This window comes from Micromonospora sp. I033 (genome assembly GCF_053890995.1).
Genome location: NZ_JBSSLX010000002.1, coordinates 1 through 99471, shown reverse-complemented (window position 1 = coordinate 99471; position 99471 = coordinate 1). Strand labels below are relative to the sequence as shown.

The window sequence follows — 99471 nt, the reverse complement described above, 5'->3', positions numbered from 1 at the left end:
GGTCCGGGACGGCCGGGGCGGCCTCGGGTGGCATGGCCGGCGGAGTCCGGTCCACCCGCGTCCGGTCCGACCGCGACTGGTCCGAGGCGACCGGTGCCGGCACCGGCCCGGTGCGGCCCGCCGCCGCGACGGACCGCGCGGCCGGCCGGTCCGGGATCGCCCGCGACGGCGGCGGCGTCGGTGCGGCGGGCTCGGGCCACGACGCGGGCGCCTCCACCGGCACGTCGGCGGGCAGGTCCGGGAACGCGGCCTCGAACGGTTGCGGGGCGCGGAGCCGGACCAGCGGCTCCCGGCCGGTGGCCCGCTGCGCCATCCGGGCGAAGAAGCCGCTCACGCCGCCCGCCCCGCGGCGAGGGCCAGGTACGCGCGCCGCCGCCCGGCCGGCAGGGCGAGGATGTCGGCCTCGGCCCAGCCGTACGCGGTGGCGAGGGTGGCCACCTCGGCCAGCACCGCCGGGGCGCGTGCCGCCACCCGCTCCCAGAGCAGCTCGGCCACGTCCAGCGCGGCGACCACGGTCTCCCCGCAGCCGGGGCAGCGGGTTCGCAGCAGCACGGCCGCCGCCCCGGCCAGTTCCTCGGCGGCGGCGTCGACGGCCCGGCGCTGGTCGGCGGTCAGCTCGCCCGGGGTCACGGGCCGGTCGGCGGCGTCCCGGACGCAGCGGGCGAGCAGGGTGCCGAGCGGGTCGTCGGACCGCCCGGCGGCCAGCAGGTCCCGGGTGGTGGGGGCGCGGACCCGCAGGGTGCCGTCGGCGACCGTCCCGGTGTCCCCGGCGGGCAGCGCGGCGACCGGGTCCAGCGGCAGCGACACGTCGAGAGCCTCGCCGCAGCCGCAGGTGAGCACGGCGTCGACCGGGTCGCCGAAGGTGTCGGCGTGCAGCCGGGCGGCGAGCGCGGCGGCCATCCCGACCGGCAGGTCCAGGGCGGCGTCGAGGTCGGGCAGGAGCCCGGCGCCGTACAGCAGCACCGGGCCGCGGGCGGCCGGCGGGGCGGTCGCGGCGGCCTCCCAGACCGCCAGCAGCCGGCCGGGGTCGTCCAGCGCGGTCATGGCCGTCAGGGTTCGACGAAGGACGGCTCGGCGGGCTCGGCCACCGTGTAGTCGCGTTCCCAGCCCTCGTTCTCCAGCTTGATGCTCTGGATGGCCACCGCGTTGGCGTTGGCGTCCAGTTCAGGCAGCGCGACCCATTCGGACACCCAGCACCGGTAGACCTTGTACGCGATGACCAGCTGCCCGGCCTCGTTGTACATCTCGATGATGATGTCCTTGCGGAAGTCCGCGAGGGAGGTCTCCGCGCCCAGCCCGGAGCCGTAGTTCCACACCTTGTTGGCCCACTGCTCGAAGTCCGGGTCGTGGGTGACGCCGCGCTCCAGCACGATCGCGTCGTACTCGGTGCGCCCCGGGGACTTGCGGCTGCTGCTCGGGTCGCCGCCGTGCCGGTGGGTGACCACCTCGGTGCTCCGCTTCAGCGTGCCGATCTTGCTGATCCCGGCGACGTATCGCCCGTCCCACTTCGCCCGGAACTTGAAGTTCTTGTACGGGTCGAAGCGCTGCGCGTTGACCGTGAACTCGGCCATGCCCGCCCCTCCTAGGTCGCCGCGGCCGCGGTCCGCTGCTGGATGCCGATCACCACGAACTCGGCCGGTTTGACGGCCGCGAAGCCGACCAGGATGTTCAGCACCCCCCGGTCGATGTCGTACTGCGTGGTGGTCTCGCTGTCGCACTTGACGAAGTACGCCTCCCGCGGGGTGCGGCCCTGGAAGGCGCCCTGCCGGAACAGGTCCTGGAGGAACCCGCCGATCGAGGCGCGCACCTGCGCCCACAGCGGCTCGTCGTTGGGCTCGAACACCACCCACTGGGTGGCGCGGACCAGCGTCTCCTCCAGGAAGAGCGCCAGCCGCCGCACCGGCACGTACCGGTACTCGTCGGCGAGCACGTCCGCGCCGCGCAGCGTCCGCGCGCCCCAGACCAGCGTGCCGGTGGCCCGGAAGGTGCGCAGGCAGTTCACCGCGTACGGGTTGAGGTTGCCGTTCTCGCCGTCGGTCAGGGCGAGCGCCGGCCCGGTCACCCCCGCGAGGGCGGCCTCCACCCCGGCGGGCGCCTTCCACACCCCGCGCGCCGCGTCGGTGCGGGCCATCACCCCGGCGACCGCGCCGCAGGGCGCGAACTCGCGGACCGCGCCGTCGCGCAGCGGGTCGGGCCGGCGTACCCGGGGGAAGTAGAGGGCGCCGTTGCGCCCGTTGGCGGTCAGCCCGCGGGCGCCGAGCCAGGCCCGGACCGTGTCGGCGGTCTCGGTGGGCGGCGGGTCGACCAGCAGGAAGGCCCGCTGGCGTACGCAGAAGTCGAGCGCGTCGGCCCACACGGTGTCGTCGAGGGCCTGGTCGGGCACCGACGGTGGCAGGCAGAGCAGGGTGAACAGGTCGGCGTCGCGCAGCGCGTAGATGCCCTGCTTGGTGCCCTCCAGAGCGCCGCCGTCGGTGTACTCGGCGGCGGTCAGGTGGGTGCCGTCGACGCCGGTGGCCGCCGGGTCGGCGGTGTCCACGTCGTAGCCGCCCGCGTCCGGCCGGCCGGTGCCGGGCAGCGCCGGCGACGTGCCGACCCGGACCAGCCGGGACGCGGCCAGCACGGTGTCCACCCGGCGTGGTCCGTCCACCAGGGTCACGTTCGGGTACGTCTCGACCAGCACCGGGTTCTCCGCTGGCCCCTCCCGGACGGTCAGGTGGAACAGCTCGTCGGCGTCCACCCCCTGCTGGTCGGCGACGGTGGTGGCCTCCTCGCCGGTCGCGTGCGTGACCTCGGCGTGCAGCCCGTTGCCCCAGCCGCCCGGACCGACCGCTTCGAGGGTGAGCGCCCCGTTGAGGTCGAGCTGCGCGCTGGTCGCGTCCCGGGCCAGCCGGACGATAACCGCCTGGTTGCCGCCGTTGAGGTAGAAGTCGCGCACGGCGTAGCCGAGGCCGCTGTCCCGCCACAGGCCGCCGAAGGTGCGTTCGAACTCCGCGTACGAGGAGATGGCCACCGGCACGTCGACCGGCCCGCGCAGCGCCCGCCCGACGAACGCGGCCACGGCCGTGGCGACGCCGGTGATGGTGCGACTGCCGCCGGGTATCTCCTGGATGTAGACCCCGGGGTGGCTGAGCGTTGCCGCCATGACGACTCCTCGACTCCACGGGCGTGCCGTACGCCGCTGGCGCGACTGTGCCGCCCGCCCGTCACCGCGCCGTCACCCGGCCGTGTCGATCCGGAGAGGGGATGAGCGAGATCGTCACGGACGACATGTCGTTCCTGGTGGACTCGGTGACCGCATGCAGCGGTGATGGACGGGTACGGGTCCACTTTGTTCGACGACAGGTGGAAGCTGGGCGCAGCCGAGGAATGCCCGGCAGCTCCTCCCGGCTCGACCTGCGGGCCGCCGGCCACGCGGCCCGGCCAGCGTGACGTCGTGGCAGGCCCGCGAAGCCCGCCCCGGGGGGCTGTTGTCGCCGGCGGGGGCGCCGCGCCGCCGGGCCTAGGCTGACGGCGTGGGTGGCCCACGACGCGGTGGGTCCGGAGAGGAGCGACGACAGCCATGACCGTACTGCCGGCGTCGCCGTCGCAGCAGCCGCCCAGCGACCCGGGCGGCAACAGGGCCATGTCGTTCGCCCTGGTCTTCCTGGTCGCGCTGCTGGTGGCCAGCTGGACGGGGTTCATCGTCTGGCTCAGCACCCACCAGCTGGCCGACGCCATCCTCCGTGCCGGTATGGCCTTCGCCGGCGCCGTCGGGCTCAGCCTCGCGGTCTGGACGGCGTACCGGCAGAAGTGACGATCGGACGGCCCCGGGTCTCTGCCCTGGGGCCTTCCGGCCGCTGTCCTGGTGACGCGGTGGACGACGGGCCGGTGACGGGCGGGCGGCAGGCTGGGCCGGCCCGCGCACCACACCCCTGCCCCGGAGGCCCTCCCGTGACAACGCCTGACCCCGACCGCGGTGGGGTGGTGGTCGTCCGGGTGTGGTTCGAGGACCGGCCGGACGAGCTCGGCTTCCGCGCCCTGGTGACGAGCTGCGTCGACCTGGCCGGCGGCCGGCCGGAGAGCCGGGCGGTGACCTCGCCGGACGCGGTCGTCGAGGTGGTGCGCAGCCGACTGGTGGACATCCTCGCCGGGCACCGACCGCGGTGACGCCCACCGCCCGACCCAGGGAAGGCACATGACCGAGAAGATCAACTGGAGTCTCCAGGTCCGCGTGGCCCACGGGCCGCAGATCGCGGCCACCGGCGTCGTCGACGTCGAGGCGTACGACAAGGTCTCGGTGGAGATCGCGGCCGGCGAGAGCCAGCAGGTGGACCTGGTGCCCGCCGGCACCGAGCGGGTGGGCATGGTGCTGATCGTGCCGGCGACGCCCAGCGCCGACCTGTCGTACGAGATCGACGGCACGGCGATCGCGCTCGACGGCGCGCACGCCTTCCTCGGCGCCGGGGCGGCCCGGCTGCTCGGCGCGGACCCGGCGAGCCTCACCTTCACCAACGACACGGCCGAACCGGCCCGGCTGGACATCCTGGTCGGCCGGGACGTCACCCCGTGAGGGCCGCCGCGATGTGACGCCGGGGTGACGCAGCGCGTTCTACCCTGCCGGGGCAGGCCCGCGCCGCAGGGGAGGTCCCGGATGACCGCCGACTTCGTCGACGCCCTCGTCGCCGACCAGCCGGCCGGGGCCGGTCCGGTGCTGCGGTTGCTGGGTGACGTCCGGGTCAGCCACGGATCCCGCTGGTACGACGTGCCGGAGGGCAGCAAGCGGCTGCTGGTCTACGTCGCCCTGCACCGCCGCCGCCTCGACCGGGGCCACGCCGCCGCCACCCTCTGGCCGGACGCCCCGGACGCGCGCGCGGCCGGCAACCTTCGCTCGGCGCTGTGGCGGCTCAACCAGGCACACGTCGGGCTGATCGGGGTGGACCGGCACCACCTGGCGTTCCGGCCCGGCGTGCTGGTCGACATCGACCTGGTCACCGCGTGGGCCGGCCGGCTGATCGCGGGCCGCCCGGCCGGCGCCGACCTGACCGCGTTGCCCACCGGCGGCGTCCTGTTCGACCTGCTCCCCGGCTGGTACGACGACTGGGTGCTCACCGAACGGGAGCGCGTCCGCCAGCGGGTGCTGCACGGCATGGAGGCGATGAGCCGGCGCCTGGTCGGCGCGGGCCGCTGCGCCGAGGCCGTCGAGGTGGCGCTGACCGCCGCCGGGGCGGAGCCGCTGCGGGAGAGCGCCCAGCGGGTGCTGCTGGAGGCGCACCTGGCCGAGGGGAACTGGGTGGAGGGCCGGCGTGGCCTGGACATCTACCGCCGGCTGCTGGCCCGGGAGCTGGACATGGAGCCCGATCCGCGGCTGGCCGAACTGCTCGACGCCTACCCGCGGGCCCGGCCGGCGGCCACCGCCGACCGGGAGCGCGCCTCCTCGATCAGCGCCATGAGCTGAGCCGAGGGGCGCACCCCCAGCTGCTCGGCGAGCAACCGGACCACCAGGTCGGCGTGGCGCAGCGCGTCGCTGACGTTGCCGTCCGCCAGCATCGCGGTGAGCACCAGCCGGTGGCCGCTCTCGCGCAGCGCGTCGGCGGCGACCGCCTCCAGCGCCCAGCCCAGCCCGGCGGCCGGGTCGCCGGCCCGGATCGCCGCCCCGGCGGCGTCCTCCAGGGCCCGCAGGGCCCGGTGCCGCAGCAGTTCCCGGTGCATCAGCACCCAGTCGTCGTACCAGCCGGGGAGCAGGTCGGGGCAGCCGTCGGCGGCGTGCCGGCGCAGGAACGCCGGGTCGATCGGGCCCCGGCCGGTGAGGCAGCGGGTGTCGACCGCCACCCCGGCGGCCAGGGCCAGCGTGCCGGTGGAGTCGGTGAGCAGCCCGGGCGCGGCCTTGCGCAGCCGCCACAGCGCCGTCCGCAGGTCCGCCGACGCCCGTTCCTCCGGCTTGCTCGCCCACATCGACCAGGCGGTGCGGGCCCGGTCCGACGCGCCGCGCACGGCCAGGAAGGCCACCAGCCGCTGCGCGGTCGCCGGCAGGGCGACCGGCTCGCCGTCCCGGTCCAGCGCGAAGCCGCCGAGCAGCCTCAGCCGCCAGCCGGCCCGTTGCGGGGGTACGGCCTCCGGCGCGGTTCCCGTGGTGATCCACACGTCGGCGCTCCGCTCTTCGTCCAGGGTGTGTGCGGAGGGTCACCTCTCGAATACCGCAGCCGGCCGGTCCCCGGGAACGGGCCTGTCGGTGGCCGGACATCCCGTTCGTCCGCCCGGCCCGGCGGCCGGTTCCGATCGGCGGCGGGGACCGGCCGAACGGCTGCCGCCGCGACGGTGCGTCCCGGCGCGGTGTCCGGTACGGCAAAGCCGTTGGCGAACCGCACGGGCTGGCCTATGGTGGGCCGATGTACCCGGCCGGGCTGCTGTCCGCGACCGCCGTCACCGCGGCGGCGTTCCCTGCTGCCCACCGCCGGCGTCCGGAAGCCGTGCCCGCCCGTCCGGCGGGCGCCCGTTCCGTCGCGCCCATCCACGGCCTCCCGAGCCCGATCCCCACGGACCGTGGCCCACCCGGATCCCGTTCATCCGTGTACGGCCACCAGGGCGAAGCCATCCGGCTTCGGCCCTTTTCCTTTTTCCTGGAAGGGGATCCCAGATGGGCACCGACCTGCACGACGACCGGCTCACCCGGTTGCGGGCCACGCTGACCGACGACTTCGCGGCGCAGACCGCCCGGTTGACCGAACTCACCGCCGACACCGGCGACCCCGGCGAGGCGCACACCCGGGCCGCGCTGATCGCGGCCACCCGGCAGAGCCTGGGGCAGATCGGCGACGCGCTGCGCCGGATGGCGGACGGCGGCTACGGCCGCTGCGAGCGGTGCGCCGGGCCGATCCCGGTGGAGCGGCTGGAGGCACTGCCGCACGCCACCTTCTGCGTGCCCTGCCAGCAGAAGCACGGCTGACCCGGTGGGCGCCGGGCCGTCACCGCACGGCCCGGCGCCCGAGCCAGTCCAGCAGGACCCGCTCGTAATCCGGGCTGACGCCGGCCAGGTCATCGCGTCCACCGAGGGTGGGCGCGTGGTCGCAGCCGGCCAGCCGGGCCACGGTCAGCTCCGCGTCGCGTGCGGCGCGCCGCCACACCGCCAGACTCTGCTCGATGGGCGTCCAGCCGTCGGTCTCGCCGTAGCAGAGCAGGACCGGGCCGGACACCTTCGCGAGGACCGGTTCCGGGTCGAAGTCCATGTCCGCCCAGCTGCCCGGCCCGTCGGGCAACTCTCGGGGCAGGTGGACCAGCGGAAACCAGGGCCGCCGCACCGCGACGTCCAGCTCCGCCTGGGCCGTCGCCCGGGGCACGTCGCCGCGCAGGAACCCCTCCGCCACACCGCGCAGCCGGTCCAGCTCGGCGATGTCGACCTCGCCGTACCCGTGCCGACGCAACTGCTCGGCGGTGCCGTACCGCATCTGCGCGGCGGGACTGACCCCGCTGCAGCCGACCAGCACGAGGAAGTCGACCGGGTGCCGGGTGGCGGTGAGCGTCGCTGCCCAGGCTCCCTGGCTGAATCCCCACAGCCCGACCGGAACGTCCGCTACCTGCCCCCGCAGCACGTCCAGGGCCGCCGCCGCGTCGTCGGCCTGCGCGGCCAGCGGCACGTCGTGACCGTCCGCCCGAGGACGCCGGTCGTAGCGCAGCACCGCGATCCCGGCCGGCGGCAGCAGCCGGGCCAGGTGCTCGTACAGGAAGTACGACCGCCGGTCGGCGTGCGAGCCGTGCAGCACCACCAGGCCGCCGCGGGCCGTCCCGGCGGGCACGTCCAGGGTGGCGGGCAGTTCGAGCTCACCGACGCGCAGCTCCATGCCGGCAGTCAAGCACGCCGCGCCGGGTCCCGGCTGCCCTGCCGGTCCTCCCTCGTCCGCCGGGCTGCGTAGGCTGGCTCGGTGACCCGTCGCGACCGTGGAGACCGCCGATGACCAGCCCGCACACCGTTCGGACCGCCCGTCGCGCCGACGTGGCCGCCCTCGTCGATCTGGTCGAGTCGGCCTACCGCGGGGAGCGGAGCCGGGCCGGCTGGACCACCGAGGCGGACCTGCTCGCCGGGCAGCGCACCGATCCGGACATGGTGGCCGAGGCGGTGTCGAGCCCGGGCGGGACGGTCCTGGTCGCCGAGGACGGCACGGGGATCGTCGCCTGCTGCCAGCTGGAGCGCCGCGACGACCACGTCTACTTCGGCATGTTCGCGGTCGCTCCGGGGCGGCAGGGCGGCGGGCTGGGCCGGGAGCTGCTGGCCGAGGCCGAGCGCTACGCGCGGGACGAGTGGCACACCGGCGAGATGCGGATGACCGTGATCACGCAGCGGGAGGACCTGATCGCCTGGTACGAGCGGCGCGGCTATGTCCGCACCGGCGAGCTGAGCCCGTTCCCGTACGGCGACAAGCGGTTCGGCGTGCCGCTGCGCCCGGATCTCGCGTTCGAGACCCTGCGCAAGAAGCTGGGCTGACCGACCGGGGCCGACGGGATCAGGCGCGGGGCGGCGCGTCGGCGAGTTCGGCGATCACCTCGGCGTGGCAGCGCTCCGGCACGCACCAGCACCCGAGCCGGCGCCCGCGCAGGTCGGGCAGCAGGGCGAGCAGGTCGGGCCGCCCGAGCAGGTACGCGCGGTACTTCTCGATCACCTCGTCCCGGGTGCCGTCCGGGCCGGGCCGGTACGGGCTGGACATCGGGGACTGCGGGAGCCGCCAGCCGCCGCGGGACATGGCCCGCCCGACGTAGACCACGTCGGCGTACGCCGGGTCGTCCCGGTGCCCCTTCAGGTTGACGACGGTGGTTGCGCCCATGGCTCTCAGCTCCTCGCGTTCGTGCCCGTGGCGTCAGTCTGGCGGTCAGCCGCCGGGCACGGGCGCCGGGCCGGTGGAGTCGCGGACGATCAGCGTGTGGCCGGTGGGGCGGCGGCGCGGCCGGGTCGACCTCGGCTTCAGCGCGAGGGTCAGCGCCATCCGCCCCATGTCGGTCATCGGCAGCCGGACGGTGGTCAGGCTGGGCGCCAGGTCGGCGGCGACCGACACGTCGTCGAAGCCGACCACCGACACGCGGTCGGGCACCGGGATGCGCCGGGACCGCAGCACGGAGAGCACGCCGATCGCCATCGCGTCGTTGAGCGCGATGATCGCCGTGCTCTCCGGGTGGTAGTGCAGGATCCGCTCGGTGGCCACCCGGCCGCCGTCGCGGGTGAAGTCGGAGTGGACGACGGCCAGGTCGTCGGGGGAGTGCCCGTGCGCGGCGAGCGCGGCGGTCACCCCGGCGAGCCGGTCGGCCACGGTGGTGAGGCCCGGGGTGCCGGCGGCGACGGCGATCCGCCGGTGGCCGAGGGCCAGCAGGTGGGCGCCGATGGCCCGGCCGCCGGCCTCGTTGTCCGGCACCACCGCGTCGACGCCCAGGGCGTGCCGCCCGATGACGGCGACCCGTCCGCCGGCCCGCTGGAAGCCGGCGAGTTCGGCGCGTGCCTCGGCCTCCACGCGCGGGTCGTCGTAGCCGGACCCGGCGATGAGGATGATCCCGACCTGCTGGGCGATGAGATGCCGCAACTGGCGCAGCTCGTTCTCCGGGTCGCGTCCGGAGTGGGCGATCTGGACCAGCAGGCCCTCCTCGGCGGCGACCTGGAGGACGCCGCTGGCGATCTCGGAGAAGTACGGGTCGTCGATCTGGTGCACGATCAGGCCCACAGTGGAGCTGGCCCCACCGGCGAGGGTGCGGGCGTACGGGTTGGCGACGTAGCCGAGTTCCCGGGAGACCTGCCGGACGTGCCGGGCCACCTCCTCGCTGACGCCCTCCCGCCCGGCGAGGGCGCGGGAGGCGGTCGCCAGCGAGACGCCGGCGCGTTCCGCCACGTCGACGAGACGCAACCGTGGTCCGGGTCGGGGCATGGGCAACTCCTGGCAGGCATTGATCCGCGCCGCGCTCTTGCGTGTGGCGTAGGGCACAGCCTAGGGTACGAAAGCGCTTACGTAAGCGCTTTCGTAGGCGCGGCGCCTTCACCGTCCTGTCCCGACCGGCCGCCAACTGGACTTTTCCCGGGCACCGATCCACGCCCGGCACGCAAGCGCTTTCGTCACCGCACCACCGCACCGACGAAGGGAGCACCTCCCCATGAGAAGACCTCGACGCGTCGCCGTCGCGGCCACCGCCGTGCTGGCGCTGGCGCTGACCGCGGCGGCGAACCCGGCGCGGGCGGACCGCCCCGGGCCGCACGACGTCCACCCCGCACTCTGGTCGCACCTGGTCGCCTTCTACGACTTCGACCACCCGGTGGCCGGCGACCCCGCGCTCGAGCGGGACCTGGGCCGGTCCGGCACCGAGATCGAGCTGGTCAACGGCGGCGCGGGCATGCGGGTGCCCGACCAGGCGTACAAGGGCAGCGGCGACGCGTTGCAGACCCGGCAGGTCAACCCGCAGGCCGCCGGCAACGACGACTGGAAGGCCGGCATCTGGTCGTCCAGCGGCGTCCGGACGCTGCGCGCGTTCAGCGGCGCCGAGGGCACCACGGTGATGGGCTGGTTCAAGCGCGAGATGGACGGCCCCGCGCTGAACTCCACCACCGCCAACCCGACCGACCGGTTCAACGCCATCGGGCTGGCCGGCGTGCTGACCGGAGACTCGGACGGGCACGGGGTGCGGGCGTTGCTGGAGCTCATCGACGTCGGTGGCGAGCTGCGCCTGGTCGCCCTCGGCCGCCGCGTCGACGGCGGGGCCTCGCAGACCTTCGCCGCGAACGAGGACTGGCGGACCCTGCTGCCGAAGGGGGAGTGGGTGCACCTGGCCGCCACCTACGACTTCACCACCGGCACCATGGCGCTCTACCGCAACGGCGAGCCGGTCGACGGCTTCTACACCACCGCGGGCGACCCGTGGCAGCTCAACGGGCCCGGCCCGCACGTCACCAGCGCCACCGACCCGCGCGGCATCAAGATCGGCGGGAGCTTCCCGCAGAACACCCTGGAACGCAACCCGTGCGACTGCCGCATGGACGGCCTCATGTTCCTCGACAGCGTGATCCCGGCGGGCGACATCGCCAGGCAGTACCGCTACATGGCCCGCTGACCGTCCCTCGGACCGTCCCACCGAGAAGGAGAACCCGCGTGTTCATTCGCGCTGGCAGCACCGGCAGGCTCCGCAGAGCCGCACTCACCGCCGGGGTCACTGCCACCACCCTCGTCCTGTCCACCCTGGTTGCCGCGCCCGCCCGGGCCGCCGGCGCCGTCTACGACCCGATCCCCGAGTCGCAGATCCAGTCCCGGCTGGGACTGGTGCTCGAGGAGTACGCCAGCTTCCCGCAGTCCACCCCGAACCCGGCCCCGGTCGACCAGCGGCTGGTGCGCAAGGCCCGGATCAACACGATCAACGAGCTGCCCGACGGCTCCGGCCGCCGATCCGTGCCGGACCTCAACGGCAACCTCTACCTCGTGGAGAACGGGGTGCCGCACGTCTACCTGGACGTGGCGGCCACCTTCGCCCCGCAGTTCTTCTCCGGCCGCGGCCTCGGGCAGGGCTTCGGGTACGTCGCCTTCCACCCGGACTTCGGGCGCAACGGCCGGTTCTACACCATCCACACCGAGCAGGCCTCCCTCGCCACCCGGCAGCCGGACTACGCCCAGCCGAACACCATCTACCAGGCCGTGATCACCGAGTGGACGGCCACCGACCCGGCCGCCGACACGTTCGCCGGCACCCACCGGGAGGTGTTGCGGATCGGCTTCGGCGGCCAGATCCACGGCGTCCAGGAAATCAACTTCAACCCGACCGCGAAGCCGCACGACCCCGACTACGGGATGCTCTACCTCGCCGTCGGCGACGGCGGCCAGGGCTACCGCAACGGCGACCCGCAGAACATGGGTCTGCCGCACGGCAAGCTGCTGCGCATCGACCCGCGCGGCACCGACGCGCCCAACGGCCGGTACGGCATCCCGGCCGACAACCCGTTCGTCGGGCGGGCCGGCGCGCTCGGTGAGATCTACGCGGTCGGCTTCCGCGACCCGCACCGGTTCAGCTGGGACCGGGCCACCGGACGGATGTACCTGGGGCACATCGGCGAGCACGCCGTCGAGTCGATCTACGAGGTCCGGGCCGGGGACAACTTCGGCTGGAGCGAGCGCGAGGGCAACTGGGTCTTCGACAAGACCGCGACCAACCCGTGCGACAAGCTGTACCCGCTGCCCGCCGACGACGCGAAGTACGGCTACACCTACCCGGTGGCCGCGTACGACCACGACCCGGCGGCCGGCTGGAACTGCACCTCCGACGTCGGCGTCGCGGTGGCCGGCGGCTTCGTCTACCGCGGGCACACCGTGCCCGCCCTGATCGGCAAGTACGTCTTCGGTGACCTGGTCGACGGCCGCGTCCTCTACACCGAAGCGAACGAGATGCGCCGCGGCGAAGGGCTCGCCCCGATCCACCGGTTCGCCCTGTACACCACCGCGGGGGACCTGGTACGCATGCAGGACCTGTCCGGCCCGGGCGCGCCCGGCGACCCGAACCGGGTCGACCTGCGCTTCGGCACCGACGCCGCCGGCGAGCTCTACATCCTCGCCAAGGCCAACGGGAAGGTCTGGAAGGTGGTCGGCACGAGGACCGTGGCGGAGGGCGACGTGGGCAGGACCAAGGTGGTCCACACCGGGGGCGCGCAGAACTGGACGCCGGTCACCCCGTCGAAGTGGCAGTTCGAGGGCGACCAGGTGATCCTCGCCGAGGCCGGCGTGAGCCGCCCCGGCCCGCGCCGGCCGTTCGAGTACGCCATCCTCAACAAGGGCCCGGCCTTCTCGTCGGTCCAGATCGACGCCCGGGTACGCCTCGACACGCCGGTCGAGGTGACCAACCGGGACGTGATCATCGTGTTCGGCTGGCAGTCGGACACGCAGTACTACTACGCGCACCTGTCCACCGACAACACGATCTACCCGCACAACGGCATCTTCAAGGTCAACAACGCCGACCGGGAACGGATCGACCACCAGTGGAACGGGCGCTCCCGGGGCGCCAACCCGGCGATCACCGACGCCGACTGGCACAAGGTGCGGGTCGTGCACCTGCCCGCCACCGGCGAGATCGCCGTCTACGTCGACGGGCACAAGAACCCGCTGCTGACCGCGAAGGACACCACCTTCACCTCCGGTCGGGTCGGCTTCGGCTCGTTCGACAACGTCGGCCGTACCCGCCTGTTCACCGTGACCGGTACGCCGGCGGCCTGACGACCGTCTCGCCGGGGGACGGCGGCCACCGTGGCCGCCGTCCCACCGGCACCGGAGGCGCCACAACCGAAACGGGTCCCGGGCCACTCTTAGTGTTGTGGGGAGGCCGGGTTGCGCGATGAACGAGAGTACGTCGAATACGTCCAGGCACGGATGCCGTGGCTGCGACGGCTGGCGTACCGGCTGTGCGGGCAGTGGTCGGCTGCCGACGACCTGGTGCAGGAGTGCCTCGTCGCGCTGTACCGGCACTGGCGGAAGGCGGCGGCCGCGGACTCGCTCGACGCCTACGTCCGGGCGATGCTGGTCCACGCCTACCTGGCCGAACGGGAGCGGTCCTGGACCCGCCGGGTCCGGCTCGTGGCCGACGGGATCGCGTCGGCGGCGACGCCGCTGGCCGGCGCCGAGCACCGGGTCGACCTGCTGGCAGCCCTGACGAGGCTGTCCCGCGGGCAGCGCGCGGTGCTGGTCCTGCGGTACTGGGAGGATCTCGACGTCGCGCAGACCGCGGCGGCGCTGGGCTGCTTGACCGGGACCGTCAAGAGCCAGACCGCGTACGCCATCGCGGCGCTGCGCCGCCTGCTGCCGAACTACGTGCCGGGAGGGGCGGACGCGCCATGAGAGACCTGTTCGCCACCCTGCCGGACGATCCGCCGCCGATGCCGCCGGGCTACCTGGACACCGTGCTCACCCGGGGCCGCCGCGCGGTGCGCCGCCACCGGATCGGCGCGGCCGCGGTGTGGGCGGCCGTCGTGCTCGTTCTGGCCGGCCTGGTGGTGCCCGGCGTGGCGCTGCCCGCCCGGCCGGCGACCCCGGCGGCGAAGCCGGGCCTGCCGGATCGCTTCGCCGGGTACTCGCTGCTCACCAGCACCGTCACGGCGGCTCCGCCCGGCCGGGCGATCGCCCTCTACGGGTACGGCAACGGCGAGACGGTCAACATGTTCCAGTCGCTGGTGGTCGGGGCCGACGGGGACACGTACCGGCGGGTCGACGCCATGGAGGAGCGGGACCGCCCGTCGGCCCTGCTCGCACCGGACGGCACCCGCGTGCTGCTCGGCGACGATCGTGGCGCCACCGGCGACCTGATCCTCGTCGACCTGACCACCGGCAACCGCCGGTCGATCCCGATCGGCGGTCCGGTCGGCGTGCGGCTGCTGGCCTGGTCCCCCGACGGCCGCCACGTCGCGTACAGCGCCGCGCCCCTCACCGGTACGGGGGAGTTCGGCACCGTCAACGTCGTCGAGGCGGAGGTGGCCCGCAACGGCACGCTGCGGCTGCTCGACCTGGAGACCGGGCGCAGCACCGAGGTGCCGGCGATCCGGCCGGCCTGGACGGCGGCGTTCGCGCCGGACAGTCGCCGGCTCGCCGTGCAGGTCGGCCAGACCGCCCAGCTCATCGACCTGGCCGGCCGCGTGCACGGCAGCGTCCCGATCGCGAGCGGCCGCGAGCTGGCCGCCGGTGTCGGCTGGTCACCGGACGGCACGTTCCTCGCCACGGTGCCCTGGCTCTCGGACGGGCCTTCCGGCAGCGACACCGGGCACGCCACCTTCCTGTGGAAGGTCGGCGACGTCCAGTTCGTACCCCTCACCGGTGCCGGCGCACCGCCGCCGCCGGTCGCGGACGTCACGCGACTGCTCGGCTGGCGCTCGGCGGGCACCGTGCTCGTCGCGACCCTCGACGCCGACGGTCACGCCTCGCTGGTCGAGGTGCGACTCGGTGCCGGCGCCCGCCGGACCCTGTCCCGCTTCGACACCGGCCGGACCTGCGAGTGGGGAACCCAGAGCTGCCAGCTCTTCGACCTGCACCTCGCCACCGGACTGCTGCCCGAGCTGAGCGTCCGCCACTCCGGCCGCCCGCAACGCGGCCCTTGGCCGATGCCTTTGACCGCCGTCCTCGGCGTCGTGGTCCTCGGGGCCGCGTTCCTGCTGTGGCGCCGGCAACGTCCGCCGACGCCGCTCCGGCAGCACCACATGGAATAGTCTTCCGGCGCGCCCTGGACCACCGCCGCGCTGCGCGCCCATCCGGCGCTGCGTGCCGCCGTCATCCCACCGACCGACGCGCTACGGACGGTCTGACGCCGCACCCGGTCGGTCCCGGCAGCCCGAGACACCCCGCCTCCCCAGGGGCGAGCGAGGATGTGGGCATGGAGTTCTTCTGCTACCACCGCGACCGCCACGGCTCCCTGCCACTGCGCCAGGAGCTGCTGGAGGCGCACTGGTCCTACATGGACCGGTACGCGGCGGAGATGATCGCCCGCGGCCCGACCTTCGCCGCCGACGGCGACACGCCCACCGGCAGCGTGCACATCCTCGACCTGCCCGACCCCGCCGCCGCCCGGGCGTTCGCCTTCGACGAGCCCAACTACCAGGCCGGCGCCTACCGGGACGTGCTCCTGCGCCGGTGGCGCAACACGTTGGGACGCACCATGTGGGATTTCCCCGGGGGCCGGACGGGCGGCAACCGGTACCTGGTGCTCGGCCTCGGCGCGGGCCCGGCCGCCGACCTCGCGGCGCCGCGCGACCGGCACGAGCTCATCGCGTACGGGCCACTGCTCTCCGACGACGGCGCCACGTGGCTGGGCACGGCGGCGCTGCTCAGGGCGGCGGATCCGGACGAGGCGTGGGCTGTCCTGACGGCGGACCGGTACGCCGAGATCGAGGTGCACGACTGGGCGTTCGGCGGGCGGCCGTCCTGAGCTGTCGACTCACTCCGCCGGAAGTCGGCCGGCCAGGACGGCACCGGCCTCGGTCAGCCACCGCGCCGGCTCGGAGAGCGCCGCGTCGACCGACCCGGCGAGGTCCACCAGCGACACCGCCGCCGACACCGACGCCGGCACGGGGCCGGCGACCTGTCCGGCCGCCACGGCGGCGCGTACACCGGCGGACGCGGCCGAGTGCAGCAGCGAGCCGACAACCTTGCCGGCCAGCGAGGTCTCGTCGAACCGCCCCTCGCCGGTGAGCACCACGTCCGCCCCGGCGAGCGCCTCCGCCAGCCCGAGCAGCTCGGCGATGGCCGTCGCGCCCGGCACGATCCTCGCCCCCCACAGGGCGGCCAGACCGTACGCGGTGCCGCCCGCCGCGCCGGCTCCCGGCTCGTCGGGATCGCCGCCGGCCAGCCCGGCGAACCGGCGCAGCGCGGCGTCCAGCAGCGTCAAATCCGCCGGTTCCGCGCCCTTCTGCGGCCCGTAGACGGCGGCGGCGCCGGCCGGTCCGGTCAGCGGCGCGGTCACGTCGACCAGCAGCCGCACGCCGCCGGGCGGCGCGGGGAGCAGGTAGGTGGCGTCGAGGTGGGCCAGGTCGGCCAGGGCCGCACCGCCCAGCGGCAGGTCCGCGCCGAGGTCGTCCTGCAGCCGCAGCCCGAGTGCGCGCAGCGCACCGGCGCCGCCGTCGGTGGAGGCGGAGCCGCCGAGGCCGATCACGAGGCGGGTGGCCCCGGTGTCGAGGGCGGCCCGCGCCATCACGCCCAGCCCGTAGGTGTGCGCGCCGAGCGGGTCCGGCCGGCGCATCAGGGGCAGGCCGCTGGACTGGGCCAGCTCCAGCACAGCCGTCCCGTCCGGTAGCAGCAGCCAGGCCGCGGACACCGGCCGGCCGTCCGGCCCCGGCACGGCCGCGGTTCGCCGGTCGGCGTCGGGCCGGGCGGCGGCGAAGGCGTCGACAGTGCCCTCACCGCCGTCCGCGAGGGGGAGCAGCCGTACGTCGTCACGGGGCCGGTGGGCCAGCCAGCCGCGGGCCAGGGCCCGGGCCGCGTCACCGGCGGCGACGGAGCCCTTGAACGAGTCGGGCGCGACGACGACGCGCATCAGTCGGCGAGCACGAGCCGCACGTAGCGGTCCTTCATGGTCGCGAGGACCTCGTCGGGGTCGGTCGCCCACACCTCGGCGTTGAAGATCTCCACCTCGGTGTCGCCGGTGTAGCCGGCCTCCTCGACCGCGCGCCGGAACGGCGGGAAGTCGATGTGCCCGTCGCCCATCATGCCCCGGCCGAGCAGCACGTCGGCCGGGAGCGGGGTGAGGAAGTCGCAGACCTGGAAGCTGGCGATGCGGTCCCCGGCCCGGGCGATCTGCCGCCACACGTCCGGGTCCCACCAGAGGTGGAAGGTGTCGACGACGACTCCCACCTGCGTGACCGGGAACGGTTCGGCCAGGTCGAGCGCCTGCCCGAGGGTGGACAGCACGGCCCGGTCGGCGCAGTACATCGGGTGCAGCGGCTCCAGGGCCAGCCGGACGCCCCGCTCACCCGCGTAGGGGGCCAGCTCGGCGAGGGCGTCGGCCACCCGCTGCCGGGCGCCGATCAGGTCGCGGGAGCCGGGCGGCAGGCCGCCGACGACCATGACCAGGCAGTCCGTGCCCAGGCCGGCCGCCTCGTCGATGGCCCGCCGGTTGTCCTCCAGCGCGGCCCGGCCGGCCTCGCCGCCGGCGGTGAGGAAGCCGCCGCGGCACAGCGACGACACCCGCAGGCCCGCGTCGGCGACGAGCTTCGCGGCGGCGGCCACCCCGATCTCAGCCACCGGCTCGCGCCACAGCCCGATCGCCGGGATGCCGGCGCGGACGCAGCCCTCGACGGCTTCCCGCACCGACCAGGACTCGGTGGTCCGCTGGTTGAGCGACAGCTTCGCCAGGCGTGGGTCGACCGTGTTCACGCGGTCACCCCGGCGACGGACAGGTAGCGCCGCATCCGGGCGACGGCCAGGTCCGGGTCGAGCAGCAGCCCGGCGGCGTCGGCGAGCTGGAACACCTGCACGAGGTGCGGCACGCTGCGCCCGCTGTGCAGCCCGCCCACCATGGTGAAGCCGGGCTGGAAGCCGTTGAGCCAGGACAGGAAGGCGATGCCGGTCTTGTAGTACTGCGTCGGCGGGGCGAAGACGTGCCGCGACAGCGGCACGGTGGGGTCCAGGATCTCCCGGAAGCCGGCCACGTCGCCGGCGTCGAGGCGTTGCAGCGCCGCCGACGCGGCCGGCGCGACGGCTGCGAACGCGCCGAGCAGCGCGTGGCTGAACCGCCGGCCGTCGCCGGCGATCAGCTCGGGGTAGTGGTAGTCGTCGCCGGTGTAGACCTTCACGGTGGGCGGCAGCAGCTCGCGCAGCCGCACCTCCCGCTCGGCGTCGAGCAGCGACACCTTCACCCCGTCGATGAGGTCGGCGTGCGCCTGGACCAGCGACACGAAGGTCTTGGTGGCCTCGTCGAGGTCCGTCGCGCCCCAGTAGCCGGCCAGTGCCGGGTCGAACATGTCGCCGAGCCAGTGCAGCACCACCGGCGTGGACGTCTCGCGCAGCACCTGCTCGTAGACGCGCAGGTAGTCGTCCGGCCCGGTGGCCAGCGCGGCGAGCTGCCGGCTGGCCATCACCACCGGGGTCGCTCCGCACTCCTGCACGAAGGCGACCTGCTCGGCGTACGCGCCGACGACCTCGTCGAGGGTGTCGGGCAGCCCGGCGAGCTGGTCGGTGGCCGCCCCGGCGACGATGCGCCCGCCGCAGGCGGCGGCCTCGGCGGCGCTGCGGCGGATCAGTTCCCGGGTGGCCGCCCAGTCCAGCCCCATGCCGCGCTGGGCGGTGTCCATCGCCTCGGCCACGCCGAGCCCCCAGGACCACAGGTTGCGCCGCACGTTCAGGGTGGCGTCCCAGTCCAGCCGGGCGGGCCGGCCGGGCGCGTTGTCGGCGTGCGGGTCGGCGACCACGTGCGCCGCCGCGTACGCGATCCGGCTGGCCGGCGGCGTGGCCGGCCGCCGCCAGCCGGCGGGCTCGCGCAGAGTCAGCTCCTCGGCGCCGCCGTCCGCGCGCGGCAGGGTGATCCGGGCGGTCACAGCCCGATCTCCTCGATCTCGACCCGCCGCCCCTCCCGCGCCGAGAGCAGCCCGGCCTCGGCGAGCTGGACCCCGCGGGCGCCGGCCAGGAAATCCCACGGGAACGGCTCGTCGTCCACGACGTGCCGCAGGAACGCCTCCCACTGCACCTTGAACCCGTTGTCGAAGTCGTCGTTGTCGGGGACGGTCTGCCACTGGGCGCGGAAGTTCTCGGTGACCGGGAGGTCCGGGTTCCACACCGGCATCGGGGTGGCGCCCCGGTGCTGGATGCGGCACTCGCGCAGCCCGGCCACGGCGCTGCCGTGCGTGCCGTCGACCTGGAACTCGACCAGCTCGTCCCGGTAGACCCGGACCGCCCAGGAGGAGTTGATCTGCGCGGTGATCCCGCCGGCCAGCTCGAAGATGCCGTACGCGGCGTCGTCCGCGGTGGCCCGGTAGGTCTGGCCGGTCTCGTCCACCCGCTCGGGGATGTGCGTGGCGATGTGCGCGGTCACGGCGGTCACTGGCGCGAAGATCTGCTCCAGCACGTAGTGCCAGTGCGGGAACATGTCCACGGTGATGCCGCCGCCGTCCTCGGCGCGGTAGTTCCAGCTCGGCCGCTGGGCGTCCTGCCAGTCACCCTCGAACACCCAGTAGCCGAACTCGCCGCGCACCGACAGGATCCGGCCGAAGAAGCCGCTGTCGACAAGCCGCTTGAGCTTGCGCAGGCCGGGCAGGAAGAGCTTGTCCTGCACAACGCCGTTCTTGACGCCCTTGGCGGCGGCGAGGCGGGCCAGCTCCAGCGAGCCGGTCAGCCCCTCGGCGAGCGGCTTCTCGGTGTAGATGTGCTTGCCGGCCTCGATGGCCGCGCGGATGGCCTTCTCCCGCTGCGCGGTCACCTGGGCGTCGAAGTAGATCTGGTGGGAGTCGTCGGCGAGCGCGGCGTCCAGGTCGGTCGTGTACGACGTCAGCCCGTGCCGGGCGGCGATCTCGGCGAGCTTGGCCTCGTTGCGGCCGACCAGGGTCAGCTCGGGCCAGATGCGGCTGCCGTCGCGGGCGGGCAGGCCGCCCTGCTCGCGGATGGCGAGCAGGGATCGGACCAGGTGCTGCCGGTACCCCATCCGTCCGGTCACCCCGTTGAGGATGATCCCGATAGACGTGCGCTCCACGTGTGTGTCCTTCCAGTGGTTATTCGGCGGTCGTCGTCGCACCCAGCAGGTCCCGGATGCGTCCCGTGGCACGGGCGAACTCCGGCGCCGACATCGTCTGGCCGTAGTCCCGCTCGACGGGGAGGTCGACGTCGATGACCTCGGCGACGGTGCCGGGTCGAGGGGTCATGACGATCACCCGGTTGGCCAGGTAGACCGCCTCCGCGATGGAGTGCGTGACCAGCAGGACGGTGGTGCCGGTCTCCCGCCAGATCCGCCGCAGCTCGACGTTCATCTGCTCGCGGGTGAGGGCGTCGAGCGCTCCGAACGGCTCGTCCATGAGCAGCACCGGGGGGCGGTGCAGCAGCGCGCGGCACAGGGCCACGCGCTGCTGCATGCCACCGGACAGCTCGTTCGGGTACGCGTCCTCGAAGCCGGTCAGCCCGGTCATCGCGATCAGCTCGTCGGCGCGCTGGCGGGCCTGCGCCTTGGGCATGCCCCGCATCTCGGCTTGGAGCAGGATGTTGCGCCGGGCCGTGCGCCACTCCAGCAGGGCGGCGCGCTGGAAGACGTACCCGATGTCGCGCCGTGGCCCCCGCACGTCCTCGCCGTGCAGGCGGACCTCGCCCGACGACGGCCGCAGCAGGCCGGACACCAGCTTGAGCAGCGTGGACTTGCCGCAGCCGGAGGCGCCGACGATGGCGACGAACTCGCCCGGCTCGATCCGCAGCGAGACGTCGCGCAGCGCGGTGACGTCCTTCTTCTTGGTGCGGAACCGGACCGCGACCTGGTCGATGTCGACCGCGGCGCCGGTCGCGGTGGCGTCCGCGGAACGCTGCGTGGTGGTGTTGCCGACCGTCATCGGTCTCATCCCTTCGGCGCGAAGCTCGCGTCCCAGTACTTCGACGGCGACTCCGCCTTGGTGATCACGCCGGCGTCGGCGAAGACGGTGATGGTCTTCTGCCAGTCGGACTCGTCGTTGATGCCGGGAGCCTGGCCCTTGGTGGCGTCGGTGTGCAGGAGCTGGAGCGTGGCGTTGAACTGCTCGGTGAGCACCTTCTCCGACGGCAGCTGCTGGGACGCGCCCTGCATGGCCGCCACGGCGCCGGCGGGGTCCTTCTCGGCGGCGGCCCAGGCCTCGCTGCTGGCCGCGACCATCCGCTTGACCAGGTCCTGCTTGTTCTTGATGGTGTCGCCGGAGGCGAGCAGGCCGTTGCTGTAGAAGGTCAAGCCGTGCTCGGCGAACTTCAGGTAGGAGACCTGCTTGCCGGCCTTCTCCTGCATGGTCGGGCCCTGGTCGGTGGCGAAGCCGAGCAGCGCGTCGGTCTTGCCCGACATGACGGCGGCCATCTTGCCGGCCGGGTCGGTGTTCTGCAGGGTCACGTCGCTGGCGGCGAGACCGTTGGCCTTGAGGAACGCCGGGAAGGTCTTGCTCAGCGCGTCGCCGGCCGTGGAGGCGATGGTCTTGCCCTTGAGGTCGGCGGGAGAGGCGATGTTCTTGTCGCTGAAGAACTGCACCGACGAGGGGGTGGTCTGCAGGAAGACGCCGACGCTCTTGACGTCCATGCCCTGGCCGACCCCGGAGAGCAGGGCCGGGGTGTCGGCCCAGCCGAAGTCCGTCTGCCCGGCGGCGGTGGCCTGGATCGTCTTCTGCGAGCCCTGCCCGGCCTGGATGGTCAGGTCGATGCCGTGCTTGGCGAAGATCTCCTGCTTCTTGCCGTAGTAGAACGGCGCGTGCTCGCCGTAGGGGTACCAGTTGAGGGTCAGGGTGACCTTGTCCAGGCCCTGGGCGTTCTTCTCCTGCTCGCCGGAGGACGAGCCGCAGGCGGTGGTGGCCAGAAGGAGCGCCGGCACGAGCGCGGCGGCGAGAGTACGCAACTTCATCCGAGAGGTCTCCTGTTCACATCGTTGTGGTGGCGGCGTCGGTGCGGCGGCTGGCGTGCCAGGGCAGGACGAGGTACTCCAGCAGTTCGACGACGACGAAGAGGATCACGCCGAGCAGCGACATGATGATCAGCCCGGCGAACAGGGTCGGGGTGTCGAGGTTGCCGTTGGCCTGCAGGATCACGTAGCCAAGGCCCTCGTTGGCGCCGACGAACTCACCGACGACAGCGCCGGTGACAGCCATGGTGGCGGCGACCTTGAGGCCGGCGAACAGGTGCGGCAGGGCGGCGGGGAACCGGATCTTGCGGAACGTCTGGGCCGGGCCCGCACCCATGGTCGCCGACAGTTGCAGCATCTCCGGGTCGATCGACTTCAGGCCGGTGACCGTGGAGATGACGATCGGGAAGAAGGCCATCAGGACCGCGACGACGACCTTCGGCGAGAGCCCGAAGCCGAGCCACACGATGAACAGCGGCGCGATCGCGATCTTCGGGATGACCTGGGCGAACAGCAGCAGCGGGTAGAGGCTCTTCTCGACGGTGGGCGAGTAGACCATGACCACGGCGGAGAGCACGCCGACCACGATGGCGATGGCGAAGCCCAGCACCGTCTCGTACGTGGTGATCCAGGTGTGGTGGGCGAAGTAGCCCGGCTGGGCGAGGACGACGTCCAGCGTCGTGCCGGGTGAGGGGACCAGGTAGGGCTTCACCAACTCGGCGGCGGTGACCATCCACCACACGATCAGGATGGCCACGAGGACCGCGGCGGGGCGCCAGGTGTTCCGGGCGAACCGGAGCAGGCCGACGCCCGCCCCGCCCGGGCGGCGGGTGGCCGACGCGGTGGCGCCGGCGGGAGCGGTGCGCTCCGGTTGCTCGATGGTGCTCTGCGCGGCCATGACCCTCCGTTCTCCCTGGCTGGCCGGTGGTTTCCGGGTACTCAGCCGCTGGGTAGGCGCGTGCCGTCGGCAGGGCCGGACGACCCCGGTGAGGGCGGGGGAGCGGCCCTGAATGCGCTTTCAGTAAGCGCTTTCAGGATGCTACGGTAACCACGCCGAAATAATCCGGTCAAGAACTTCCGCAGGGGGAAACTCGATGCAGCCACGGGCGCACGTGACCTTGGAAGACGTGGCCAGAGCCGCCGACGTCTCGCTGGCCACCGCCTCCCGGGCCCTCAACGGCATGCGCGTCACCCCGCAACTGCGCGACCGGGTTCTCGCGGCCGCCGAGAAGCTGGCATACACGCCGAACGCGCACGCCCGGGCCCTCGCCGGCGCCTCCCACCGCACCGTCGGCGTCATCTGCCACGACGTCACCGACCCCTACTTCGCCGCGGTCGCCGGCGGCGTCATGCGGGTGGCCGGCGACAACGACCTGCTGGTCATGCTGGCCAGCACCTTCCGCGACCCCGAACGGGAGATCGCGTACGTGTCGATGCTGCGCGCCGAGCGGGCCCCGGCCATCCTGCTGATCGGCTCCGGTTTCGAGGACGCCCGCTGGGAGCGGGCCCTGGAGGCCGAGCTGAAGCCCTACCTGGACGGTGGCGGCCGGGTCGCGGTGGTCAGCCGGCACCGCAGCCTGAAGGTCGACAGCGTCCTGCCGGAGAACCGGGCCGGCGCCGCCGCCATGGCCCGCACCCTGCTCGACCTCGGCCACCGCCGGTTCGCCGTGCTCTCCGGACCGCGGGCGCTCACCACCGTCGCCGACCGGCTCGGCGGCTTCCGCGACGAGCTGGCCAAGGCCGGTGTGCCGCTCGACCCGGCCGACGTCGTCGAGGCCCCCTTCACCCGCGACGGCGGCTACAGCGCCATGTCCGAGCTGCTGGCCCGGCGGTCGGCGGCCACCTGCGTGTTCGCCCTGACCGACGTGATGGCCATCGGCGCCTGCGCGGCGCTGCGCGACCACGGCCTGTCGATCCCGAACGACATCTCGGTCGCCGGCTTCGACGACATCCCCATCGTCCGCGACCTCACCCCGCCGCTGACCACCGTGGCGCTGCCGCTGCAGCGGCTCGGCGAGAAGGCGATGGAGCTCGCGCTGACCGAGAACACCGGACGGCGGCGCCGGCTGCTGCGGATGGGCGGCGAGGTGGTCGTCCGGGCCAGCACCGCCAAACTGGTCTGACGGAGGTTGCCTCGTGATACCGCCCGCCACCGCCCTGTCCGGGCTGACCATCGACGCCGTCGACACGTTCGCCGTCGCGCTGCCCACCGTGCGCTCCTTCGGAGTCTCCGGCGGGTCCGTCACGGTCGCGGGCACACCCAGCATCCGGGTCCTGGTGAAGGTCACCGCCGGCGGCGTCACCGGCTGGGGTGAGGCCACTCCGATCCCCGCCTGGACCTACGAGACCGCCGAATCCATCGTCACCACCATCGACCGGTACCTCGCCCCGGCCGTGCTCGGCCGCCCCGCCTGGGACCTCGACGGCGTCACCACCGCCTTCGACCGCGCGATCAACCGCGGCTTCACCATCGGCTCACCCCTCGCGAAGTGTGCTGTCGACGTCGCGCTGCACGACCTGCTCGGCCGCGCGCTCGGCGTGCCGGTGGGCGTGCTGTGGGGGCAGCGGCGCCGGGACACCATCCAGCTCGGCTGGATCGTCTCCGGTCAGACCGCCGACGAGGTCGCCGATGCGGTGGCCGAGGGCAGCGACCTCGGCTACCGGGCGTTCAAGGTGAAGGTCGGCCTGCACACCGAGGCCGAGGACGCCGCCGTGGTCCGGGCGGTCCGAGAGGCCGCACCCGACGCCGCCCTGTGGGTCGACGCCAACCAGGCCTACACGGTCGACGGCGCGCTGCGGATGGCCCGCCGGCTCGCCGACCTCGACGTCACCGCGTTCGAACAGCCGCTGCCGGCCAACGACGTCGCCGGGCAGCGCCGGCTGCGGGAGACCTCACCGATCCCGGTCGCGCTCGACGAGAGCCTGCGCCACCCGAGCGACCTGGCGACGTTCGTGAAGCTCAACGCCGTCGACGTGGCGATCGCCAAGGTCCAGCGCAGCGGCGGCCTGACCCTGTCCCGGCGGCTCTGCGCCCTGGCCGAGGACGCCGGGGTGCGGCTGATGGGGTCGGGGCTGACGGATTCCGACCTGGGGCTGGCCGCGTCGCTGCACCTGTTCGCCGCGTACGGCATCGACACGCCGGTCGACCTCAACGGGCGGCAGTTCCTCACCTCGCCGTACGCCACGGGCGCGACGGTCGAGGTGAAGGACGGGGTCGCGCGGGTGCCGACCGGGCCGGGACTGGGCGTCGAGGTGGACGAGTCGGTGGTGCGGGAACTCGCCGTGGACGTGCTCGCCCCGTAGCGGCGACGGGTCGGCCGGCGATTGGCCGGCGCCGGTTCCGGGTACAGCCCGCGTCGCCGCTGCCCACCCCGCCGACCCTCCGATGGAGACGCCATGACAGTCGATCTCCCCGCTCAAGCGGTCACCACCGGAGCTGTACCCGAGGTGTGTGCCCGTCACGGCCAGCCTGCGACCCGCCACCGCAGGACGGTGTTCCGGTCCTACACGCCGAAGTGGGCCTACGTCCTGCTTCTGTTCGGAGTGCTGCCGTTCGCCATCGTCGCCGCCGCACTGCAGAAGCGCGTCAAGGCCCCGGCCTGGCCCTTCTGCGCCGACTGCGGCAGGTTGCGCACCCGCCGCCTGCTCATCGGCGTCGGCCTGGTGGTGCTCGCGATCGTCGGCGTGGTGGCGGTGTCCGCCCTGACGGCACCGAACGACTCGACGGCCGGCGCGGTCGTGCTGGTCTTCGTGCTGCTGCTCATCGCGGGGCTCGGCGTGGCCAGCACCGCCGGCAACGGCCCGATCGCCTCCGGATACGTGTCCAACGACGGCAGCACGGTGCACGTCCGCCGCGCGCACGACCGCTTCGCCGAGCGGGTCGCGGCGCTGCGGCCGAGGCCCGGGCCGCAGTTCCACCAGGCCTATCCGCCCTACCCGCAGGCCGGACCGTCGCAGTACGCGCCGTACCCTCCCGCCGCGCCGCAGTACGGGCCCGCGCCGCAGTACGGGCCCGGCCAGGCGCAGGGCGATCAGCCGCGGTAGGGCTCAGGCCTGTCGGGTTGCCTGCTCCCCGCCGGGGGAGTAGGCAGAAGGTTCAGCTGCGTCGATCTGGGGAGACGACATGAGACCTCCCGTCCTCGTCACCGCGACCATCGCGCTGGCCACGCTCGTGGCCGGCACCGGAGTTCCCGCCCAGGCGAAGCCGGCCGAACCGCCGAAGGAACCCGTGGCCGTCGGGTACGGCGGTGCCGTGTCCACGGTCGATCCCACCGCCACGGCCGTCGGGCTGGACGTGCTGCGCCGTGGTGGCAACGCGGTCGACGCGGCGGTCGCCGCGGCGGCGACGCTCGGCGTCACCGAACCCTTCTCGGCCGGCATCGGCGGCGGGGGCTTCCTCGTCCACTACGACGCGCGGACCGGACGGGTGCACACCATCGACGGCCGCGAGGCAGCGCCGGCGTCGATGACCGAGACCAGCTTCATCAACCCGGCCACGGGGCAGCCGTACCGGTTCGACGAGGCGCGGATCAGCGGGCTCTCGGTCGGCGTCCCTGGCACCCTGCTCACCTGGCAGGACGCGCTGGACCGCTGGGGCACCAGGTCGCTGGCGCAGATGCTCAGGCCCGCCGCGCGGGTCGCCGAGCGCGGCTTCACCGTCGACGAGACCTTCGCGGGCCAGGTCGCCGCGAACCAGGCGGCCTTCGGGCAGTTCACCTCGACGAGCGCGCTGTACCTGCCCGGCGGCCGGCCGCCGGCGGTCGGCAGCACCTTCCGCAACCCCGACCTCGCGGAGACGTACCGGCTCATCGCCCAGCGGGGCACCGACGTGTTCTACCGGGGCGAGGTCGGCGGCGACGTGGTCGCGACCGTGCAGCGTCCGCCCGTGGCGGCGCAGCCGGTCGAGTCGTGGCCGTACCCGATCCGCCCGGCCGGGATGACCGCCGCCGACCTCGCCGGTTACCGCACCCGCTTCCCCGCGCCGACCCGGTCGGACTACCGGGGCCTCGAGGTGTACGGCATGTCCACCCCGTCGAGCGGCGGCACCGCCGTGGGCGAGGCGCTCAACATCCTCGAACAGTACGACCTGCCGTCGATGACCCGGACCCAGGCCATGCACCACTACCTGGAGGCCAGCGCGCTGGCGTTCGCCGACCGCAACCGCCACGTCGGCGATCACACCCCGCAGGCCGTGCTCCGCCAGCTGCTCAGCGACGCGTACGCCAAGGAACGCGCCTGCCTGATCGACCCCTCGGCGGCCCTGCCCAAGCCGGTCGCGCCCGGTGTACCGGACGGCGACTACGGCGGCTGCTCGGCGGCGACGGTGGCCGACACCCGCGACGACCGTAAGAGCACCACCAACCTGACCGTGGCCGACCGCTGGGGCAACGTGGTCGAGTACACGCTGACCATCGAGGCGACCGGCGGCAACGGGATGGTCGTGCCCGGTCGGGGCTTCCTGCTCAACAACGAGCTGACGGACTTCAACTTCGCGCCCACCCAGGGCGCGGCGCCCGACCCGAACCTGCCCGCGCCGGGCAAGCGCCCGCGCAGTTCCATGTCGCCCACGATCGTGCTGGCCGACGGACGGCCGTTCCTGGCGGTCGGCACGCCCGGCGGCGCCACGATCATCACGACCGTCCTGCAGATGCTGGTCAACCGGATCGACCTGGGCATGACGCTGCCGGAGGCCCTCGCCGCGCCCCGGGCCTCGCAACGCAACGGCGCGAGCACCCAGGCCGAGACCGCGTTCATCACCGCGTACGCCGGCGCCCTCCCGCCGGGCCACACCTTCGCCCCGACCGCGGAGATCGGCGCCGCGACCGGTATCGAGTTCCTGGCGGACGGCCGGATGCTCGCCGCGGCCGAGCCGGTACGCCGGGGCGGCGGCGCGGCGGCCGTCGTCGGCCGCTGGACACACCGCTAGGTGTTCTGTCCACGACGTTGGTGACCTGGCTGGGACCTTGAGGTAGGTGAGGACCCCCGGGTGAGGTGGAGCTTGTCAAGGTTCCACACCACCCGGGAGGTCCCGCAGGACTCTAGACCGCCTCCGCTGAGCCCGGACGCGTTCGCTCGCCCCACCGGACGACCGCCGGGGCGGCCAGACCGACCGCGACGAAGATGCCGCCCATCAGCAGCCAGCCGGGGGCGCCCCAGGCGATGCAGAGCAGGCCCAGGATGGACGGGGCGGCGACGTTGGCCAGGCCCGTGCCGAGCCCGGAAACTCCCGTGTACTGCCCCTGCGCGTGTGGAGGCGCGAGTCGGAACTGCAGTTCGAGCGAGCCCGCCGCGTGCCACAGCTCGCCGACGGTGTGCGCGGCGACTCCCAGCGTCATCACCGTGACGGCGAGCCATCCGGGCATCGTCGACGTGGCGGCGATCAGGGCCATCCCGATCAGGAACGCCAACCCGGAGCGCCGTATGGCCCGGCCTGCCGCTGGGCTGGTGTCGATCCCCCGGCTCGCCCTGACCTGGAGCGCCGCCACGAGGGCGGTGTTGGCCACCACGGCCACCCCGACGAACCAGCGCGGCGCGTGGGTCTGCGAGATGATCCACACCGGCAACGCGAAGACCAGTACCTGGCCCTGAATTCCCATGATGGCGTCCAGCACGGTGACTGCCATGTAGGGCTTGTCCTTCAGTGCGATCCAGCGCCCGGCCGTGTGAGGCGCTGGAATGGGCGGCAGTGAGGGCAGCCGGGTGATGATGGCGGCGCATGCCACGAAGCTGGTGGCGTTGCCGACGATCAGGGCCAGGTAGGCGGCGCGGGTGTCCAGTTGCACGGCGGCGCCGGCGGCGAGGGCGCCGCAACATCCGGCGAGGTTGGCAACCGAACGAAGATACGCACGGTACTGGGCCACGTCTGTGCCGCCGAAGCCACGCACCAGCGGGCCGCGGGACGCCCCGCCGGCTGATTGAGCGAGCTGGGTCAGGCAGACCAGGACGACGAACAGCCAGAACGTGTGGACGAAGGCCAGGGCGGCCGTGGTGGCGGCTCGGATGATCAGAGTCAGCAGGTAGATCTCGCGCGGGCCCCGCCGATCGGCGAGATGCCCCGTCGGGATCCCGGCGAGCATCCCGACGAGTGCCGCTATGCCCAGGCCCAGGGCGACCTGCGCGAGGGGGAGCCCTACGGAGCGGGTGAAGAAGAGCACGGCGCTGGCCATGAAGACGCCGCTTCCGAGCATGTTGACGAAGGTCGCGATGGCCAGGACGCGCTGCGGGCCGTGATCGGGAACGAGTCCTCGGGCAACGAGCCATGAGCTGCTCGGCGGTGGGTTGGGGATGGACGACGTTGTCGCTGCCTGCAAGGGTGACGGAGCCTCTCGTCGACGGTCGTGGACTCGTGGCAGGGGCTGCGCCCTGCCGGACGCCGCTACTCGAGGCTGGCCAACTCCTCGGGAGACAGGCGCAGCGCCCCGGCGGCCACGTTCTCGACCAGGTGATCGGGGTTGCCGGTGCCGGGGATGGCCAGCAGGTGCGGCCCGCGGCTGAGGGTCCACGCGATCCGCACCTGCGCCGGCGTCACGCCGTGGGTGCGCGCGATGGCGTGCACCGCCTCGTTGGTCGCCACGCCGCCGGCCTCACGTCCGTCGCCGGCGATCGCGAAGAACGGCACGAAGGCGACACCCTGCTCACCGCAGGTGCGCACGAACTGGTCGTGCATGCGTCGGGTGTCGACGCCGTACGGGTTCTGCACGCAGACCACCGGGGCGATCGCCTGCGCCTGCGCGAGATGGTGCGGACGGATGTTCGACAGGCCGAGATGCCGGATGAGCCCGGCGTCGCGCAGGTCGGCCAGCGCGCCGAAGTGCTCCGCGACCGAGTCCAGCCCGTGCTGGCGCAGGTTCACGACATCCAGATGATCGCGGCCCAGCTGACGCAGGTTCTCCTCGACCTGCCCGCGCAGCTGGTCCGGCCGGGCCAGCGGCAGCCACTGCCCGGAGGGGTCGCGTCCCGGCCCGACCTTCGTGGTGATGACCAGGTCGTCGGCGTACGGCGAGAGCGCCGTGTTGATCAACTCGTTGGCCGACCGGAGCGGCGAGAAGTAGAACGCCGCCGTGTCGATGTGGTTCACACCGAGCTCGACCGCCCGGCGCAGCACACCGACGACCCGGTCACGGTCGCTCGCCGCGCTGCCGTTGCCCGTCAGGCGCATCGCGCCGAATCCGATCCGGTTGACGGTCAGGTCGCCGAGCGTCCAGGTGCCTGCGGACCCCGCAGTGATCATGTCGAAGGGCATTGGGCGAACCTAGCCACCGCCGCTGACCTGCGCAGTCGGTCGTCTGCCCGATACCGCACCCGCAAGATCACTGCTAGGTTATCTATCGTGGGGAGCGCTCCGTCGGGAAGCGCGCGACAGCCCGCAGTGCATCCGGTCCTGAAACTGATGGACCGACTTCGAGGCTGGCTCGGGACGGCCCCGCCGGCCCGCGGGTGTCGCGGGCCGGCGGGTTTGGTCAGTAGCGCAGGGCGCGGAGGTTGGTGTAGCTGTCGCAGGCCGACGAGACGCCGTCCGGGCGGGGATTGTCGTTCTCGGTCAGGTAGTGGTCCACGCCGGCCATCTCGCTGAAAGCGAAGATGCGGGCGAAGTCGATGGTGCCCTCGCCCACGTCGGCGAACGACCCGTCGGCGGCCATGTCCTTGACGTGGAACAGCGCGAACCGTCCCGGGTACTGCCGGATCAGCTCCACCGGATCGGCGCCGACGCTGGCCGCCCAGTACAGGTCGAGCTCCATCGCCACCAGGTTCGGGTCGGTCTCGCGGACCAGCACGTCGTAGCCGCGCACGCCGCCGTCCTGGGCGGTGAACTCGAACCCGTGGTTGTGGTAGGCGACCGTGATGCCCGCCTGCTTGAGCTCGGCGCCGACCGCGTTGAGGGTCGCCGCGACCTCGGAGTAGTCGTCGAGCCCCCAGGAACCCGAACCCGAGATCCGGACGTACTTCGCGCCGAACGCCCTGGCGTCGGCGATGACGCCGGCCAGGTTGTTCCGGAGATCGCCGAGGCCGATCCCGATCGACGGGACGGACAGCCCGGCGCCGGCCACCAGGGGCGCCAGCGCGTCGGCCCGCCTGCCGTAGAAGTTGTTCACCGCGCCCGAGGGCTCCGCGTTGCGGTAGCCGCAGGCGGCGAGCGCCGCCAGGGTGGCTTCGGGCGCGGTCGACATGGTGGCCCGCACGGTGTAGAGGACGAGGCCGATCCGGTCGTCGGGTACGGCGCGGGTCCCCGGGGATGGTTGCGGTCTGCCGGTCTCGGAGGCGGCCGCCGCCCGTACGATGCTCGCGCTCTCCTCTGGCGTGACGACGTCGTCCTGCCGGAGCGCGGTGGCCAGCCCGCTGACGGTGCTCACGAAGTCGCCGTGGTCGGCGAACGGCGCCTGGGCCCAGATGGCGTCCAGGATCGTGCACCCGTCGCCGAGGTCGCGGTTGGGTACGCCCGAGTCGGCCCCGCGACCGAAGAAGACGGTGGACGAGGTGGTGTAGCCCCACGGGCAGCTGTCGGCGGTTTGCGTGACGGTCGAGGATTCGGCGGCTGACGCCGGAGCCGCGGTGAGCGGGAGGAGCGTCGCGGCGAGCGACACGGCGAGCAGGTGACGGGCCCGTCGCGCCCGATGGCGGGGCGGGCGGGCGGAGGTGGAGTCCATGGTCTCTCCCGGGAGCTCTCGAAGGGGAAAGGTGCTGGGCGATGCCTGGTCGGTGGTGGCGGAGCGGCGTGCGCCCCGCCACCACCCGTGACGCTCAGCTCACCGTCACGACCACGATCGAGGACAGGGTTGCCCCGAGGCTGTCGGTGACGGTCAGCCGTGCCGTGTACGTGCCCTTGCGGGCGTACGTGTGACTGGCCGACGCCCCGTGCACGACGGGGGTGTTGTCGCCGAAGTCCCACGCGTGATCGGTGATGGTGCGCCCGGATGCCGGCGCGGCCGTCCCGGTGAACGCGACCGCCAGCGGCGCGGTGCCCGTGGTGGGCGTGGCCGAGGCCGACACCGTGCCGGCGGCCTGCTCGCGCACCCCGGCGCCGTTGAAGCGCAGCCAGTCCAGTGCCATCAGGTCGGGGGTGCCACCCGTCTGGTTCGGGTTGACGAAGACCAGGTGCAGGGTGGTCGTGCGGCCCGGATCGGTCACCTCGACCGTCGGCGAGACGAGGTTGTCCCAGCCGCCGGTGCCGCCGATGGTGGCCCGGCCGAGGAGCTGGCCGGTGGGGGAGTCGGCCCTGATCTCGATGTCACCGCCGCTGCTGCCGGAGGCGACTCCGAAGGTGACCGAGTCGATGTTGCGAAGGTTCACCGGGCCGAAGTTGATCCACTCGCCGTGGTCGATGTCGCCGATGCGCTTTCCGGCGCTCGCGGTCGGGCGGTCGAGGACCTGGATGCCGCTCTGGCCGTCGAAGTGTTCGGCCTCCTTGCTCTTGGTCTGCAGCTCCGCCCGGGTCGAGCCGACCAGTTCCGGTGCCCCGTTCGCCCCGCCGTCGGTGTACTGCGCCGACAGCAGCGTGTAGAGGTTCTGGCCCGGGCCGTGCCCGTCGCCGCCGTTGCTCTCGGTCACTGCCACCCCGGTGCAGCCGACGTAGTTGTCCAGCGGGTGGGCGTGTGAGTCGTGGCCGAGCTGGGTCTGCACGACCACCTTGGTGCAGTCGATGCTGCCCTCCTCGGGGTCGGTGACCGTCACCGTGTACGGGATGCGGTCACCGAAGTCGAAGAAGGCCCCGTCGGGCACGCTGAGGGTCACCGTCGGGCGGGTGTTGCCGGCCGTGATCTCCTGTACGGCGACGGCGGTCTGCCCGTTGGTGGCGGTGACGGTCAGCCGGGCGGTGTAGCGCCCCGGTGTGCCGTAGGTGTGACTGGGGTTGGCGGCGGTGGAGTCGACGCTGCCGTTGCCGTCGAAGTCCCAGGCGTAGGTGATCGCGGTGCCGTCCGGCCCGCTGGAGCCGGCGCTGGAGAAGGCGACGGTCAGTGGCGCCGGGCCGCTGTCCTTGTCGACGGCCAGCTTGGCCACCGGCGGCCGGCTGTTGGCGACGTAGTCGATGCGGTAGATGCCGGCGCCCTCGTTGCTGCCGCCCCGACCGCTGCCGCTGCCCTCGCCGAAGTCGATGACGTAGAGGGAGCCGTCCGGCCCGAACTCCGCCTCGAAGGGCTGGATCCACGACATGTTGCCGAGGATCCCGTTGATGGACTGCAGGTCACCGACGTTGGTGGGCCCGAAGCGGGGGTCGCTGAACGTCTGCGCGGTGTCGTGGATCGACAGCGTCTTGAACCACCGTCGGGTCAGCTCGTAGACGATCCACTTGCCCTCGAAGTACTGGGGGAACTTGGTCAGCCGCTTGTTGGACGGGTCGTAGTCGTAGACGGGCCCGCTCATGGGGCCGCCGCCGCCCGTGCCCAGCTCCGGGAACTGCGGGGAGGCCGAGTAGGCGTACGAGACCAGGGCCGGCTTCGTCGCCGGGAGGTCGGTCAGGCCGGTGTTGTTGGGGGAGTTGTTGACCGGCGCGGCGCAGTCGAACTTCGGCCCGGAGGTGGCGGTGGCGAAGTCGTAGTCGTTGAACGGGATGTTGTTGCCGATGCAGTAGGGCCAGCCGTAGTTGCCGGCGCTGGTGATCCGGTTGAACTCGACGGTCCCTTCCGGCCCGCGGTTGGGGTTGGCGGACCGGGCGTCGGGGCCGTAGTCGGCCACGAGCAGCGCGTTGGTCTTGGAGTCGACGGTGATGCGGAACGGGTTGCGCATACCCATCGCGTAGATCTCGGGCTTCGTCCGGGCCGTGCCCGGGGCGAACAGGTTCCCGTCGGGGATGGCGTACTTGCCGTTGGGCAGGGGCTTGATGCGCAGGATCTTGCCCCGCAGGTCGTTGGTGTTGCCGGCGGTGCCCTGGGCGTCGTACGCGCGACGGCCGGCCCGCTCGTCGATCGGGGTGAAGCCGCTGGACTCGAACGGGTCGGTGTTGTCGCCGATGGCGGCGTACAGGTTGCCCTGCTGGTCCATCGTCACGGAGCCGCCCATGTGCGAGTTGGCGCGCGCCTCACCGCGCCAGGTCGGGATCGTGAGCAGGCGCTTCTCCGAGGTGAGGCTGACGCTGTCGCCGTCGACGGTGAAGCGGGACAGGTTCAGCTGCTTCTCGACCCGGTCGGACCACAGCAGGTAGAGCCAGTTGTTGTCGGCGAAGTGCCGGTCCAGGGTCATGCCGAGCAGGCCGTCGGACTGGCTGGTCTGCTCCGGCGTGTAGGCGAAGTCCAGCAGCGTGGTGACCGCGAGCGTGTCCTGGTTGACGACCTTCAGCGCGCCGGTGCGCTCGATGTAGAAGACCCGGCGGTCCGGTGCCACCGCCAGTTCGAACGGGTCGGAGAGGTCCTGGTTGACCAGGGGGATCCGCTCGAAGTTGGTGGTTCTGGTGGCGCCGCAGTCACCGGGGGCGGCGCCGGCGGCCCACCTGATGCCGCCCAGCAGGTGCGCGAGGAAGGCCGGCTCCTGGAACGAGGAGGAGCTGTGCCCGCCGGCGGTGAACCAGGAGCGGCCGCCGTCGTAGTTCTGGCACCACGAGTACGCGTGGTCGGTGCCCTCGTCGAGCCCGGGGATGCCGTCGCGCACCTTGATCTGGGCGAGCGTGTGGACCTTGCCGGTGGGGTTGGTTCGCCAGTTGTACCACTCCTCGCTGCGTTCCCAGAGCTCGGGCAGGTCCTTCGTGGACGGGTGGGCGTGGTCGAGGACCTTGATCCGGCCCGGGAAGGTGCCGCCCGTGGCGGAGAAGTCCGGGTGCTGGTCGAAGATGGTGCCGACCAGTCCCTCGTACCAGGCCCAGTTCCGCTCGCTCGCCGACGCGGCGTGCAGGCCGACCCAGCCGCCACCGTTGCGGATGTACCGCTGGAACGCGGCCCGCTGGTCGGCGTCGAGGAGGTCACCCGAGGTCGGGGTGGAATTGGTGTTGTTGAACACGAGGGCGTCGAAGCGGGCGAGGTTGGCGTCGGTGAACGCCCCCGCGTCGGTGGTCGCCTCGACGGTGAATCCCTGTTGCTCACCGAGTTGCCGGATGGCGGTGACGCCGGCCGGGATGGAGTCGTGGTAGAAGTTCGTGACCTTGGAGAAGACCAGCACCCGGAAATCGGCGTCGGTCGCGGATTCGGCGGCGGTCGCCGGCGTGCCCGGCAACAGGAGTGTGACGGCCGCGAGCAGGGCGAACAGTAGCGTGCGTTGGCGTCTCATACACGCGCTCCTTGATGGCGACGGTGGTAAGAAAGCGCTTTCCACGTTTCCTGAACCCTACGAGATCAATTTCGGCGGGTCAATATTCCGACCGCATCCGCATTTCCGTCGCTGCGGCAGGTTCATTGCATGCCGATAACCACTCCCTCGGCGAGAGGGAGTGGTTATCGGCGCTCAATTCAAAATCGGATACGGAATTGCGGTCGTACGCCTAGAACCGCAGCTTGCGCAGGTAGCGGTAGCCGATCTCGGCCGTCTGCTGCGGCGTCACGTCGGGCGTGTCGTTCTCGACGATGTACTCGAGCACCGAGTGCTCCCGGAAGATCCGCGCGAAGTCGATCGTCCCGGTGCCGAGGTCGGCCATGTCGCCGGTGGACTCGTCCCGGTCCTTCACGTGGTACTGGAGCACGCGCTGCGGCGCGGAGCGGATGACGTCCAGGGTGAAGCCCTCGGGATCCGCGACGCCGTCACCGGAGTTGATGCCGCCGGTGACCGCCCAGTAGAGGTCGACCTCCAGGTGGACGAGCCGAGGGTCGAGTTCCGCGGTCAGCACGTCCCAGGGCCGCTTGCCGCCGCCGAGGTCGATGGTGAACTCGTGGGCGTGGTTGTGGTAGCCGTAGCGCAGGCCGGCCGCCCGCGCCGCGGCGGCCTCCACGTTCATCTGCTCCGCCCAGCGCTTCCACTCGTCCGCGCTCTCGGAGTACAGATACGGCACCACCATGAACTGCTGGCCCAGGGTGACCGCGTTCTGGATCTTCTGCTCCAGCTCGGCGGCGTTCGCGCTGATGCCGTCGTGGCTCGAACTGGCCCGGATGCCGATGCCGTCGAGGAACTGGCGCAACTGGGCGGCGGTCCGCCCGAAGTAGCCGAGCGCCAGCTCCACGCGCGGGTACCCGATCCGGGCCAGGTGGGTGAGGGTCGCGTCGTAGCCGGGGGAACCCCACAGGGCGTCGCGCACCGTCCAGAGCTGGATGCTGATCAGACCCGGGGGTACGTGGTGCCGGCCCGTGCGGTGGGCGGTGGCCGACGCGGCCGTCGCGCCCACGCCGGACGCCGCGAGCCCGACACCGGCGAGGGTGGCCAGAGAGCCGCGCAGCAGGCTGCGCCGGTCAACGGAGCGCCGCAGCGCGGCCATCCCGTCGTGTCCGTAACACATGGTTGCTCCTTTCGGGGGTTATGCGGTGGGGACCAGGACGACCTGGTCGGTGCCGGTCAGGGACGGCAGGCCGTCACCGCCGGCGTCGGTGTAGGAGGCGACGAACACCGCGGTCAGGTTGTCGTGCTCCGGGTCGTGGCCGGAGGGCACCGTCGTCTGGATCGAGCCGGTGCAGCCGGTGGCGGCGGTCTGCGGGTGCCCGTGCTGGTCGTGGCCGAGGACGTAGGTGACGGTGACCCGGGAGCAGTCCACCGGCTGGTCGTCGGTCACCCGTACCTCGAACTGGACGGTGTCGCCGAAGGCGAAGGGCTGCCCGTCGGCCGGCTTGACCAGATCCACCACGGGCGTGGCGTTGCCGACCACGATCCGGACCGAGGCCGAGGCCGAGAGACCGCCCGGGTCGCTGACGTTGAGCGTCGCGTTGTAGAGGCCGTTCTCCCGGTAGGTGAACGTCGGGTTCGCCGCCCGCGAGTCGACCGTGCCGTCGTTGTCGAAGTCCCACGCGTACTTCAGCCGGTCGCCGTCGTAGTCCGTGGTGCCCTCGCTGGAGAACGTGACGGTCAGCGGGGCGACGCCGTCCGTGGGCGTGGCCGAGACCTGGGGAACCGGGGTGTGGTTGCCCGTCCAGCCGGTGTAGTCGATCCGGGCCAGCTGCGCGTCCGGGTTCTCGCTGAAGTATCCGTCGCCGTACTCCAGCACGTAGAGCGCGCCGTCCGGGCCGAACTCCAGGTCCATCGGGTTGTCGAAGGTGATCGAGGGGAGCACCGGCTCGATCCCGGTCAGGTCGCCGTCGGCGTCCAGCCGGAAGCCCTTCACGTAGTCCCGGGTCCACTCGTGGAACAGCGCGGCGCCGTCGTAGTAGGCCGGCCAGGCCACCGGCGCGCGTCCCCGCGTCGTCGGCTTGGCGAACTGGTACGCCGGCCCGGCCATCGGGCCGATGCCGCCGGTGCCCAGCTCGGGGAACCGCGCCGAGGGGCCGTAGCTGTACCAGACCTGCGGCTGTTCCACGGGCGGCAGCTGGCGCAGGCCGGTGTTGTGCGGTGACTCGTTGACCGGCGCGGCGCAGTTGAACGGTGCCCCCGACCGGCCGGTGGCGAAGTCGTAGTCCACGTACGGCAGTTGCGCGGTGGCGCAGTACGGCCAGCCGTAGTTGCCGGCCTTGCGGGCGGCGAGCCACTTGCCGTGCCCGGCGGGACCGCGCAGCGGGTCGGGCTGGCCCGCGTCCGGCGAGTAGTCGCCGACGTAGAGGTCACCGGTCTCGCGGTTCAGCTCGATCCGGAACGGGTTGCGCAGGCCCATCAGGTAGATCTCCGGCCGGGTGCCGGCCGTGCCCTCGGGGAACAGGTTCCCGTCCGGGATGGTGTACCCGCCGTTCGCGCCGACCCTGACCCGGAGGATCTTGCCGCGCAGGTCGTTCGTGTTGGCCGAGGTGCGCTGCGCGTCGTACGCCGGGTTCCGGCCCGGACGCTCGTCCAGGGGCGCGTAGCCGCCGGACTCGAACGGGTTGGTGTCGTCGCCCGTGGACAGGTACAGGTTGCCCTCGGCGTCGAAGGCGATGTCGCCGCCGACGTGACAGCAGATGCCCCGGTCGACCGGTACGTCGAGGATCTGCTGCTCGGTGGTGAGGTCCAGCTTGTCCTTGACCAGCCGGAACCGGGACAGCCGGATGGCGCCCTTGAACTTCGCGAAGTCCGCGGCGGTGCCCCAGGCCGGCGCGTCGCCCTCGTTGACGTCCGGGGTCGACGGGTCGTCGACGGGCGTGTCCATCGGCGGGGAGTAGTACAGGTAGACCCAGTTGTTGCCGGCCCTGCCGAAGTTCGGGTCGATCGCGACGTTCTGCAGGCCCTCCTCGTCGTGCCGGTAGACGTCCAGCGTCGCGGCGATCGAGTTGCGGCCGGTGGTGGGGTCGTGCAGCCAGACCTCACCGGCGCGGGTCACGTGCAGCACCCGGCTGTCCGGCAGGACCGCGAGATCCATCGGCTCGCCCGGATGGTCGTTGAGGGTCACCTTCTGGAAGTCGCTGTCCGGGGGTGGGGCGGCCGCGTCGGGCGCGGCCGTCGCGGCGGTGGGGGTGGCGACGAGTGCCGTGGTCGTCAGACCCGCTACGGCGAGCGCGAGTCGTCTCTTCATCTGCCTCTCCTTGTGCTGGGGACCGGGTCGGGGCAGGTCGAGGGGGCCAGTACTCCTTGCTGGACCTGGGCATGGCGGAGCCGCCCGGCACGACGCACGCCGCCACCGTGGCGTCGAGCAGGATTGCCGACGGCCTGCGGCTGCGTGATCGGTACGGGCGGAGAACGGGATAGGGGACAGGTGACGGTCGGGTGCCGGCCAGCGGGCAGGGCCGCCAACGTGGCGGTTAACCGCGACGAAACACCATCGACGTGGCCGACGCTACAAAAGACATGTCCACGTGTCTATAGCTTTCCGCCGACTCGAACGAACTTTCCTCCGACACGGACGAAAGTGGTCCTTCGTCTTGCCGTTACCGGCGGAGTCGGTAGGCTCGCGCGCCGGTCATCGAGCATGAGAGGGCGCGTACTCCTGTCGGGTCACCATGGACGCCGCCAGGCCGCTGCGATCATCCCGATCGAGGGAGGGCGGCCCGAGCCGGGTGGGTTGGTCGGTCCGCGAGTCTTGATCGCTGCCGAGTCTGCTGTTTAGCTGGCCGACGTGACTGCGCTCGGACCCGTCGCCTGGCCGCCTGAGCCGATCCGGACCGAGAGGCTCCTCCTCCGTGAGCCCGAGGCCCGGGACCGTGCGGCGTTCATCGAGCTGCTCGCCTCGCCAGAGGTGCACACCTACCTCGGCGGCCCCCGGCCCCGTGACGAGCTGGAGCGCGAGATGCCCGCGGTGCCCGAGCGGTGGCCCGGGAGTTTCGTCGTTGATCTCGACGGGGCGATGATCGGCCAGGTCCTGCTCAGGAGAGCAACGGAGCACCGCCGCCCGGCTGCCGTGGGCAAGGCCGACCTCGGTTACCTGTTCCTGCCGCGGGCGTGGGGATTCGGGTACGCCGCCGAGGCGTGCGCGGCGGCACTCGACTGGTTCGACGGCGTCCTTCCCGGCGAGCCCGTGGTGCTCACCACCCAGACCGCCAACGTCGGCTCGATGCGCCTCGCGGCAAAGCTGGGGTTCACCGAGGTGGAGCGGTTCCGGGCCTGGGACGCCGAGCAGTGGCTCGGCCTACGGTCCCCGGTCACCCCGTCTGCTTGAGGTCCTCGCGCCTGCGGCCTCCACCTCAACGACCCGACCGCCTGGCCCCCACCCCCGCCGAAGTCCTGACCGCGTCAGCCGTTGAAGTCAGTCATCAGCCAGATCCGGTCGAAGGCGCGCTCGGCCAGATCCGCATGCTTGATCATGAAGTTGACCACAATCAGCGTCTCGCCGAACGCGTCACCCACCTGCCCCTCGTCCAGCCAGACGGTGGCCAGCACGGTGTGCTCGTTTGCGTTGAGGATGGGGTTGTCCGCGCCGCCGGTGCTGGCGCCGCCGTAACCGCCGAGAGAAAACGCGTAATCGTTGTCCTCGAGGTCCCACATCACCTCTCCGATCACTTCCTCGACCTCGTCGTCCAAGCGAAGGTCGAACGGCACCTCGTGCTCGTTCTCCGGAAGGCTCCAGCCGGCACGAGCGTGCAGCAGAATCGGACCGAAGACCGGCACCCCGGGGCTCGGGTGCTCGGTTACCGGAGTGCCGGCCGGCACATGAACGATCCGGCAGTCGTTGGGCGTGAAGTCCGGCTCGACGAAGAACAGCAGCGACCCGTCGGCCGGCAGGTCAAGGTCGTGCCCGTGCGAGGGGATCGCGGCGAGGTCGAGCGTCAACACGAGACACTGCCCGGGAGGCCACTCCTCGCCCTCCGGCAACACCGCGAGACCGCCGAACCGACCGGCCACAGGCAGGCCGTCGCCCTCCGGAACCAGCTCCGTCTGTGGTCGGGCTAGCCGCACCCAGCGCTCGATCTCGTCCACCGGCACGCCCTTTTCGCGGGCTGCGCCCCGAAACTCCTGTCGTACATCCACAGCCGGGCATGGTGCCTGAAGGGTCCGACAAACATCAGAAGGCCGGTTCGCGGCAGGCGCCGAGGCGCAGGCCACCAGGCGGAACGGTGGAGGTGAGACCGGTCAAGCTGCCGTCGGGGACGTTGCGTAGCTGGTCGGCAAGCTGGAACCGCGCGACAAGTCGACGTACTACGAAACACGGCCTAGTGGCCGGCGTAGAGGGCTTCGATCTCGGCGGCGCGGCGCCGCTGCACGACTTCCCGCCTGATCTTCAAGGTGGGGGTGAGTTCACCGTTGGCCTCGGTGAAGTCGTCGGGCAGGATGCGGAAGGTCTTGATCGCCTCCGCCTTGGAGACCGCGCTGTTCGTTCGGTCGATCACCGCTTGGATCTCGCCGCGCAGGGCGGGGTCGTCGCGCAGGTCCGCCACCGACGCGTCCGGGTGACCGTGCGCGGTCCGCCACCGCTGCCAGGCCTGCGGGTCGATGGTGATCAGAGCGGCGGCGTACGGCTTGGCGTCACCGACGAGCATGCAGTTGCTGACCAACGGCTCCGCGCGCACCCGATCCTCCATCGGTGCGGGCACGATGTGCTTGCCGGCCGCGGTCACCAGGATCTCCTTGGTACGTCCCGTGATCCGCAGATAGCCGTCCTCGTCGAGACTGCCGAGGTCGCCGGTGCGGAACCAGCCGTCGTCGGTGAACGCCGCGCGGGTGGCGGACGGGTTGTTCCAGTAGCCCTGGAACACGATGTCACCGCGGACGAGAACCTCCCCGTCGTCGGCGATCGCCAACTCCACGCCCGGTAGCGGCCGGCCGACCGTGCCGATCCGCATCGCCGACGGCCGGTTCGCCGCCAGCGCCGGGGAGGTCTCGGTCAGCCCGTACCCCTCCAGCGCCGTCAGGCCGGCCCCGCGGAAGAAGTGTCCGAGCCGCTCACCGAGGGGAGCGCCGCCGACGATCGCGACGCGGCACCGCCCGCCGAGCGCCGCCCGCATCTTCCGATAGACCAGCAGGTCGAAGACCCGCCGCGCCACCCGGAGCAGCGGGCCGGGGCCGGACGGGCGGTCGAGGGCCCGGCTGTACCGCACCGCGACCCGGTCCGCGATGGTGAAGAGGCGACCCTGGTGCTTCGCGATGGCCTTCTGCTGCGTCCGGTTGTACATCCGCTCGAACACCCGTGGCACCGCGAGGACGAACGTGGGCCGGTATCGACGGAGCTGATCCATCACGCGGCTCATGCTGGCGCTGTGCACCATCGTGGCCCGGGTCTGCACCATCCCCACCTGGATCATCCGGGCGAACGCGTGCGCCAGCGGCAGGAAGAGCACCGTCGACGACCGCTCATGGAACAGGTCCGGCAGCGCCGCGACCGCGTTGCCGACGTCCAGGCCGATGTTGCGGTGCGTCAGCACGCAGCCCTTCGGCCGGCCCGTCGTCCCGCTGGTGTACACGATCGTCGCCACGTCCCCGCCCGCCACCGCGACACGGCGGGCCGACACCTGCTCGTCGTCGACGGTCCGGCCGCGGTCCGCGACCCGAACGAGGTCGCCGGCGTCGATCTGCCACACCTGCCCCAGCCCCGGCAGCCGGTCCCGCACGCCGGAAAGCATCGCCGCGTGATCAGGTGTCTCCACCACGCACGCCACCGCACCGGAGTCGGCCAGGATCCAGGCCAGCTGATCGGCGCTGGACGTGTCGTAGACCGGGACGGTCACCGCGCCGATCGTCCACAACGCGTAGTCGACCAGCGTCCACTCGTAGCGGGTGCGGCTCATCAACCCCACCCGGGCCCCCGGCTCGATTCCGGCGGCGATGAGTCCTCGCGCCAACGTCAGCACGTCGTCGCGGAACTGTCCGCAGGTCACCGCGGCCGCGTCGCCGGCGTCGAGCCGCGGTGCCGGCCACGACCGGCCGTCCGGGTTCGGGCGCAGAAACTGCACCGTGTCCGGTTTCCGCCGCGCGTTCTCCCACACCACGTCGGCGAGTCCCGCCGACTCGCCGCCCGTCACCGCCGGCTTCACCGCGACGCTGCCCCGCATGCCCCGTACGCCCCCTGCAGTCCCGCTCCGGCCGGCTCGTCGCCAGCTTCGTGGAGAGCTGGTCATCTGCCTGGCCGAGCGATGGATCTTCGTCAGATGCATTTCCGCCTGCCGGTGTTCCGGGGGCGATTGCCCGAGGCGTACCGGGGCAAACGCTGATCGACACCCGGCCCGCGTGCCGGTGGGCCAGACTGCGGGGGTGAAGACCGCGGCGCCGGCAGTCAGGTGGACGCCGTGGCGGTTCGTGACCGCGTTCGGGGTCGTCAGCCTGCTGTCGGACGTGGTGTACGAGGGCGCCCGGTCGGTCATCGGCCCCTACCTGGCCACGCTCGGCGCGTCCGCGGCACTCGTCGGCCTGGTCACCGGCGTCGGGGAGGCGTTCGCCCTGGCCGGCCGGCTGGGCACCGGACCGCTCGCCGACCGGACCCGGGCCTACTGGCCGCTGGTCCTGGTGGGCTACGCCCTGACCATGATCGCGGTGCCCGCTCTCGGGCTGACCAGCGCGCTGTGGCTCGCCGCGGTGCTGTTTGTCGCCGAACGTGCCGGGAAGGCGATCCGGGGCCCGGCGCGGGACGTCATGCTCTCCCACGCCGCCTCGGCCGTGGGCCGTGGCAAGGGCTTCGCCGTCCACGAGGCGCTCGACCAGGCCGGGGCGGTCGCCGGGCCGTTGCTGGTCGCCGCCGTCCTGGCCGCCACCGCCCAGCACTACCGGCCCGCGTTCCTCGCCCTGGCCGTGCCGGCGGTGGTGGCGCTGCTCCTGCTGTTGTGGCTGCGCGCCGGCGTGCCCGATCCCCGTCGGTTCGAACCGGGTCCGCAGCCCGGTGCGGCGCCCGCCCCGCCGGGCGTCCGGCTGCCTCGCGTCTTCTGGACCTATCAGGCCTTCACGGTGCTGACTACGGCCGGCTACGCCACCTTCGGCGTGCTCAGCTTCCACCTCGCCACCCGGCACGTCGTACCCGTGGCGGTGGTCCCGGTCGTGTACGCCGCCGCCATGGGCGTCGACGCACTCGCCGCGCTGGCCTCCGGGTGGGTGTACGACCGGGCCGGCTTCCGGGTCCTGGCCGCCGTACCCGTGCTGACCGCCCTGATCCCGCTGGCCGCCTTCACCACCACCGCGACGACCGCGGTCGCCGGGGTCCTGGCCTGGGGCGCCGTGCTCGGCATCCAGGAGTCCACCATGCGTGCGGCCATCGCCGACATCGTCCCCGCCGCGCGGCGGGGCACCGCCTACGGCATCTTCGCCGCCGGGTTGGGCGGGGCGACCCTGGTCGGTGGGCTGCTCACCGGCACCCTCTACGACTACTCGATCACCGCTCTGATCATCACCGTGGCCGCCATTCAGGCCGTCGCCCTGGCCATGTTCGTCGCCACCGTCCGCCCTCCACTGCAGGGGAGCCGTGGATGACGAACGGCACCTGGCCCACCCACCGCGCCGGGCGCGACGGTCGCTACTCCGGCCGCGGCCGCTCCGCTTCCCGCTCCGCGAGCCAGTCGTCGAAGGTCGTGGGCGCTATGCGGGCATCCGGTCCTGGCAGCAACACGTTGCCCGCCATGTCCGGGCCGAGGATCGCCTCCCACGTGGGGACGAGTGTCATCTCGCGCCCGACCGCCCGGTGGGTCCGGCGCGCCATGTCCACGAGATCGTGACGATCGGGGCCCGCCACGTCACGGTGACGTCCCTGGGGCGGCCCACCGGCCACCTCGGCGAGAACCCCGGCGACATCGGCCGGTGCGATCGGCTGGACGAGCAGCGGCGCGAGGTAGGCGGTGCCGTCCTGTTCCGTCCACGTGGCCACCGTCGCGGCGAAGTCGAAGAACTGGGTGACGGGGACGATGGTCCACGGCACGTCTCCGGCCGAGACCAGACGCTCCTGCTCCCGTTTGCCGGAGTAGTGCGCGGTTCCCGCGATGCGGTGCACCTCGACGATGGAGAGCAGGACGTGGTGCCGGACGCCGGCAGCCTGCTCGGCCCTCAGCAGATTCCGCGTGGCGGCGCCGAAGTACGCCACGGTGGCCTCGCGGTCGGCCGGTGGCCCGCTGATCGCGTCGACAACGACGTCGACCCCGGTCAGCGCCTCGTCCAGCCCTTGGTCGGCCACCAGGTCGACGCCCTGCGACCGGCTGATCGGAACGGGATCGTGGCCGTGCCGGCGCAGGGCTTCCACGGTCAGGGACCCGATGTTGCCGGATGCGCCGGCGACGGCCACACGCATGTCTGGCTCCTGTCTCAGACCTCGTGCGAGGCGCGCCGCACGGAAACACTGACGAACACTGCCCGAAGTTGACCGGTCTGGGCGGCGAGCTCCTCGACGGACGGCTTCGCCTTACGCTGAGCTTCAGGTTAGGCGAGGGTGCGTGCCGGGGGGGTCGGAATCGAGCCGCGTGACCGGCGGTCTCAAGAATTACGGCTGGGGGAACGAAGGTCGCTTCCCAACGTGCGCGCCGCAGTCGAAGACACCGCGGCCAGTTCGGGTTGCGCAGGCAGGAATACCGTGGGGACACCCAGCGACTGGTTCATCGCGGCGAGCTCGTACTCGGTCCGAAGGTCGGTGGTGTTGCGCACGCCACGGACGATCACTCCTACGTCATGGCGACGGCAGTAGGTGGAGGTCAACCCGCTCCAGGCCGCAACGGTGACGGAGGTCCACTCAGCCGGCAGAATGGCCCGGACAGCGGCCGCTCGCTGCTCTTCGTCGGTGCGCGGATGCTTGCTGCTGTTGACCGCGACGAGCACGACCACTTCGTCGAAGAGGTCGCGTGCCCGGTTCACCACATTCAAGTGACCGGGAGTGAAGGGATCAAAGCTGCCGGGGTAGACGGCTCGCACACGTACGCGACCGGGGGTGCGTGCCATCGGACGCGCGATCTGCTCGGCGCCATGACGGCGGAGCCGGACCCCCACGCCTTCGTCGGTGCTCATGGCCCGACTGTAGGTATCGGCTGTCGGATTCGGCGGCCCCTGGGTGTGGGCAATATGTCACAGCGTCGTGGATACGTCCGGCACTCGCCTGGCTGAGGGTCGGGCTGTTGGCCGATGCCCACGACCTCTTGCTCCTGGGTGACGGTCTGGAATGCTTCGCCCATGCCTTCCTACCCGCCCACCTTCGCCGACCAGGTTGTCACACAGCCGGCCCGTGCCCAGTTCGAGGCGTTCCTCGACGAGCACCGCAGCGCGCTCAATGGCTGCCTGGACGGGCTGACCGAGGAACAGGTGCGCCGATCGTTGGTGACCTCCCGGACCACGCTGCTGGGTCTGGTGAAGCACGCGACTTTCGTCGAGAAGGTCTGGTTCGACGAAGCCGTCACGTGCCGGTCGCGCGCGGAGATCGGCATCCCTGCGACGCCGGACGAGTCGTTCATCCTCGATGATGACGACACGATCGCCACCATCCAGCAGGCACACCGCGAAGCCTGCGAAGCATCCCGCCGTGCGACGTCATCCCTGGGTCTGGACGACATCCTTCACGGGCACCGGCGAGGCCCGCTTCCGCTGCGGTGGGTGTACCTCCACGTGCTGCGCGAGCTCGCCCAGCACTGCGGACACGCAGACATTCTTCGAGAGCAGCTCGTCAACGAGTAGTGCGCGGACGTCCGCTCACGCCGCTCCGGGTGGGCCGTACCTTCCGGCCAGCTCGTCCGGTGCGCCGTGTCATGTCAGCAGCGAAACGCTTGCTCCTCACGTGGCGTCATGGCACATAGTCGGTGGCATGGGGGAGCACCTGACCGTGGGGCGTGTGGCGGAGCTGGCCGGCGTCAGCGTCCGCACACTGCATCACTATGACGAGATCGGCCTCCTGGAGCCGTCCACGCGGACTGCGGCTGGGCACCGGGCCTATTCCGCGGGCGACGTGGAGCGACTGCGGGAGGTCCTCGCCTACCGCCGGCTCGGCTTCGGACTGCGGGAGATCGCGGATCTGGTTGACGATCCGGCCACCGACGCGGTCGCGCACCTGTGCCGGCTGCGCGGCCTGCTGATGGACCAGCGCGACCGGGCTGCTGCCATGGTGACGGCCATCGACAGGGAACTGGAGGCACGAGCAATGGGCATCAGGACGACACCGGAGGAGCAGCTCAAAGTGTTCGGCGCGCAGTTGTACGACGCCATCGGATCCGCCTACCCAGCGACGCGGCGCACCGAGCCACGGATCGCCGCGCGCATCTGGGAGGCGCTGGGGGACGCACGAACGGTGCTGAACGTCGGGGCCGGCACCGGCTCCTACGAACCACCCGACCGCGACGTCACGGCGGTGGAACCGTCGGCGGTCATGCGGGCGCAGCGTCCCGCGGGCGCGGCGCCGTGCGTGGCCGCCGCCGCGGAGAGTCTGCCGTTCGAGGACCAGTCCTTCGACGCCGCGATGGCGGTCAGCACCGTCCACCACTGGCCGGACCCGGTCGCCGGGTTGCGGGAGATGCGGCGTGTGGCCCGCCGCGTGGTGGTGTTCACGTACGACGCCGATGACACCGGCTGGCGTCAGCGGTTCTGGCTCACCCGCGACTACCTGCCCGAGTTCGCAGACCTCCTCGTCGGCTGGCCGTCCCTGGCCGACCTGACCCGCGCGATCGGAGGACGCGCGGAGCCGGTGCTCGTCCCGTGGGACTGCGCTGACGGCTTCTTCGAGGCGTACTGGCGCCGGCCCGAGGCGTACCTGGACGAACATGTGCGCCGTGCGGTGTCGGTGTGGACCAGAGTCGGACCGCAGGCTGAGCAACGGGCAGTCAGCGCACTCCGCGAAGACCTCGCCTCAGGCCGGTGGGCCGAGCGCAACCGCGACCTCGTCGCCCTCGACACGGCAGAGCTCGGTCTCCGCCTGCTCGTCGCCTGAACCACCGCACACGCCGCCAGAAGGCCGACTGCCGGGGATTTCGGCCGACGTGGCCGATTGACCGACGGCGTCCGGGCCGTGTCGTCTGGCCGAGCCGGAGAAGTCAGCTCAGCGTGGCCACCTTGCGCAGCAGCGCGGAACGTTCGCGCTGGTTGGCGCACAGCCGGGCCGCCAGCTCCAGCTCGGCGCGCGCTTCCGGTCGCCGTCCGAGCCGGGCCAGCAGCTCACCGCGTACGGTCGGGACCAGATGCGAACCGGGGAGCCGGTCCGAGGCGATCAGCTCGTCCACGATGGCCAGGGCTTGCGCCGGGCCCGAGGCCATCGCAACGGCGACGGCCCGGTTGAGCTCGACCACCGGCGAGGGTGCGACCCGGCCGAGTGCCTCGTAGAGCACCACGATCCGGTCCCAGTCGGTTGCCTCGACCGAGGGCGCCGACGCGTGGGTGGCGGCGATCGCGGCCTGCAGGCCGTAGGGGCCGAGTCCGCGAGTCGATGCCTTGGCCAGCGCGGCCAGCCCACGGCGGATCGCCGAGATGTCCCACCGCCGCCGGTCCTGGTCCGCGAGCAGGATCGGCGAGCCGTCCGGGCCGGTCCGGGCCGGGAAGCGCGCGGCCGTCAGCTCGCACAACGCGAGCAGGCCGTGCACCTCCGGCTCGGCCGGTTGCAGCGCGGCCAGCGTGCGGGCCAGCCGGATCGCCTCGTACGCGACGTCGGGGCGCAGCAGCCGATCACCTGAGGTGGCCGTCGACCCCTCGGTGAAGATCACGTAGATGACGCTGAGCACGGCGCCCAGCCGCTCCCTGCGCTCGGCGGCCGGCGGCAGCTCGAACGGCACCCCGGCCGCCGCGATCGTCTTCTTGGCCCGGGTGATGCGGGCCTGCACGGTCGGCACAGGTACGAGGAACGCGCGGGCGATCTCCTCGCTGGACAGGCCGCCGACCACGCGCAGGGTCAGCGCCACCCGGGCCTCGGGGGAGAGCACCGGGTGACAGCTGACGAACATCAGCGCCAGCACGTCGTCATCGATCCTGTCGGGATCGATCTCTTCGTCGACCGCCGGGTCGGCCGCGAGCAGAGCGAATCGGTCCTGGAGGGCGGTCCGGCGGCGCATCGCGTCGATCGCCCGCCGCCGGGCCGTGGCCATCAGCCAGCCGGCCGGATTCGCCGGGGAGACGAGCGGCCACGACACCAGCGCCTCGGCCACCGCCTCCTGGGCGGCGTCCTCGGCCAGCCCGAAATCGCCGGTGAACCGGGTCAGCGCGGCGACGATCCGCGCCGACTCGATCCGCCAGACGGCCTCGACGTCGGCCGTACCCATCAGATCCGGCCGCTGCTCTCGCGGCCGGCCCGGTCCTGGACGATCACTCGGCGGCCTGCGGGACCTCGTCGCTTCCCGGCACCCGCCGGACCTCGATCTTGGCCCCGGGGGCCGCCGGGACCCGCTTGGCCCACTCGACCGCCTCCTGTTTCGAGGCGACGTCGAGCAGGAAGAAGCCCCCGAACAGTTCCTTGGTCTCGCCGTACGGCCCGTCCGTGACCACCGGGGCCTCGCCGCTGAAGTCGACCACGACGCCCTGGCCAGGATCGTCCAGCCCTTCCGCCGCGAGGAGAACGCCGGCCTTCACCATCTCCTCGATGAACTGGTGGGTCGTGGCCATCATCTCGTCGATGTCGGCCATCATGGCCGCGTTCGACTCGTCGGTGCCCCGCATGATCAGCAGGTACTTCGCCATCGCGTTCTCCTCATCCGGCGGGGCCGCCTCTCGACCCTCGCACCCACACGTCGAACGAGCGGCCCGCGGATCGACACGTCCCGGAGAAATCTCTCGCCGCGACCCAGCCGATCCGCCTCTCGCCCGTCGGACCGGCTCTGAGCGATGGCTGACGCGGACGCCATGCAGATCATGCACCGACGGCACCCGACATGCTCAGCACAGCGCCAGGCATGCTCGGCTTGTGAGCGACTCGTACATCCGCCTGATCCCGACGAACCCGGACTGGCCGGCCCGCCCACGACGCGGCCGCCGCCGCCGTTGCCTACGTGGCGAGCTTGTTCTCGGGCCCCGACGACGCTGTCGAGGAGGTGGAATACAAGTTTTACGACCGGACGACCCTCATCGACGCCGGCGAGAACACCAGCCAGATCACGTGCTCGCGCTGTGGTCGGGACATCGGTCTCGACTGGCTCGGCGACCTGGTCAGCGCAAACGGCAGCCTGAGCTTCGACCACCTGGAGGTTGCAGTGCCCTGCTGCGGTGCGGTCGTACCGCTGAACAGCCTGCACTATGACTGGCCCATTGGTTACGCCCGTTTCGAGGTGAGCGCCATGAACCCGACCCGAGCGCGGTACGAACTCGACACAGAGGAGATCGCCACGGTAGCTGATCTCCTCGGCCACCCGGTTGCGCAGATCCTCGCTCACTATTGACCACCAGCCGAAGAGGCAGTCGTCGTCCATTCCCGCCAGCGGATGTGCATCTGCCGCGGATGGTGCGGTGAGCCCGAATGTCGTAACCACGCCCTACGGTGGGACCATGGACTGGAAGATTGAACTGATCCCCGTTCCGGTGACCGATGTCGACCGGGCCCAAGGCGTTCTACCAGAAGGTGGGCTTCAACGCCGACCACGACCACCGGGTGCACGAGGGCCTGCGGTTCGTCCAGCTCACACCACCCGGCTCGGCCTGCTCCATCGTGATCGGCCAGGGCATCACCGACAAGACTCCCGGCACACAGGAAATCCAGGTTGTGGTCGCCGACGCCGAGGCGGCGCGCCGGCAACTGCTCGACGCCGGCGTCGATGCCAGCGAGGTCGACGTGCAGCCCTGGGGCAACTTCGTCTACTTCGGCGATCCCGACGGCAACAGGTGGTCGCTGCAGGCGATCGAGTCACGGCCCAACGGCTGATCGACGACCCACGACAGCCCTGGCGTTGGACTGATTTGCCGCCGACAACGGGCGGCCCCCGGAGAACCGCGCGAGCCGGGCGCGGTCCGCAAGCTGGTGGGGCACTATCGTTCTGACGTGCACATCCGTTTCGACGTCCCAGCCGATCCCACCTACCCGGGCCGCGTGGCCGCTGCGCTCAGCAGTGTTCGGCTACGCAGGTACGGCTATATCGGCGCGGTGCTGGCAGCGGTCGGGGCGATCGGTTTCGCCGTCACGCGGGGGTTCCCCTGGGGCGACCGGGTCTCGTCGCTGTGCCTGGCGATGGTCGTGGGTGGCCTGCTGTCGATGCTGTACGCGCCGTGGGTGCGGTGGCGCGCCCGGCGCCGCTCCGGTCGCTACGCCGTCGAGGGCGCCTACGACATCACCGACGACAACATCATGATGCGCAGCGGTTCGGAGTCCGGCGGCATCGCCTGGGACGGCGTCGCCCAGGTAAGGGACACCGCGGAGTTCTGGATCGTGTACGTCGGCCGGATGCCGGCGACCGTGATCCCACGCCGCCTGATGTCCGCCGAGGACGCCGAGACGTTGCGAGCCTTCATGGCCGACCGTGGGTTGCTCCAGCCTCGGTGAACCCGTGCGCCGCCGGCCGCATCACGGCTGGAAGTACTCCGACATCATGCGGCTCACCCAGTCCGGCTGCTTGACGTCGACCGGGAGGAACTCCGCCATCGTCGGCTTCAGGTCGACGACCGGGGTGCCCGAGACCGCGTCGAGGCCCACCACCGTCAATTCGCGGCCGTGGACGGATTCGATGGCGCAGCACGTCACCCCGATGCGGTTCGGCCTGCGGGGGCCGCGGCCGGCGAAGATGCCCACGGGCGGCAGGTCGGAGCGGCCGCGGTAGGGGCGGGGTTCGCGGTAGTCGCCGTGCTCCGGGAACTGGTCGAAGATGAAGAGGACCTCCACGTGGGAGAAGCCCTCCAGACCCTGGAGGCACGCTTCGCCGAAGCGCTCGTCGACGGTGATCGTGCTGCGGACGGCACCCCAGTTGTCCGTGTGCTGGATGTCCGTCCGGTCGTTCCGGACCGTACCGATCGGGGTGATCTCGAAGCTCGGCATGGCTAGAGGCTAACCACGCCGCGCCAGCCAGGCGCTGACGGGCGACGAGGCCCTGGGCGCCTGGCGCAGGTGAACGCCCCACCGGATGGCGGGAAACTGCGCGGCGTGCGGTGGCCGGAGCGGCTAGGTTGCCGGGCGTGCGCAGGATTGTTTCGGTCAACCTGGCGGTGCCGGAGCCCAACCCGGCCAAGGGCGTTGGTGTCACAGGCATCAACAAGCGGCCGGTTGATCACCTGGTGCAGGTGCGCGCGCCGGGGCCGAAGACGATCGGGCTGCACAGCGGCCTGGTCGGTGACCAGATCTTCGACGTCGAGCACCACGGCGGCGACGACCAGGCGGTCTACGCGTACGCGCGGGAGGACTACGACTGGTGGCAGGCGCGGCTGAGCCGGCGGCTGGCCAACGGGCTCTTCGGCGAGAACCTGACCACCGAGGGGGTGGACGTCAACGGCGCGGTCATCGGCGAGCGGTGGCGCATCGGGCCACGGCTGGTGCTCCAGCCGACGTTCGGCCGCATCCCGTGCGTCACGTTCCAGCACAAGATGGGCGAGCCGCGCTGGGTGAAGACCTTCACCCGGGCGAACCGTCCGGGCGCGTACCTGCGTGTGCTGGAGCCGGGTGAGGTGGGGGCCGGTGATCCGGTGACCGTGGAGGACCGTCCGGCGCACGGGGTGACGATCGCGCAGGCGTTCCGGGCGTACCTGACCGAGCCGCAGCTGCTGGCCGAGCTCGTCGAGATCGACGGGCTGCCCGACGACCTGCGCGAGACCCTCGCGGAACGGCTTCCCCGGCGGCGGTAGCTCGTGATCCGGGGTCGACCATGGATGACGGACGTCCTGAGCGCGTCTGACGGCTCGGCTTCCGGACCTGCCGACGGGCGTCCCTCCTCAGGTCGCCGTTTGGCTGTGCCGTGGCCTAGGGTGCGTCGTCATGGACGAGTCACGCGGGTCGGGAGTTCTCCGTCATCAGTCGTTGCACGACGGGTTCGTACCGGCGCAAGGCCCGCAGGAGGCATTCACCGACGCAATCGACCGACACATCGAGGAACACTTCGGGCCCGTGGCGTTCGTCTACCACGAGATCGTCTCGCACCTGGTCGGTGTGCACATCTATGCCGTGGCACCGACCGAGGAACGCCCGTGCTGGACGCTGATCACGTCGGGGATGAGTGAGCTGCCGATGACGGTCCCGGAGGGCCACGGCATCAGCCCCTACGCCGAACTGATGCTCAGCCTGCCCGCGGATTGGCCGCTGGCTCAGGCCGCCGGGCCTGACGACGGGACGGGGTGGCCGCTGCGGATCCTCAAGCAGGTTGCCCGACTGCCGCACGAGTACGGAACCTGGATCGGCGAATGGCATTCTGTGCCGAACGGCGATCCGGCGCAGCCGTACGCCCCGGGCTGCCCGTTCGCTGGAGTCGTCGTCGCGCCGATGCTGCGTGCGGCGCCCGAGGCGCGGACGATCGACGTCGCCGGCGGCACCCGAATCGCGTTGCTCGCGCTGATCCCTCTGCACCCGGATGAGATGGCGGTCAAGGTCGAACGCGGCACCGACGCTCTCATCGCGGTGCTCGATCGAGGTCGCGTCACCGAATTGTTGGATCCGCGCCGGCCGTCATACGCCTGACGACTCGGTCGCACGCCTGGCTGCGTCTTCCTGGCGGGTTTCAGGGCTCAGTCGAGCAGCCAGCCGTGTAGTTGCGCGCCGTACGGAGTCACGGCGAGCGCCGCCAGGGCAAACCAGGACCCGGTGCTGAGGACGAGCCAGCCGAACACTTTCCGGTCGCCGGTCCGCCAGGTGCGGATGAGGGCTGCCACCCCGAGGACCACGGTCACGAACGCGAGCGGGTAGACGAACATCGCCACCACGCGACTGATCCCGAACACCCAGACCAGCGGGTTCCACACCGAGTCCGGACCCGCCGGCGGAAGGGAGTCCTTCGGGTCGCCCAACCGTTCCAACCGCGGATCCAACAACCCCGGAAAATCGCCGGCGTGCAGTGCGGCCACCAGCAGCACACCGAAGCTACCGAGCAGGTACACCGCCAGCATCAGCAACTGCGCCGACACCACGACGCGTCCCCCGAATGAGGCGGCCGAGACCTGACCCTGTCGACTCATCGGCGCAACGTACCCGCTCACCGTCGACTCCGGAAGCCCGCGTCGGCGGGCGGGCTCAGTGCCGCCGTGAGGCAAACGCACTGACCTGCCGCGAAGTGTGCGGGGCGTCGGAACCTATGGCAGGGCGGCATCCCCACGGCACGACACCGTGCCGTGGGGAGCGGGATGCGCGTCGGTCAGTCCACGAGTTGGTAGCCGGCCCGCTGCACCACGGCGCGGATCTCGGCGGTGTCCACAGGGTTGTCGCTGCGAACGGTGATGGTGCCCGCGGCCACGTCAGCCTGGACGTCGGTCACGCCCGTGATTGCGGAGACCTGCCCGGTCACCTTCTTGGCGCAGCCGCCGCAGGTCATGCCCGACACCTGGTAGGTGCTCCGGGTGCCGGAGCTGGTGTCCGCGGCCGCGGGGGCGCTGTCGATCGTGACGGTGCCGCAGCCGCAGCTCGATTCATTGCCGCACATGTGGATCTCCTCGGTGTTTGCAGACGTTGCCGTCAACGGGCGCGCAGGGTCGGTCGAGCCGACTGGCGGGCGATGCGCCGACCGGCAGTCCGAACATACCCCGACGGGGTACTCCTCTCAACACGTCGGCGCATCGCCGCACCGACAGGGGTTCGTAGCCGTCTCGACTTGACGATCGATACGGGTAGGGGGTAGAAACTTGCCACTACTCATACCCCCTAGGGGTAACCGAAGGAGTCAGTGTCATGTCATCCACCTCCAAGCGCTGGTGGGCCCTGGGACTCATCGCCCTCGCCCAGTTCATGGTCATCATGGACACCTCGATCATCGGCGTCGCACTACCACGCATACAGGCGGACCTCCGCTTCTCACCGGAGAACCTGTCCTGGGTCTTCAACGCCTACGTCGTCGCGTTCGGCGGCCTGCTGCTGCTCGGCGGCCGGCTGTCCGACCTGTTCGGCGCCCGGCGCATTTTCGCCGCCGGCTGGCTCATCCTGCTCATCGGCTCGGCCGTCGCCGGCCTGGCCGACAGCGTCGCGGTCGAACTGGCGGCCCGCGCCGTACAGGGAGCCGGCGCCGCGCTGATCGCCCCGTCGGCGCTCACCCTGCTGATGATGCTCTTCGGCGCCGAACCCAGGGAGCTCACCCGCGCGCTGGCACTGTACGGCGCGGCGGCACCCGCCGGTGGCACCGCCGGCGTCTTCCTCGGCGGCGTCATCACCGAGTACATCAGCTGGCCCTGGGTCTTCTACGTCAACGTCCCCATCGCGGCTCTCGCGCTGCTGGCCACCCCGGCCCTGATGCCCGCCGGAGGTACCCGTCGCGGCTCCCTGGACGTCCTCGGCGCCCTGACGGTGACCCTCGGCCTCGGCGCCGCCGTCTATGGAATCGTCCGCGCCCCCGAGGTCGGCTGGGCCTCCGGGCCGACCTGGCTGGTCCTCACCGGAGCGGTCGTCGCCCTGGCAGCGTTCGTCGCCATCCAGGCGTCCCGCCGCGAGCCGCTGATGCGCCTGTCGATCTTCCGCGCCCCGAACCTCGCCGCCGCCAACATCGCCCAACTGCTCCTCGGGGCGGCCTGGATCCCGATGTGGTTCTTCCTCAACCTCTACCTGCAGCAGGTACTCGGCTACAGCGCCTTCCCGAGCGGCGCCGCGCTGCTGCCGATGACGATCCTCATCATGATCGGCATGATCGCCATCGCCCCGCGGGCCATCGCCCGATTCGGCCCGAAGCCCATGGTGGTCACCGGCCTCGCGATCCTCGCCGTCGGGCTCGGCTGGCTCGCCCTGGTCCGCCCCGACGGCACCTTCACCGTCGACGTCCTGCCCGCCTCGCTGGTCGCGGCACTGGGCATGTCCCTGGCGTTCATCCCATCGCTCGGTACCGCGATCTCCAGCGCCAGGCCCGAGGAAGGCGGCCTCGCCTCCGGCATCGTCAACACCAGCTACCAGGTCGGCTCGGCGCTCGGCCTGGCCGCCATGACCGCGGTCGCCTCCGCCGCCGGCGCCGACCGGCTCGGCGACCTGCCCGCCCTCACCGACGGCTACGCCGCCGCCTTCGTCGGCGCCGGCTTCATCGCCGCCGCAGGCGCCCTCGCCGCCGGCCTGACCCTTCGCGTGGCGAAGCGACAGCCCGCCAAGGACGCCGAGCCAGTACCCGCCAACTGACCCGAACCACTCACCAATCGGCGTACGGCGCCGGTGGATCAGTCTGATCCCGACTGATCCACCGGCGCGTTCGGGCGGTCAGCTCGACGATCCTGACGTCTTCGGCCGAGAGAGGTCGGTTGCTGACGACTCGCAGCGGCGGCAGACCGGTCCCCGAGCGCCCTGCGCCGGCGTGGCCGCTCCGGGCTCAGGTGTGGTCCGGGCGCCTCGTGGCCCTGCGCTGACGGATTTTGAAGCGGGCCACGGCGATCATCGCGATCTTGAGGGCGATGAGCGCTACGACAGCGTTCGCGGCCAGGCCGGTCGACCGCGACTGCGCGACGACCGAGCCCGCCAGCCCAACGTGCAGAGCGACGACCAGGACGACGGCCAGTGCGAGGGCAGCGGTCTGGAGGCGGGATCGCGTGAAGGGCCGCCGTTGTCCGGATGGCAGGCTGCCGGCCTCTCGACGGGCAGCCGCATCGGTGGACTCGAGCCGCTGCCACGCTATGGCAAGAGGGTCGCGGCGGCTGAAACGCTCGAGATCGCGGGTGATGATGTCGCGGATCTGAGTCGCGCGATCCTCGTCCGCGGCCTCGATGCGCACAGTGAGGGAGTTGCCGTCGGCGGTGAGCTCGGCCCGGCCCCACGCGTCGAAGGTGACAGTTCCGCGGATGTCGGTCCACTCCGCGGCCACCTGCACACCTCGGCGCATGTGCGAGCGCATGCGGGCAGAGTGAACGCCGCCTCCCATGGCGGCGGCGTGCTTGCAGAACTGGACGAGGTAGCGGGTGGCTCTGTCGGTCTGGATCTGGGCTTGCAGGACTGGCACGGTGTTCCTTCTCGGTCGTGGTCCGTGGAGAGCTGCCCCGGCGGGCCCGCTTGTGGTGTCGTCGAGCGTCAGGCGGAAAGGTGGCCGGTCACCAGGCTTCTCACGGCCCGCCCTCAAATTATCGATACAACCTGTCTGCGTCAACCGCAACCTGTCGCATCCGTGAACGACGTGTAGGATCTGCCTGTGCCGAAGCTGTGGACCGAGACGATCGACGCCCATCGCGCAGCGGTTCGGGATGCCGCCATGGATGCCATGGCCGCACTGGTGGCCGAGCGCGGGCTGGTCGCGGTGACGATGTCGCAGATCGCCGAGCAGGCCGGCATCGGCCGCGCCACGCTGTACAAGTACTTCCCGGATGCGCAGGCCGTTGTGACCGCCTGGCACGAACGTCAGATCACCGCCCACCTCAACCAGCTCACCGCCGCGGACGACCCCGCCGCCCCGGCCATCGAGCGCCTGGAGGCTGTGCTGCGGGCCTACGCGCACATCCAGCACCACTCGGCGCGTCACCATCGCGGCGAGCTCGCCGCGCCGCTGCATCGCAGCGAACACGTCGACCGCGCCCAGCAACGCCTACGCGGCTTCGTGCAGGAGCTGATCACCGAGGCTGTGCGAGACGGCGACCTCCGCGACGACGTTGCCACCGACGAGCTGGCCACCTACTGCCTGCATGCCCTCACCGCCGCGGGTGCCGTTGCGCGTCCAGAGGCCGTCGCGCGCCTGGTCGCCGTCACCCTGGCCGGGCTGACCGCCCATCGCCGGTGATCGCCTCTGTCGTAGTCCCATCCATGGACTCGCTGCGCGAAAGAGCCGCACGGTGCCCGCCCGCTGCTCGTAGCAGTGATCGGCTGGCCAGGCCGGTGGCTCGGGGGCCAGAAGGACTGGGTAGTTTCCTGTCATGAGTGAGGACAGCTTCCGCTCCGTGGAGATCGAGCGCACCAGCGTGGGGAAGTACGTCGTGCGGAATGTCCGCGGCGGATCGATGTCGGTGGGCACGGGCGAGGACGGCAGCTTCACGCCGGTGGAACTGCTGCTCGCTGCCATCGGCGGTTGCACCGCGGTGGACGTGGACCACATCACCAGCCGCCGCGCCGAGCCGACCCAGTTCTCCGTCCACGTCACCGGCGACAAGGTCCGGGACGAGACCGGAGGAAACCGGATGCAGAACATCCGGGTCGAGTTCACCGTGACGTTCCCGGCGGGCGCGGACGGCGACAAGGCGCGCGAGGCGCTGCCCCGGTCGCTGCAGCAGTCGCACGACCGGCTCTGCACCGTCTCCCGTACCGTCGAACTCGGCACTCCCGTCTCGATCGTCGAGCCTGCCGGATCCACCGAGGACTGAGGTTCCCCTTCGACGGGCAGAGCGGCGGGAAGAACTAACCGCGCTCAGGCGGGAACGCGGCTGCCCGGGGGAGTGAAGGCAGCCAGTACGGTCGCGGTGATGAACGCCGGCGCCTCATCGATGTCGAGCCGGCCGGCGTTGATCTCGTCGGCGGCATTGTGCATCACGCTGTGCATGACGCCGACCAGCCAGGGAGTCGAGAGGTCGCTGCGGAACACCCCCTCGTCCTGACCGCGCTTGACGAGGCCTTCGACGCGCTCCACCGGGCCGGCGTGCAGGTCACGGATGCGGCCGGGCGGTAGAACCTCCTGAGCCGCCAGCAGAAGGGACCGGGACTGGTTCACCAGCAGCCAGCTGGAATGGATCAGCCGGGTGAGTGCCTGCCTCGGGTCGCCGCTCAGGTCGACCGCGTCGAGGGCGCCGTGACCCTCATCGATGGCCCGAGCGAGTGCCGCCTCCACCAGATCGGTCCGGTTCGGGAAGTGACCGTAGAGCGTGACCCTGCCGACGCCCGCGGCTTTGGCGATCTCGCTGACGCTGGCCTCCGGGTTGCGGCTCAAGGCCTTCACCGCGGCCTCAAGAATCGCCGTGATGCTGCGCTGCGCATCGGCTCGCCTGCCCGGCGTCTTTGCCTGCCCCCTTGCCGCCACCCGGTCTCCCTTGTCGAACAGTGCTGTACGAGTTAGTGTACCCGACACAACTCAAACACAGCTGTACGAATTGGGGGCCATCCTGTGTCCGCTCAGGCCGTCGACCAACCCGACACCTTCGCCGCCGACCCACGCCGCTGGCGCATGCTGGCACTGCTCGGTGTCGCGCAGTTCATGCTCATCCTGGATGTCACCGTGGTGGCGATCGCGCTGCCGCGCATCGGCACGGACCTCGGCCTGGAACGCGACACACTGACCTGGGTCGTCAGTGCCTACACCTTGATGTTCGGCGGCCTGATGCTTCTCGGCGGGAGGGCAGCCGATCTCTTCGGCGCGCGCCGCGTGGTCCTGCTCGGCTTGCTCGTGTTCACCGCCGCGTCCCTGCTCACCGGTCTGGCCACCGGTGCCGGGCTGCTGATCGGCGGCCGAGTCGCGCAAGGCATCGGTGCGGCGATGCTGTCGCCTGCGGCGCTGTCGGTGGTCACGAGAACCTTCCACGGGGACGAACGCAACAAGGCCCTCGGCGTGTGGTCCGCGCTCGGCGGCGGCGGCTCGGCGATCGGTGTTCTGCTCGGCGGCGTGTTGACCGCAGGCCCCGGTTGGCAGTGGGTGTTCTACATCAATGTGCCCATCGGTCTGATCGTGCTGGTGGCACTGGCCCGGATGCTGCCGGCGCACATGTCGCCGACGACCCGCGCACGTCTCGATGTGCCAGGCGCGCTCCTTGTCACCGCCGCAACCGGCACAGCGATCTACGCACTGATCAGCGCCGGGGACCGCGGCTGGTTGACCGCGACAACCCTCGGGACGCTGGCCGGTGCCGTCGTCCTGTACATCGTGTTCGCGCTCGTGCAACGCGCCGCGCGCTCACCTCTGATGGACCTGCGGATCCTGACCCGCCGGCCGGTCGCCGCCGGCACGTTCCTCATCCTGGCCGCGACGGCTCTGATGATCGCAGTGTTCTTCCTCGGGTCGTTCTACCTGCAACACCACAAGGGTTACGGGGCGCTGCGCACCGGCCTGCTGTTTCTGCCGGTCGCCCTGGCAACCATCATCGGAGCCCAGATCGCCGGTCACGTCATTGGCCGCCTCGGTGCCCGGCCGGTCGCGGCCACCGGGCTTGCGATCGCCGCGCTCGGGGCCGCGCTCCCCGCGTTCTGGAGTAGCGCAGCTGTCATGGTGACCGGGATCAGCATCGGCGCAGCGGGGATCGGCGCCGCCTTCGTTGCCGCCTCCACCACTGCGCTGGCGCAGGTCGCTCATCACGAAGCCGGACTGGCCTCCGGTCTTCTCAGCACCTTCCACGAGTTCGGCGCCGCGCTCGGCGTCGCGGTGGTGTCCAGCATCGCGGCGGCAAGCATCGCTGGCAGCAGCGAAACCGGCTTCACCCGCGCCTTCACCTTCGCTGCGGCGACCGCCGCCGCAGCGGCCGTAGTGTCGCTGCTCATCGTCCCCAACCTGAAGCCGCCCACGGGTGCAAAGGCCCATGCGCACTGAACGGACTGGCCTGCGCCGACCGCCGCCTGCCAGGCGCGCAGGCAGAATCCGTCAGGTGCGGTGAGGCCCTGGGCTCCGGCATCACCTGCCGGTTGAACTCGCGTTCTCCGGGCCGCTGGCTCAGTTCGCATGGGCCAGCGGCCCGGAGAACGCAGGTACACGGGGGAGCTAGGCGGTGACAGTCCGGTTGCGCCGGCCGCCGGTGGTGCCCAGCATGCGGGCCGAGATGGCGATCCGCTTCGCCAGGCCGTAGGTCTTGATGGGGCTGCTGCTGACGGCCTCCTTGTAGAGCACCGCTGCCCGGCCGGTCAGCATCCAGCGCCGAGGAGTGTCGTCGGCGTACGTGAACTGGATCACCGCGTCCTTCCGGCCGAGGCTGACCGGCTGGTGGATGTAGCCAAAGCGGAAGGGCCGGGGTTCCTTGCCGAGCGCCTGGCGGGCGACGTTCCGAGCGAGGTGAGCGGCGGTCGGCAGGCCGCTCTGACAGGTGCCGTGGAGGACGCCGTACGCCTGCCGGATCGCGGCGGCGTCGCCGACGGCATGGATGTCCGGGTGCGACACCGAGCGCAGGGTCGGATCTGTCACGATCCGGCCGGTCTCGTCGGTGGTGATCCCGGCCTCGGCGGCCAGTGGCGCCACGCGCACCCCGGTGGTCCACAGGGTTCCGCCGCCCGGCACGAACTCGCCTCCGGCCAGCTCGACGCCGTCCGGCAGCACCCTGGCGACCTCGGCACCGGCGCGGACGGTCACGCCAAGCCGGTCGAGCGATGCCCGCAGGTAGGCGCGTGCCCTGGCACCCATCATCGCGCCCGGTTCGCCCCGGCTCAGCAGCGTCACCTGGACCTTCGGGTAGGACTCGGCGATCTCGGCCGCCGCCTCGATGCCGGTCAGCCCGCCCCCGCACACCAGGAAGGTGCCCTGGTCAGCGGCCTTCAGGTGCGCGGCCAGGCGCTCCGCGCTGCCCGGGCTGTTGAGGGTGTAGGCGTGAGCGTCGGCGCCCGGGACGCGGGCGGTGTCGGTGCTGCTGCCGATCGCGTAGATCAGCGTGTCGTACTCCACCGCAAACTGAGTGTCGGAGGTGGACACGGCGACCGTGCGCGCGGCGGTGTCGATGCCGGTCGCCCAGCCTTGGACGAAAGCGATCCCGGTGCCGGTCAACAGGTCCGGGATCCGGTGGTCGGCGAGCTGCTGTCCGGTCGCGATCTGGTGCATCCGCAACCGCTCGGTGAAGCGATCCGACGGGTTGATCAGTGTGACGTGCACTCGGCCCCTGCCCCGGCGCGCTACGCCCAGAGCCGCCAGCATGCCGGTGTATCCGGCGCCGATAACGACTGTCCGCGTCTGCTGTGTGTTCACCATGCCCCACGGACGAGGCAGCGGCGTGGCGAGTGAGCTGCCGTGAGCCCCGTCACAGCCCGCCTACGGCGGTGAGCTTCTCCGGGTTGCTGATCAGGTGGATCTCCCGGGCGCGCCCGTCGACGAGGTGCAGCACGACGACGACCACCGGCGTCCCGGCGGAGTAGATGACGATGCCGGGGCCGCCGTTGACCTCGGTCGTGACAACGCGCGGCGACTCGGGCATGCGCCCGGCGAACGTGACCAGCGCCCGCGCCACCAGTTCGATGCCATCGATCGCCTTGCGGGGCGCGGGCGCCAGGCCGCCGCCGTCACAGACCAACCGGACGTCGGGTGCGAGCACCTCCATCAGGGCGGTCAGATCGCCGCCGGCACTGGCCGACATGAACGACTCGGTCACCTTGCGCCGCGTCGCCTGATCGGTGTCATAGCGCCGGCGGTGCCTGCTCACGTGCTGGCGCGCACGTACCGCGGTCTGGCGTACCGATTCCGGGCTTCGCTCGACGATCTCGGCGATCTCGTTGTGGGAGTAGCCGAACGCCTCATGCAGCACGAAGACCGCCCGCTCGAGCGGCGACAACGACTCCAGGATGAGCAGTACGGCCAGGGACACCGACTCGGCCCTGGCCACGTCGTCGGCGACATCGGGCGCGGTGATGATCGGCTCGGGCAGCCACGGTCCCACGTACGACTCGCGCCGGGCGGCCGCGCTGCGCAACCGGTCGATGGCCAGCCGAGTGGTCACCCGGACCAGGTAGCCCTCCGGGTCCTCGACCTGCTCGATGTCGACGGCACTCCACCGCAGCCAGGCGTCCTGCACCACGTCCTCGGTGTCGCTGGCGCGACCCAGCACCCGGTATGCGACGGCCATCAGAAGTGAACGATGCGCGGCGAAGACCGTCTCGTGCGGCACCGGCCCAGCATACGGATCCGCCCGGCCGCCCTCGACGCACTCGTCGTTCCGCGCCATCCCAGCCGTCCGGGCGACCACGACGGCGGGCACGTCCGCTCCGGCGCGATCGCCGCCCCTCCGGGTGCCGCCTTAATGGAGGATGGATGCATGATCGGTGACCGGTGGGGCGTGACCGACAGCGAGATGTCGCGCTGCTACCCGTGCGACGACTTCGTCGTCTCACCCGCCCTGCAGGCGTGGCGGGGTGTGCGCGTCGAGGCGTCTGCCGACGTGGTGTGGCCGTGGGTCGCACAGGTCAGGCTCGCCCCATACTCCTATGACTGGATCGACAACCTCGGCCGCCGTTCACCCCGAGAGCTGGTGGGCCTTCCCGAGCCGCAGGTCGGCGAGAGATTCACTACTGCTGGCGCGCGGGAGCTGGGCAGGATCGTCTCGGTCAGCCCCGGGAAACAGCTGACGGGCACCATCATGGGCGCCTTCATGTCCTACGTCCTCGTGCCCCGGGAGCACGACACGCGCCTGCTGCTCAAGGTCGTCATGCAGACCACCCGCTGGGCCGCTCTCGGGCTGTCCGTCGGCGACCTGCTCATGGCTCGACGTCAGCTGCTGAACCTGAAGCACCTCGCCGAGCGCCACCAGCAGGGCACGGCCAAGGATTGAGGATCAGCCCGATCGGCAGGAGCGGACGCTGGCCGGGGACGCGGTCAGCGGCACAGAAGCGTGGGGCCGCCAGGCCGACGTGAAGCGCTTGGCAGGTCCGTCGAGCACGAGCAGCCGGGGTTGTCCGATTTCGGATACCGGAATCGGACAACCCCGAGCAATCAGCGCGGCTCGTCAGGAGTTGAGCTTGCTGGCGATGTTCACGACCCGCTCGGCCATGTGGTCGAGGGCGGCGAGCTGGGCGTCGCCCAGGGGGGCGTCGTTGTTTCCGCCCGTGACGTGCGAGACGCCGTACGGGTTTCCGTCGGTGAACTTCAGCGGATCGGTGTAGCCGGGGGCGACGACCAGGCCGCCGAAGTGGTGGATCGTGTTGTAGAGCGCCAGGAGCGTTGATTCCTGGCCGCCGTGGGCGGTCATGGACGCGGTGAAGCCGGCGTACACCTTGTTGGCCAGCAGTCCCTGTGCCCACTGCGGGCCGAGGGTGTCGATGAACTGCTTGAGCTGGCTGGCGACGTTGCCGTAGCGCGTGGGGGTGCCGAACAGCACCGCGTCGGCCCAGACGATGTCGTCGGCGCTCGCCTTCGGCTCGCTCTTGGTGGCATCGAAGTGCTGGCTCCAGGCGGCGTTGGAGGCGATGGCCTCCTCGGGAGCAAGTTCCGCAACCTGACGCAGTCGCACCTCCGCGCCGGCCTTCGCGCCGGCCTCGGCGAGCCGCTTGGCCATGGCGTGGATGGTGCCGGTGGAGGAGTAGTAGATGACCGCGAGTTTGGCCTGTGCCATCGGAGGCATCCTTTCATCAAGATAGTTGTCGGCGAGAAATTTGCGCCGTCAACAATCTTCATGTTAGCCGACGGAACCGAGGAGGTCCTCGCCGGCCCGGGCTTGACGCTGGTCGAGTAGGCCGGCGCACTGGACATGGCGTGGCGGCCGCCGGCCAGCACAGCGGCGAAGCCGGCCTGGCCGCGACCAAGCGTGCGGGCCAGGTCTCGGCGGAAGGGCGTGCGGCGATTGCGGCGGGCGCGGACTGGGATCTCCAGGCCGTGTTGATCGTCGACGAGCTGCACCAACGGGCCCGGTCCACTCGTCGGTCAGGCGCGGGCAGGCGACCAACCGTCGGCGACGACGTGGGAGGCGTCGACGCCCTCGCTGCGGAAGAGCACGCCGTCCCGGTCCCGTGCGTCGATGCCGTCGACGTACACGCCACGACCCTGGCCGGAGCCGTCGGTGCTGCTGCTCCACCGCAGGTGGCTCGTCTGGTCGGGCAGCGCCACCGAGACCTGCCACCAGACCCGGCCGCCGTAGCCGGTGACCGTGCCGTCGCTGGTCCAGCGGGAGTCCCCGTGGCGCAGCAGCATCCGGGCCGGAGCCCACGTCTGCCCGCCGTCCGTGGAAACCTCGAACCGCATGCTGTCGTAGCGGGGCTCGGTGTCGTACCAGAGCAGGAAGTTTGCGGCGCCGCCGCGCGCGGCCCGGCGCAGCGGGGCGGTGAGGGTGACCGTCGCGAGGTCGCGCGGGTCGGCCCGCCAGGCCTCACGGGACAGAGGTCGCACCGGCATCGCCTCGGCGAGGTCGCGTGCGACCGCGCGCCGGGCGACGTTGTTGCTGCCCCAGCCGCGGTCGGGGTGCACCCGGTTGCTCAGCAGGATGACGAACGAGTGGGAGAGCGGGTCGATGACGACGGACGTGCCGGTGAAGCCGGTGTGCCCGAACGCCACCGGGGAGGAGAGCCCCATCATGTACCAGTGCTTGTTGAGTTCGAAGCCGAGCCCGCGATCGCTCTCCGGGTAGGCCGCCTCCAGCGGCGCGTTGTAGTTGACCAGCATCGCGCGCACCGTGTCGGGCCGGAGGATCCGTCGCCCGCGGTACTCGCCCCCGTTGAGCAGTGACTGGCAGAGGAGCGACAGGTCGGCCGCGGTGGAGAAGATTCCGGCGTGCCCGGCCACGCCCCCGAGCGACCAGGCGTTCTCGTCATGCACCTCGCCCCAGACCATGCCGCGCCCGGCGTACGGCTGGTACTCGGTGGCGGCGATCCGGGACCGCTGCTCCGGCCCCGGGTTGTAGCCGGTGTCGGTCATGCCCAGTGGCGCCGTGACGCCGTCGCGGACCAGGTCGGCCAGCGGCCGCCCGGTCACCCGTTCCACGAGCACGCCCAGGGCGATCAGGCCGAGGTCGGAATAGACGTAGCGGGTGCCGGGCGTCGCCCCGGCCGCCAGCGGCGTGGCCAGCGCGGCGGCGAATCGCTCGGCCGGCGTCGGGTACCTGCTCCACAGCGGCGTGAAAGCGGGCAGACCCGACGTGTGGGTGAGCAGCATCCGTACGGTGACCGCCTCCTTGCCGCCGGCCGTGAACTCCGGGACGTAGCGGGCGACGGGGGCGTCCAGGTCCACCAGCCCACGTTCGACCTGCTGCATGGTGACGATCGTGGTGAACAGCTTCGACACCGACGCCAGGTCGAAGACGGTGTCGGGCCGCGTCGGGATCTGCTGGTCGGCGGGAAGCTCCACTCCGACCAGCCCGGGCGGCGGTCCGACGGCGCTGTACCGCACCGCGGTGCCCACGGCGGCGTGCTGTACGACCACACCGTCCTTGGCGGCCAGGACGACCGCACCCGCGTACGCGGGGTACCCGGGGTGGTCCGGCGTCGGCTGGAGATATGCGGCGAGGTCGGCGGGGAGGCGATCCACGTGTTCGGGGAGCAGGCCGACCTCGCGCGCGCTGCCGGGCCGTAGCGTGTCGTGTCGGAAGTGGATGTCGGCGGGGGTGACGGCCGGCGGCCCGGATTCGTCCGTCAGCGGCGCGCCGGCCGCCCCGGTGGCCGGCGCGGTCGTGCCCAGGATGGTAACGGCCAAGCCGAGTGCGAGCCGGCTAAGCGCGAGCGGGCGGGACGACATGATCATGGCCGCACTCCTCAGTAGAGCGGGTAGGGCTGGCGCAGGCGGGTGAACGCGCGCGCCAGGGCCGCGCAGAAGCCGAGCGCCCCCACGCCGGCGCCCGGCGCCGACCGCGTCGGCGAGGAAATTCCCCGGGTGCATGGGCCGTCTCCTACCAGGTCAGGCCGTGGCCGTAGGGGTAGAGCACAGTGCCGGCGCCGTCGGCCGTGGGGATCGTGACGGGCAGCAGCCCGCTGGGAGACAGCTCGCCGTGCAACGCGCGGACGAGTGCGTCCATCGCCGCCCTGGTGTACGAGTAGGTCGCCAGGTAGGTCGTCACGCCCGGCAGGTGGGCGATGTCGTAGGGATCCCGGACCGCCACCACCACCACGGGCTTTCCGGCGGCCAGCAGCGCCGCGACGAGCCGCTGCTGGGTCGCGCCCGGGTCGGTGACTGTGGTGTCCCACGCCTTGTTGACCAGCACCACGGTGAGGTCGTGCTCGCGCGCCTGGGCTGCCGTCGCCGCGATCACCGCGTCGGACGGCAGCGTCGCCGGCCGGGCGGTGGCCCGGGCACCGCGGGCGGTGAACCCGTCGGCGACGGTCGCGACCGGAGCGAAGGCCGCGCTGTTCCAGCCGGTGACCAGCACCGACCGGCCGGTGCCGGCCAGCGGCAGCAGCCCGGCATCGTTGCGTACCGCGGTGAGCGTCCGGTCGGTGACCTGGGCGACGGCGGCGAGGTGCGCGGGTGCCCCGACCGTCCGTACCGCCTCCTCGACGTCGACCAGCGGCGACCGGACCAGCCCCTGTCGGTACTTCATGCCGAGGATGCGCCGCACCGACTCGTCGATCCGCCGCTCGGTCAGCTCGCCCGTGGCGACTGCCCGCAGCACCGCGTCCCGGGCCAGCGCGAGGTTCGGCGGCATCAGCAGCTGGTCCGCGCCGGCCTTGAGCGCCAGCACGGGCACTCGCTCGTCGCCGTAGATCTGCCGCACGCCGGCCATGTTCAGGGCGTCCGTGACGATGACGCCCCGGAAGCCGAATTCACCGCGCAGCACGCCGGTGAGGATCTTCGGCGACAGCGTCGCCGGGTCGCCGGACGGATCGAGCGCGGGCACCACGATGTGCGCGGTCATGATCGATTCGACGCCCGCGCTGATCGCCTGCCGGAACGGCGGCGCGTCGATCCGGTCCCACTCCGCCCGGCTGTGGTTGATGACGGGCAGGTCGGTGTGGCTGTCGGTGGCCGTGTCGCCGTGACCGGGGAAGTGCTTGGCCACCGCGGTCACACCGGCATCATCCTGGAATCCGGTGACCTGCGCGGCGGTCAGCTCGACCACCAGGGTGGGGTCGGCGCCGAAGGACCGTACCCCGATGACCGGGTTGCCGGGGTTGACGTTGACGTCGGCGATCGGCGCGTACGGCTGGTGGATGCCCACCGCGCGCAGCTCCTGCCCGGTGATCTCCGCTGCGGTGCGCGCGTCGCGCGCTGAGCGCCCGGCGCCCAGCGCCATCGCGCCGGGGAACTGCGCCGCCGGAGCGGGCATCCGCAACACCGTGCCCTGCTCCTGGTCGGTGGAGATGAGCAGGGGAACCCGGCCCTTGGTGCCGTCGGCGAGGGCGGCCCGCTGGAGCCCGTTGGAAAGGCTGGCGATCTGACCGGGACTGTTCAGATTGTGGGACCAGGAGAAGTAGCAGACGCCGCCGAGGTGGTACCGGTCGATGACCTCGGCCGGAGTCTCGACGCCGAATGCGGCACGGTTGGCGGCGCGGTCGGCGGCCGTGGGCTCGGTGGCGTCGCTGCCGTAGACGTAGGTGGAGAAGAGCTGGCCGACCTTCTGCGCGAGGCTCATGTGACGCAGCGTCGAGGTGACCCAACCCTGCTCGGCGGTGGGCGGGTGCGCGGACGTAGCCGAGGCGTGCACGGGGAGCGGCGCGATGGTGGTCGCCAGGCTGGCCAACAGGACGGTCGCGGTGACGAGTCGAGCCTTCATGGACGCCGACCTCTCAGTCCGGGTGGCTGAAACTTAGCTACACATCAATGTGCCGTCAAGAAGATTTGCTACGCAATGTTCGGTCGGTGGGCCGGCGGCAAGATCCCGGATTAATCGGTGTTGCCGGAGAGGCCTGGCCGGTACGAAGATCATGTGCCCTTGCTCGCGCTCTTCGCCGCCGTCCTCCTGCTCGGCATAGCGGACTCGATGGTCAATTCCTACATCGTCCTGTTCGGCGCCGATGTGGTCGGGCTGACGCCGCTGCAGATCGGCGTGTGGGCCTCGGTGGTCGCTGTCGGCGGGATCACGATCGGCTGGTGGCTGGGACGGCTGTTCGACCGTCGGCCCGCGCGGACGTACGCGATCGTCGTGATTCTGCTGGGCTCGGCGGGTTATGTGCTGCTGCCGCGGGTGTCGAGCTTCCTGGTGCTGCTCCTGATGGCGGCGACGGTGCTCGGGGCGCTGGGAGCGGCCTTTCCGCAGTTGTTCGCCCTGGCCCGTTCCGTGCTGGGCGAGGGTGCCACCGGGCAGCGTTCCGCGCCGTTGCTGCGCTCGGCCTGGTCCCTGGCGTGGGCCGTCGGGCCGTTGCTGGGTGCGCTCGTGCTGTCCCGGGGCGGCTATTCATGGCTGATGTGGACGGCTGCCGGGGTGTTTCTCGCTTCCGCGCTGACCGTCTTCGCCGTGCCGCGGCCCGGGTCCGTCGCGGCTGCGAACTCGTCGCCGGGCAGCACCCCTGTCCTGCTCACCGTGAGCGTCACTCTGTTCTTCGCCGCGATGTTCGCGGGCGGTCTGGCGCTGCCGTTGTTCGTCACGCGTGCCCTGCATCAGCAACCCGGGTCGGTCGGCGTGCTCTTCAGCGTCTGCGCCGCGGTCGAGGTGGCGGCAACGCTGGGGTTGGCCGTCGTCCCCGCCCGGGTCAGCCAGCGGGCCGTGATCCTCTGCGGCTTCGGCTCCTTCGTCTGCTATTACGCCCTGACGGTCGTGTCGTCGGGCATGCCGATGCTCGTGTTCGGGCAGGTCTTCCGCGGCGTGGGGATCGCTGTCGTCGGGGCGGCCGGCATCCGCTATTTCCAGGACCTCCTCGCCCCGGCCACCGGCCGCGCCACCACGCTGTTCGCCAACGCGTCCACGGCCGGCCTCCTGGTCTCCGGCATCCTGTCCGGCGTGGCGGTCGAGCACCTCGGCTATCGAGCGACGCTCCTGCTCTGCGGGGTGGTGGCTGCGTTGGGCGGGGTGGCCTTCACCCTCGGTTCGAGCCGCCAGGCCGACAGCCGGCACGCGGAGAGGGTGCCCAGCAGCGTCTGAGCGGGCCGTGGCTATGAGCTTTCGCAGATCGACAGCCGCGCACTCACGTCGGCACGACCGCGCGGCGTGACGGCCGATCCGGCGACACGCCGATTCGCCGATGAGCGGTCGTCTCCAGCGGGCCGGCGATGCGGACCGTCCCTACTAGACTCCTGGACCTAGCAGCTAGGAGCGATGCCAGCGGGGGCGGCGATGAGCACCGAGGACCGGATCGAACGAGCCAGAGAGCTGTATGAGCGGGCTGTGTACAGCGGCGACACCAGTGTGCTGATCGACGCCGAACGGGCCCTGGATGCGGTGGAGGCCGATACGGCGTTGGCGCGAGGGCGGATTTTGCATGCGCGGTTTCAGAGCGCGCCCGCCGGCGCCGGTTCGCTGACCGCGGAGGATCCCGCTGAACTGCCATTGTTCGAGCGCGCGCTCGAGTTGTATCGGGCACTGGGCGACACATGCGGCGAGGCCGAGGCACTGTTCTGGATCGGCTGTCTTCACCAGTTCATCCGACGTGACAACGAGACCGCTGTGCCGTATCTGGAGCGGTCCTGCTGGCTGGCGGGCGAGACGGGTGACAAGCGGACACAGTCCGAGGCGCTGCGGCACTTGGGCATCGCGGCGCACGCGGCCGACCGGCTGGACGAGGCGCGGGAGCAGCTCGAAGAGTCATCCCGGCTGCGCCGGGAGACTGGGGCCCTCCCGGGGGTGGCCTCCAACATGATCGGCCTGGCCTACATCGCCGCCGCCCAGAACCGCCGCGCGGACGCGCTCGCCACACTCGACGAGGCGCACACCATCGCCCGCGCGCACGGCGCTCACGCCATCGTGCGGCACATCGAGCAGGCGAGAACACAGATCTGAGCGTGCGGCCCAGCCAAACCTTCGGCTCGACCTACTCGACGGTTTCCTCGCTCACACCGGCCTGACCCTGGAACCCGACCCAACCTGACCATTCAAGATCTGTAGCGTGTGCGCACTGTCTTCGCACGTGAGTGTCCTGGGTTGGGTCGATGCGTGTCGGTCGCCGCTGCCGAGGTGCAGGACGGTCGAAGGAGTTGTTCGGCCGGTGCCTTCAAAGCTGGGCCCCGTTGGAGTTGATCTCGGCGCACGGATCGCCGATCTGCCGCCAGTCGGGTCAGCGCTGCCCCTCATGACGCTCGTTGGCGAAGCCAGGGATCAACGAAGCGGTAGGAAGCAGTAGTTTGGCGATCATGGGGGACTGGGAGCTTCGGCCGGCTTCGGCGTCGGACGTCGATGCGGTGGCCGAGTTGCGGGCCGTGGTGCTGCGGGCGGATCTGGAGCGGCTCGGGCGGTACGACGAGCAGCGGGTGCGGCAGCGACTGCGGGACGGGTTCACGCCGGCGCACACCTGGGTGATCGAGGTGGGCGGCGCGTTCGCCGGCTGCGTGTCGCTGCGGCCGGCCGAGGACGCCCACTGGCTGGAGCACTTTTACCTGGCCCCGCACCTGCAGGGCAGCGGCATCGGTACGGCGGTGCTGCGTGGGCTGCTGGAGCGGTGCGACCGCGAGGGCAGCCTGGTCCGGCTGAACGTGCTGCAGGGCAGTCCGGCCCGGCGGCTGTACGAGCGACATGGATTCACCGTCGAGACCCAGGACCCGGTGGACGTGTTCATGGTGCGCGAGTCGACCCTGACCGTGGGCGACGAGTGATCATCCGGCGGGTTCGCGGACCTGGTCCCATGGATCCCGCGTCCCACTTCGTACACAGGTGCCTCGGCCGGGTACAGCCCTCGTAGCCGAGCGCAACTCCCGGCTTTCGGCGCCCAGAAGCCCGGCTTTCGGCCGGGGGGTGATCGGCAGCGGAAGGTTCGGTGAACTGGGCCGTCCTGGGTTGCCGGGCGTGGAGCGAGCACTGCAGGGTTTGGCACGACCGCCCCCCACGACGGAAGTGCCTGCCGTGCGTCTACTGGCGTTCCTCGCCGCCCTAGTTGCCGTCTGCCTCGTCGCCGCTCCGGCGCAGGCGCACGTCCGCGCGACCTCGGTCGCCGTCGACCTGCGCAGCCAGGGCGACGGCGTCGCGGCTGTCGTCGACCTGGAGTACGACGTCCTCGCCCGGCTGCTTAGCCTCGACGGTGCTCTGAGCCCGGACGCGGCCGGCGTGGACGGCGCGACCGCCGAGGTGTCGACCGAAGCGCGGCGCCGTTCGCTGGACGCGCACGCGAACGACGTGGCGGCCTACGTCGGCGGGCGGCTGCGGCTGAGTCGCGGCTCAATCGGGTGCACCAGTGAGGACGAGGGCCGCGTCGAACTCGCCGACTCCGGCGCGGTGCGGGTCGCGCTCGCCTACGACTGCCCGGCGTCTGGCGCGCTCACCGTCCGCAGCGACATCTTCCGCGTCTCCGACGGCGTCATCGACGACACCACCACGATGGTGGCCTACGACATCGACGGCCGCCGCGGTTCGACGTTGCTCGACACCGCCCGCACCAGCGTGACGGTGGGGCGAACCGACCTGCTCAGCGAGATCCCGCGGTTTGTCCGGCTCGGGGCGGAGCACCTGCTCTTCGGGCTCGACCACGTGCTGTTCCTGCTGGCGTTGCTGCTCGGTGCGAAGCGGCTGCGCGACGTCGTCGAGGTTGCCACGGCCTTCACGGTCGCGCACTCGGTGACCCTGGTGCTGGCCGCGATCGGCTGGGTCAGCGTGCCCGGGTGGATCGTCGAGCCGCTCATCGCGCTGTCGATCGCGTTCGTCGCGCTCGACAACCTGCTCTCGCCGAGGACGAACCACCGGCTGCCCGTGGTGTTCGGCTTCGGGCTGCTGCACGGGCTCGGCTTCGCGGGCGCACTCAGCGTCGACGGGCCGCTGTCGGCCTCGGCGCTGGCCGACCTGGTGTCCTTCAACGTCGGCATCGAGATCGCCCAGTTGACGATCATCGCGCTGACCTTCCCGGCGCTGCTGTTCCTGCGCAGGGCCGCGACCAGGCCGGTCGCCGCTCGCGCCCTCACGCTCGGCACCGTCGCGGCGACCGTCGCCGTCGCCGGTGCCGGTCTGGTCTGGTTCGTCGAACGCTCTCCGCTCCTGACCTGACACCCACCTCCCGCCCCCTCATCCCGAAGGATCCTGATGTCCGCGTTCACCTGGACGCGCGCGCGCCTGCGCGTCGTCCTGTACGCCACCACGCTGGCGCTCGCCGCCAGTGTCGTGGCGGGCCCGCTCACGTCGTACGCGGCGGCCGCCATCGACCCGCCGGAGGCCACCGTCAGCGGCGCCGTGTACGTCGACGGCAACGGCGACGGTCAGCGCAACCCCGACGAGATCGGTCTGGCCGGCGTGCGTGTCTCCGACGGCAAGGCCGCGACCACCACTGCCGCCGACGGCAGCTACTCGCTGACGATCTCCACGGACCGTCGTACCACAGACATCGTGTGGGCCAGCCAGCCGCGGGGCTACCGGTTCGGCCTGGACCAGTACAAGGAGCCCAGGTTCTGGGCCAACCTCGGCCAGCTCGCCGACGACGCCACGCCGACTGCGGACTTCGCGCTCGTCCGTGACGACCTCTCCGATGGCGACACCTTCTCCTGGGCCAACATCGCCGACCCGCATGTCAACGCCCAGCTGCCCGACCAGATCCGCGAGATCAACTCCACGGGCACCGACCTGCGCTTCATCGCGGTCAGCGGCGACCTCACCAACGACGCCAGCCAGGGGCAGTTCGACACGTACCGTCGCGGCACCCAGGAGTCGGCCGTCGGCGTGTGGCCGGCTGTCGGCAACCACGAGTACGCCAGCGGGTCGGCATACGCGGACAAGATCGACAACTATCGTCGGAACGTCGGCCCGGAGTGGTACTCGTTCAACTACGGCAACCGGCACTTCGTGGTGCTGGAGAACAACGGCTCGGCGCCGTTCGACGAGGAGCTGAACTGGCTCAAGGACGACCTCGCCGCGAGCGTTCCGCTCGACGACGACCCGACCAACGACATCGAGGTCGTCGTCCTCACCCACCAGCCGATGAACGTCCCGTTCGGCTCGCCGTCGACGTACGACGCCTTCGGTGACGTGCTCGAGCACTACAAGGCGCAGCTGATCCTGGTCGGCCACGAGCACTCCAACCACGTCGAGAACCACTCGGCGTTCGCCTCGACCGCCAAGCACATCCAGACCGTGTCGAGCTCCTACACGATCGACAACGCGCCCCGCGGCTTCCGCTACATCCACATGGCGGGTCCGGGCTTCGACAACCCGTTCCGGATGTACGGCGAGAACGAGCACCTCACCATCGTCAGCCCCGCGCCGGGCTCGAAGGTGCCCGCCGCGAAGTTCCCGGGCATCCAGGTCAACGCCTACGACACCGGCGACGAGGTCGTCTCGGCGCGCTACCGGATCGCCGGGGACAAGAACTGGATGCCGCTGCACCACAGCGGCGAGTTCACCTGGCAGAGCAACCTTCCCGAGAGTCTGCAGACGATCGGTGAGCACAGCATCGAGGTGAAGGTGGTGGACGCGGCGGGCAAGACCTGGACCAGGTCGGCGGATTTCACCCTCACCGACGAACCGGCGCTTCAGCCGGTCGCCGGCGGTGACTGGGACCAGCACCACGGCAACGAGGCCCACTCCGGTGTCGCGCCGGCGCAGGAGGCCGGCCGCCGCCTGGCCTGGAGCTTCCGCACCAACGGCACCTTCCTCACCGGGTCGCCGGTCATCCACGACGGTGTCGTCTACGCGGGCACCCGCGACGAGAACGGCGACGGCAACAGCCGGATCCACGCCGTCCAGCTCAAGAACGGCAAGGAGCTGTGGAATTTCGAGGTACCGCAGTCGATCCACGGCAGCCTCGCCTACGGCGACGGCCTGATCTTCGCGCCGACCCTCGGCTCGGAGCTCTACGCCGTGGACGCGGTGACCGGCAAACTCCGCTGGAAGGCCGTGCCCGAGCAGGCGCCGGCCCCGAACAACCAGCGCACCTACGGCTACTACTCGCCGGCCGTCTCCGGCCACACCGTGCTCTGGCCCTACCAGACTCGCTTCGGCATCGGCAGCCAGGGCGTCCTGAAGGCCCTCGACGCCAGGACCGGTGAGCAGATCTGGGCCTCGCCGATGTCCGGCAACCAGATGAGCGACGGCACCCCGGCCGTCATGAACGGCACCGTGTACATCGGCAACCAGACCGCCGACCGCGTGCTCGCCTACGACCTGACCACCGGCGCCCGCAAGTGGACCGGCGCCGAGTCGCTCGGCAGCTGGCAGGACGGCGTACCGACCGCGGCCGAGGGCAAGGTCTTCATCGGCGCCAACAACGGCATCGCCGCCCGGGACGCCACCACCGGCGCGACGCTGTGGACGTACCGGAGCCCGCGCTCCTCGCTCGTCTCGAGCGGCTCGACCCCGAGCGCCGCGGCCGTCAAGAACGGCGTCGTCTACATGGGCTTCCCGAGCGGCGCCGTCGTCGCCCTCGACGCCCAGACGGGCAACGTCTTCTGGGAGCGGGCGCTGCCCGGCGACGTCTACCACGGCGGCGTCATGTCCAGCCCGGTCGTGGCCGGCGACACGCTCTTCGTCGGCGCCAACAACGGCAGGTTCTACGCCCTGGCCACCGACACCGGCCAGATCCTATGGAGCCACGAAATCGGCACCTGGGTGGGCGCCGGCCCGGCCGTCAGCGGCAACACCGTCGTGACGGGCGCCTGGGACGGCAACCTCTACGCCTACGTCCCGGGCGGCGAGTCCGCGCAGCGCTGGGCGACCGTGACCGGCACGGTCAGCGACCCGGAGACGGGCGCTCCGATCGCCGGCGCGAAGGTCACCGCCGTCGCCGCCGGCCAGGATGCCGCGGTGACCAGCACCGACGCCCGGGGCCACTACCGGATCGGCCTGCCGGCGTCGACCTGGACCGTCACCGCGGCCAAACGCGGCCTGATCGCCGACGACCGCTCGGCGGCCAGCGTCACGGTCGGCGCCACCGGCACCGCGACGGCCAACCTGAGACTGATCAAGGTGACCCACCCGGTCGCCGGCACGTCGACGTACGCGCCGGACTACGGCAACGGCAGCACCCGCACGGATGTCGTTACCGGCAAGGAGTACTACTACCTGGCCAACGACAGGATCCGGGCCTCCGTGACCCCGTACGCCGCTGGCAACAACGGCGCCGGCGGCCTGGGTCTGGGCGCGCTGTCGGACCTCATGCTCAACGACGCCAACGGCGCCGAGACCCTCGACTGGGGCGAGATGCTGCTGCGTCCGAGCCTCACGCCGCCCGACTCGTGGGACCGGCCGAACGACCAGCTCGACCTGCCCGACCTCGCGGTCGACGGCGCTGCCGTGGTCGGCAACGGTCAGTACCGGGCGAACCCGGCCATCAAGGCGCAGGTCCGCTACGAGACCCTGCCCGACGCGCCGATCGTGAAGATGACGGTGAAGCTCACCAACACCGGCGCGACCGGCTACCAGGGCTACTTCAACTACATGATCGACCCCGACAGCTCGGTCGACAACGGCCGGATCCCCGGGTTCAGCGGCATCAACCCGGGCCTGAAGACGTCGGGCTGGACCGGGAACTACGTCTACGTCGGTGCGGACGCGGCCACCACGAACGGCCAGGCCGCCCACGGTCTCGCGTGGGCGCTGAACACGCCGGCCGCGGTCGGCGCGTACGGCTACGTCGAGGGCCTCTACTACGACGCCACCATGGCGCCCGGTGCTACCAGGCAGTTCAGCTTCTACCACCTGACCGACTACGCGACCGCCGGTGGCGACCCCACCGGCAACATCGCGAACTGGGCCGACGAGATCGACCTGCACGACGCAGCCGTCCCGGACGCCGCTCGCGCGGCCGGCACGATCACCGCGAGCGGCGCCGCCGTCTCCGGTGCCCGGGTCGCCCTCGAGAAGGCCGGCACGGTGGTCGCGACCACGAGCACCGACGCCCAGGGCAGGTACCTCGTCAAGGCGCCGGCCGGTCAGTACGACGTCCGGGTGTCCATGCTGGGCTACCGGACGGCCACCGGCACGGTCACGGTGCCGGCGGTGGGCAGCGGTGTCGAAGACGTCGCGCTGAGTCCGGTCACGGTCGAGGCGGGCTACGGCAAGCAGATCGGCACGGGCCTGGTCGAGGCGGGCCACGGCGACGTCATGCTCGAGAACGACAAGCTCTCGATGGCGATCGCCGACGCCTACAACGACTCGCAGCTCTCCGGTGGCACCCGCGGCAAGCCGGTCGACATCGCCGTCCGCGGCATGGCCGACCAGTTCGACTGGATCAACCTGCCCTACGTCTCGGCGACCCAGCCGACCGGCGGTAGCGCGTGGGACAACCGGTCGGTGGCCGCGACCGACGTCCAGATCGTGCAGGCGACCGGCGACAAGGCCGTCGTCCGGGTGTCCGGGCCGGTCAAGGGCTTCCCGGGTCTGACGGCGACGACGACGTACACACTGAAGCCGGGCGACAACTTCGCCACGGTCTCGACGGAGCTGAGCAACTCCGCCTCGGCTCCACTCAGCGTGTGGACCGGTGACGCGATGGACCAAGACGCCGCCGGCCAGGCCAGTGTCATCCCGGGCGCCGGCATCGTGGCGCCGGGCGCGACGGCGGCGTACGCCCCGACCAAGCCGTACATCGGCATGACCGGGACGGACCCACAGGTCGTCGGTCTCGTCTACGGCACGCCGGCCAGCGCCTTTGACGTCTACGCCGCGGGCAACTGGGTGATGAGTCGGTTCAACGTCGACGTGCCGGCGGGTGGCTCATACACCCTCACCCGCAAGCTCGTCGTCACGCCGGGTACCGACGCGGTGGGCATCCTCGACGGCGTCCCCGCGCCGTAACGCACACGCGCCCCACGGGGCCGGCCCAGACTCACACCGGGCCGGCCCCGTGGTGGATCAGGAAGTCGTCGCGGGGCGCCGGACGAACAGCACCGTCGGGATCACCATGACGAGCAGGACGACGCCGCCGACGAGCCAGCCGAGGTGAAGGGCGTCGGTGAAGGCACGCGGCGCGGCCAGGGAGAGCGTGTGGGCCAGGGGGGCCGGGAGCTGACCCGTGCTGCCGGCGTGCGTGGCTCCCGCGGCGACCGCCCCGGCCGTGTCGGACGGCACTCCGGCCGTCGCCAGCCGCTCACGCAGGTACGTCGGGAAGTGGGTCGTCGCGAGGGTGCCGAGGATGCTCGGGCCGAGCACGCTGCCCAGCTGGCGGAACATGTTGACCGAGCCGGCAGCCATGCCGGCCTGCAGCGGTGGCACGCTGTTGACGGCGGCGGCGGTCGACGGCGCCACCAGCAGCGCCGAGCCGACGCCTGCGGCGAGCAGCCCCGGCCACATCGCCCCGTACCCGCTGGACGGGCCGACCATCAGCAGCGCGAGAGCCCCGGCGCCCATGAGGACGAGCCCCACGGCGAGCACGGAGGCGATGCCGATCCGGCGGGCCAGGCGTCCGGCGAGTGCGCTGACGACGATGTAGGGGACGAACATGGGGAGCAGCTTCACTCCGGTCTCCAGGGCGCTCGCGTGGGCGATCCGTTCCAGGTAGAGGACGGTGAGCAGGGAGATGCCGACGAAGCCGAACATGGTGACGGCGCTGACGGCCATCACGGTCGCGAACGAGGCGCTCTTGAACAGCCGCAGGTCCAGCATGGGGTCGTGGTGGCGGAGTTCGAGCCGGACGAAGGCCACCAGCGAGACGCCGAAGACCACGTAAGCCACGATGATCGGGGGCTGGCCGTAGCCGCTGGCGCCCCCTTGGATGATGGCGTAGGTCGCCGCGGCGATCGCGATGGTGCCCAGCAGCACGCCGGCGGGATCGAGTCGTCGGGTCGGGTGCCTGCTCTCTGCCACGAACAGCGGCGCGAGCACGAGGGCGAGCACCCCGACGACGAGGTTGGTGAGGTAGACCGCGTGCCAGGAGGTCTGATCGAGGAGCGCGCCCGCCGCCAGCGGCCCGATCGCCAGGCCGAGACCTGCGCAGCTGGCCCAGATACTGATGGCGCCGGTCCGCTCGTGGTGGTCGGTGAAGGCGTGACTCACGATCGACAGGCTCGACGGCAACACGGCCGCGGCGCCGACGCCCATCACGGCCTGGGCCGCGATGAGCACACCCGCGTTCGGCGCGGCGAAGGCGAGCGCGCTGCCGAGCGTGAAGAGAACCACGCCGTAGCAGAAGACCCGGCGCCGCCCGAGCAGGTCGCTCAGCGTGCCGGCGGAGAGGACCAGGCTCACCACGGCGAGGCTGAAGGCACTGCTCACCCACACCAGCGTGCTGGCGGACATGTGCAGGTCGTCCTGGATCGGCGGCAGCGCCGAGATGGTCGACGACACGTTGACGAAGGTCATCATCACGCCCAGGCAGACGACGAAGAGGGCGAACCAGCGCCGCCGTGCCTCGGCCGTGGGCGCCGGGCGCGGTTCTGCACCGGTGTTAGGCTGGCTAGTGGAAACCATAGCCAGCACGGTAACACCCCTGGCTATGCAAACGCCTAGCCAGAGAGGTGTGGTAGCCATGACTTCGCCAGCCGGGCCGGTCGGGCCCGACACCGACGCCGTCATCGCCTTGACCGGCCGCTTCGCCGATCGCGACGCGTGGCAGGCGGAGGGCTGGTGCCGCATCGAGCACGCGCTGGAGCTGATCGGCACCCGGTCGGCGATGATCCTGATGCGCGAGATCTACTACGGCGGCCGGCGCTTCGACGACCTGGCCCGGCGTACCGGCCTGACGGAGGCGGTGGCCGCCAAGCGGCTCAAGCAACTGGTCGCTGACGGTCTGCTGCAGCGACGGCCCTACCAGGAGCCGGGCAAGCGGACCAGGTACGAGTACGTCCTCACCGGACTGGGCCGAGAGCTCTTTCCCGTGCTCGTCGCTCTGCTGCAGTGGGGGGAGCGGCTCGGTCGGGACGGCGGCGTCGAACTCGTGCATGCCGGCTGCGGGAGTCCGCTCGGCGTCGTGGTGAAGTGCGCAGAGGGGCACGAGGTGGCGCTACCCGACACCGCCGCCCGGCTTGTCACGGACGGAAACGGCACAGACCTCCCATGAGTGGACCGGCGCGGTTCAGACTGCGACTTCGGCGCTGAGGACGATGGTGCGTTCCTCGGGCAGGTGAAGGAACTCGGCGTGGCTGGCGGCGTTGTGGGCGAGGGCGATGAACAGGCGCTTGCGCCAGATGGCCAGGCCGGGCTGACGGGTGCAGCGCAGCGTGATCTTCGAGACGAAGTAGGAGACCTGGTCAGGGTCGAGGTCGATCCCTCTGGCGACGGGGTGGGTGGCGGCGCGGCGCAGCACCTCGGGGAAGTCGGTGGGGTCCTGAAAGCCGAAGAGGGCGTCGATGTGGATGATGCCGTCGTTCGGGTCGCCAAGGTCGTCGATGGTGAGGCGCTTGTGCCAGGGGATGTGGGGGACGTTGCCGGTGCGACCCGTGATGATCACAATTCTTTCGTGCCGGACGTGGTAGTGCGCGACGTTCGCGCGCAGTGCCAGGGGAGTGGTCTCCTTGTTCGGATGGGGGAACACCGCGGTGCCCGGCACCCAGGGGATGTTCGTGGCGTGCAGGGAGTCGATGAACTCGGGGAGCAGTCCTTCCCGTTCGATCCGCCGGGCGGTGACCAGCTCGGCTCCGCGGCGCCAGGTCAGCAGGACCGTGAACAGGAAGATCGCGATCAGCAGCGTCAGCCAACCGCCGTGGGTGACCTTGGCCAGGTTCGCCGTAAGAAGGTCAACTCGATGCTGCCGAAGACGACCCCGAACAACACCAGCCGCCAGGTGGGCCAGCGCCAGCGCGCTCGTGCGACGACCAGGAACAGGGTGGTGGTGATCAGGAAGGTGCCGGTGACCGCCACCCCGTAGGCGGCGGCGAGGTTCGTGGACGAGCCGAACGCGAACACCACCACCAGGACTGCCACGAACAGGCCCCAGTTCACACCGGGGGCGTAGATCTGTCCGTACTGGCTGCGGGAGGTCTGCCGGATGCGCAGATGCGGCAGGAAGCCCAGCCGCATGGCCTCCCGGGACACCGAGAACGCTCCTGAGATCACCGACTGGGACGCGATCACGGTGGCCACGGTGGCCACGACGACCATCGGCAGCTGCGCCCAACCAGGTAGCAGCAGGAAGAACGGATTATCCCGGCCCTCCAGCACCCGGAGGATCAATGCGCCCTGGCCGAGGTAGTTGAGGGTCAGCGCGGGGAAGACGACCGCGAACCAGGCCCGGCGGATCGGGGCGCGGCCGAAGTGCCCCATGTCGGCATAGAGCGCTTCGGCGCCGGTGATCGACAGCACGACCGCGCCCATCGCGATGAACGCGATCATCGGGTGGTCGACGACGAACAGGGCCGCGTACGTCGGTGACAGCCCGGCCACGACGCCCGGGTGACGTATCACCTCGGCCGCGCCGGCGACGCCCAGGCAGGTGAACCAGAGCAGCATGATCGGTCCGAACACGGTCCCGACCCGTCCGGTGCCCCAGCGCTGGATGGCGAACAGCAGAGTGAGGATCACCGCCGACGCCGGCAGAACCACCACCTCCCACCGTGGGGAGATGACCTCCAGCCCCTCCACCGCCGACAACACCGAGATCGCCGGGGTGATCACACTGTCGCCGTAGAACAGCGCGGCGCCGAGCGCCCCGAGCGCCAGCACGCTGGCGGCGCGCCGTTCACTCACTTTGAGCAGTGCCCTCCGGGCGAGGGCGGCCAGGGCCATCACCCCGCCCTCGCCCTCGTTGTCGGCCCGCAGGATGAAGATGACGTACTTGACCGACACGATCAGGATGATCGACCAGAAGACCCACGAGATGACGCCGAAGACGTCGGGAGCGTCCGGTGTCAGGTTGCGGTCGAGGGTGAAGACTGTCTTCAGCGCGTACAGCGGGCTCGTGCCGATGTCGCCGTACACCACCCCCAACGCGCCCAGCAGCAGACCCAGGCCCGCCGCCGGGCGACCCGCCTCGCCGCTCGCCTCGGGCTGCTCGTTGTCTGCGCGCTCGGTCACCCCATAGGCATACCAACGGGTACGCCGCGCGTGTCCCGGACTTCGAACATGGGTCAACCCATCCTCGCGATGGCACGGCGGCCAGGCTTCCGCTTACTCAGACGATGCCCGCCCTCGATTCGCTCAAGCGTCCCTCCATGACCACAGGCGTCCACGAAAGGATGATCGCGGGTGTCAGCGCAGGGCGATCTCGCCCACGTGGACGGCGCGCATGGCGCGCTCGACAGTCTCCTGATTTTCGCCGACCGGAGCCACGTAGTCGATGACGCCGCGCGCGGCGTCCTCCCCGACCATCCGGGTGATCACCCACGCGGCGAGATACTGGGACGCCAGGCAGCCGCCCGCCGTAGCGATGTTTCCCTCGGCGTGGAACGGCGCGTCCAACACGGCAACGCCACGGGCTTCGACAAAGGGCCGGCTCGTCAAGTCCGTGCAGGCCGGCATGCCATCCAGCAACCCGAGCCGGGCGAGGACCAGCGCGCCGGAGCACTGCGCACCGATCAGCTGTCGCGAGGGGTCGAGCAGCAGCCTGGAGATCAGCCGGTCGTCGGCGACCACGTCGCGCGCCTTCACTCCGCTACCGATCAGCACGACGTCGGCGTCGGCCACGAACTCGATCGGGCGCTGCCCGGTCACCTCGACGCCGTTCATCGACGTGACCATAGGCGTCGGTGTCGTGATGAAGGCTTCCAGGCCGTCCTTACGACAGCGGTTGATCAGCGCGGAAGCGATGAAGCTGTCGAGCTCGTTGAACCCGTCGAAGGTGACCACGGCTACCTGCATCACAACTCCCCTGAGTACGGCGTCAGGTTCCCACTCTCCCTGGCGCACCGCTCCGGGCCGAGTGCCAATCGGCGGCGCGCGGCATGCCCACCAGCGCTCCGCGTCTCGAACTCCACACCGTGAGCGGCGGCGGTCAGCTCATGTCGACGGCGTACGCCTCCTCGCGCACGTCGGCGTCCGGGTGCCGGCGTAACCCGATCAGCTGCTCCCGCCACGGGGCCTTCCAACCGAAGCCGGCCCCGTGCCGAACCAGCTCCACCGCGAACAGCCCGCCGGCGAGATCCCCACGCCCCGCCAGTCGCGCGACGGTGCCGGTGAGGATCGCCGGGTCGGGCCACTCGCGCAGGCCTCGCAGGCGGGTGCCGACGCGTTCCGCGGTGCGGATGGCGAGGACGGGCCGGCCCGCACACAGTCCGGCGACCTCGTCCAGATTGTCCAGCCGGCCGAGGTCGACCAGCAGCCCCGTGGCGGTGCCCGCGAAGGCGGGCTGATTGGCGAGCCACCGCGCCGATTCGACCAGCGCGGTCCGGTCCGCACTGTCCGGCCGGCTCCTGGAACGGACGACCGCGCCGCGTGCGAGGAGTTCGATGCGGCGCCGTGCCGGGCGGTCCGCCGCCGGGCCGCCAGGATGGTCGTCGGCCGCATCGCGGTCCACAAGCCGGGTCAGCGCGTCGCCGAGTACCGCGTCGCCGCCGGCCTTCAGCAGGTTGGCGACCTCGATGTGCACGATCGTCTCGCCGAGGTCGATGAGCCGGTCCACGACCAACTCGGCGATCCCCGTCAGCCACGGTGACCAGTCCCCGAGCTGGCTGAACGCGGCGCGCCGGACCTCCCGGTCGGCGGCGCGACATGCCTCGACGATGAGCGCGCCGTAGCGCGGGCGGTGCCGTTCCGGGATCGTGTACGGGTAGGCGCTCAGGACCGCGCGCCGCTCCTCCCGGCTGCCGTCGACCGCGGTCCGCAGGATGGTCCAGCTCGCCTCGGCCTGCAGGCGCTGCCGGGCGGCGGAGACGATCGCCGCGCGCACGTCGCGGTGCGCGTCCGGAGTCGTGTACGCGTCGAGCAGCGTCGCCATCACCCCCGGCTGCCCGTAGCGTGCCAGCAGCCGGGCCGCCTCCTTCCGGCTGGTGATCTTCGCAGGGCCGGTCATCACCTCGCCGAACACATCAGCCAGGCGGGACGGCGGGACGTGCCGGGCAGCCCGGCCGGCCGCGTACAGCGCGACCCGCGCCCGGTCGCCGTCGGCGTACCGGAGCAGCACCGGCAGTGCCTCGTCCGGCCGGTCGGTCCAGACCAGCGCGCCCAGCGCCGCCTCGGCGATCGCCACCTCGGGGGCGTCAAGGTGGCGCAACACCAGTTCGCGGCCGGGGCCGCCGGCGCCGGCCGCGGCCCGGATCGCCGCCGCGCGCCGCCACACCCCCTGCCCCGTGTCGACGACGATCAGGTCCTGCAGGGCCACGAAGCGGGCCTGCTGGCGGGGCAGCCAGCGCTCGACGTGCAACGCCCATGCGGGCACCCACCGCGTTCCCGCTTCCACGAACCGGCCGCGCGGGCGGCGCTCCAGCGCCCGGTCGAGCAGGTCCGTGCGGGACGTGCAGATCGTCGCCCACACCTCGTGGATCGTCACCGCCGTCGGTTCGGTCTCGAGCACCGTGGCGACTCGCTCCGAGCGGGTACGCGGGTCGTCGAGCCACAGTGCGATCGCCGTCCGGGCCACCGACGGCAACGTGTGCGGGCCGATCGCCCTGCCCAGCAGGTCCTGCAGCTGTGGCAGCCGCCAGGCCCGCTTGCCGAGGGCGTGGGTGAGCGCGAACAGCGGACCGTACCGGCCGCGGGCGATGCCGGCCTCGACCCAGCCGCGCAACCGCTCGAAGACCATCGTCTCCTGCCCGCTGCGCAGGACCGTGTCGAAGCGGCGCAGGACCGGCACGCTCGCGCCGCTGCTCACCAGGTCGATCGTGAGCAGGGCCCACTCGCGCAACTCCGGCACGGCGACATGGTGTTGCAGGACGTCGACGGCGAGGGTACTCAGCGCCGTCGTGGTGGAGGCGGAGGCGTCGCGGGCGTCAACCGCATCGGTGGTCAGCTGAGTGAGCCCGGCCGCCGTGCCCGCGGTGAGCAGCGGCGCCACCTTCGCCAACGCGGTGAGCGCCGCGGCGCGCACCGGATCCTGCTCGTTGCGCAACCGGCCGAGCCGGACGATCACCTCGGCCACCACCTGCGGGTCGCGCGAGCGGCGGGCGGCCTCCACCAGCAGCGCGTAGCCGTGCGCCCGCTCGTCGGCGTCGCCCGAGCGTAACGCTACCTCCAGCGCCACGGACGCGTCCGGCCAGGCCAGGTACGCACTCCAGGACCGCACCTCGGTTTCCCGCTCACGGATCCTCGCCAGGCTCAGCACCCGGGTCGCCTCGCGGATCCGGACCGCGGCCGGCAGCACCTCCATGACCTCGGCAGCAGGAAGCAGTACGGCCGTGTCGGCCTCGGCCAACGCCCGGTCGTACAGCTCGCCACGTCGGCTCGGCGCAACGGCGTCGAGCAGCGCCGCCAGCGCCCTGCTGTGCTCACGGAACCGGTTGGCGAGCGGCGCCAGCTCGTCGGTGGGCAGCACCGCGAGGCGGCGCAGCAGGGCCGGCGGCAGCACGGTCCGCGTCAGCCAGGCCGCTCGGCCCGGCGTGGTGAGCAGGCGGGCGACGCGACCCGCGTCGTGTGCCGCAAGCATCCCGTACGCGACCAGCGGACCGGGCAGCGACTCCTCGGGTGCGTACCGTTCGAGCAGGTCGAGCGCCTGAGCCGCGTCACACCGCAGCACCGCACCGGCGGCACCGCTCCAGACCCTCGCACGCAGCTCGGGCGTGGCCGCGGCCAGCCGCTCGCCGACCCGGTCCAGCAACGGGCCGGGGTGCCACCGGACCAGCCGCTCAAGGTTGAGCGCGTGCTCCAGGTCGGGCAGCAACGCCCGTACCGTGTCGGCGCCGCAGGCTGGCAGCAGCGCGGCGGCCTCCTCGTCGCCGAACTGGGCGCGAACCTCGATGATCAGCGCGTCGGCGACAGCCGGCGCACACCGGCGGCGCAGGGCCCGATAGACCCGCCGCCGATCCGTCGCCGGGCGATCGGCAAGGTTACCGGTAGGGATGCCGGCCCGCAGCGCCGCGGTGAACGCGGCGGCTCTGATCGACGGCTGCGGGTCGCGCGCCGCGCCGGCGATGCCGTCGGCGTCCTGGGTCACCATCGCGGCGACCAGGGCGAGATGCCGCTCGTAGGGACCGTGCTGGCGCAGGTCGGCGCAGACCTGGGCACGGTCGGGCGCCGTGCGCGCCCATTCCGCGAGGCGGGTCATCCGCTTGGGGTACGGCAGCGGATCGAGGGAGGTCAGGAGGGCGCGGGTGGCGGCGAGCACGGCGTTCATTGTCCCCGCGACTGCACCGGGACGAGATCCCTCATCGCTTCGCTCGGCGGCTTCGGGCTGACTGCCGGGAGGCGAGCATGCCGCCGCAGCGACCGCGGTGTGGGTCGATGTCCGGACCTGCCCGCGACCGCGTGGTGTTGCGGCTCGTAGGTCAGGTCAGCCGCAACGGCCTCAGCCAGATGCCTCGGCCCGGGAACCCGGCCTACGGCAGACACGTCCTAGGGGCATGACAGGCAGCAGCGTCCCCCTAGGGCATCGAATGACCGGCGTTTCCCGGGTCATGGGGCTGGTCCTGGTCGCCAGCCTGTCGCTGATCAGCGGGTGTACGGCGGAGGCGGTTCCCACGCCACGGCGGGACGGGGGAGTGCCGGCCGGCGGGTTCCGGCTCGTCGCGTTCGACTCCTGCGGGGAGGCGATGCGGCAGCTCAAGACAGCTGCCAAGGCGTACGTCGGGCCCTGGGGGTTCGGGCCGGGCGGGGACATCCGTACCTTCGGCCGGGCGGAACAGGCCGGAGTGCCCGCGGCGAAGCCGGCGGACGCGGCGCCCGGCGCCGACGCGTCCGGAACCCCCGGCTACTCGGGCACGAACACGCACGAGGCTGGGGTCGACGAACCGGACCTGGTCAAGACCGACGGCAAGCGGATCGTCACCGTCACCCAGGGCACGCTGCACGTGATCGACCCGGTCACCCGGCGGCTGACCGGGGAGTTGAAGCTGGCGCCCGGTGCCGACGGGTCCGGCTGGGCAGACGGCAGCCTCCTCCTGCACGGCGACCGGGCGCTGGTGCTGCTCCGCCAGGGGTGGGCCGCGATCACGAAACCCGCCGTGCCGGAGGGACGGCCCGCGGCAGCCGATCCGACCAGGGAAGACATCGTCGGTCCCCGCCTGATCATGGTTGACCTCTCCGGGGCACCGAAAATCATCGGGGAGTACCGGATCGACGGCAGTCTGGTGGACGCCCGTCAGGTCGGCACGACGGCCCGGGTCGTAGTCCGCTCCGCGCCCCGGCTCACCTTCCCGTACCGGGAGCGGGCCTCCGACGCGCAGCGCACCGCCGCCAACCGCGAGATCATCGAGCGGGCCACCGCCGACGACTGGCTGCCCCGGTACGAGGTCACCGCCGGTGGGCGAGCCAGTAGCGGACGGGTCGGCTGCGAACGGGTGAACCGGCCGGCCACCTACTCCGGCACCTCGCTGGTGACCGTGCTCAGCTTCGACCTCGGGGCGGCCATGCTCGGCACCGGCGACCCGGTCACCGTGATCGCCGACGGCGACACCGTCTACAGCACCGGAGACCGGCTGTACGTCGCCAACGACCAGCGCTGGCGGGTGCTGCCCATGCTGACCGCTCGCAACGTCGCACCCGATCCCAAGGACGAGACCACCGAGATCTACCAGTTCGACACTGCGGGAGCGGGCACCCCGCGGTACGTCGCCGCCGCCACCGTTCCGGGCTGGCTGATCAACCAGTACGCCATGTCGGAGTGGGACGGGCATCTGCGGGTCGCCACCACCCGTGGCCGTACCTGGGGCGACCGGCCGGACTCGACGTCCAGCGTGTACGTCCTGCGCGCCGACGGCACGACCCTGGCTCAGGTGGGCAAGGTCACCGGACTGGGCAAAAGGGAACGGATCCACGCCGTCCGGTTCGTCGGCGGAACCGGATACATCGTCACCTTCCGGCAGACCGACCCGCTCTACACCGTCGACCTGCGTGATCCGACCGCGCCCACGGTGAGCGGAGAACTGAAGATCAACGGGTATTCCGCGTACCTGCACCCGGTCGGCGAAGGCCGCCTGCTCGGCGTCGGGCAGGAAGCGTCCGACCAAGGGCGGGTCCAGGGCACCCAGCTCTCGCTCTTCGACGTCGCCGATCCGACCGAGCCGAAGCGGATCGCGCAGTACCACGTCCGGCAGGGGCACTCCGAGGCGGAGTTCGACCCGCACGCCTTCCTGTACTGGCCGGCCGAACGCCTGGTCGTGGTTCCCCTGACCGTCCCTGGCACGGGCGCCGTGAGCAAGCCGGACCTGCCGAGCAACGTGGCGCTGGCCCTGCGGGTCGGCGACGGCGGGTTCACCGAGGTCGGCACCGTCGACCACACGCTTGGCGGCGGACGTCCCGGGGAAATGGTCATGATCCGGCGGTCACTGGTGGTCGATGGCGTGCTCTGGACCGTGTCCGACGCCGGCCTCAAGGCGACCAGTCTCGCCACCATGAAGACCCTCGGCTGGCTGCGTACGGCGTGACGCCGCTCCGCGACGTCATTCCGTGGCTGCGTCACCTTGACCGGGATTGGCCGCCGATGGCCGCCACTCGGCCCATCGGACACCACCTTGATCCGAACCTGACCGGCGAGGGGCTCAGCCCGCGCAGGCGAGGAAGCCGGCGTTGAGCGCTTGGTACTCGGGACGGACGACCACGTGGTGGAAGCCTTCACCGCCTGTCCTGGGTTGTCATGCCTGGCGGTCAGCCTGGGGTCGGTCGATTCCTGCGTGCTTGCGCGACGCCCAGCCACTCGCCGAGCCGGCGGCGGACCGGGATGCGGCGATATCCGCCGTGCACCGCCCCGGCTGGTGGTGGACCGAACAGCGACCCTGACCCGGGCGCGGCTGCACCCGGCTTGGTCAAGAAGGTGGCGCTCCACCGGGCGACCAGCGACTCGGTGGCACGCGGTGCGATCCGGTGGGCGAGCAGCGCCAGGTGCGAGACCATCCCGGTTGTCACCTGTCTGCGCGGTCGCCGGGCGCAGGCGAGGATGGTGGCGGCGAGACGCTCAGGTGCGTATGCCGGCGGGATCGCTCGTAGTTGGCGGCCCGAGTGGTTGGCGGCCCGCTCGAAGAACGGCGTGTCGACCGGCCCGGGCATCACGAGGCAGACTCGTATCCCAGGGTGACGGGCGACCTCCTGCTGGAGGTTGAGTGCCAGCCCTCTGATGGCGAATTTGGTCATGGAGTAGAGCGGGACCAGCGGGTTGGGGAGCACCGACAGCAATGACCCGAGGAGCACGAGGGTCCCGTTGCCCTGCGCCCGGAATGTAGCCAGGGCGGTGCGGGCGGACAGCACGGTGCCGAAAACGTTGGTGTCCACCAGCCGACGAATCTCGTCCACCGATTCAGAGCCCAGCGGTCCGGCAATGCCGACGGCCACCGCCTCGACCCAGACGTCTATCCGCCCGAACCGTTCCACCGCCAGCCGGGCCAACCGCTCCACGTCAGCCGGATCCGTGATGTCGGTCGGCACAACCAGCACCTGCCCGCCTCGTGCTCGGCAGTCGTGTTCCACCTCCGCGAGCGCTTCTTGGCTGCGCGAGGCGAGTACCAACCTGGCCCCTTCGGCGGCGAAGGCCAACGCAGTCGCGCGGCCGATTCCGCTGGACGCCCCAGTGATCAGCACCACCGCGTCGCGGAACGTTCGACGCCTGGCCATCACACCTCCCGCAGTGCGGCAGAACGGGCCCCACCATCTACCCACGGGCGTGACAATCACTCCCGGTGCGCATCGAACTGTGCGTCTGCGGTTCGGATGACCGAAGGTCGCGTCCATGCGATGCCCGAACCGCAGGGACGGCCGTCCTGCGGAATGCTGCCGCTCCGTGGATGCGGACCGGGCGAGGTCCCGCGCTCGGCCCGCGTGCTACTCCTTCGTGGCGTCCGTGAGGGCGTCGATCAGCGCGCCCAGTGCGGGCTGCGTCAGCGAGATCTCCCGGACCGCGGCGTAGATCGTCCTGATCGGCTCCGGGCGACGGACCCGGCGGATGGCGACGCCAGGATGGCGGTTGCCCAGTCCCAGTCGGGGGATGAGAGTGACGCCGAGGCCAGCCGCGACGAATCCCTGCGCCGTGGCGTAGTCCTCCGACTTCGCCACGATGTTCGGGCTGAAGCCCGCTGCGGCGCAGGCGTCGATGATGGGTTCCAAGCAGGGGCCGGGGGGTTCACTGCCGACCCAAGGTTCGCCGGCGAGGTCGGCCAGGTCGATCACCCGTTGCGCGGCGAGTGGGTGGCCCGTGGGAAGTACGGCCTGGTAGGCGTCGTCGAGCAGGTGCACCAGGCGGATGCCCTGGCGGCTGTCGTCGTTCGGCCGGCGGACCACGATGGCCAGGTCGGCGTTGCCCTGTTCCACCTCCGGCAACGGATCATCTTGATCGTTGAGTTTGGGGTCGATCGCCACGCCTGGGTGCTCGCGGCGGATTCGGGCGAGGGCGGGTGCCACCAGGCGCGGGCCGACCGAGGCGAAATAGCGGATGGTCAGCCTGCCGGTACGCCCGGCGCGCAGGTCCGCCAGGGCGGTCTCCGCCTCGGCGACGTGCTGGCTGATGACAGCCGCGTGCCTGGTGAGCAGTAGGCCCGCCGCCGTGGGCCGGACACCTCGGCCGACCCGTTCGAGCAGCGCGATCCCGGCCTCCTTCTCCAGCACCGCCACCTGCTGGCTGACGGCGGACGGGGTGTAGCCGAGGTGCGCGGCCGCGGCGGTCACCGATCCGCTGGTGACCACCGCCCGAAGCACCTGCATGCGTCTCACGTCAAGCATGTAGCAGAGCTTAACGGTCATGCAGAATCTTTTGCTTTTCGTTTCTGATGGGCTGCGGCACTGTTCATGGTGATCAAGGAGGTCGGGGTGAACGGTGCTGCGGGCAGGACATGGGCGTGGATCCGGGTGGGCGTGCTCGCGCTGTTGTGGGGATCGACCTTTCTCTGGATCGAACTCGCTCTGGACGCGCTGACGCCGGTGCAGGTCACCCTCAGCCGGTGCGTGCTCGGGTCGGTCACCCTGCTGGTCGCCTGCCTGGCCTCAGGTCGACGGCTGCCGCCGAACCGGGCGATCTGGGGTCGCGTCGTCGTGGCCGCCTTCTTCTGCAACGCCCTGCCGTTCGCCATGTTCAGCATCGGGCAGCGAACCATCGACTCAGGGCTGGCCGGCGTGCTGAACGCGACGACCCCGCTGTGGTCGCTGCTGATCGGCGCCATCATCGGATCCGAGCGTGGGCTCCGGCCGGCCCGGCTGGGTGGACTCCTGCTCGGGTTCGCCGGAGTCGTGCTGATCTTCGCCCCATGGCAGGCGACGGCGTCGGGCGGCTGGGGCGCCCTCGCCGTCGTCGTCGCGGCGGCGAGCTACGCCGTCGGCTTCGCCTTCATGGGTCACTTCCTGGTCGGTACGGGGATTCCGACCATCTCGCTGTCCGCGGCGCAGCTCATCGCGGCGACCGCCCTGACGACGCTGACCCTGCCGGCCGGCGGGCTGGCCTCGATCGACATCGGCCCGAAGACGCTGGTTGCCGTCGTGATCCTGGGCGTCGTATCCACCGCAGGCAGCTTCCACCTCACCTTGCGGAACATCGCCGCCGAGGGTGCCACCAACACGGCGACCGTCGGCTACCTGCTGCCGGTGGTCTCGGTGGTGCTGGGCGTCATCGTGCTCGACGAGGACTTCAGCTTCCGGATCGCCGTCGGGATGTTGGTCGTGCTCGTCGGAGTCGCCTTGACCCGCCGGCACCGGCCGTCGGCATTGGCGGAAACCCACGCCGACGACCCGATGCTCACCCGTCCGCGACCGGTCAGCTCGTAGATATTGCCTGGAGGTCCCGCGGCGGCCAGCAGGGACTCAGCTGATGCTCAGGCTCGCGATCAGGCCGTCGCGGGTGCCGACGCCGCGGGTGTGCAGGAAGCCCTGGGACACCGTCACAACTTGTGTCACCGTTCGCAGTGGACTTCTTCGCGTACCTGCTCAGATCGGTCAACGGCGCACTCGATAGCGCAGGTGGAGCACCCGGTTGCCCTGAATCACCACGTCAGGATCCTCCAACAGGTGCTGCGCGTGGACCGACCCGAAGTAGCGCTTGCCGGACCCGAACACGACAGGTACGACGTCCATGCGCACCTCGTCGACCAGGCCTGCGGCAAGTACCTGGCCACCGACCTCGCCGGCGGCGACCTCGACTATGCGGTCACCCGCAAGCTCCTGCGCCTTGGCCACGGCTGCCTCGACGCCGTCGACGAAGTGAAACGGCGCCCCGGGGTCCCAGCCCTCGGGCTCCGGCCGGTGCGTCACGACGACCACGTGGTCGACCCCGCCCGGAGGCTTCCCGTCCCAGCCGTCCGTCAGGTCGAAGACGTGGCGGCCGACGACTGTCGCCCCGATCTGGTCCCAGTACGGCCGGGTGTAGTCGTAGGACGTCTGCGACACCCTCAACTCGCCGCTCTCGTCCAACGGCACGTCACCGCTGGACAACCAGTCGAACAGCGGTCCGGGCTGATCATTCTCGTCCGCGACGAAGCCGTCCACCGACACCGAGCTGTACATGACTACTTTGCCCATGGGGCGCTCCTCTGCTTTGGGATGCCCCCATACTGGCGTGTCGTGAGCTGTCGCTCTTGTAAGAAATCAATCGGCCGGCAGCGGCCAGCCGTCCAGCACGTGGCCGGGATGCTCGCGCAGGAACTGCCGCCGGACTTCGACGTACCGGGTCGGCGTGAGCCCGGTGAACGCCCGGAACTCGTGGCCGAAGTGGGCCTGGTCGAAGTAGCCTGCGCCACCGGCGAGGTCGCCCCAGTCGATCGGCCCGGCGGGGTCGATCGCGAACACGGTGGCGGTGAAGCGGTAGGTGCGGGCCAGTCGCTTCGGCGTGACGCCGATGAGCTCCTTGAACCGCTGTGCCAGATGTGTGCTGCTGACACCGGCCGCCACGCTCAGGTCGCCGATCGCCACCGCTCCGCTGGTCGCCGCGATGACGCTGCTCGTGTGGCGGACCAGGCCCAAGCCGGCGGTCTCGCGCAGCCGTCGCATCAGCTCCTCCTCGAGCAGCGTCAGCATCTCGTGCGGTCCGGGCGCCGTGGCCAGCCGGTCTCGCAGCTCAGCAATGGCGGTCCGGCCCCAAACCTGCTCAATCGTCACCGGCCGGTCGCGCAACTCGGCCGCGGGCATCGGCAGGAACGGCGCCAGCCCCCACGGCTTGACGTGTACGCCGACTGACCGGGTCCGGAGTGGGTAGCCGAACTCGTATGCGCGGGTGGGCATCGCGACCACGCAACCGTCGGCGTACTCGGCCGCCTCGATGTCGGTGCCGGCGCGGATGCGGAACGGCGCCCCGAGGTTGACGATGAGCAGCGCCGACGGCGCGGGCGGCAGCGTCAGCCGGGCGTACGGCGGCGCACCCTCCAGGTAGTAAACGTCGTCGATCAGCCCGTCCAGCGGCGGTCGCGGCACTCTGGACACGTACTCCACGCGCACAGCATCGCAGACGCCATCAGCGTCACCGAAGACACTTTGCATGGTGAAGAGCCTCATTTCGCTCCCGAGTCACCGACTCGGCAGTGGACCGCATACCTGGCCAGGGCTGCGTGACGAGCCACCCGGGCAGCCGACCCTGTGCTGTTGTCGCAGTCAGCGAGATCAAGTAGGGTCGCCCGACGTGAACACCGGACCGGCGCTACGCCACACACGGATTGGCCACCCGGTGGAGGGCTGATCGCACGGTGGGTGCGGAGAGAGCACCTCAGTTCGGCACGTGGACCTCCCAGCGCTCGGGCACTGCGAGTCCGTTCTTCGTGTCGAGCAACAGCGAGGTCAGCCGAATGACAGTAACGTTCAACCACACCATCATCGCCGCGAAGGATCGCAACGAGTCAGCCCGGTTTTTCCGAGAGCTGTTGGAACTTCCGGAAGCACCGTCCTGGGGTCCGTTCACCAACATTCAGCTCAGCGATGGGGTGCTGCTTCAGTTCGCCGAGCCCCCGGTGGAGATCCAGATGCAGCATTACGCATTCCTGATCGACGACGAACTGTTCGACCGGGCGTATCGGCAGCTGTGTGATCGCGGCATCGAGCACTGGGCCGATCCGCAGATGCGACGGCCCGGTGAGATCAACAACGAGCACGGCGGCCGAGGGGTGTACTTCAAGGACCCGGCCGGTCATGCGATCGAACTGATCACCCGCCCGTACTTGTAACCGAGAAACGGCCTGGTCGGGCACCCGTGAAGCGGTGCCCGACCAGGCATCCACCGGCGCGCGGGTGGATGTCACCGTTGGGGCTGCAGAGGGCCAGCAGCGGCCCGCCGGGGGCGAGGAGCTTGAGGGCCGCCGCGGGCAGCGGGGCCGTCCCTCCCGCCACCCGTGGCCGGCCCGGCTGCGCCGCGCAGCGGTGCCTTGGGAACCCTCCGCGCGCCCCGGCCCGGCTGGCTACCCTCGACCCGTGCGGGACCCGGAGCGCAGTGAAACCGTGCTCTTCGTCATCTACGACGGGGTGCGGCTGCTCGACGTCACGGGGCCGGTGGAGGTGCTCACGGTGGCCAACGAGCACGGCGGCGCGTACCGGCCGTTGCTCGCCTCGCCGGACGGGCGCGACGTGGTGAGCAGCGCCGGCGTCCGGCTCGGGGCCGACCTGGCGCTGGCCGAGGTGACCGCCCCGGTGGGCACGCTGGTCGTGCCGGGCGCGCCGGACTGGCAGGCCGCCGCGGAGGACGCGGCACTGCTGGACCAGATCCGCCGGCTCGCCGTGGGGTCCGCCCGGACCGCCTCGGTCTGCGCCGGGGCGTTCCCGCTGGCCGCCGCCGGCCTGCTCGACGGCCGCCGGGTGACCACGCACTGGGACCTGGCCGATCAACTCGCCGCCCAGTTCCCGGCGGTCACCGTCGACCCGGACCCGATCTTCATCGTGGACGGCAGGATCATCACCTCGGCCGGGATCACCGCCGGCATCGACCTGACGCTTGCGCTGGTCGAGGCGGATCTCGGCCCGGAGACGGCCCGCGCGGTGGCCCGGCACCTGGTGGTCTTCATGCAGCGCCCGGGCGGGCAGTCCCAGTTCAGCGTCCGGATCAACACGGCGAGCACCCGCAACGACCTGCTTCGCCGGGTGCTGGACACGGTGGCCGCCGACCCGGCCCGCCCGTACGACCTGGCCGGCCTGGCGGCACTGGCCGGGGTGAGCGGGCGACACCTGAGCCGGTTGTTCCGCACCGAGCTGGGCATCACACCGGCGGTGTACCTGGACCGGGTCCGGGTGGAGGCCGCACAGGACCTGCTGGAGCGCGGCGACGACACCCTCGACGTGGTGGCCCGCCGGGCCGGCTTCGGCTCCCCGGAGACGATGCGCCGCGCCTTCCTCCGCGAGCTCGGCATCACCGCCGGCGCCTACCGCTCCCGCTTCCGCACCACCGGCATCGACCTCGGCCGCTGACCGGCCCCGACCGCCGGTCCGGGGAGTGTCGTGGTCGACGTCGGTCGGCCGGACGACGACCCCGGATCGACGCGGGCCGGTGGCCGGTCAGCGACTGAGGGCGGGGACCGGTTCCGCGGCCTCGGCCGGGACGGTGTCCCGCTGGCGCAGGGCCACCAGGCCGGCGGCGGCGAGGAGCACGACCGAGAGCCAGAGCCCCACGGCGACGCCACCGGAGTCCGACAGCGCGCCCGAGATCAGCGGGCCGACCGCCTGACCGACCGAGAAGGCCACGGTGAGCAGGGCGATGCCGGCGGTCAAGCCGCCGGCGGGCAGGGCTCGACGGGCGAGCACGGTGGCCGCGGTCGGGCCGGCCATGAACGAGCTGCCGAACACCGCCGCCGACAGCAGTGCGGCGGGTAGCCCTGCCGGCAGCAGGAGCACCGGCAGCACGCCGACCAGGACCAGCACCGAGACCAGCGCGGGTGCCCGGCCGCCGGGCAGCCGCCCGATCACCCGTCCCCACACGGTCAACGTGGCCACCGCGGAGGCGAGACCGAGCACCACGAAGAAGGTGGCGATCCCCGGTGTGCCGAGGCCCTGGTCACGCAGGAGCGCGATGACGAAGGTCATGTAGCTGACGTAGCCGGCACCGAAGAGGACGTACCAGGCGAACGCCGGGCCGAGCCGGGCCAGGTCCGCCCGGGCGAGGCGGGCGCTGGTCGTGCCGGACACCGGCGGCACCCGCCGGGCGGCGAGCAGGGCCGGCCCGACGGCGAGCACCGCGACCACACCGAGCAGCAGCCAGCCCGCCCGCCAGCCGGCGTCCCCGGCGACCGCGAGCGCCGCCGGCACCAGCAGTCCGGAGAGCACCACGCCGATGCCCACCCCGGCCATGTAGACGGCGACCAGCAGCGCCGCCCGGCGCTGTCCACCACCGGCGGCGACCCGGGCGGCGAGCGCCGAGCCGAGCACGAAGGAGACCGCCGTGCTCAGCCCGCCGACGAACCGCAGCAGGCCCAACACCGGATAGCCCGCCGTGGTCGCGGTGAGCAGCAGGGCGAGCGCGCTGACGGCGAGGGCGCCCGCGAAGGCGGCCCGGTCGCCGAGCCGGCGGGCCCAGAGGACCGCCGTCCCGGCGCCGATCACGTAACCGGCGGCGTTCGCGGTGTTCAGGCCACCGGCCTGGGCGTACGTCCAGTGCAGGTCGCCGCGCATGGCGGGCAGCAGCAGGGCGTACGCGAAGCGGGTGAAGCCGAGCGCGACGACCGGGCCGGCGGCCAGGCCGAGCGCGAGCACCATTTCGCGCCGGCGTGGATTCGGGGACATCGTTCCTCCTTCGTCGGCGGGCTCGTCGGCCCGCTGACGGGTGGAACCGGGGCCGGTCCGGTGATGATGGCCGTGCGGATGGACAGGCCGCCCTCGGATCGGGACATCGGGAACTGTGTCCCGGATGTCGCCTACCGGCCTATCTCCTCCGCGTCGTCACGTCCGCGAATCGTGCCCGGAACGCTTCGGCGGGCACCACGGGCGATTGGCGCCCCCGCGGGCGGCCGTCGTCACTCGGCGGCCGCGACCCCGGCCAGCGTCGGCAGCTGAGCCCGCGACGTGATGCCCAGCTTGGGGAACGCCTTGTAGAGGTGGTAGCCCACGGTCCGTGGGCTGAGGAAGAGTTGGGCGGCGATGTCGCGGTTGGAGGCACCGGCGGCCGCCAGCCGCACGACCTCGCGTTCCTGCGCGGTGAGCACGCTGAGCGGGTCACCGGCCCGGCGCGGCGCGGCCGGGACGTCCCCCGTCGCGCGCAGCTCGGTGCGGGCCCGCCGGGCCCACGACTCCGCGCCCAGCCGGTCGAAGACCTCCAGCGCGGCGCGGAGCTGCGTGCGCGCATCCGCCCGCCTCCGGGCCCGTCGCAGCCACTCGCCGTAGGCGAGTCGCGTCCTCGCCTGCTCGTACGGCTGGTCGTCGTCCTCGTGGGCGCGGACGGCGGCAACGAAGTGCGCCTCGTCCTGGTCCACCAGGGCCCGGCAGCGCAGGGCGACCGCGTCCCAGGCCGGTTGACGGACGTGCCGCGCCCAGGTCAGGTAGCGCTCCAACGGCTCGTCGGCCCGTTCCGGCCGGCCACTGCGGACCGCCGCCTCGACGAGATCGGCGGCGGCGAGCGCCCCGAACCCGGTCGGCGGGATCCGTTCCAACTGCTCCAGAGCGGCGTCCGCGTTCCCGAGGCCGAGTTCGAGCCGGCCGAGCGCCCAGCGTCCGAGGGTCGCCGCGAGGACCAGCTTGCGGTCGTCGGCCCGCCGGACGCCGTCCTTGGCCCTCGCGCGGCACCCCGCCACGTCGTCCTGATGAGCGAGCACCCAGGCGAGGCAGCAGGTGAGGTGGATGACCCGGTGCTCGTGACCCAGGTCGGTCGCCAGCCGCAGCCCCGCGTCGAGGGTCGCCCTCGCCTCCCCGTAACGGCCCTGTAGCCCCTGCGCGAACCCCTGGTCCTGCAGGGCGAACGGCAGCCAGCCGATCATCCCGCTCCTCCGGCAGTCCGCCACGACCCGCCCGGTGAGTTCCTCGCAGAGGGCCGCGCGGCCCTCTGCGAGGGCGGCGCCGGCGGTGAACGTCAGCCCCGGGACGCCCAGCCCGGCGAGCCCGGACGGGTCCAGCGCGCCGCCGGTGAGCGGCAACCCACCCGCGAGGTCGCCGGCCAGCAGCCGGGCCAGCCCGACCGCCTGGCCGACCAGCGGCGAACCGGTCGCCGGCAGCTCGTGGAGCGCCGTCGCCGCCTGTCCGGCCAGCGGCGCGTCGCCGGCGAACCAGGCGCAGCGGACCGCCTCCACCAGCAGCCAGGTCGCCTGCTCGGGGTCGCGCGCCGCCACCCGGGGGGCGGCGTCGAGGATGATCCGACCGGCGGCCAGCGGGGTGCCCAGCTCGACCTCGCGGTGGGCGCGGACCTGGGTCAACGCCACGATCATCGCCGGGTCGTCCACGTCGGGCGTGGCGCTTCCGGCGAGGGCGGCGGCGCGGTCGGTCAGACCGGCGTCGCTCGCGGCCAGCGCCGCCGCGGCCAGCCGGGCGGATCGGCGTACCGGATCGACGGTGAGCTCGGCGGCCCGCTGGTAGGCGGCCGCCACCGCGGCGTGGCCGCCCCGGGTACGGGCCCGGCCCGCCGCCTCCTCCAGCTGCCGCGCGACGTCCTCATCGGGACCGAGCGCGGCGGCGGCCAGGTGCCAGATGCGCCGGTCTGCGGCGTCGGGCGAGGTCGAGCTGCGCAGCGCGTCGGCGAGCGCCCGGTGTACGGCGAGGCGTCGGCGCACGGACGCGCTCTGGTACGCGGCCGCCCGGATGAGGGGATGACGGAAACCGACCGCCGTCCCGTTGATCCCGATCAGCCGGCTCCGCTCGGCGGCTTCCAGACCGTCGAGCGGCGCGCCGGCGGCGACCAGCGTCGCGAGTTCGCCGGAGCCGTCCGCCGCCGCGACCAGGAGCGCGGTGCGCGCGGCCTCGGGCAGCGTGGCCATCTGCGCGAGGAAGGCCTCCTGGATCCGCTCCACCACCGGCATCGCCCCCACCGGCGACAACCGCCCGGTCCGCTGTTCGGGAGTCAGCGCGGCCGGCAGCTCGATGAGCGCCAGCGGGTTGCCGGCCGACTCCTGGACGAGGCGCTCCCGGACCTGCGGCGGAAGATCGGCGGGGAGCAGGGCGGCGGCCGCCGTGTCGTCGAGCCCGGCGAGACGGTGTTCGGGAAGGCCGGTGACCGGGAGGTCCGGACGGGCGGCGAAGATCATGGCGACGCCCTCGGCCCCGAGCCGGCGCGCCGCGAACACCAGGGCGTCGACGGACGCCTCGTCGCACCATTGCGCGTCGTCCACGAGGCAGAGCAGCCCGCCGTCCCCGGCAAGCTCGGACAGGAGGCTGAGGGTGGCCAGGCCCACCAGGAACCGGCTCTCCGGTGGCGCGTCGCGCAGCCCCAGGGCGGCGCCGAGCGCCCTCGCCTGCGCGTCGGGCAGCGCGTGGATCCGGTCGAGCCCGGTCCGCAGGAGCAGGTGCAGTGCGGCGAACGGCAACGCCGCCTCGGACTCGATGCCGACACCGCGCACCACCCGCATGCCGGTCGCCCGCAGCGCGGCGTAGTCCAGCAGCGCCGACTTGCCGATCCCCGCCGGACCCCGCAGAACCAGGGCGCTGCTGCGACCTTGCCGGGCGCCGTCCACCAACTGGTCGATCTCCGCCTGTTCCTCGGCCCGCCCGTGCAGCACGACTGGCAACCTACCGTCACGATGACGGATTCGGCATGGCCGCCAGCTCCGTAGCTTCGTGATCAGACGCACGTCAGCACCACGAAGGGACTTCGAGATGGCCACCATCGCCAGCACCGTCCGGACCGCCGACGACGCCAAGCTGCTCCGCTTCGCCCTCAAGCAGGACGCGATCGGCTCAGGCGCCAACGGCGTCGTCTACCTCGCCGCCGCGGCGATCTTCGGCCGGCTATTCGGCCTTCCCGCCGGTCTTCTCTACCCCGTAGGCGCCTTCCTGGTCGCATTCGCGGCCGCCCTGCTCTTCCTCGCGTCGAGGCCGACGGTGAGCCGACCCGCCGTGGGAGTCGTGATCGCCGCCAACATCGCCTGGGTCGCCGCGAGCGTCGAGTTGCTCGTCGCCGGCTGGTTCCCGTTGACCACCCTCGGCGTCGCGCTCGTGATCGCACAGGCGGTGGTGGTCGCCGGATTCACCGCCCTCCAGATCACCGGCCTGCGCCGGACCGCCTCCTGATCCGCGCGGATCCCCGGGTGCCCCTTCCGGGCCGGAGCGGGCACCCGGGGATCCGGCTCGCCGGCCGATCCGGTCGGCGTACCGTTCAGTGACCTCATGAGACACCTTCGCCCCGGTCGCTTCAGCTGAAGCTCTGCTCAGCCGGTCTGGTTGTTGTCCTTCAGCGCACCCCACCCGTGCCAGCGGTCGATCTCGATCAAGGCGCTGACCCGTCGGCGATCGCGCCGTGGATATGCCCTTCCGGTGTAGTGCTGGGCGAGCCGGTCGATGTCCGCCAGGTCCTCGTCGTCGCGGAGTTCCACGACGCGACCGAGGATCGTGACGTGCGTGTACCAGGCTTGCTCGTCCAACACGGTCAGGGTGACCCGGGGGTCGTTGCGGAGATGGCTCAGCCGGCGGCGGCCCTCGTCCATGTTCACCATGATCCGGCCGTCGTCCCACAGATACCAGGTGGCCGCGGAGACCGGCTGTCCATCGGGTCGGAGCGTGGCGATGACGGCGGGGTTCGGCTTCCGGAGCATGGTGACCGCAGGTTCGGGCAGCGGCGGCTTCGACATGGTGCTCCTCCTCGCGACA

Annotated in this window: 87 protein-coding genes and 3 pseudogenes; 41 read left to right on the top strand and 49 right to left on the bottom strand. The window is 71.7% G+C overall.

What is annotated here, in order from left to right; all coding sequences use genetic code 11:
• The 4 genes and pseudogenes from ACW0Q9_RS00935 to ACW0Q9_RS00920 form a co-directional block, all read right to left on the bottom strand.
• A pseudogene (locus ACW0Q9_RS00935) lies at positions 1–334 on the bottom strand (hypothetical protein); the annotation flags it as partial.
• Entirely contained in the window at positions 331–1044 is a 714-nt protein-coding gene (locus tag ACW0Q9_RS00930) for a hypothetical protein (RefSeq protein ID WP_456177701.1), read from the bottom strand. The gene ACW0Q9_RS00930 and the pseudogene ACW0Q9_RS00935, both read right to left, overlap by 4 nt.
• 5 nt (positions 1045–1049) lie before the next feature.
• Entirely contained in the window at positions 1050–1571 is a 522-nt protein-coding gene (locus ACW0Q9_RS00925) for a phage tail protein (protein ID WP_091261579.1), read from the bottom strand.
• Between the two features lie 11 nt (positions 1572–1582).
• Entirely contained in the window at positions 1583–3142 is a 1560-nt protein-coding gene (locus tag ACW0Q9_RS00920) for a phage tail sheath family protein (RefSeq protein ID WP_456177699.1), read from the bottom strand.
• Between the two features lie 101 nt (positions 3143–3243).
• Here ACW0Q9_RS00920 and ACW0Q9_RS00915 point away from each other — a divergent pair, with 101 nt between their 5' ends.
• The 5 genes from ACW0Q9_RS00915 to ACW0Q9_RS00895 all read left to right on the top strand — a co-directional run bounded on the left by ACW0Q9_RS00915 (position 3244) and on the right by ACW0Q9_RS00895 (position 5434).
• Positions 3244–3429: a hypothetical protein gene (locus tag ACW0Q9_RS00915; RefSeq protein WP_456177697.1), complete on the top strand. Its 186-nt coding sequence runs from the start codon at positions 3244–3246 to the stop codon at positions 3427–3429.
• Positions 3430–3559: 130 nt separating this feature from the next.
• Entirely contained in the window at positions 3560–3793 is a 234-nt protein-coding gene (locus ACW0Q9_RS00910; protein ID WP_456177695.1) for a hypothetical protein, read from the top strand.
• Between the two features lie 137 nt (positions 3794–3930).
• A complete protein-coding gene (locus ACW0Q9_RS00905) occupies positions 3931–4146 on the top strand; it encodes a hypothetical protein (RefSeq protein ID WP_456177693.1) in 216 nt (71 codons plus the stop codon).
• Between the two features lie 28 nt (positions 4147–4174).
• Complete coding sequence (locus tag ACW0Q9_RS00900; RefSeq protein ID WP_091308430.1) at positions 4175–4549, top strand: hypothetical protein; 375 nt, start codon at positions 4175–4177, stop codon at positions 4547–4549.
• Between the two features lie 81 nt (positions 4550–4630).
• Positions 4631–5434 (top strand): AfsR/SARP family transcriptional regulator, encoded by an 804-nt coding sequence (locus tag ACW0Q9_RS00895; RefSeq protein WP_456177691.1) that lies wholly within the window; start codon positions 4631–4633, stop codon positions 5432–5434.
• Here ACW0Q9_RS00895 and ACW0Q9_RS00890 read toward each other — a convergent pair.
• Positions 5365–6120, bottom strand: coding sequence for an AfsR/SARP family transcriptional regulator (locus ACW0Q9_RS00890; RefSeq protein ID WP_456177689.1), 756 nt, complete (start codon positions 6118–6120; stop codon positions 5365–5367). The two genes, ACW0Q9_RS00895 and ACW0Q9_RS00890, sit on opposite strands and share 70 nt — an antisense overlap.
• A gap of 493 nt (positions 6121–6613) precedes the next feature.
• Here ACW0Q9_RS00890 and ACW0Q9_RS00885 point away from each other — a divergent pair, with 493 nt between their 5' ends.
• The gene (locus ACW0Q9_RS00885; protein WP_355640090.1) at positions 6614–6922 is read left to right on the top strand and encodes a TraR/DksA family transcriptional regulator; all 309 of its coding nucleotides are present in this window, start codon (positions 6614–6616) and stop codon (positions 6920–6922) included.
• 19 nt (positions 6923–6941) lie between these two features.
• Here ACW0Q9_RS00885 and ACW0Q9_RS00880 read toward each other — a convergent pair whose 3' ends face one another.
• Positions 6942–7814: an alpha/beta hydrolase family protein gene (locus ACW0Q9_RS00880; protein WP_456177687.1), complete on the bottom strand. Its 873-nt coding sequence runs from the start codon at positions 7812–7814 to the stop codon at positions 6942–6944.
• 110 nt (positions 7815–7924) lie between these two features.
• Here ACW0Q9_RS00880 and ACW0Q9_RS00875 point away from each other — a divergent pair, with 110 nt between their 5' ends.
• Positions 7925–8455, top strand: coding sequence for a GNAT family N-acetyltransferase (locus tag ACW0Q9_RS00875; protein WP_456177686.1), 531 nt, complete (start codon positions 7925–7927; stop codon positions 8453–8455).
• 19 nt (positions 8456–8474) lie between these two features.
• Here the strand turns inward: ACW0Q9_RS00875 and ACW0Q9_RS00870 are convergent, their stop codons facing one another.
• Together ACW0Q9_RS00870 and ACW0Q9_RS00865 are read right to left on the bottom strand one after the other, a co-directional pair.
• Positions 8475–8792 (bottom strand): DUF4326 domain-containing protein, encoded by a 318-nt coding sequence (locus ACW0Q9_RS00870; RefSeq protein ID WP_456177684.1) that lies wholly within the window; start codon positions 8790–8792, stop codon positions 8475–8477.
• A 45-nt stretch (positions 8793–8837) separates the two neighbouring features.
• On the bottom strand, positions 8838–9878 hold the full coding sequence (locus ACW0Q9_RS00865) for a LacI family DNA-binding transcriptional regulator (protein WP_456177682.1): 1041 nt from the start codon (positions 9876–9878) through the stop codon (positions 8838–8840).
• 223 nt (positions 9879–10101) lie between these two features.
• Here ACW0Q9_RS00865 and ACW0Q9_RS00860 point away from each other — a divergent pair, with 223 nt between their 5' ends.
• The 5 genes from ACW0Q9_RS00860 to ACW0Q9_RS00840 all read left to right on the top strand — a co-directional run bounded on the left by ACW0Q9_RS00860 (position 10102) and on the right by ACW0Q9_RS00840 (position 15888).
• Positions 10102–11052 (top strand): LamG-like jellyroll fold domain-containing protein, encoded by a 951-nt coding sequence (locus ACW0Q9_RS00860; protein WP_456177680.1) that lies wholly within the window; start codon positions 10102–10104, stop codon positions 11050–11052.
• 38 nt (positions 11053–11090) lie between these two features.
• Positions 11091–13196: a PQQ-dependent sugar dehydrogenase gene (locus ACW0Q9_RS00855; RefSeq protein WP_456177678.1), complete on the top strand. Its 2106-nt coding sequence runs from the start codon at positions 11091–11093 to the stop codon at positions 13194–13196.
• A 111-nt stretch (positions 13197–13307) separates the two neighbouring features.
• Complete coding sequence (locus ACW0Q9_RS00850; RefSeq protein ID WP_456177676.1) at positions 13308–13814, top strand: SigE family RNA polymerase sigma factor; 507 nt, start codon at positions 13308–13310, stop codon at positions 13812–13814.
• Positions 13811–15172 (top strand): hypothetical protein, encoded by a 1362-nt coding sequence (locus tag ACW0Q9_RS00845; protein WP_456177674.1) that lies wholly within the window; start codon positions 13811–13813, stop codon positions 15170–15172. The genes ACW0Q9_RS00850 and ACW0Q9_RS00845 overlap by 4 nt, the downstream gene beginning before the upstream one ends.
• Positions 15173–15336: 164 nt before the next feature.
• On the top strand, positions 15337–15888 hold the full coding sequence (locus ACW0Q9_RS00840) for a YciI family protein (protein ID WP_456177672.1): 552 nt from the start codon (positions 15337–15339) through the stop codon (positions 15886–15888).
• Between the two features lie 9 nt (positions 15889–15897).
• Here the strand turns inward: ACW0Q9_RS00840 and ACW0Q9_RS00835 are convergent, their stop codons facing one another.
• The 7 genes from ACW0Q9_RS00835 to ACW0Q9_RS00805 are packed head-to-tail and all read right to left on the bottom strand — an operon-like array spanning position 15898 to position 22897.
• Positions 15898–16992 carry a glycerate kinase gene (locus tag ACW0Q9_RS00835; RefSeq protein WP_456177670.1) on the bottom strand — a complete coding sequence of 365 codons (1095 nt, stop codon included), beginning with the start codon at positions 16990–16992 and terminating at the stop codon, positions 15898–15900.
• On the bottom strand, positions 16992–17831 hold the full coding sequence (locus ACW0Q9_RS00830) for a sugar phosphate isomerase/epimerase family protein (RefSeq protein ID WP_456177668.1): 840 nt from the start codon (positions 17829–17831) through the stop codon (positions 16992–16994). The genes ACW0Q9_RS00835 and ACW0Q9_RS00830 overlap by 1 nt, the downstream gene beginning before the upstream one ends.
• Entirely contained in the window at positions 17828–18991 is a 1164-nt protein-coding gene (locus ACW0Q9_RS00825) for a dihydrodipicolinate synthase family protein (RefSeq protein ID WP_456177666.1), read from the bottom strand. The genes ACW0Q9_RS00830 and ACW0Q9_RS00825 overlap by 4 nt, the downstream gene beginning before the upstream one ends.
• Positions 18988–20139: a Gfo/Idh/MocA family protein gene (locus tag ACW0Q9_RS00820; protein WP_456177664.1), complete on the bottom strand. Its 1152-nt coding sequence runs from the start codon at positions 20137–20139 to the stop codon at positions 18988–18990. The genes ACW0Q9_RS00825 and ACW0Q9_RS00820 overlap by 4 nt, the downstream gene beginning before the upstream one ends.
• A 19-nt stretch (positions 20140–20158) precedes the next feature.
• On the bottom strand, positions 20159–20980 hold the full coding sequence (locus ACW0Q9_RS00815) for an ABC transporter ATP-binding protein (RefSeq protein ID WP_357343554.1): 822 nt from the start codon (positions 20978–20980) through the stop codon (positions 20159–20161).
• A gap of 5 nt (positions 20981–20985) precedes the next feature.
• Positions 20986–22002 carry an ABC transporter substrate-binding protein gene (locus ACW0Q9_RS00810; protein ID WP_456177662.1) on the bottom strand — a complete coding sequence of 339 codons (1017 nt, stop codon included), beginning with the start codon at positions 22000–22002 and terminating at the stop codon, positions 20986–20988.
• A 16-nt stretch (positions 22003–22018) separates the two neighbouring features.
• The gene (locus tag ACW0Q9_RS00805; RefSeq protein ID WP_456177661.1) at positions 22019–22897 is read right to left on the bottom strand and encodes an ABC transporter permease; all 879 of its coding nucleotides are present in this window, start codon (positions 22895–22897) and stop codon (positions 22019–22021) included.
• A 229-nt stretch (positions 22898–23126) separates the two neighbouring features.
• Between ACW0Q9_RS00805 and ACW0Q9_RS00800 the strand changes: the two genes are divergently transcribed.
• The 4 genes from ACW0Q9_RS00800 to ggt all read left to right on the top strand — a co-directional run bounded on the left by ACW0Q9_RS00800 (position 23127) and on the right by ggt (position 27925).
• Positions 23127–24122, top strand: coding sequence for a LacI family DNA-binding transcriptional regulator (locus ACW0Q9_RS00800; RefSeq protein WP_456177660.1), 996 nt, complete (start codon positions 23127–23129; stop codon positions 24120–24122).
• A 13-nt stretch (positions 24123–24135) separates the two neighbouring features.
• Positions 24136–25302 carry a mandelate racemase/muconate lactonizing enzyme family protein gene (locus ACW0Q9_RS00795; protein ID WP_456177658.1) on the top strand — a complete coding sequence of 389 codons (1167 nt, stop codon included), beginning with the start codon at positions 24136–24138 and terminating at the stop codon, positions 25300–25302.
• 189 nt (positions 25303–25491) lie between these two features.
• Positions 25492–26043 (top strand): hypothetical protein, encoded by a 552-nt coding sequence (locus ACW0Q9_RS00790; RefSeq protein ID WP_456177656.1) that lies wholly within the window; start codon positions 25492–25494, stop codon positions 26041–26043.
• Positions 26044–26122: 79 nt separating this feature from the next.
• Positions 26123–27925, top strand: coding sequence for a gamma-glutamyltransferase (ggt, locus tag ACW0Q9_RS00785; protein ID WP_456177654.1), 1803 nt, complete (start codon positions 26123–26125; stop codon positions 27923–27925).
• Between the two features lie 112 nt (positions 27926–28037).
• Here the strand turns inward: ggt and ACW0Q9_RS00780 are convergent, their stop codons facing one another.
• From ACW0Q9_RS00780 to ACW0Q9_RS00755, 6 genes are all read right to left on the bottom strand, one after another.
• Complete coding sequence (locus ACW0Q9_RS00780) at positions 28038–29204, bottom strand: MFS transporter (protein ID WP_456177705.1); 1167 nt, start codon at positions 29202–29204, stop codon at positions 28038–28040.
• Between the two features lie 170 nt (positions 29205–29374).
• A complete protein-coding gene (locus tag ACW0Q9_RS00775) occupies positions 29375–30241 on the bottom strand; it encodes an aldo/keto reductase (protein WP_456177652.1) in 867 nt (288 codons plus the stop codon).
• Between the two features lie 217 nt (positions 30242–30458).
• Positions 30459–31643, bottom strand: a complete 1185-nt coding sequence (locus ACW0Q9_RS00770) for a sugar phosphate isomerase/epimerase family protein (protein WP_456177650.1) — start codon at positions 31641–31643, stop codon at positions 30459–30461.
• A gap of 94 nt (positions 31644–31737) precedes the next feature.
• Entirely contained in the window at positions 31738–35190 is a 3453-nt protein-coding gene (locus ACW0Q9_RS00765) for a ThuA domain-containing protein (RefSeq protein WP_456177648.1), read from the bottom strand.
• Positions 35191–35401: 211 nt separating this feature from the next.
• Positions 35402–36346: a sugar phosphate isomerase/epimerase family protein gene (locus ACW0Q9_RS00760; protein WP_456177646.1), complete on the bottom strand. Its 945-nt coding sequence runs from the start codon at positions 36344–36346 to the stop codon at positions 35402–35404.
• Positions 36347–36364: 18 nt separating this feature from the next.
• A complete protein-coding gene (locus tag ACW0Q9_RS00755) occupies positions 36365–38476 on the bottom strand; it encodes a PQQ-dependent sugar dehydrogenase (RefSeq protein ID WP_456177644.1) in 2112 nt (703 codons plus the stop codon).
• A gap of 540 nt (positions 38477–39016) precedes the next feature.
• Between ACW0Q9_RS00755 and ACW0Q9_RS00750 the strand changes: the two genes are divergently transcribed.
• A complete protein-coding gene (locus ACW0Q9_RS00750) occupies positions 39017–39556 on the top strand; it encodes a GNAT family N-acetyltransferase (protein ID WP_456177642.1) in 540 nt (179 codons plus the stop codon).
• 74 nt (positions 39557–39630) lie between these two features.
• Here ACW0Q9_RS00750 and ACW0Q9_RS00745 read toward each other — a convergent pair whose 3' ends face one another.
• On the bottom strand, positions 39631–40314 hold the full coding sequence (locus tag ACW0Q9_RS00745; protein WP_456177640.1) for a DUF1963 domain-containing protein: 684 nt from the start codon (positions 40312–40314) through the stop codon (positions 39631–39633).
• Positions 40315–40547: 233 nt separating this feature from the next.
• Positions 40548–42383 carry an AMP-dependent synthetase/ligase gene (locus tag ACW0Q9_RS00740; protein WP_456177638.1) on the bottom strand — a complete coding sequence of 612 codons (1836 nt, stop codon included), beginning with the start codon at positions 42381–42383 and terminating at the stop codon, positions 40548–40550.
• A gap of 199 nt (positions 42384–42582) precedes the next feature.
• Between ACW0Q9_RS00740 and ACW0Q9_RS00735 the strand changes: the two genes are divergently transcribed.
• On the top strand, positions 42583–43788 hold the full coding sequence (locus ACW0Q9_RS00735; protein ID WP_456177636.1) for an MFS transporter: 1206 nt from the start codon (positions 42583–42585) through the stop codon (positions 43786–43788).
• A gap of 43 nt (positions 43789–43831) precedes the next feature.
• Here the strand turns inward: ACW0Q9_RS00735 and ACW0Q9_RS00730 are convergent, their stop codons facing one another.
• Entirely contained in the window at positions 43832–44596 is a 765-nt protein-coding gene (locus ACW0Q9_RS00730; RefSeq protein ID WP_456177634.1) for an SDR family oxidoreductase, read from the bottom strand.
• Between the two features lie 182 nt (positions 44597–44778).
• Positions 44779–45303, bottom strand: coding sequence for a pantetheine-phosphate adenylyltransferase (gene coaD, locus ACW0Q9_RS00725; protein ID WP_456177632.1), 525 nt, complete (start codon positions 45301–45303; stop codon positions 44779–44781).
• A 162-nt stretch (positions 45304–45465) separates the two neighbouring features.
• Here coaD and ACW0Q9_RS00720 point away from each other — a divergent pair, with 162 nt between their 5' ends.
• Entirely contained in the window at positions 45466–45963 is a 498-nt protein-coding gene (locus tag ACW0Q9_RS00720) for a DinB family protein (RefSeq protein ID WP_456177630.1), read from the top strand.
• 127 nt (positions 45964–46090) lie between these two features.
• Positions 46091–47206, top strand: a complete 1116-nt coding sequence (locus tag ACW0Q9_RS00715; RefSeq protein ID WP_456177628.1) for a MerR family transcriptional regulator — start codon at positions 46091–46093, stop codon at positions 47204–47206.
• 103 nt (positions 47207–47309) lie between these two features.
• On the opposite strand, the gene ACW0Q9_RS00710 is transcribed toward ACW0Q9_RS00715, so the two are convergent.
• Together ACW0Q9_RS00710 and ACW0Q9_RS00705 are read right to left on the bottom strand one after the other, a co-directional pair.
• The gene (locus ACW0Q9_RS00710) at positions 47310–48524 is read right to left on the bottom strand and encodes an RNA polymerase sigma factor (RefSeq protein ID WP_456177626.1); all 1215 of its coding nucleotides are present in this window, start codon (positions 48522–48524) and stop codon (positions 47310–47312) included.
• A gap of 43 nt (positions 48525–48567) precedes the next feature.
• A complete protein-coding gene (locus ACW0Q9_RS00705) occupies positions 48568–48939 on the bottom strand; it encodes a YciI family protein (RefSeq protein WP_456177624.1) in 372 nt (123 codons plus the stop codon).
• 308 nt (positions 48940–49247) lie between these two features.
• Here ACW0Q9_RS00705 and ACW0Q9_RS00700 point away from each other — a divergent pair, with 308 nt between their 5' ends.
• From ACW0Q9_RS00700 to ACW0Q9_RS00690, 3 genes and pseudogenes are all read left to right on the top strand, one after another.
• Positions 49248–49634, top strand: coding sequence for a hypothetical protein (locus tag ACW0Q9_RS00700; RefSeq protein WP_456177622.1), 387 nt, complete (start codon positions 49248–49250; stop codon positions 49632–49634).
• 106 nt (positions 49635–49740) lie between these two features.
• Positions 49741–50113 (top strand): annotated as a pseudogene (locus tag ACW0Q9_RS00695) (VOC family protein).
• Positions 50114–50230: 117 nt separating this feature from the next.
• Complete coding sequence (locus tag ACW0Q9_RS00690; protein ID WP_456177620.1) at positions 50231–50728, top strand: YcxB family protein; 498 nt, start codon at positions 50231–50233, stop codon at positions 50726–50728.
• A gap of 21 nt (positions 50729–50749) precedes the next feature.
• Here ACW0Q9_RS00690 and ACW0Q9_RS00685 read toward each other — a convergent pair whose 3' ends face one another.
• Complete coding sequence (locus ACW0Q9_RS00685) at positions 50750–51217, bottom strand: SAM-dependent methyltransferase (RefSeq protein ID WP_456177618.1); 468 nt, start codon at positions 51215–51217, stop codon at positions 50750–50752.
• A gap of 137 nt (positions 51218–51354) precedes the next feature.
• On the opposite strand from ACW0Q9_RS00685, the gene ACW0Q9_RS00680 reads away from it, so the two are divergent.
• Together ACW0Q9_RS00680 and ACW0Q9_RS00675 are read left to right on the top strand one after the other, a co-directional pair.
• Positions 51355–52017 carry an MOSC domain-containing protein gene (locus ACW0Q9_RS00680; RefSeq protein ID WP_456177616.1) on the top strand — a complete coding sequence of 221 codons (663 nt, stop codon included), beginning with the start codon at positions 51355–51357 and terminating at the stop codon, positions 52015–52017.
• A gap of 130 nt (positions 52018–52147) precedes the next feature.
• The gene (locus ACW0Q9_RS00675) at positions 52148–52843 is read left to right on the top strand and encodes a suppressor of fused domain protein (RefSeq protein WP_456177614.1); all 696 of its coding nucleotides are present in this window, start codon (positions 52148–52150) and stop codon (positions 52841–52843) included.
• 47 nt (positions 52844–52890) lie between these two features.
• Here the strand turns inward: ACW0Q9_RS00675 and ACW0Q9_RS00670 are convergent, their stop codons facing one another.
• Both ACW0Q9_RS00670 and ACW0Q9_RS00665 read right to left on the bottom strand, forming a co-directional pair.
• Entirely contained in the window at positions 52891–53289 is a 399-nt protein-coding gene (locus ACW0Q9_RS00670; protein ID WP_456177612.1) for a hypothetical protein, read from the bottom strand.
• A 224-nt stretch (positions 53290–53513) separates the two neighbouring features.
• The gene (locus tag ACW0Q9_RS00665; protein WP_456177610.1) at positions 53514–53798 is read right to left on the bottom strand and encodes a heavy-metal-associated domain-containing protein; all 285 of its coding nucleotides are present in this window, start codon (positions 53796–53798) and stop codon (positions 53514–53516) included.
• Between the two features lie 245 nt (positions 53799–54043).
• Between ACW0Q9_RS00665 and ACW0Q9_RS00660 the strand changes: the two genes are divergently transcribed.
• Entirely contained in the window at positions 54044–55465 is a 1422-nt protein-coding gene (locus ACW0Q9_RS00660) for an MFS transporter (RefSeq protein ID WP_456177608.1), read from the top strand.
• A gap of 187 nt (positions 55466–55652) precedes the next feature.
• Here the strand turns inward: ACW0Q9_RS00660 and ACW0Q9_RS00655 are convergent, their stop codons facing one another.
• On the bottom strand, positions 55653–56276 hold the full coding sequence (locus ACW0Q9_RS00655; protein ID WP_456177606.1) for a DUF2218 domain-containing protein: 624 nt from the start codon (positions 56274–56276) through the stop codon (positions 55653–55655).
• Between the two features lie 186 nt (positions 56277–56462).
• On the opposite strand from ACW0Q9_RS00655, the gene ACW0Q9_RS00650 reads away from it, so the two are divergent.
• Positions 56463–57044 carry a TetR/AcrR family transcriptional regulator gene (locus tag ACW0Q9_RS00650; protein WP_456177604.1) on the top strand — a complete coding sequence of 194 codons (582 nt, stop codon included), beginning with the start codon at positions 56463–56465 and terminating at the stop codon, positions 57042–57044.
• Between the two features lie 133 nt (positions 57045–57177).
• A complete protein-coding gene (locus ACW0Q9_RS00645) occupies positions 57178–57621 on the top strand; it encodes an OsmC family protein (RefSeq protein ID WP_456177602.1) in 444 nt (147 codons plus the stop codon).
• Positions 57622–57665: 44 nt separating this feature from the next.
• Here the strand turns inward: ACW0Q9_RS00645 and ACW0Q9_RS00640 are convergent, their stop codons facing one another.
• Positions 57666–58271 carry a TetR/AcrR family transcriptional regulator gene (locus ACW0Q9_RS00640; RefSeq protein WP_456177600.1) on the bottom strand — a complete coding sequence of 202 codons (606 nt, stop codon included), beginning with the start codon at positions 58269–58271 and terminating at the stop codon, positions 57666–57668.
• 144 nt (positions 58272–58415) lie between these two features.
• Between ACW0Q9_RS00640 and ACW0Q9_RS00635 the strand changes: the two genes are divergently transcribed.
• Entirely contained in the window at positions 58416–59768 is a 1353-nt protein-coding gene (locus ACW0Q9_RS00635) for an MFS transporter (RefSeq protein ID WP_456177598.1), read from the top strand.
• Between the two features lie 168 nt (positions 59769–59936).
• On the opposite strand, the gene ACW0Q9_RS00630 is transcribed toward ACW0Q9_RS00635, so the two are convergent.
• Entirely contained in the window at positions 59937–61127 is a 1191-nt protein-coding gene (locus ACW0Q9_RS00630) for an NAD(P)/FAD-dependent oxidoreductase (protein WP_456177596.1), read from the bottom strand.
• A 49-nt stretch (positions 61128–61176) separates the two neighbouring features.
• Positions 61177–61995 (bottom strand): RNA polymerase sigma factor SigJ, encoded by an 819-nt coding sequence (sigJ, locus tag ACW0Q9_RS00625; RefSeq protein ID WP_456177594.1) that lies wholly within the window; start codon positions 61993–61995, stop codon positions 61177–61179.
• 12 nt (positions 61996–62007) lie between these two features.
• Here sigJ and ACW0Q9_RS00620 point away from each other — a divergent pair, with 12 nt between their 5' ends.
• Entirely contained in the window at positions 62008–62697 is a 690-nt protein-coding gene (locus tag ACW0Q9_RS00620) for a polyketide cyclase (RefSeq protein ID WP_456177592.1), read from the top strand.
• Between the two features lie 174 nt (positions 62698–62871).
• Here the strand turns inward: ACW0Q9_RS00620 and wrbA are convergent, their stop codons facing one another.
• From wrbA to ACW0Q9_RS00605, 3 genes are all read right to left on the bottom strand, one after another.
• Complete coding sequence (gene wrbA, locus ACW0Q9_RS00615) at positions 62872–63477, bottom strand: NAD(P)H:quinone oxidoreductase (RefSeq protein ID WP_456177590.1); 606 nt, start codon at positions 63475–63477, stop codon at positions 62872–62874.
• Positions 63478–63785: 308 nt separating this feature from the next.
• Positions 63786–65546 carry a serine hydrolase gene (locus ACW0Q9_RS00610; protein WP_456177588.1) on the bottom strand — a complete coding sequence of 587 codons (1761 nt, stop codon included), beginning with the start codon at positions 65544–65546 and terminating at the stop codon, positions 63786–63788.
• A gap of 193 nt (positions 65547–65739) precedes the next feature.
• Complete coding sequence (locus tag ACW0Q9_RS00605) at positions 65740–67560, bottom strand: glycoside hydrolase family 3 protein (RefSeq protein WP_456177586.1); 1821 nt, start codon at positions 67558–67560, stop codon at positions 65740–65742.
• Between the two features lie 159 nt (positions 67561–67719).
• On the opposite strand from ACW0Q9_RS00605, the gene ACW0Q9_RS00600 reads away from it, so the two are divergent.
• From ACW0Q9_RS00600 to ACW0Q9_RS00580, 5 genes are all read left to right on the top strand, one after another.
• Entirely contained in the window at positions 67720–68865 is a 1146-nt protein-coding gene (locus ACW0Q9_RS00600; protein WP_456177584.1) for a sugar efflux transporter, read from the top strand.
• Between the two features lie 192 nt (positions 68866–69057).
• Positions 69058–69720, top strand: coding sequence for a tetratricopeptide repeat protein (locus tag ACW0Q9_RS00595; RefSeq protein ID WP_456177582.1), 663 nt, complete (start codon positions 69058–69060; stop codon positions 69718–69720).
• Positions 69721–70070: 350 nt separating this feature from the next.
• The gene (locus ACW0Q9_RS00590) at positions 70071–70529 is read left to right on the top strand and encodes a GNAT family N-acetyltransferase (RefSeq protein ID WP_456177580.1); all 459 of its coding nucleotides are present in this window, start codon (positions 70071–70073) and stop codon (positions 70527–70529) included.
• A gap of 139 nt (positions 70530–70668) precedes the next feature.
• Positions 70669–71907 carry a HupE/UreJ family protein gene (locus ACW0Q9_RS00585; RefSeq protein WP_456177578.1) on the top strand — a complete coding sequence of 413 codons (1239 nt, stop codon included), beginning with the start codon at positions 70669–70671 and terminating at the stop codon, positions 71905–71907.
• 36 nt (positions 71908–71943) lie between these two features.
• Positions 71944–76644, top strand: coding sequence for an outer membrane protein assembly factor BamB family protein (locus ACW0Q9_RS00580; RefSeq protein WP_456177576.1), 4701 nt, complete (start codon positions 71944–71946; stop codon positions 76642–76644).
• A 57-nt stretch (positions 76645–76701) separates the two neighbouring features.
• Here the strand turns inward: ACW0Q9_RS00580 and ACW0Q9_RS00575 are convergent, their stop codons facing one another.
• Positions 76702–78255, bottom strand: a complete 1554-nt coding sequence (locus tag ACW0Q9_RS00575; protein ID WP_456177574.1) for an MFS transporter — start codon at positions 78253–78255, stop codon at positions 76702–76704.
• A gap of 58 nt (positions 78256–78313) precedes the next feature.
• On the opposite strand from ACW0Q9_RS00575, the gene ACW0Q9_RS00570 reads away from it, so the two are divergent.
• Positions 78314–78844, top strand: coding sequence for a winged helix-turn-helix transcriptional regulator (locus ACW0Q9_RS00570; protein ID WP_456177573.1), 531 nt, complete (start codon positions 78314–78316; stop codon positions 78842–78844).
• Positions 78845–78859: 15 nt separating this feature from the next.
• Here the strand turns inward: ACW0Q9_RS00570 and ACW0Q9_RS00565 are convergent, their stop codons facing one another.
• From ACW0Q9_RS00565 to ACW0Q9_RS00550, 4 genes and pseudogenes are all read right to left on the bottom strand, one after another.
• Complete coding sequence (locus ACW0Q9_RS00565; RefSeq protein WP_456177703.1) at positions 78860–79333, bottom strand: KUP/HAK/KT family potassium transporter; 474 nt, start codon at positions 79331–79333, stop codon at positions 78860–78862.
• A gap of 111 nt (positions 79334–79444) precedes the next feature.
• Positions 79445–80700 (bottom strand): annotated as a pseudogene (locus ACW0Q9_RS00560) (KUP/HAK/KT family potassium transporter); the annotation flags it as partial.
• A 270-nt stretch (positions 80701–80970) separates the two neighbouring features.
• On the bottom strand, positions 80971–81567 hold the full coding sequence (locus ACW0Q9_RS00555; RefSeq protein WP_456177571.1) for a DJ-1/PfpI family protein: 597 nt from the start codon (positions 81565–81567) through the stop codon (positions 80971–80973).
• 145 nt (positions 81568–81712) lie between these two features.
• Positions 81713–84985 carry a hypothetical protein gene (locus tag ACW0Q9_RS00550; protein ID WP_456177569.1) on the bottom strand — a complete coding sequence of 1091 codons (3273 nt, stop codon included), beginning with the start codon at positions 84983–84985 and terminating at the stop codon, positions 81713–81715.
• Between the two features lie 259 nt (positions 84986–85244).
• On the opposite strand from ACW0Q9_RS00550, the gene ACW0Q9_RS00545 reads away from it, so the two are divergent.
• Complete coding sequence (locus ACW0Q9_RS00545; protein ID WP_456177567.1) at positions 85245–87233, top strand: beta-propeller domain-containing protein; 1989 nt, start codon at positions 85245–85247, stop codon at positions 87231–87233.
• A 220-nt stretch (positions 87234–87453) separates the two neighbouring features.
• Here ACW0Q9_RS00545 and ACW0Q9_RS00540 read toward each other — a convergent pair whose 3' ends face one another.
• Together ACW0Q9_RS00540 and ACW0Q9_RS00535 are read right to left on the bottom strand one after the other, a co-directional pair.
• Positions 87454–88413: an SDR family NAD(P)-dependent oxidoreductase gene (locus tag ACW0Q9_RS00540; RefSeq protein WP_456177566.1), complete on the bottom strand. Its 960-nt coding sequence runs from the start codon at positions 88411–88413 to the stop codon at positions 87454–87456.
• Positions 88414–88620: 207 nt separating this feature from the next.
• Positions 88621–89514 (bottom strand): LysR family transcriptional regulator, encoded by an 894-nt coding sequence (locus tag ACW0Q9_RS00535; protein ID WP_456177564.1) that lies wholly within the window; start codon positions 89512–89514, stop codon positions 88621–88623.
• A gap of 87 nt (positions 89515–89601) precedes the next feature.
• Between ACW0Q9_RS00535 and ACW0Q9_RS00530 the strand changes: the two genes are divergently transcribed.
• On the top strand, positions 89602–90549 hold the full coding sequence (locus ACW0Q9_RS00530; protein WP_456177562.1) for a DMT family transporter: 948 nt from the start codon (positions 89602–89604) through the stop codon (positions 90547–90549).
• Positions 90550–90717: 168 nt separating this feature from the next.
• Here ACW0Q9_RS00530 and ACW0Q9_RS00525 read toward each other — a convergent pair whose 3' ends face one another.
• Positions 90718–91299, bottom strand: a complete 582-nt coding sequence (locus ACW0Q9_RS00525; RefSeq protein ID WP_456177560.1) for a dihydrofolate reductase family protein — start codon at positions 91297–91299, stop codon at positions 90718–90720.
• 66 nt (positions 91300–91365) lie between these two features.
• Complete coding sequence (locus ACW0Q9_RS00520; protein WP_456177558.1) at positions 91366–92268, bottom strand: helix-turn-helix domain-containing protein; 903 nt, start codon at positions 92266–92268, stop codon at positions 91366–91368.
• A 287-nt stretch (positions 92269–92555) separates the two neighbouring features.
• Here ACW0Q9_RS00520 and ACW0Q9_RS00515 point away from each other — a divergent pair, with 287 nt between their 5' ends.
• Positions 92556–92930: a VOC family protein gene (locus ACW0Q9_RS00515; protein ID WP_456177556.1), complete on the top strand. Its 375-nt coding sequence runs from the start codon at positions 92556–92558 to the stop codon at positions 92928–92930.
• Positions 92931–93174: 244 nt separating this feature from the next.
• Positions 93175–94161, top strand: coding sequence for a GlxA family transcriptional regulator (locus tag ACW0Q9_RS00510; RefSeq protein ID WP_456177554.1), 987 nt, complete (start codon positions 93175–93177; stop codon positions 94159–94161).
• Positions 94162–94248: 87 nt separating this feature from the next.
• Here ACW0Q9_RS00510 and ACW0Q9_RS00505 read toward each other — a convergent pair whose 3' ends face one another.
• Complete coding sequence (locus ACW0Q9_RS00505) at positions 94249–95469, bottom strand: YbfB/YjiJ family MFS transporter (RefSeq protein ID WP_456177552.1); 1221 nt, start codon at positions 95467–95469, stop codon at positions 94249–94251.
• A 230-nt stretch (positions 95470–95699) separates the two neighbouring features.
• Positions 95700–98384, bottom strand: coding sequence for a helix-turn-helix transcriptional regulator (locus tag ACW0Q9_RS00500; RefSeq protein WP_456177550.1), 2685 nt, complete (start codon positions 98382–98384; stop codon positions 95700–95702).
• A gap of 97 nt (positions 98385–98481) precedes the next feature.
• On the opposite strand from ACW0Q9_RS00500, the gene ACW0Q9_RS00495 reads away from it, so the two are divergent.
• A complete protein-coding gene (locus ACW0Q9_RS00495; protein ID WP_456177548.1) occupies positions 98482–98895 on the top strand; it encodes a hypothetical protein in 414 nt (137 codons plus the stop codon).
• Between the two features lie 137 nt (positions 98896–99032).
• On the opposite strand, the gene ACW0Q9_RS00490 is transcribed toward ACW0Q9_RS00495, so the two are convergent.
• A partial coding sequence (locus ACW0Q9_RS00490) for a PPOX class F420-dependent oxidoreductase (protein ID WP_456177546.1) occupies positions 99033–99471 on the bottom strand: 439 nt, incomplete at its 5' end.

What these genes read in the sequence shown, in the direction of transcription:
- ACW0Q9_RS00885 (WP_355640090.1), top strand. Translation starts at nt 6,614, where the DNA reads ATGGGCACCGACCTGCACGACGACCGGCTCACCCGGTTGCGGGCCACG.
- ACW0Q9_RS00525 (WP_456177560.1), bottom strand. Translation starts at nt 91,299, where the DNA reads ATGGGCAAAGTAGTCATGTACAGCTCGGTGTCGGTGGACGGCTTCGTC.
- ACW0Q9_RS00920 (WP_456177699.1), bottom strand. Translation starts at nt 3,142, where the DNA reads ATGGCGGCAACGCTCAGCCACCCCGGGGTCTACATCCAGGAGATACCC.
- ACW0Q9_RS00630 (WP_456177596.1), bottom strand. Translation starts at nt 61,127, where the DNA reads ATGGTGAACACACAGCAGACGCGGACAGTCGTTATCGGCGCCGGATAC.
- ACW0Q9_RS00495 (WP_456177548.1), top strand. Translation starts at nt 98,482, where the DNA reads ATGGCCACCATCGCCAGCACCGTCCGGACCGCCGACGACGCCAAGCTG.
- ACW0Q9_RS00520 (WP_456177558.1), bottom strand. Translation starts at nt 92,268, where the DNA reads ATGAGGCTCTTCACCATGCAAAGTGTCTTCGGTGACGCTGATGGCGTC.
- ACW0Q9_RS00875 (WP_456177686.1), top strand. Translation starts at nt 7,925, where the DNA reads ATGACCAGCCCGCACACCGTTCGGACCGCCCGTCGCGCCGACGTGGCC.
- ACW0Q9_RS00710 (WP_456177626.1), bottom strand. Translation starts at nt 48,524, where the DNA reads ATGGGTACGGCCGACGTCGAGGCCGTCTGGCGGATCGAGTCGGCGCGG.
- ACW0Q9_RS00805 (WP_456177661.1), bottom strand. Translation starts at nt 22,897, where the DNA reads ATGGCCGCGCAGAGCACCATCGAGCAACCGGAGCGCACCGCTCCCGCC.
- ACW0Q9_RS00580 (WP_456177576.1), top strand. Translation starts at nt 71,944, where the DNA reads ATGTCCGCGTTCACCTGGACGCGCGCGCGCCTGCGCGTCGTCCTGTAC.
- ACW0Q9_RS00515 (WP_456177556.1), top strand. Translation starts at nt 92,556, where the DNA reads ATGACAGTAACGTTCAACCACACCATCATCGCCGCGAAGGATCGCAAC.
- ACW0Q9_RS00665 (WP_456177610.1), bottom strand. Translation starts at nt 53,798, where the DNA reads ATGTGCGGCAATGAATCGAGCTGCGGCTGCGGCACCGTCACGATCGAC.
- ACW0Q9_RS00865 (WP_456177682.1), bottom strand. Translation starts at nt 9,878, where the DNA reads ATGCCCCGACCCGGACCACGGTTGCGTCTCGTCGACGTGGCGGAACGC.
- ACW0Q9_RS00925 (WP_091261579.1), bottom strand. Translation starts at nt 1,571, where the DNA reads ATGGCCGAGTTCACGGTCAACGCGCAGCGCTTCGACCCGTACAAGAAC.
- ACW0Q9_RS00900 (WP_091308430.1), top strand. Translation starts at nt 4,175, where the DNA reads ATGACCGAGAAGATCAACTGGAGTCTCCAGGTCCGCGTGGCCCACGGG.
- ACW0Q9_RS00910 (WP_456177695.1), top strand. Translation starts at nt 3,560, where the DNA reads ATGACCGTACTGCCGGCGTCGCCGTCGCAGCAGCCGCCCAGCGACCCG.
- sigJ (WP_456177594.1), bottom strand. Translation starts at nt 61,995, where the DNA reads ATGGCCGTCGCATACCGGGTGCTGGGTCGCGCCAGCGACACCGAGGAC.
- ACW0Q9_RS00645 (WP_456177602.1), top strand. Translation starts at nt 57,178, where the DNA reads ATGAGTGAGGACAGCTTCCGCTCCGTGGAGATCGAGCGCACCAGCGTG.
- ACW0Q9_RS00505 (WP_456177552.1), bottom strand. Translation starts at nt 95,469, where the DNA reads ATGTCCCCGAATCCACGCCGGCGCGAAATGGTGCTCGCGCTCGGCCTG.
- ACW0Q9_RS00765 (WP_456177648.1), bottom strand. Translation starts at nt 35,190, where the DNA reads ATGAGACGCCAACGCACGCTACTGTTCGCCCTGCTCGCGGCCGTCACA.
- ACW0Q9_RS00930 (WP_456177701.1), bottom strand. Translation starts at nt 1,044, where the DNA reads ATGACCGCGCTGGACGACCCCGGCCGGCTGCTGGCGGTCTGGGAGGCC.
- ACW0Q9_RS00535 (WP_456177564.1), bottom strand. Translation starts at nt 89,514, where the DNA reads ATGCTTGACGTGAGACGCATGCAGGTGCTTCGGGCGGTGGTCACCAGC.
- ACW0Q9_RS00590 (WP_456177580.1), top strand. Translation starts at nt 70,071, where the DNA reads ATGGGGGACTGGGAGCTTCGGCCGGCTTCGGCGTCGGACGTCGATGCG.
- ACW0Q9_RS00860 (WP_456177680.1), top strand. Translation starts at nt 10,102, where the DNA reads ATGAGAAGACCTCGACGCGTCGCCGTCGCGGCCACCGCCGTGCTGGCG.
- ACW0Q9_RS00755 (WP_456177644.1), bottom strand. Translation starts at nt 38,476, where the DNA reads ATGAAGAGACGACTCGCGCTCGCCGTAGCGGGTCTGACGACCACGGCA.
- ACW0Q9_RS00550 (WP_456177569.1), bottom strand. Translation starts at nt 84,985, where the DNA reads ATGAACGCCGTGCTCGCCGCCACCCGCGCCCTCCTGACCTCCCTCGAT.
- coaD (WP_456177632.1), bottom strand. Translation starts at nt 45,303, where the DNA reads ATGAGCACCGACGAAGGCGTGGGGGTCCGGCTCCGCCGTCATGGCGCC.
- ACW0Q9_RS00915 (WP_456177697.1), top strand. Translation starts at nt 3,244, where the DNA reads ATGAGCGAGATCGTCACGGACGACATGTCGTTCCTGGTGGACTCGGTG.
- ACW0Q9_RS00685 (WP_456177618.1), bottom strand. Translation starts at nt 51,217, where the DNA reads ATGCCGAGCTTCGAGATCACCCCGATCGGTACGGTCCGGAACGACCGG.
- ACW0Q9_RS00675 (WP_456177614.1), top strand. Translation starts at nt 52,148, where the DNA reads ATGGACGAGTCACGCGGGTCGGGAGTTCTCCGTCATCAGTCGTTGCAC.
- ACW0Q9_RS00715 (WP_456177628.1), top strand. Translation starts at nt 46,091, where the DNA reads ATGGGGGAGCACCTGACCGTGGGGCGTGTGGCGGAGCTGGCCGGCGTC.
- ACW0Q9_RS00835 (WP_456177670.1), bottom strand. Translation starts at nt 16,992, where the DNA reads ATGCGCGTCGTCGTCGCGCCCGACTCGTTCAAGGGCTCCGTCGCCGCC.
- ACW0Q9_RS00770 (WP_456177650.1), bottom strand. Translation starts at nt 31,643, where the DNA reads ATGGACTCCACCTCCGCCCGCCCGCCCCGCCATCGGGCGCGACGGGCC.
- ACW0Q9_RS00730 (WP_456177634.1), bottom strand. Translation starts at nt 44,596, where the DNA reads ATGCGTGTGGCCGTCGCCGGCGCATCCGGCAACATCGGGTCCCTGACC.
- ACW0Q9_RS00635 (WP_456177598.1), top strand. Translation starts at nt 58,416, where the DNA reads ATGCTGGCACTGCTCGGTGTCGCGCAGTTCATGCTCATCCTGGATGTC.
- wrbA (WP_456177590.1), bottom strand. Translation starts at nt 63,477, where the DNA reads ATGGCACAGGCCAAACTCGCGGTCATCTACTACTCCTCCACCGGCACC.
- ACW0Q9_RS00740 (WP_456177638.1), bottom strand. Translation starts at nt 42,383, where the DNA reads ATGCGGGGCAGCGTCGCGGTGAAGCCGGCGGTGACGGGCGGCGAGTCG.
- ggt (WP_456177654.1), top strand. Translation starts at nt 26,123, where the DNA reads ATGAGACCTCCCGTCCTCGTCACCGCGACCATCGCGCTGGCCACGCTC.
- ACW0Q9_RS00660 (WP_456177608.1), top strand. Translation starts at nt 54,044, where the DNA reads ATGTCATCCACCTCCAAGCGCTGGTGGGCCCTGGGACTCATCGCCCTC.
- ACW0Q9_RS00570 (WP_456177573.1), top strand. Translation starts at nt 78,314, where the DNA reads ATGACTTCGCCAGCCGGGCCGGTCGGGCCCGACACCGACGCCGTCATC.
- ACW0Q9_RS00705 (WP_456177624.1), bottom strand. Translation starts at nt 48,939, where the DNA reads ATGGCGAAGTACCTGCTGATCATGCGGGGCACCGACGAGTCGAACGCG.
- ACW0Q9_RS00620 (WP_456177592.1), top strand. Translation starts at nt 62,008, where the DNA reads ATGCGCGGCGAAGACCGTCTCGTGCGGCACCGGCCCAGCATACGGATC.
- ACW0Q9_RS00720 (WP_456177630.1), top strand. Translation starts at nt 45,466, where the DNA reads ATGCCTTCCTACCCGCCCACCTTCGCCGACCAGGTTGTCACACAGCCG.
- ACW0Q9_RS00575 (WP_456177574.1), bottom strand. Translation starts at nt 78,255, where the DNA reads ATGGTTTCCACTAGCCAGCCTAACACCGGTGCAGAACCGCGCCCGGCG.
- ACW0Q9_RS00540 (WP_456177566.1), bottom strand. Translation starts at nt 88,413, where the DNA reads ATGGCCAGGCGTCGAACGTTCCGCGACGCGGTGGTGCTGATCACTGGG.
- ACW0Q9_RS00595 (WP_456177582.1), top strand. Translation starts at nt 69,058, where the DNA reads ATGAGCACCGAGGACCGGATCGAACGAGCCAGAGAGCTGTATGAGCGG.
- ACW0Q9_RS00870 (WP_456177684.1), bottom strand. Translation starts at nt 8,792, where the DNA reads ATGGGCGCAACCACCGTCGTCAACCTGAAGGGGCACCGGGACGACCCG.
- ACW0Q9_RS00605 (WP_456177586.1), bottom strand. Translation starts at nt 67,560, where the DNA reads ATGAAGGCTCGACTCGTCACCGCGACCGTCCTGTTGGCCAGCCTGGCG.
- ACW0Q9_RS00895 (WP_456177691.1), top strand. Translation starts at nt 4,631, where the DNA reads ATGACCGCCGACTTCGTCGACGCCCTCGTCGCCGACCAGCCGGCCGGG.
- ACW0Q9_RS00845 (WP_456177674.1), top strand. Translation starts at nt 13,811, where the DNA reads ATGAGAGACCTGTTCGCCACCCTGCCGGACGATCCGCCGCCGATGCCG.
- ACW0Q9_RS00775 (WP_456177652.1), bottom strand. Translation starts at nt 30,241, where the DNA reads ATGCCCTTCGACATGATCACTGCGGGGTCCGCAGGCACCTGGACGCTC.
- ACW0Q9_RS00880 (WP_456177687.1), bottom strand. Translation starts at nt 7,814, where the DNA reads ATGGAGCTGCGCGTCGGTGAGCTCGAACTGCCCGCCACCCTGGACGTG.
- ACW0Q9_RS00545 (WP_456177567.1), top strand. Translation starts at nt 85,245, where the DNA reads ATGACCGGCGTTTCCCGGGTCATGGGGCTGGTCCTGGTCGCCAGCCTG.
- ACW0Q9_RS00840 (WP_456177672.1), top strand. Translation starts at nt 15,337, where the DNA reads ATGGAGTTCTTCTGCTACCACCGCGACCGCCACGGCTCCCTGCCACTG.
- ACW0Q9_RS00810 (WP_456177662.1), bottom strand. Translation starts at nt 22,002, where the DNA reads ATGAAGTTGCGTACTCTCGCCGCCGCGCTCGTGCCGGCGCTCCTTCTG.
- ACW0Q9_RS00815 (WP_357343554.1), bottom strand. Translation starts at nt 20,980, where the DNA reads ATGACGGTCGGCAACACCACCACGCAGCGTTCCGCGGACGCCACCGCG.
- ACW0Q9_RS00760 (WP_456177646.1), bottom strand. Translation starts at nt 36,346, where the DNA reads ATGTGTTACGGACACGACGGGATGGCCGCGCTGCGGCGCTCCGTTGAC.